The 113,544-nt window shown below is 72.1% G+C and carries 99 protein-coding genes and 1 tRNA gene (1 of these 100 only partly in view); 49 read left to right on the forward strand and 51 right to left on the reverse strand.

The window, feature by feature from the left end; all coding sequences use genetic code 11:
* Positions 1-223: 223 nt before the first annotated feature.
* Both ACH4FH_RS02050 and ACH4FH_RS02055 read right to left on the reverse strand, forming a co-directional pair.
* A complete protein-coding gene (locus tag ACH4FH_RS02050) occupies positions 224-745 on the reverse strand; it encodes a hypothetical protein (RefSeq protein WP_398553773.1) in 522 nt (173 codons plus the stop codon).
* Positions 746-810: 65 nt separating this feature from the next.
* Complete coding sequence (locus ACH4FH_RS02055) at positions 811-1,386, reverse strand: GNAT family N-acetyltransferase (protein ID WP_398553774.1); 576 nt, start codon at positions 1,384-1,386, stop codon at positions 811-813.
* Positions 1,387-1,558: 172 nt separating this feature from the next.
* Between ACH4FH_RS02055 and ACH4FH_RS02060 the strand changes: the two genes are divergently transcribed.
* The 4 genes from ACH4FH_RS02060 (at position 1,559) to ACH4FH_RS02075 (ending at position 7,234) form a co-directional block, all read left to right on the forward strand.
* Positions 1,559-2,560, forward strand: a complete 1,002-nt coding sequence (locus ACH4FH_RS02060) for an RNA polymerase sigma factor RpoD/SigA (RefSeq protein ID WP_398553775.1) — start codon at positions 1,559-1,561, stop codon at positions 2,558-2,560.
* 276 nt (positions 2,561-2,836) lie between these two features.
* Positions 2,837-3,694, forward strand: coding sequence for a DeoR/GlpR family DNA-binding transcription regulator (locus tag ACH4FH_RS02065; protein WP_398553776.1), 858 nt, complete (start codon positions 2,837-2,839; stop codon positions 3,692-3,694).
* A complete protein-coding gene (pfkB, locus tag ACH4FH_RS02070) occupies positions 3,691-4,638 on the forward strand; it encodes a 1-phosphofructokinase (protein WP_398553777.1) in 948 nt (315 codons plus the stop codon). The genes ACH4FH_RS02065 and pfkB overlap by 4 nt, the downstream gene beginning before the upstream one ends.
* 472 nt (positions 4,639-5,110) lie before the next feature.
* Positions 5,111-7,234, forward strand: coding sequence for a fructose-specific PTS transporter subunit EIIC (locus ACH4FH_RS02075; protein WP_398553778.1), 2,124 nt, complete (start codon positions 5,111-5,113; stop codon positions 7,232-7,234).
* Between the two features lie 118 nt (positions 7,235-7,352).
* On the opposite strand, the gene ACH4FH_RS02080 is transcribed toward ACH4FH_RS02075, so the two are convergent.
* From ACH4FH_RS02080 to ACH4FH_RS02090, 3 genes are all read right to left on the reverse strand, one after another.
* The gene (locus ACH4FH_RS02080; RefSeq protein ID WP_398553779.1) at positions 7,353-7,613 is read right to left on the reverse strand and encodes a DUF397 domain-containing protein; all 261 of its coding nucleotides are present in this window, start codon (positions 7,611-7,613) and stop codon (positions 7,353-7,355) included.
* A gap of 201 nt (positions 7,614-7,814) precedes the next feature.
* On the reverse strand, positions 7,815-9,158 hold the full coding sequence (locus ACH4FH_RS02085) for an Ig-like domain-containing protein (RefSeq protein WP_398553780.1): 1,344 nt from the start codon (positions 9,156-9,158) through the stop codon (positions 7,815-7,817).
* A gap of 82 nt (positions 9,159-9,240) precedes the next feature.
* Positions 9,241-10,482 carry a CaiB/BaiF CoA transferase family protein gene (locus ACH4FH_RS02090; protein WP_398553781.1) on the reverse strand — a complete coding sequence of 414 codons (1,242 nt, stop codon included), beginning with the start codon at positions 10,480-10,482 and terminating at the stop codon, positions 9,241-9,243.
* Positions 10,483-10,769: 287 nt separating this feature from the next.
* Between ACH4FH_RS02090 and ACH4FH_RS02095 the strand changes: the two genes are divergently transcribed.
* A complete protein-coding gene (locus tag ACH4FH_RS02095; protein ID WP_398553782.1) occupies positions 10,770-11,084 on the forward strand; it encodes a hypothetical protein in 315 nt (104 codons plus the stop codon).
* 70 nt (positions 11,085-11,154) lie between these two features.
* Here the strand turns inward: ACH4FH_RS02095 and ACH4FH_RS02100 are convergent, their stop codons facing one another.
* Positions 11,155-11,757, reverse strand: a complete 603-nt coding sequence (locus ACH4FH_RS02100; protein ID WP_398553783.1) for a YIP1 family protein — start codon at positions 11,755-11,757, stop codon at positions 11,155-11,157.
* Between the two features lie 83 nt (positions 11,758-11,840).
* Between ACH4FH_RS02100 and ACH4FH_RS02105 the strand changes: the two genes are divergently transcribed.
* Entirely contained in the window at positions 11,841-12,557 is a 717-nt protein-coding gene (locus ACH4FH_RS02105; protein ID WP_398553784.1) for a VIT family protein, read from the forward strand.
* A gap of 89 nt (positions 12,558-12,646) precedes the next feature.
* Here ACH4FH_RS02105 and ACH4FH_RS02110 read toward each other — a convergent pair whose 3' ends face one another.
* The 4 genes from ACH4FH_RS02110 to ACH4FH_RS02125 form a co-directional block, all read right to left on the reverse strand.
* Positions 12,647-13,822, reverse strand: a complete 1,176-nt coding sequence (locus ACH4FH_RS02110; RefSeq protein WP_398553785.1) for a P1 family peptidase — start codon at positions 13,820-13,822, stop codon at positions 12,647-12,649.
* Between the two features lie 40 nt (positions 13,823-13,862).
* Complete coding sequence (locus ACH4FH_RS02115; protein WP_398553786.1) at positions 13,863-14,678, reverse strand: L,D-transpeptidase family protein; 816 nt, start codon at positions 14,676-14,678, stop codon at positions 13,863-13,865.
* Positions 14,679-15,137: 459 nt separating this feature from the next.
* Positions 15,138-16,298 carry a low temperature requirement protein A gene (locus tag ACH4FH_RS02120; protein ID WP_398553787.1) on the reverse strand — a complete coding sequence of 387 codons (1,161 nt, stop codon included), beginning with the start codon at positions 16,296-16,298 and terminating at the stop codon, positions 15,138-15,140.
* 42 nt (positions 16,299-16,340) lie between these two features.
* The gene (locus tag ACH4FH_RS02125) at positions 16,341-16,673 is read right to left on the reverse strand and encodes a nuclear transport factor 2 family protein (RefSeq protein ID WP_398553788.1); all 333 of its coding nucleotides are present in this window, start codon (positions 16,671-16,673) and stop codon (positions 16,341-16,343) included.
* Positions 16,674-16,861: 188 nt separating this feature from the next.
* Between ACH4FH_RS02125 and ACH4FH_RS02130 the strand changes: the two genes are divergently transcribed.
* Positions 16,862-18,121, forward strand: coding sequence for an amidohydrolase (locus ACH4FH_RS02130; RefSeq protein WP_398553789.1), 1,260 nt, complete (start codon positions 16,862-16,864; stop codon positions 18,119-18,121).
* Between the two features lie 112 nt (positions 18,122-18,233).
* Positions 18,234-19,337: a MerR family transcriptional regulator gene (locus tag ACH4FH_RS02135; RefSeq protein ID WP_398553790.1), complete on the forward strand. Its 1,104-nt coding sequence runs from the start codon at positions 18,234-18,236 to the stop codon at positions 19,335-19,337.
* A gap of 72 nt (positions 19,338-19,409) precedes the next feature.
* On the opposite strand, the gene ACH4FH_RS02140 is transcribed toward ACH4FH_RS02135, so the two are convergent.
* From ACH4FH_RS02140 to ACH4FH_RS02150, 3 genes are all read right to left on the reverse strand, one after another.
* On the reverse strand, positions 19,410-20,621 hold the full coding sequence (locus ACH4FH_RS02140) for an FAD-dependent oxidoreductase (protein ID WP_398553791.1): 1,212 nt from the start codon (positions 20,619-20,621) through the stop codon (positions 19,410-19,412).
* Between the two features lie 86 nt (positions 20,622-20,707).
* Positions 20,708-21,529, reverse strand: coding sequence for a sulfite exporter TauE/SafE family protein (locus tag ACH4FH_RS02145; protein WP_398553792.1), 822 nt, complete (start codon positions 21,527-21,529; stop codon positions 20,708-20,710).
* Positions 21,514-22,314: a GntR family transcriptional regulator gene (locus ACH4FH_RS02150; protein ID WP_398553793.1), complete on the reverse strand. Its 801-nt coding sequence runs from the start codon at positions 22,312-22,314 to the stop codon at positions 21,514-21,516. Before ACH4FH_RS02150 ends, ACH4FH_RS02145 begins: the two co-directional genes overlap by 16 nt.
* A 203-nt stretch (positions 22,315-22,517) precedes the next feature.
* Here ACH4FH_RS02150 and ACH4FH_RS02155 point away from each other — a divergent pair, with 203 nt between their 5' ends.
* Together ACH4FH_RS02155 and ACH4FH_RS02160 are read left to right on the forward strand one after the other, a co-directional pair.
* Complete coding sequence (locus ACH4FH_RS02155) at positions 22,518-23,900, forward strand: rhodanese-like domain-containing protein (RefSeq protein WP_398553794.1); 1,383 nt, start codon at positions 22,518-22,520, stop codon at positions 23,898-23,900.
* Positions 23,901-24,058: 158 nt separating this feature from the next.
* On the forward strand, positions 24,059-24,577 hold the full coding sequence (locus ACH4FH_RS02160; RefSeq protein WP_398553795.1) for an AMP-binding protein: 519 nt from the start codon (positions 24,059-24,061) through the stop codon (positions 24,575-24,577).
* A gap of 16 nt (positions 24,578-24,593) precedes the next feature.
* Here the strand turns inward: ACH4FH_RS02160 and ACH4FH_RS02165 are convergent, their stop codons facing one another.
* The 10 genes from ACH4FH_RS02165 to ACH4FH_RS02210 all read right to left on the reverse strand — a co-directional run bounded on the left by ACH4FH_RS02165 (position 24,594) and on the right by ACH4FH_RS02210 (position 36,955).
* Complete coding sequence (locus tag ACH4FH_RS02165) at positions 24,594-26,327, reverse strand: ABC transporter ATP-binding protein (RefSeq protein ID WP_398553796.1); 1,734 nt, start codon at positions 26,325-26,327, stop codon at positions 24,594-24,596.
* On the reverse strand, positions 26,324-27,244 hold the full coding sequence (locus ACH4FH_RS02170; RefSeq protein ID WP_398553797.1) for an ABC transporter permease subunit: 921 nt from the start codon (positions 27,242-27,244) through the stop codon (positions 26,324-26,326). The genes ACH4FH_RS02165 and ACH4FH_RS02170 overlap by 4 nt, the downstream gene beginning before the upstream one ends.
* Positions 27,241-28,194 carry an ABC transporter permease gene (locus ACH4FH_RS02175; protein WP_398553798.1) on the reverse strand — a complete coding sequence of 318 codons (954 nt, stop codon included), beginning with the start codon at positions 28,192-28,194 and terminating at the stop codon, positions 27,241-27,243. Before ACH4FH_RS02175 ends, ACH4FH_RS02170 begins: the two co-directional genes overlap by 4 nt.
* Positions 28,191-29,843: an ABC transporter substrate-binding protein gene (locus ACH4FH_RS02180; protein ID WP_398553799.1), complete on the reverse strand. Its 1,653-nt coding sequence runs from the start codon at positions 29,841-29,843 to the stop codon at positions 28,191-28,193. Before ACH4FH_RS02180 ends, ACH4FH_RS02175 begins: the two co-directional genes overlap by 4 nt.
* A gap of 116 nt (positions 29,844-29,959) precedes the next feature.
* Entirely contained in the window at positions 29,960-30,817 is an 858-nt protein-coding gene (locus tag ACH4FH_RS02185; protein WP_398553800.1) for a class I SAM-dependent DNA methyltransferase, read from the reverse strand.
* The gene (locus tag ACH4FH_RS02190; protein ID WP_398553801.1) at positions 30,814-32,160 is read right to left on the reverse strand and encodes an MFS transporter; all 1,347 of its coding nucleotides are present in this window, start codon (positions 32,158-32,160) and stop codon (positions 30,814-30,816) included. The genes ACH4FH_RS02185 and ACH4FH_RS02190 overlap by 4 nt, the downstream gene beginning before the upstream one ends.
* Positions 32,144-33,241: a dipeptide epimerase gene (locus ACH4FH_RS02195; RefSeq protein ID WP_398553802.1), complete on the reverse strand. Its 1,098-nt coding sequence runs from the start codon at positions 33,239-33,241 to the stop codon at positions 32,144-32,146. Before ACH4FH_RS02195 ends, ACH4FH_RS02190 begins: the two co-directional genes overlap by 17 nt.
* Positions 33,238-34,503 (reverse strand): PLP-dependent cysteine synthase family protein, encoded by a 1,266-nt coding sequence (locus tag ACH4FH_RS02200; RefSeq protein WP_398553803.1) that lies wholly within the window; start codon positions 34,501-34,503, stop codon positions 33,238-33,240. Before ACH4FH_RS02200 ends, ACH4FH_RS02195 begins: the two co-directional genes overlap by 4 nt.
* Positions 34,500-35,462 carry a Rossmann-like domain-containing protein gene (locus ACH4FH_RS02205; RefSeq protein ID WP_398553804.1) on the reverse strand — a complete coding sequence of 321 codons (963 nt, stop codon included), beginning with the start codon at positions 35,460-35,462 and terminating at the stop codon, positions 34,500-34,502. The genes ACH4FH_RS02200 and ACH4FH_RS02205 overlap by 4 nt, the downstream gene beginning before the upstream one ends.
* Positions 35,459-36,955: an ATP-grasp domain-containing protein gene (locus ACH4FH_RS02210; protein ID WP_398553805.1), complete on the reverse strand. Its 1,497-nt coding sequence runs from the start codon at positions 36,953-36,955 to the stop codon at positions 35,459-35,461. The genes ACH4FH_RS02205 and ACH4FH_RS02210 overlap by 4 nt, the downstream gene beginning before the upstream one ends.
* Positions 36,956-37,087: 132 nt before the next feature.
* Here ACH4FH_RS02210 and ACH4FH_RS02215 point away from each other — a divergent pair, with 132 nt between their 5' ends.
* On the forward strand, positions 37,088-38,650 hold the full coding sequence (locus ACH4FH_RS02215) for an alpha/beta fold hydrolase (RefSeq protein WP_398553806.1): 1,563 nt from the start codon (positions 37,088-37,090) through the stop codon (positions 38,648-38,650).
* A 591-nt stretch (positions 38,651-39,241) separates the two neighbouring features.
* The gene (locus ACH4FH_RS02220; protein WP_398553807.1) at positions 39,242-39,547 is read left to right on the forward strand and encodes a hypothetical protein; all 306 of its coding nucleotides are present in this window, start codon (positions 39,242-39,244) and stop codon (positions 39,545-39,547) included.
* 40 nt (positions 39,548-39,587) lie between these two features.
* Here ACH4FH_RS02220 and mscL read toward each other — a convergent pair whose 3' ends face one another.
* The 5 genes from mscL to ACH4FH_RS02245 all read right to left on the reverse strand — a co-directional run bounded on the left by mscL (position 39,588) and on the right by ACH4FH_RS02245 (position 45,553).
* Complete coding sequence (mscL, locus tag ACH4FH_RS02225) at positions 39,588-40,085, reverse strand: large conductance mechanosensitive channel protein MscL (protein WP_398553808.1); 498 nt, start codon at positions 40,083-40,085, stop codon at positions 39,588-39,590.
* Between the two features lie 732 nt (positions 40,086-40,817).
* Positions 40,818-41,651, reverse strand: coding sequence for an S-methyl-5'-thioadenosine phosphorylase (locus ACH4FH_RS02230; protein ID WP_398553809.1), 834 nt, complete (start codon positions 41,649-41,651; stop codon positions 40,818-40,820).
* Between the two features lie 111 nt (positions 41,652-41,762).
* The gene (locus ACH4FH_RS02235; RefSeq protein ID WP_398553810.1) at positions 41,763-42,122 is read right to left on the reverse strand and encodes an FmdB family zinc ribbon protein; all 360 of its coding nucleotides are present in this window, start codon (positions 42,120-42,122) and stop codon (positions 41,763-41,765) included.
* 69 nt (positions 42,123-42,191) lie between these two features.
* A complete protein-coding gene (locus ACH4FH_RS02240; RefSeq protein WP_398553811.1) occupies positions 42,192-43,583 on the reverse strand; it encodes an MFS transporter in 1,392 nt (463 codons plus the stop codon).
* Positions 43,584-43,942: 359 nt separating this feature from the next.
* The gene (locus ACH4FH_RS02245; RefSeq protein ID WP_398553975.1) at positions 43,943-45,553 is read right to left on the reverse strand and encodes a potassium/proton antiporter; all 1,611 of its coding nucleotides are present in this window, start codon (positions 45,551-45,553) and stop codon (positions 43,943-43,945) included.
* A gap of 185 nt (positions 45,554-45,738) precedes the next feature.
* On the opposite strand from ACH4FH_RS02245, the gene ACH4FH_RS02250 reads away from it, so the two are divergent.
* Positions 45,739-48,456: a penicillin acylase family protein gene (locus ACH4FH_RS02250; RefSeq protein WP_398553812.1), complete on the forward strand. Its 2,718-nt coding sequence runs from the start codon at positions 45,739-45,741 to the stop codon at positions 48,454-48,456.
* Between the two features lie 116 nt (positions 48,457-48,572).
* Here ACH4FH_RS02250 and ACH4FH_RS02255 read toward each other — a convergent pair whose 3' ends face one another.
* Positions 48,573-49,184, reverse strand: coding sequence for a 5-formyltetrahydrofolate cyclo-ligase (locus ACH4FH_RS02255; protein WP_398553813.1), 612 nt, complete (start codon positions 49,182-49,184; stop codon positions 48,573-48,575).
* A 144-nt stretch (positions 49,185-49,328) separates the two neighbouring features.
* On the opposite strand from ACH4FH_RS02255, the gene galU reads away from it, so the two are divergent.
* The 7 genes from galU (at position 49,329) to ACH4FH_RS02290 (ending at position 54,551) form a co-directional block, all read left to right on the forward strand.
* Positions 49,329-50,231: a UTP--glucose-1-phosphate uridylyltransferase GalU gene (gene galU / locus ACH4FH_RS02260; RefSeq protein WP_398553814.1), complete on the forward strand. Its 903-nt coding sequence runs from the start codon at positions 49,329-49,331 to the stop codon at positions 50,229-50,231.
* A 4-nt stretch (positions 50,232-50,235) separates the two neighbouring features.
* Positions 50,236-51,552, forward strand: a complete 1,317-nt coding sequence (gene glp / locus ACH4FH_RS02265; RefSeq protein ID WP_398553815.1) for a gephyrin-like molybdotransferase Glp — start codon at positions 50,236-50,238, stop codon at positions 51,550-51,552.
* A 59-nt stretch (positions 51,553-51,611) separates the two neighbouring features.
* Positions 51,612-52,094, forward strand: a complete 483-nt coding sequence (moaC, locus tag ACH4FH_RS02270; protein WP_393892519.1) for a cyclic pyranopterin monophosphate synthase MoaC — start codon at positions 51,612-51,614, stop codon at positions 52,092-52,094.
* Positions 52,091-52,591, forward strand: coding sequence for a molybdenum cofactor biosynthesis protein B (locus ACH4FH_RS02275; RefSeq protein ID WP_398553816.1), 501 nt, complete (start codon positions 52,091-52,093; stop codon positions 52,589-52,591). The genes moaC and ACH4FH_RS02275 overlap by 4 nt, the downstream gene beginning before the upstream one ends.
* Positions 52,592-52,605: 14 nt before the next feature.
* Positions 52,606-53,211 carry a GNAT family N-acetyltransferase gene (locus ACH4FH_RS02280; protein ID WP_398553817.1) on the forward strand — a complete coding sequence of 202 codons (606 nt, stop codon included), beginning with the start codon at positions 52,606-52,608 and terminating at the stop codon, positions 53,209-53,211.
* Positions 53,212-53,362: 151 nt separating this feature from the next.
* Positions 53,363-54,403 (forward strand): hypothetical protein, encoded by a 1,041-nt coding sequence (locus ACH4FH_RS02285; RefSeq protein WP_398553818.1) that lies wholly within the window; start codon positions 53,363-53,365, stop codon positions 54,401-54,403.
* 75 nt (positions 54,404-54,478) lie between these two features.
* A tRNA-Ala gene (locus tag ACH4FH_RS02290) sits at positions 54,479-54,551 on the forward strand.
* 350 nt (positions 54,552-54,901) lie between these two features.
* Here the strand turns inward: ACH4FH_RS02290 and ACH4FH_RS02295 are convergent.
* Positions 54,902-55,357: a DUF1707 domain-containing protein gene (locus ACH4FH_RS02295; protein ID WP_398553819.1), complete on the reverse strand. Its 456-nt coding sequence runs from the start codon at positions 55,355-55,357 to the stop codon at positions 54,902-54,904.
* 84 nt (positions 55,358-55,441) lie between these two features.
* On the opposite strand from ACH4FH_RS02295, the gene ACH4FH_RS02300 reads away from it, so the two are divergent.
* The 8 genes from ACH4FH_RS02300 (at position 55,442) to ACH4FH_RS02335 (ending at position 65,741) form a co-directional block, all read left to right on the forward strand.
* Positions 55,442-56,038: a TetR/AcrR family transcriptional regulator gene (locus ACH4FH_RS02300; RefSeq protein ID WP_398553820.1), complete on the forward strand. Its 597-nt coding sequence runs from the start codon at positions 55,442-55,444 to the stop codon at positions 56,036-56,038.
* A gap of 697 nt (positions 56,039-56,735) precedes the next feature.
* Positions 56,736-59,816 carry a BTAD domain-containing putative transcriptional regulator gene (locus tag ACH4FH_RS02305; RefSeq protein ID WP_398553821.1) on the forward strand — a complete coding sequence of 1,027 codons (3,081 nt, stop codon included), beginning with the start codon at positions 56,736-56,738 and terminating at the stop codon, positions 59,814-59,816.
* Positions 59,817-59,877: 61 nt separating this feature from the next.
* Complete coding sequence (locus tag ACH4FH_RS02310; RefSeq protein ID WP_398553822.1) at positions 59,878-61,086, forward strand: phosphoribosylglycinamide synthetase; 1,209 nt, start codon at positions 59,878-59,880, stop codon at positions 61,084-61,086.
* 160 nt (positions 61,087-61,246) lie between these two features.
* Positions 61,247-62,140 carry a LysR family transcriptional regulator gene (locus ACH4FH_RS02315; protein ID WP_398553823.1) on the forward strand — a complete coding sequence of 298 codons (894 nt, stop codon included), beginning with the start codon at positions 61,247-61,249 and terminating at the stop codon, positions 62,138-62,140.
* A gap of 158 nt (positions 62,141-62,298) precedes the next feature.
* Positions 62,299-62,631 carry a hypothetical protein gene (locus tag ACH4FH_RS02320; protein ID WP_398553824.1) on the forward strand — a complete coding sequence of 111 codons (333 nt, stop codon included), beginning with the start codon at positions 62,299-62,301 and terminating at the stop codon, positions 62,629-62,631.
* Positions 62,632-62,746: 115 nt separating this feature from the next.
* Positions 62,747-64,036 (forward strand): dTDP-4-dehydrorhamnose 3,5-epimerase family protein, encoded by a 1,290-nt coding sequence (locus ACH4FH_RS02325; RefSeq protein WP_398553825.1) that lies wholly within the window; start codon positions 62,747-62,749, stop codon positions 64,034-64,036.
* Positions 64,037-64,125: 89 nt separating this feature from the next.
* A complete protein-coding gene (locus tag ACH4FH_RS02330; RefSeq protein WP_398553826.1) occupies positions 64,126-65,451 on the forward strand; it encodes an MFS transporter in 1,326 nt (441 codons plus the stop codon).
* Positions 65,452-65,597: 146 nt separating this feature from the next.
* Positions 65,598-65,741, forward strand: a complete 144-nt coding sequence (locus tag ACH4FH_RS02335; RefSeq protein WP_398553827.1) for a hypothetical protein — start codon at positions 65,598-65,600, stop codon at positions 65,739-65,741.
* Between the two features lie 87 nt (positions 65,742-65,828).
* Here the strand turns inward: ACH4FH_RS02335 and ACH4FH_RS02340 are convergent, their stop codons facing one another.
* The 5 genes from ACH4FH_RS02340 to ACH4FH_RS02360 form a co-directional block, all read right to left on the reverse strand.
* Entirely contained in the window at positions 65,829-66,338 is a 510-nt protein-coding gene (locus ACH4FH_RS02340) for a tetratricopeptide repeat protein (RefSeq protein WP_398553828.1), read from the reverse strand.
* 154 nt (positions 66,339-66,492) lie between these two features.
* The gene (locus ACH4FH_RS02345) at positions 66,493-66,888 is read right to left on the reverse strand and encodes a GntR family transcriptional regulator (protein ID WP_398553829.1); all 396 of its coding nucleotides are present in this window, start codon (positions 66,886-66,888) and stop codon (positions 66,493-66,495) included.
* Between the two features lie 112 nt (positions 66,889-67,000).
* Positions 67,001-68,041 (reverse strand): ABC transporter permease subunit, encoded by a 1,041-nt coding sequence (locus ACH4FH_RS02350; RefSeq protein ID WP_398553830.1) that lies wholly within the window; start codon positions 68,039-68,041, stop codon positions 67,001-67,003.
* Positions 68,038-68,964 carry an ABC transporter ATP-binding protein gene (locus tag ACH4FH_RS02355; RefSeq protein WP_398553831.1) on the reverse strand — a complete coding sequence of 309 codons (927 nt, stop codon included), beginning with the start codon at positions 68,962-68,964 and terminating at the stop codon, positions 68,038-68,040. The genes ACH4FH_RS02350 and ACH4FH_RS02355 overlap by 4 nt, the downstream gene beginning before the upstream one ends.
* Before the next feature lie 135 nt (positions 68,965-69,099).
* Entirely contained in the window at positions 69,100-69,579 is a 480-nt protein-coding gene (locus ACH4FH_RS02360) for a GNAT family N-acetyltransferase (protein ID WP_398553832.1), read from the reverse strand.
* Between the two features lie 67 nt (positions 69,580-69,646).
* Here ACH4FH_RS02360 and ACH4FH_RS02365 point away from each other — a divergent pair, with 67 nt between their 5' ends.
* On the forward strand, positions 69,647-70,450 hold the full coding sequence (locus ACH4FH_RS02365) for an exodeoxyribonuclease III (RefSeq protein ID WP_398553833.1): 804 nt from the start codon (positions 69,647-69,649) through the stop codon (positions 70,448-70,450).
* Between the two features lie 30 nt (positions 70,451-70,480).
* Here ACH4FH_RS02365 and ACH4FH_RS02370 read toward each other — a convergent pair whose 3' ends face one another.
* A complete protein-coding gene (locus ACH4FH_RS02370) occupies positions 70,481-71,284 on the reverse strand; it encodes a MerR family transcriptional regulator (protein ID WP_398553976.1) in 804 nt (267 codons plus the stop codon).
* A 207-nt stretch (positions 71,285-71,491) separates the two neighbouring features.
* Between ACH4FH_RS02370 and ACH4FH_RS02375 the strand changes: the two genes are divergently transcribed.
* The 4 genes from ACH4FH_RS02375 to ACH4FH_RS02390 all read left to right on the forward strand — a co-directional run bounded on the left by ACH4FH_RS02375 (position 71,492) and on the right by ACH4FH_RS02390 (position 75,224).
* Entirely contained in the window at positions 71,492-73,021 is a 1,530-nt protein-coding gene (locus ACH4FH_RS02375; protein WP_398553977.1) for a flavin-containing monooxygenase, read from the forward strand.
* Entirely contained in the window at positions 73,018-73,998 is a 981-nt protein-coding gene (locus ACH4FH_RS02380) for an alpha/beta fold hydrolase (protein ID WP_398553834.1), read from the forward strand. Before ACH4FH_RS02375 ends, ACH4FH_RS02380 begins: the two co-directional genes overlap by 4 nt.
* Positions 73,995-74,876 (forward strand): SDR family oxidoreductase, encoded by an 882-nt coding sequence (locus tag ACH4FH_RS02385; protein WP_398553835.1) that lies wholly within the window; start codon positions 73,995-73,997, stop codon positions 74,874-74,876. Before ACH4FH_RS02380 ends, ACH4FH_RS02385 begins: the two co-directional genes overlap by 4 nt.
* A gap of 132 nt (positions 74,877-75,008) precedes the next feature.
* Positions 75,009-75,224, forward strand: coding sequence for a hypothetical protein (locus ACH4FH_RS02390; protein ID WP_398553836.1), 216 nt, complete (start codon positions 75,009-75,011; stop codon positions 75,222-75,224).
* A 97-nt stretch (positions 75,225-75,321) separates the two neighbouring features.
* On the opposite strand, the gene ACH4FH_RS02395 is transcribed toward ACH4FH_RS02390, so the two are convergent.
* Positions 75,322-78,702, reverse strand: coding sequence for a S41 family peptidase (locus ACH4FH_RS02395; RefSeq protein ID WP_398553978.1), 3,381 nt, complete (start codon positions 78,700-78,702; stop codon positions 75,322-75,324).
* Between the two features lie 238 nt (positions 78,703-78,940).
* Here ACH4FH_RS02395 and ACH4FH_RS02400 point away from each other — a divergent pair, with 238 nt between their 5' ends.
* From ACH4FH_RS02400 to ACH4FH_RS02425, 6 genes are all read left to right on the forward strand, one after another.
* Positions 78,941-79,513, forward strand: coding sequence for a TetR/AcrR family transcriptional regulator (locus ACH4FH_RS02400; protein WP_398553837.1), 573 nt, complete (start codon positions 78,941-78,943; stop codon positions 79,511-79,513).
* Between the two features lie 457 nt (positions 79,514-79,970).
* Positions 79,971-81,176 (forward strand): energy-coupling factor ABC transporter permease, encoded by a 1,206-nt coding sequence (locus ACH4FH_RS02405; RefSeq protein WP_398553838.1) that lies wholly within the window; start codon positions 79,971-79,973, stop codon positions 81,174-81,176.
* 1 nt (position 81,177) lies between these two features.
* Positions 81,178-81,939 (forward strand): cobalt ECF transporter T component CbiQ, encoded by a 762-nt coding sequence (cbiQ, locus tag ACH4FH_RS02410; protein ID WP_398553839.1) that lies wholly within the window; start codon positions 81,178-81,180, stop codon positions 81,937-81,939.
* Complete coding sequence (locus tag ACH4FH_RS02415) at positions 81,927-82,700, forward strand: energy-coupling factor ABC transporter ATP-binding protein (RefSeq protein WP_398553840.1); 774 nt, start codon at positions 81,927-81,929, stop codon at positions 82,698-82,700. The genes cbiQ and ACH4FH_RS02415 overlap by 13 nt, the downstream gene beginning before the upstream one ends.
* A gap of 77 nt (positions 82,701-82,777) precedes the next feature.
* Positions 82,778-84,031 (forward strand): serine hydrolase domain-containing protein, encoded by a 1,254-nt coding sequence (locus ACH4FH_RS02420; protein ID WP_398553841.1) that lies wholly within the window; start codon positions 82,778-82,780, stop codon positions 84,029-84,031.
* Positions 84,032-84,110: 79 nt separating this feature from the next.
* Positions 84,111-84,896: an SDR family NAD(P)-dependent oxidoreductase gene (locus ACH4FH_RS02425; protein WP_398553842.1), complete on the forward strand. Its 786-nt coding sequence runs from the start codon at positions 84,111-84,113 to the stop codon at positions 84,894-84,896.
* Between the two features lie 34 nt (positions 84,897-84,930).
* On the opposite strand, the gene ACH4FH_RS02430 is transcribed toward ACH4FH_RS02425, so the two are convergent.
* From ACH4FH_RS02430 to ACH4FH_RS02445, 4 genes are all read right to left on the reverse strand, one after another.
* Positions 84,931-85,809 (reverse strand): EamA family transporter, encoded by an 879-nt coding sequence (locus tag ACH4FH_RS02430; protein ID WP_398553843.1) that lies wholly within the window; start codon positions 85,807-85,809, stop codon positions 84,931-84,933.
* Positions 85,806-85,949 carry a hypothetical protein gene (locus ACH4FH_RS02435; RefSeq protein WP_398553844.1) on the reverse strand — a complete coding sequence of 48 codons (144 nt, stop codon included), beginning with the start codon at positions 85,947-85,949 and terminating at the stop codon, positions 85,806-85,808. The genes ACH4FH_RS02430 and ACH4FH_RS02435 overlap by 4 nt, the downstream gene beginning before the upstream one ends.
* Positions 85,950-86,026: 77 nt before the next feature.
* Complete coding sequence (locus ACH4FH_RS02440; protein ID WP_398553845.1) at positions 86,027-87,682, reverse strand: penicillin-binding transpeptidase domain-containing protein; 1,656 nt, start codon at positions 87,680-87,682, stop codon at positions 86,027-86,029.
* A 143-nt stretch (positions 87,683-87,825) separates the two neighbouring features.
* Positions 87,826-88,707 carry a helix-turn-helix domain-containing protein gene (locus ACH4FH_RS02445; protein WP_398553846.1) on the reverse strand — a complete coding sequence of 294 codons (882 nt, stop codon included), beginning with the start codon at positions 88,705-88,707 and terminating at the stop codon, positions 87,826-87,828.
* 186 nt (positions 88,708-88,893) lie between these two features.
* Here ACH4FH_RS02445 and ACH4FH_RS02450 point away from each other — a divergent pair, with 186 nt between their 5' ends.
* The gene (locus ACH4FH_RS02450; RefSeq protein ID WP_398553847.1) at positions 88,894-90,201 is read left to right on the forward strand and encodes an MFS transporter; all 1,308 of its coding nucleotides are present in this window, start codon (positions 88,894-88,896) and stop codon (positions 90,199-90,201) included.
* A gap of 55 nt (positions 90,202-90,256) precedes the next feature.
* On the opposite strand, the gene ACH4FH_RS02455 is transcribed toward ACH4FH_RS02450, so the two are convergent.
* The 3 genes from ACH4FH_RS02455 to ACH4FH_RS02465 form a co-directional block, all read right to left on the reverse strand.
* A complete protein-coding gene (locus tag ACH4FH_RS02455; protein WP_398553979.1) occupies positions 90,257-91,435 on the reverse strand; it encodes an RNA polymerase sigma factor in 1,179 nt (392 codons plus the stop codon).
* A gap of 16 nt (positions 91,436-91,451) precedes the next feature.
* A complete protein-coding gene (locus ACH4FH_RS02460; RefSeq protein WP_398553848.1) occupies positions 91,452-91,859 on the reverse strand; it encodes a YciI family protein in 408 nt (135 codons plus the stop codon).
* 216 nt (positions 91,860-92,075) lie between these two features.
* Positions 92,076-93,812 (reverse strand): dolichyl-phosphate-mannose--protein mannosyltransferase, encoded by a 1,737-nt coding sequence (locus ACH4FH_RS02465; protein WP_398553849.1) that lies wholly within the window; start codon positions 93,810-93,812, stop codon positions 92,076-92,078.
* Positions 93,813-93,910: 98 nt separating this feature from the next.
* Between ACH4FH_RS02465 and rsmI the strand changes: the two genes are divergently transcribed.
* The 6 genes from rsmI (at position 93,911) to ACH4FH_RS02495 (ending at position 99,890) form a co-directional block, all read left to right on the forward strand.
* Entirely contained in the window at positions 93,911-94,804 is an 894-nt protein-coding gene (gene rsmI, locus ACH4FH_RS02470; RefSeq protein ID WP_398553850.1) for a 16S rRNA (cytidine(1402)-2'-O)-methyltransferase, read from the forward strand.
* Positions 94,805-95,019: 215 nt separating this feature from the next.
* A complete protein-coding gene (locus ACH4FH_RS02475; protein ID WP_398553851.1) occupies positions 95,020-95,466 on the forward strand; it encodes a hypothetical protein in 447 nt (148 codons plus the stop codon).
* A gap of 33 nt (positions 95,467-95,499) precedes the next feature.
* Positions 95,500-96,420, forward strand: coding sequence for a TatD family hydrolase (locus tag ACH4FH_RS02480; RefSeq protein WP_398553852.1), 921 nt, complete (start codon positions 95,500-95,502; stop codon positions 96,418-96,420).
* Between the two features lie 140 nt (positions 96,421-96,560).
* A complete protein-coding gene (locus ACH4FH_RS02485) occupies positions 96,561-98,012 on the forward strand; it encodes a ubiquitin-like domain-containing protein (RefSeq protein ID WP_398553853.1) in 1,452 nt (483 codons plus the stop codon).
* 73 nt (positions 98,013-98,085) lie between these two features.
* Positions 98,086-98,994 (forward strand): 16S rRNA (adenine(1518)-N(6)/adenine(1519)-N(6))-dimethyltransferase RsmA, encoded by a 909-nt coding sequence (rsmA, locus tag ACH4FH_RS02490; RefSeq protein ID WP_398553854.1) that lies wholly within the window; start codon positions 98,086-98,088, stop codon positions 98,992-98,994.
* Positions 98,991-99,890 (forward strand): 4-(cytidine 5'-diphospho)-2-C-methyl-D-erythritol kinase, encoded by a 900-nt coding sequence (locus tag ACH4FH_RS02495; RefSeq protein ID WP_398553855.1) that lies wholly within the window; start codon positions 98,991-98,993, stop codon positions 99,888-99,890. Before rsmA ends, ACH4FH_RS02495 begins: the two co-directional genes overlap by 4 nt.
* 102 nt (positions 99,891-99,992) lie before the next feature.
* Here ACH4FH_RS02495 and ACH4FH_RS02500 read toward each other — a convergent pair whose 3' ends face one another.
* Positions 99,993-100,730: an alpha/beta hydrolase gene (locus tag ACH4FH_RS02500; protein WP_398553856.1), complete on the reverse strand. Its 738-nt coding sequence runs from the start codon at positions 100,728-100,730 to the stop codon at positions 99,993-99,995.
* Positions 100,731-100,968: 238 nt separating this feature from the next.
* Between ACH4FH_RS02500 and ACH4FH_RS02505 the strand changes: the two genes are divergently transcribed.
* Positions 100,969-102,768, forward strand: a complete 1,800-nt coding sequence (locus ACH4FH_RS02505) for an ABC-F family ATP-binding cassette domain-containing protein (RefSeq protein ID WP_398553857.1) — start codon at positions 100,969-100,971, stop codon at positions 102,766-102,768.
* Positions 102,769-103,103: 335 nt separating this feature from the next.
* Here the strand turns inward: ACH4FH_RS02505 and ACH4FH_RS02510 are convergent, their stop codons facing one another.
* From ACH4FH_RS02510 to ACH4FH_RS02525, 4 genes are read right to left on the reverse strand one after another with little or no spacing between them, the layout of a single operon-like run.
* Positions 103,104-103,352, reverse strand: a complete 249-nt coding sequence (locus ACH4FH_RS02510) for a hypothetical protein (protein WP_398553858.1) — start codon at positions 103,350-103,352, stop codon at positions 103,104-103,106.
* A 22-nt stretch (positions 103,353-103,374) separates the two neighbouring features.
* The gene (locus ACH4FH_RS02515) at positions 103,375-108,162 is read right to left on the reverse strand and encodes a putative T7SS-secreted protein (protein ID WP_398553859.1); all 4,788 of its coding nucleotides are present in this window, start codon (positions 108,160-108,162) and stop codon (positions 103,375-103,377) included.
* Between the two features lie 2 nt (positions 108,163-108,164).
* Positions 108,165-108,788 (reverse strand): hypothetical protein, encoded by a 624-nt coding sequence (locus ACH4FH_RS02520; RefSeq protein WP_398553860.1) that lies wholly within the window; start codon positions 108,786-108,788, stop codon positions 108,165-108,167.
* The gene (locus ACH4FH_RS02525; protein ID WP_398553861.1) at positions 108,788-109,210 is read right to left on the reverse strand and encodes an SseB family protein; all 423 of its coding nucleotides are present in this window, start codon (positions 109,208-109,210) and stop codon (positions 108,788-108,790) included. The genes ACH4FH_RS02520 and ACH4FH_RS02525 overlap by 1 nt, the downstream gene beginning before the upstream one ends.
* Before the next feature lie 415 nt (positions 109,211-109,625).
* Between ACH4FH_RS02525 and ACH4FH_RS02530 the strand changes: the two genes are divergently transcribed.
* Positions 109,626-110,363 carry a response regulator transcription factor gene (locus ACH4FH_RS02530; RefSeq protein WP_398553862.1) on the forward strand — a complete coding sequence of 246 codons (738 nt, stop codon included), beginning with the start codon at positions 109,626-109,628 and terminating at the stop codon, positions 110,361-110,363.
* Between the two features lie 11 nt (positions 110,364-110,374).
* Here the strand turns inward: ACH4FH_RS02530 and ACH4FH_RS02535 are convergent, their stop codons facing one another.
* Positions 110,375-110,680 (reverse strand): hypothetical protein, encoded by a 306-nt coding sequence (locus ACH4FH_RS02535; RefSeq protein ID WP_398553863.1) that lies wholly within the window; start codon positions 110,678-110,680, stop codon positions 110,375-110,377.
* Between the two features lie 19 nt (positions 110,681-110,699).
* Entirely contained in the window at positions 110,700-112,370 is a 1,671-nt protein-coding gene (locus tag ACH4FH_RS02540) for a sodium:solute symporter family protein (protein WP_398553864.1), read from the reverse strand.
* 268 nt (positions 112,371-112,638) lie between these two features.
* Between ACH4FH_RS02540 and galT the strand changes: the two genes are divergently transcribed.
* A protein-coding gene (gene galT, locus ACH4FH_RS02545) for a galactose-1-phosphate uridylyltransferase (RefSeq protein WP_398553865.1) crosses the window boundary here: on the forward strand, positions 112,639-113,544 show its 5' portion. It continues 189 nt past the right edge of the window; the window shows 906 of its 1,095 coding nt (coding positions 1-906); it begins with the start codon at positions 112,639-112,641; its stop codon lies off the right edge, out of view.

A 113,544-nucleotide genomic window follows, 5' to 3' on the forward strand; every position in this document is an offset into this window, starting at 1 on the left:
TTCGCAGGGAGGCACACCGTATCGTCGCGACCCGACGAGAGCCTGATGACACGCTATCCACCGGCGGCTGCTATCCGCCGGTGGATTCCGTGACTGCCGCGCACGCGGCAGGAGTAGCGCACAAGAACTCGCCGAAAATGCAACCAGAGGTCAATTCTCATGAAGCCGCCGGAATTCGCGGCGAGTTCTGCGGAGAGTGCATTGCTGCTTGGGGGGCCCGCCGTCAGTGGGCTCCGTGCGGACGGTGGGTCTTGCGCGGCCGGTGCAGGCCGTGCGGCTCCCGCACCCGGTGGGAGCGGAAGACGTACAGCGAGACGACGAACATCACGCCGCCCATGATCAGGCCCCATCCCACCGACTTCAGTACCGAGGGCCCGCTGAGGCTGTAGAGCCAGCCCATCGCGCAGCCGAAGAGCGCGGCGTACGCCAGTGCCCGGGTGTCCGTGATCATCGACGACTGGAAGTGCACCAGCACCAGGCCCAGCGCCCCGGAGACCACCGCCGCGATCAGTCCGAGCAGCGCGGCCTGGGCGCCCTTGGCGCCGCTGGTGTGGTCGATCCAGATCGTGTAGCAGCCGAAGCCGAGGGCCGCGAGGACGGGCAGCACCACCGTGGCCGGCAGGCGGCGCCCGGCGGGGGGTCCGGCAGGCGTCCGGGAATCGTTGGCAGTCGCGCCGTGTTCGGCTTCGACGGCGCCGTGGGAGCGGGCCGCACCCGTGTCGCGTCGGCGAGCGTGCTTCTCCATGGCGGGCTCCTCTCGATTGCCCTCCTGTCCAGGCGACACCCGGTCGCCGTTCGCGGCAACCGGAGTCAGCTCAGATCCTTCTGGTACCAGGCGACGTCCCAGTAGCGGCCGAATTTGCGGCCGACCTCCGTGTACGTACCGATGTGCCGGAAGCCGAAGCGGGTGTGCAGGCCGACGGACGCCTCGTTCGGCAGGGCGATGCCGGCGTATGCGCGGTGGACGTCCTCGTCGGCCAGGGCTTCGAAGAGGGCCTCGTAGAGCAGGGTGCCGATGCCGCGGCCGGCGGCGCCCGGTGCGCAGTAGACGGTGACCTCCACGGAGGTGGCATAGGCCGCCTTCGGCCGGAACGAGCTGCTGGTCGCGTAACCGAGCAGGGCGCTGCCGTCCCCGTTGCCGTTGTCGCCCCGGGGTCCGGGGCGCGGGCCTGTGGGTTTGCCGTCCGCCTCCTGGGCAACCAGAAGTCGATGAGGGCCGTCTTGTGGGTGGGAGGCCAACCACGGACGGCGCTGCTCGGAAGTGAAGGGCTCGGTGTCGAATGTGACGGACGTCTCACGGATGTAGTGGTTGTAGAGCTCCGTGAGGGCCCCGAGGTCCGCTGCAGTGCCCGCCCTGACCTGCACGTCCCTGCGCTCCGGCAGCATGCGACCCCCCTCGGTGAGGGGGCAGGGTACTGCATGATCACAAAAAAGGACGACGGTGGGGGAATTCTGTCCGGATTCCAGCCGTTGTTTCCTTCGGACGGGTCACTCGGTCACCCATCGGGTTTCCCGCGCCACTGTCCCGCGACCGACTCATCGCAAAGGGAGCACACGCATGGCAACCCGTGCCGTCGCCCGTCGTCAGGCCACCAGCAGCGGTTCTGAGGGGGCCAGCAGCGTTCGCGCCGTAGGCGGGGAGATCGCCGACCGCGACCTGGTGGGCATGTATCTCGACGAGATCGCGCGCACCCCCCTGCTGGATGCCGCGAAGGAGGTCGAGCTTTCGCAGACCATCGAGGCGGGCGTCTACGCCCAGCAGATCCTGGACGGCGAGGTCACCGACGGCAATGCCGCAGGTGCCGGCCATGAGGAGCTGGAGGCGCTGGTCACCGAGAGCGCCAAGGCCAAGGACGTTTTCATCCGTTCCAACCTGCGGCTGGTCGTCGCGGTCGCCCGCCGCTACCCGCGCGCCGGTCTGCCCCTGCTGGACCTGATCCAGGAGGGCAACGCCGGTCTGGTGCGCGCGGTGGAGAAGTTCGACTACGCCAAGGGCTTCAAGTTCTCGACGTATGCCACGTGGTGGATCCGTCAGGCCATCACCCGCTCCATCGCCGACCAGTCCCGCACGATCCGGCTGCCCGTGCACCTCGTCGAGGAGCTGGGCCGGATCCGCCGGGTGCAGCGTGAGTTCAACCGGGAGAACGGCCGCGACCCGGAGCCGGCGGAGGTCGCCGGTGAGCTGGGCTCCACGCCCGCCCGCGTCACCGATGTCCTGGACTGGGCCCGCGACCCGGTCAGCCTCAACATGTCGGTGGACGACGACGGCGACACCCAGTTCGGCGATCTGCTGGAGGACACCTCCGCGGCCTCGCCCGAGCAGTCCGTGCTCACGCTGCTGCGCAGCGAGGAGCTGGAGGACCTGATCGACCGCCTCGACCACCGCACCGCCTCGATCATCAAGGCGCGTTACGGCATCGAGGACGGCCGCGAGCGCACGCTGACCGAGGTCGGCAAGCAGCACGGCCTCACCCGTGAGCGGATCCGCCAGATAGAGAAGCACGCGCTCCTCGAACTGAAGCGGATGGCCGGTGACACGGGGTTCGACGCCGCCGCATAGGCAGCGCGCGTCCGTTCGCGCCCCCGTATGCCCCATAGCGAGATTCTCCGTAGCGAGCCCCGGTGCCGGTTCCGGCGTCGGGGCTCCTTTGTGTGCGCGGGGTCTGCGGGCTGCTGAGGCCGCCGGAAGGCGGTTCGCCGGCCGCCGACGGTTGCCCGCCCGAAAGTGATGTCTGTTTGAGTCTGCTGGATGCCCGCTTGTGTTTACTTCGCGGAAATGCACGCGTAGCATCCCGCTGAAACCACAGTTTCGGGCATCGAACGGACGCGAACGCTGATGTATGCACCTGAGCGCCAGCAGGAGATTCTGCGGCTCGCCCGTGAGGGCGGGCGGGTGGATGTGCTGTCCCTCGCGGAAGAGTTCCAGGTCACCGCCGAGACCGTACGGCGCGACCTGAAAGCCCTCGATCGCGCGGGGCTGGTGCGCCGCGTGCACGGCGGCGCCATCCCGGCCGGCCGGCTGGACTTCGAGCCGGACCTGGCCCAGCGGGACGTCGTCGCCGCCGACGAGAAGCTGCGCATCGTACGCGCCGCGCTCGCCGAACTCCCCTGGAGCGCTGACGGCGGCCCCGGCGAGAGCGCGGCGAACTGTGGTTCCCGGGTGTCCCCGGCGTCCTCGGCTTCCGCTCCTTCCCGCTCCGGGGGACTCTCCGGCACCGTGATCATGGACGCGGGGACCACCGCGGCCCGGCTCGCCGCCGAGATTCCGCTGGAGGCCGAGCTGACCGTCGTCACCCACGGCCTGCCGGTCGCCGCCCGGCTGGCCGACCACCCGGGGCTCACCCTGCACCTGGTGGGCGGCCGTATCCGGCACCGCACGCGGGCCGCGGTCGACGACTGGGCGCTGCGCGCCTACCGCGAGATCAACGCCGATGTGCTGTTCCTCGCCACCAACGGTTTCTCCCTCGACGGCGGCCTGACCACCCCCGACCTCGCCGAGGCCGCGGTCAAGCGGGCGCTGATCGCCGCCGCCCGAAGGGTCGTCCTGCTCGCCGACTCCGCCAAGTTCGGGCAGCAGCACTTCGCCCGCTTCGGCGAGCTGTCGGACGTGGACCTGCTCATCACCGACACCGGGCTGAGCCCCGACGACGCCCTCGCCATCGAGCGCGCGGGCACGGAAGTAGTGCGCGCATGATCCTCACCGTCACCCCCAACCCCAGCCTGGACCGTACGTACGAGATCCCGGCTCTGGAACGTGGTGCCGTGCTCCGGGCCACCGCCGACCGGATCGACCCGGGCGGCAAGGGCGTCAACCTCTCGCGGGCGGTCGCAGCGGCCGGCCACCGCACCCTCGCGGTGCTGCCGCTGGGCGGCCCCGCGGGCGCGGCGCTCGCCGGGCTGCTGAGTGCGGAGGGCATCGAGGTGGCCGGTGTGCCGGTGGCCGGCCAGACCCGCTCCAACATCTCCGTCGCCGAGCCGGACGGCACCCTCACGAAGATCAACGCGACCGGCCCCGAGCTGACCGCCGACGAGTCGGAGGCCCTGCTGGCGACGGTCGGTGAGCGTTCCGCGGGCGCCGACTGGATCGCCTGCTGCGGCAGCCTGCCGCGCGGACTGGCACCCGAGTGGTACGCCGAGCTGGTCGCGCGGGCCCACCGCGCCGGTGCCCGCATCGCCCTGGACACCTCAGGACCGTCGCTGACCGCCGCGCTGCGCGAGCGCCCCGACATCGTCAAGCCGAACGCCGAGGAGCTCTCCGAGGCCGTCGGCCGTCCGCTCGCCACCATCGGGGACGCGGTCAAGGCCGCGGAGGAGCTGCGGACCTCCGGCGCGCGCGCCGTACTCGCCTCGCTGGGCGCCGACGGCCAGCTGCTGGTCGACGAGGACGGCGCCCACTTCGGCAGCGCCCGCGTCACCGCGGTGCGCAGCAACGTCGGCGCGGGCGACGCCTCGCTCGCCGGCTTCCTCGCCGCGGGCGGCACCGGCGTCCGCGCCCTGGCCGCCGCGGTGGCGCACGGCGCGGCCGCCGTCCAGCTCCCCGGCAGTCTGATGCCGACGCCGGACGACCTGGATCCGGCGGCGGTCACGACGACCGACGACGTCCCCCTCGACCGCCCGCTCACGGAGCCGGTGTCATGACCCGGCACGCCGCCGTCGTCGAGAGGCGCGGGCCGCGGAACGCCCGGCGCGGCGTTCCGGCGCCGGTCCTCGATACGCCGCGCGTCCTGCCGCCATCGCCCTCCGCACGGCCCGGCTTCCGGCCGGCCGTCGACGGACCCGCCCTAGTGGCGACAACAGACCGGCCGACACTCCGGGCCACCCCCGCCCGGCCGTCGGCTGCGACCCGGTGTTCGGCCGCTACCCGGCCGATCGGGCACCCCGGCGCCGCCCCCGCGGCCGCCGAGCGAGCGACCGGCACCGCTGCCGGCCTCGCTGCCGGGACCTCCGCTCCACCCCGCCCGTCCCCCTACCACCGCACCGCGTACCACCCCACTGCGTACCCACCCCCTTACGTACTCGCGGCGCACCCCCGTCCCCATGTGCACGACCCCTCCCATTCCCCGTCCCGTCCCCACCGCCCCCTCGGCGGATACGCGCAAGGGAGCCCGCGATGAGTGAGCTGATCACCGCGGAACTGGTCGATCTCGACCTGTCCGCCGAAACGAAGGACGCCGCAGCCCGATCGTTGGCCGAGCGGATGGTCGCATCCGGTCGCGTCACCGACCTGGAGGGCTTCCTCGCGGATGTGGCGGCCCGCGAGGCCCAGATGCCGACCGGTCTCGACGGAGGCATCGGCATTCCGCACTGCCGCAGTGAGCACGTCTCGGCGCCGACGCTGGCCTTCGGCCGCTGTCCCGCCGGCATCGACTTCGGTGCGCCGGACGGCCCGGCGGACCTGATCTTCCTGATCGCGGCCCCCGCGGGCGGCGACGCGGATCATCTGTCGATCCTCTCCACCCTCGCCCGTCACCTGATGGACGAGGAGTTCACCGGCGCGCTGCGGTCCGTCACGGATCCGGCGCGAGCGGCCGCTCTCATCCGCGGAGAGGAGCCGGCAGCGGAGCCGGCGGCGGAGCCCGAGAAGGCCGAGCCCGCGGCCGCCCCGGCGGCCGAAGCGGAAGCTGACGATCCGGCGGCAGCGGAGCCCACCGCCGTCTCCACCGACGCCCCCGCGGGAGCCTCGGCCGAGACGGCGACCCCGCAGCGGTCCGGCGAGCAATCCGCCCCGGCCCCCGACGCCCCGGCCCCCGAGGCCCCCTTCCGCATCGTCGCCGTCACCTCCTGCCCCACCGGCATCGCCCACACGTACATGGCGGCCGAGTCGCTGGAGAAGGCCGGCAAGGCCGCCGGCGTCGAGGTGGTCGTCGAGACGCAGGGCTCTGCCGGCTTCGAGCGGCTCGACCCGCAGCTCGTCGCGGCCGCGGACGGCGTGATCTTCGCGCATGACGTCGAGGTCCGGGACAAGGACCGGTTCGCCGGGAAGCCGACCGTCGACGTCGGGGTGAAGGCGGGCATCAACCGCCCCGCCGAACTCATCGCCGAGGTGCGCGGGAAGGCCGAGCGCGGCGACGCGAGCGCCCCGGCCCGGGATGCCGCGCCCATGGACAAGGGCGGCGACGAGGCCGACGGCTTCGGCACCCGGCTGCGCAAGTGGCTGATGACCGGCGTCAGTTACATGGTGCCGTTCGTCGCGGCCGGCGGCCTGCTCATCGCCCTCGCCTTCGCCATCGGCGGCTACACGATCGACAAGGCGCCGTCCGTCGCCGACCACTTCATCTGGACCGAGACCACCAGCTGGGCGGCGCTGCTCTTCCAGATCGGCGGGGTCGCCTTCGGCTTCCTCGTCCCGATCCTGGCGGGCTACATCGCCTACGGCATGGCCGACCGGCCGGGCCTCGTCCCGGGCTTCGTCGGCGGTGCCATCGCCCTCACCATCAACGCGGGCTTCCTCGGCGGTCTGATCGCCGGTCTGCTCGCGGGCGGGGTGGTGATGGCGATCCAGCGGGTCAGGATTCCCCCGGTCCTGCGCGGCATCATGCCGGTCGTGGTGATCCCGCTGATCTCCTCGGCGGTCGTCGGGTTCCTGATGTTCCTGGTGATCGGCAAGCCGATCGCCGCCCTGCAGAAGGCACTCACCGACTGGCTGTCCGGCCTCTCCGGCGCCAACGCGATCATCCTCGGCGTCATCCTGGGCCTGATGATGTGCTTCGACCTCGGCGGCCCGCTGAACAAGGTCGCGTACGCTTTCGCGGTCGGCGGCCTCGCCAACCCCAACGAGGGCAGCCTGAAGGTCATGGCCGCGGTGATGGCGGCCGGTATGGTCCCGCCGCTGGCGATGGCGCTGGCCACGACCGTCCGCGGCCGGCTCTTCACCAAGACCGAACGCGACAACGGCAAGGCGGCCTGGGTGCTCGGCGCCTCCTTCATCACCGAGGGCGCCATCCCCTTCGCGGCCGCCGACCCGCTGCGGGTCATCCCCTCCGCGATGGCCGGCGGTGCGGTCACCGGGGCCCTGTCGATGGCGTTCGGCTGCACCCTCCGCGCCCCGCACGGCGGCATCTTCGTCGTCCCGCTGATCGGCCAGCCGCTCCTCTACCTGGTCGCCATCGCCGCCGGTACGTGCGTCACCACGGGCCTGGTGATCCTCCTCAAGGGGATGCGCAGCTCGCGCGACGCGCGGCAGGAGGCGATGGCGGACACCGCAGAGGAAGGCAAGGTGACGGTCGCCGCCTGACCTATCGGCGTACCGACAGCAGCTCCTGCACGCCGGGGCCCCCACCGAGCACCGTGGTGGGGGCCCCGGCATGTGCGCGGCGGCAGTCGGCCGGGTGCCGCGCCGTGGTGAGGTGCCGTCAGTCGGCCGTGATGTAGGCGATGAAGAGGGACCAGGCAGGCGCGGCGAAGGTGAGCTGCGAGCCGCCGCCGGCCCGTGTGGAGTCCCGGACATACACCAGGGCGTCGGGCCCGGCCCCGGCGGCCAGTTCGAGGCAGGCCCGGTCGAAGTCGTCGCTGTGGCCGGACTTCCGCCAGGTCAGGGCGTCTTCGGGACGGCTGCCCTCGCCGGCCGCGCCGCGTCCGGACGTGTCGCGGGCCGATATCGCCTCTTCGCTCATCACTCATCCCCCATCCGTTCGGGCCCCCTGACCCGTACGGGGTGCATTCCCCTCGCCGGGGGCGCGTTACCGTCCCCGGCCCGGTCGGATGGACTCGCTCCCGGCGCGGCGGCTGCCGGGGAAGCTGCCGCAGGTGGCACGAAAACGGTGGCCGGCGCCCTCAGGGGGCCGGCCACCGTCGTGTCCGTCAGCAGCCGCCGGTCAGGACGCGCTGCCCGCCTGCCAGTCGGACCAGGAGAGGTTCCAGCCGTTGAGGCCGTTGTCCGGCTTGATGGTCTTGTCCTTCGAGTTCTTCACGATGACGACATCGCCCACCAGCGAGTTGTCGAAGAACCACTTGCCCGGGGTGTTGCCGCCGCCGCCCTTGGAGTCGCGCAGGCCGACGCAGCCGTGGCTGGTGCCGGAGCGTCCGAAGATCGACGGGTCGCCCCAGTAGTTGCCGTGGATGAAGGTGCCGGAGGACGAGAGGCGCATGGCGTGCGGGACATCCTTGATGTCGTACTCGCCCTTTCCGTTGCCCTTCGTGAACCCGACGGTGGAGCCGTCCATCCGGGTCTGCTTGAACATCTCCGAGATGACCATCTGGCCGTTGTAGGTGGGGTTCTCGGGGCTGCCGCCGGAGATCGGGATGGACTTGAGGGTCTTGCCGTCCCTCTTGACCGTCATGTTCTGGGTGTTCATGTCGACGGTGGAGACCTGCGAGCGTCCGATGGTGAAGGACACCGTCTTGGACTGCACACCGGTGATGCCCTCGCCGCCCTGGACACCGTCCAGGTCGATCTTCATGGTGACCTTGGAGCCGGCCTTCCAGTACTCCTCCGGCCGGAAGTCCAGGCGCTGCGTACCGAACCAGTGGCCGACGACCGGCTGGCCGCTGCTGGACGTCACCTTGATGTGGGACTGGACGTCCTTCTTGTTGGTGATGACCTTGTCGAAGTTGAACGACACCGGCATGCCGACGCCGACGGTCTTGCCGTCGTCGGGGGTGTAGGAGCCGATGAAGCTGTTGGCCGACGAGACGGTGGTGAACGTCGCGTTCTCGGTGGCGGAACGGCCCTTGGCGTCCTTGGCGTTCGCCACCAGCTGGTACTTGGTCCCGCGCTCCAGCTGGACCGAGGGCTTCCAGGAGGAGCCGTCGGACGATATGGCGCCTTCCACGACGGTGCCGGAGTCGGCCGCGGTGAGCTTCACATCCGTCAACTTGCCGCCGGTGACCTTCACCCGGGTGTCGTTGATGCTGGCGTCCGTGGCGCCGTCCTTCGACGAGACCTTGATCTTCGCGTCGGAGGCGTCCTTGGCGGCCGCGGCATCCGCACCCGCCTGGCCGTTCTTGCCGTCGTCATGACCACCGGCCTCGGCGTTGCCTCCACAGGCGGACAGGGCCAGCGCTCCGGCCGCCAACAGCGCGGTCACGGCGAGCGTGCGTCGCGTCCGGCGGGTGCGCGGCGTGCCCGTCCCCTGCTGCTCGGCAGGCTGGAGCAGCTGGTGCGGGGTGCGGGACCGAGCGGGCACAGGGTTGTCCGGCGATGTCACGAGCTGCTCCATACGAGGGTGTGGTGTTTTCCGTGCTGGTAAACAGCACCTACGGACGATTTTGGTTGCGGGTCGGGTCGCGTTGTGACCAACATCACACCCGCGGGGGGAGAGGGTGATCGCGCGGCCCGGACAGCCAGGTTCGCAGCGGTGCCCCGTGTTCGTCCAGGCGGGGTGGGGCGGCAGGTTGGGCGACCGGGGTCCCCGAGAGGCGCAGTGGGCTGGTGACTTGGGGGATCCGGCCGTCGCCCACAGGGGTGACCGGGTCGAGTCCGAGCCGCTCCGCCAACTCCAGGGCCTCGGAGAGAGTGTTGACCGGGCCGCACGGCACGGACACCGCGGCAAGCCGCTCGGTCCACCCCTGAGGGGTGTCGGCCACCAGTCGGTCCTCCAACGCATTGATGAGATCTGTGCGGTGTTGTACGCGGTCCTGATTGCGGGCGAACCGGAGGTCGTCGGCCAACTCGGGGCTGCCCAGGGCCGTCACGAGCGCCCGGAACTGCCGGTCGTTGCCGGCCGCCACCGCGAGCAGTCCGCCACGGCAGGCCAGCGTCTCGTACGGAGCGATGCTCGGGTGCCGGTTGCCCATCGGCCCCGGGTCGCGTCCGGTGGCCAGATAGCCGGAGGTCTGGTTGACCAGCGAGCCGAGGAGGGAGGAGAGCAGGTTGACCTCCACCAGCTGCCCCTCGCCGGTGCGGTCGCGGTGCCGCAGCGCCGCCAGGATGCCGGTCGTGGCGTCCTTGGCGGTCAGCACGTCCACCAGCGCGACGCCTGCTTTCAGGGGCGTGCCGCCGGGCTCGCCGGTGATGCTCATGAGGCCGCCGACGGCCTGCACGACGAAGTCGTAGCCGGGCAGGTGGGCGCCCTCGCCGGAGCCGAAACCGGTGATCGTGCAGTGCACCAGGCCCGGGTTCGCGGCGCGGGTGCGGGCATGGTCCAGGCCGTACTTGGCGAGCGACCCGGGGCGGAAGTTCTCGATCAGCACGTCGGCCCGGCGCGCCAACTCGCGGGCCGCGGCCGCGTCGTCCGGGTCGCCGAGGTCCAGGGTGAGGCCCCGTTTGGAGCGGTTGGCGGCGTCGAAGTACGCGGCGGTGCCGTCCGCCGCGAACGGCGGGCCCCACGCGCGGGTGTCGTCGCCGGTGCCGGGCCGCTCCACCTTGATCACCTCGGCGCCGAGGTCGGCGAGCGTCGCGGCGGCCAGCGGCCCGGCCAGGACCCGGCTGAAGTCGGCCACGAGGATGCCCTCCAGCGCGCGGGCGGGCGGCGCGGCAGGGGCGGCGTGCCCGGTGCCGGCGTCGGCCGGTGGCAGGGGCTGCGGCTGGGGCGGCTGCGGCACGTGCGTACTCCTCACGTCGCGGACGATGTGCGGCCATCGTCGGGGGTGATCTTCGCTCGGGGAAGCCTCCGGCGTGTCCAACGGCGTGGCCGGGACCCTGCCGCGCCGGAGGGGTGAGGGGCGGGTGGGGGTGCGGGGGAGTGCGGCGAACAGGGGACGGGAGGGGGGTTGCGCTCCGGTGCACTTCGGGGCGTGCGCCGTGCGGCATGCCGGGAAAGCGATGAAATGTCATAGGACGTGCGTCACTTCGGGACGTAAGTCCCCTAATCCCCCTGTCGAAAGGCCCGATGTGTGGTGTCTACTGGGATCTGATCCGCGCCCCGCCCGTCCTGGAGGCCCGTATGCACCCCTCCGTTGCGCTTCTGCAGCAGATCGGCTTCGCCGTCCTGCTCATCGCCATCGTCGTCTGGGTCGCCGGCCTGCTCAGACTGATGCGGCGGGAGCGGGACGAGACGCCGGCCCGGGGTGGCGGCAAGGAACTGCTTGACTCGGTGCCGCGCCAGACCGGCCCGGCCGGGCCGCCGTCGGAGAGTGTGCAGCTGAGCGAGGCCGAGCGGGAGGCGTTCGCCGGTCTCGTACGGCAGTTGACGAGCCGCAGCTGACGCGCGGCAGGTGAGCGCGCGAGGGCCGGCCGCCCGGTGCCTCGCCGTCCCGGACCTCGACGGGCCGGGTTCAGCGCACCGGCCCGAGCTTCAGCAGGGCCAGCGCGGCCAGCATCTGCACCGACACCGCGGCCGCCGACTTCCTGGTCGACAGATGGTGCTGCCCCCGGATGAGGAGCACCGCGAGGACGTAACCGAAGCCCCAGGTCGTCCAGGTCGCGGCCTGCACGAACGTGGTGCCGGTCGGCAACAGGGCGGCGAGCGCCAGCCGCGGCAGGTCCGTGACCCAGAAGAGCACGATGAACAGGCTCGCGGTCGGCGCGAAGCGGCCGTTGCCGCCGAGGGTGCGGGCGATGGCGTGGGTCACCGCGCCCAGGGAGAAGCTCGCCGCCAGCACGCCCGCCTCGGCCAGCCCGGCGAGCTGCCACGCCATCGTGCGGTTGGCGGACCACTGTTGACGGAACGCCTCCACCGTCAACACCCCTATCCCGCCGCTGATCAGGCACATCAGCACCGCCGCGCCCCACGCGCTGCGGTCCCGCGCCTCGTCCATGACCTCCACCGGCCGGTACCAGAGCCCGAGGATCAGCCGGTGCCACCACAGGCGGCGTCGCGGAGCGGGCTCGCGGGGGGCGGGCTGGACAAGCGTGGGCGGAGGTGGTGGTACGGACATACGGCCGTTCTACCACCGGTGAATTCAGGACGATGCGGGGGCGTCGGGGCAGGGCACGAGGGCGTGGGTGAGACGCTCGCCCGGTGACTGTTGAGACACCGGAGCATGACGAGGCGCACGGCGGCGGGCTCGGCAGCCGCCTCAACTGGCTGCGTGCGGCGGTACTCGGCGCCAACGACGGTGTGGTCTCCACGGCCGGCCTCGTCGTCGGTGTCGCCGGCGCCACCGACGCGCGCAGCACCCTGCTGACGGCGGGGCTGGCCGGACTGCTGGCCGGATCGATGTCCATGGCCGCGGGCGAGTATGTGTCCGTCTCCACCCAGCGCGACTCCGAGAAGGCGGCGCTGGCCCAGGAGAAGCGCGAACTGGCCAGCGAACCCCAGGCCGAACTCATGGAGTTGACCGAACTCCTGGAGGGCAAGGGGCTGAGTCCGGAGCTGGCCGGCGAGGTCGCACAGCAGCTCACCGAGAAGGACGCGCTGCGCGCGCACGCCGAGGTCGAGTTGGGCATCGACCCCGACCAACTCACCAACCCGTGGCAGGCGGCCGGCGCCAGCTTCCTCGCGTTCACCGCCGGCGCCCTGCTACCGCTGCTCGCCATCGTGCTGCCGCCCGTGGCGCTGCGGCTGCCGGTCACCGTCGCCGCGGTGCTCGCCGCGCTCGCCCTGTGCGGCTGGACCAGCGCCCGGCTGGGCGCGGCGCCGGTGGGCCGGGCCGTGGTGCGCAACGTGGCCGGGGGTGCGCTGGCGATGGCGGTGACGTACGCGGCGGGTGCGCTGCTCGGGGCGGCGGGAGTCTGACGGCGGCAGCCAGGAGCCGGGGGGCCACCTCCGGCACGGGTTCGCCCGGACGAGACGTCAGCTAGCCCGCCCACGGCGGTGCCTGTGGGTCAGCCGCCGTAGAGCTCACGGTAGGACGGGAACAGCCCGCCCGGACCGTCCACAGTCTCTGCCGCCAGGGCGGCCTTGACCACCGCGCGGGTCACCGCGTCCGCGCCCGCGGCCAGGATGTCGTTCAGCGCGCCGGCCTGTGCGTGTACCCCGAATGCCGGGTCGGCGAGGACCTCGTCGGGGGCGAGCGGGCGGGTGCCGGTGGACAGGGCGAAGACCGTGTCGCCGTCGGAGAGCAGGTGGACCGGGCGGATGGCGCGGGCCAGGCCGTCGTGCGCGGTGCCGGCGAGCTTGTGGGCCTGGGCGCGGGTGAGGACGGCGTCGGTGGCGACGACCGCGAGCGTGGTGTTGAGCGGCGGCCGGACCGAGGCGGCGGAGCGAGCCTCCGAGACCTGTCGGGCCTCGGCCAGCCGGCGCCGGGCGGTGGCGTGCACCGGGGCCGCCGGGAAGGCCGCGGGGCCTTCGGTCAGCCGGCCGTAGAGGGCGCCGGTCCGCGGATCGGCGACCGAGCCCGCCGCGTTGACGGCGGCCAGTGCGGCGACGGTGGCACCCGAAGGCAGCACCACACTCGCCGTCCCGATACCGCCCTTGAGCCCACCGGCCACCGCGCCCGTACCGGCGCCCGTGTTGCCCTGTGCCACCGGTGCGTCCGGGGCGCTCGCCGCCGCGGCCTCCGCCGCCGCCCGGCCCAGCGCGGCGTCCGGGCGGGCCCGCCAGTCGCCGCCGCGGCCCAGGTCGAACAGGGCGGCGGCCGGGACCACCGGTACCACCTGAGCGGGATCGGGCCCGACGCGGAAGCCGCGGCCCTGCTCCTCCAGCCAGCAGGCCACCCCCGAAGCGGCATCCAGTCCGAAGGCGCTGCCGCCGGTCAGGACGAGCGCCTCGACGCGCTGGACGAGATTGCGCGGGTCCAGCGCATCGGTCTCGCGGGTGCCGGGGCCGCCCCCGCGGACATCGACGGCCGCGATCGCACCGCCTTCGGGGGCGAGGACGACGGTGGTCCCGGTCAGGTATCCGTCGCCGGCCAGCTGGGCGTGGCCCACGCGGAGGCCGGCGATATCGGTCAAGGCGTCGAGCGGGCCCGGAGGGCGGGGCGCGTCCGCCGTCCGGTCTCCCCCCTCGTCCCGCCGGTCGTGTGCTGTCCGTCCGTCCGGTCCCCGCTCCGCGTCCGCCATGACCCATGCGTACCACGCGGCCGGGCGGCCCGGTGGGCGGTCAGTGGCCGGCCGGTCCCATGACGATGACGGGGTGCCGGGCCGGGTCGAGGAGGCGCAGGAGTTCCCGCATCGCGTCCGGCTTGAGGGACACACATCCCTGGGTGGGGCCGTCGTGGTCGACGTGCAGCCAGACGCCGCCGCCCTTCCCCGGGCCCTGGGGGCGGCGCGGGTCCAGCGGGGAGGCGCCGGCGACACGGTTGTAGTTGATGGCGATGACGTAATCGAACGCGCCGGCCAGCGGCTCGCCCTCCACGCCGGTGCCGCTGGCGACGAAGCTGCCGCTGCGGTCGTAGGGCAGCTTGGTGCCCGTGGGCGGGGCCAGCCGGCCGCCCGCGTCGGTGAGGGTGAAGACGCCCTCCGGGGAGCGCAGGTCGCCGTAGCGGTGGTCGTCGGTCCAGCCGCGGGCGGCGTTGTGCGCAGGCCAGGAGGGGCCCGGCCGCCAGTCGCCGGAACGCTGCGCGCGGGTGTAGAGGACGACACGGGAGTCGTGGGAGTCGGTGCCCTTGCCCGTGACGATCAGTGCCTGATGGGAGTTGGCCGGTATCTGCTTCCGGGTGGCGTCGCTCAGGCCGGGGATCGGCCGGGCGGCCGGGGCGGCGTTCGGCGCGGCCCCCGGGGAGGCGGGGGTCTCCGGGCCGGCGGCGCTCTTGGGGGTGCCGTTCCTGGCGTCCGTCAGGCTGTCGTGGTCGTCGCCCGAGGCCGGCCAGGCCCACAGGGCGGTACCGACCAGTGTCGTGAGGGCGAATGAACTGACGGCTTTGCTGCGCCGGGACAGCCTTCTGCGCGCGCGGGACTGAGCGTGGCGGGCGGCCATGGCGGGCGTCTCCTCAGGTGCGGACGGGTGGGCGGTTCGTGTTCCCGTGCGGGACACGCCGGGCATAAAAAGGGCAATATGCACCCTACCGCGTCTCCGTGAAGGCGCACGCGGTGCACTGAGTGAAGGGTGAGGGGCGAGGGGCCGCAGTCCCCGGAAGTGTGGCTTTTTGACAGGCAATTGAGGGGCGGGCGGGAAGCGGGGGGAGGGCGAGGGGCGCGTTTTCCCGGTCGGAAAGATGACCGAGAAGGTGAACAACCCCGTCTGAAAACACGGGAGTTGGGGAATCCTCGGCGCCCGGTCGGCCGGTGGCCTGGGGTGAGGTGTGAAGCGGACGGGGGACCTGTCCGGCGGACGGGTGTATGGCCCCCGCCGGGGGTCGCGGACGGCCGTTCGGCACGCTAACGGGGGAACTCCGGTCGGAGGCCGTGACCGGTACCGGTGGCCCGGACGGAGTCGCTACTGCTCCACCAGGGCGGTGCCCTGCCGGGCCGTCAGAGTGACGCCGACGGCGACCGTGGCGGAGGCCACCAGACCGGCCGCCAGGACCGCCCAGTGCCCGGCGAAGGTGCAGGCCAGGATCAGCACCGAGGACACCGGCAGGACCAGCTGCTGGGCCATGCCCCGCTTCTGGTGCCGGGAGTGGATCAGCCACACCGTGAACAGGAACACGGCGGCGGGCACCGTGACGCACGCGGACGCGGCGAGGACCGACAGATGCGCCGCCCCGCTCGACTCCTCGACCGCGATCTCGATCCCCGCGCCGACCGCGGCCACCGAGCCGTACACGGCGTAGTGGCCGTAGCCCCACACGAACGCCTGGCGGTTGGAGCGCAGGTGGAGGTGGATGGGCACCGCGAAATAGATCCAGTACGCGGCGAAGACCACCAGCAGGCCGCCGCCCGCGATGGGCAGCAGGGTGCCCAGTTCGTCGTTCTCGTCCAGCGCGGTCTGCACGGCGACGGTGGCCGCCGCGACCGTCTCGCCGAGCACGATGATGGTGAACAGGCCGTAGCGCTCGGAGATGTGATGCGGATGCCAGGTCGTCTGGAGTTCCCGCTCGGCGAGGGTTGGCACCGACAGCTCCAGCACAGCCATCACCAGAAAGGTCCAGGGCGCGGCGGCGGAAGGCAGGAGCAGCAGCGCCAGCCAGCCGACCTGGCAGAGCGACACGCCCAGCGCGTAGCGCAGCGCGGTGCGCCGCTCGGCCCCCTCCGCGCCGTGCGCGGCCCGCAGCCACTGGGTGACCAGCGCCAGCCGCATCACCAGGTAGCCGAGCCAGATCACCAGGAAGTCGCTGTCGTTGAAGGCGCGGGGCACCCCCGCGGCCAGGATCAGCACGCCCGCCATCTGTACGAGGGTCACCACGCGGTAGAGCGCGTCGTCGGTGTCGTACGCCGAGGAGAACCAGGAGAAGTTCATCCAGGCCCACCAGATGGCGAAGAAGAGCATCAGGTAGCCGGTGACGCCGTGCCCCGGGTGCCCTTCGGCCACGCCGTGCACCAGCTGCCGGCCGGCCTGGGCGATCGCGACGACGAAGCACAGGTCGAAGAAGAGCTCCAGCGGGGTGGCGGAGCGGTGCGCCTCGTGGCGGCTGCGCGCCCGCATGGGGGCCGGCATGTCAGCTCCTGTCGTCCGGTGTCGCGAGGCCGCCGCTGCCCGTCAGCCCGTGATCCTCATCAGCGCGATCCGGTCGCCCTCGACGGTGAAGGCGAAGTCGGACGGGCCGTTGAAGCCGTTCCCGCCGACCTGGGTGCTGACCGTGGTGGTGGCTCCCTGCGACCGTGCGCCGGTCACCTCCAGGGACACCTGCTTGCCGATGAACTCGCTGTCGCTCCAGCCGCGGATCGCGGTCGGACCGCGGAACTCCCGGCCCCAGTCGTCCACCGCGCCGTCCTCGGCGAACGCGGCGAGGAACCCGTCGGTGTCGCCGTCGTTGGCGGCCCGCAGGGCGCGCTCGACGGGGGTGGGGAGGGGCGGGCCCGCGCTGGTCATGGCGGCTCCTTGCGCTGCTCGTGGTCCTCGGAAGGACCGGGGCCCTCAGTACAACGCGGGTGGGCGACGCCGCCTACGAGGGGCGTGGGGACGGCGGCGTGTCGTGTCGTGGACAGGGGCCCGGCCGGGTGACGCCGGGTGCGCGAACCCGCGCCTGGGGGCGGCCCGCTCCGTGGTCGAATGCGTGTATGAGCGACAGCGACCACTCCCTTCCCGCTTCCGTCCTGGCCCCGCTCGACGCCCGCCTCGCGGACCTCGTCGCGCTCTACGAAGACCTGCACCGCCACCCCGAACTCGGCTTTCAGGAGACCCGCACCGCCGCCGAGGCCGCCCGCCGGCTGACCGCGTGCGGCTACGAGGTCACCACCGGCATCGGCGGCACCGGTGTCACCGGCGTGCTGCGCAACGGCCCGGGGCCCGTGGTCCTGCTGCGCGCCGACATGGACGCGCTGCCGGTCGGCGAGCAAACCGGCGTGCCGTACGCCTCGACGGTGGAGGGCCGGATGCACGCCTGCGGGCACGACGTCCATGTCACCTGCCTGCTCGGTGCCGCCGATCTGCTGGCGGCCGGGCGGGAGCAGTGGTCCGGAACGCTGATCGCGCTCTTCCAACCCGCCGAGGAGGTCGGCAACGGGGCCCGCGCCATGCTCGACGACGGCCTCTACAGCAAGGAGCTGGTCCCCGTCCCCGACGTGGTGCTCGCCCAGCACGTCGCCCCGTTCGGCGCCGGGCTGATCGCGTACTGCCCCGGCGCCTGCATGGCCGCAGCGGACAGTCTGGAGATCACCTTCCACGGGAGCGGCGGGCACGGCTCGCGGCCGGAGACCACCGTCGACCCGATCGTGATGGCGGCGTCGTTCGTGCAGCGGGTGCAGTCGGTCGTGGCCCGGGAGGTCGCGCCCAAGGACCAGGCCGTGGTCACCGTCGGCTCGTTCCACGCCGGGGACAGCGCGAACGTCATCCCCGACCGGGCCGTGGTCCGCCTCAGCGTGCGCAGCTTCGACGAGACGGTGCGGGCGGGGGTCCTGGCCGCCATCGACCGCATCGCGCGTGCCGAGGCCGCCGCATCCGGCGCCGAGCGGGCACCGGAGACGGAGCTCCTGGACTCCTTCCCCGTCACCGTCAACGACTCCGTCACCCTGCGGAAGGTCAACGAGACCTTCACCGGGCTCTTCGGGGAGCAGCGGCTGTTCGCCTACGACCCGGCGTCCGGCAGCGAGGACGCGGGACTGCTGGCGACGGCCGCCGAGGCGCCCCTCTACTACTGGTGGCTCGGTGGCTGGGACCCGGAGGAGTTCCGCACGGCGCTGGCCGCCGGCCGGCTGGCCCAGGACATCCCCTCCAACCACTCGCCGCGCTTCGCGCCGGTCGTCCGGCCGACCCTGACCATGGGCGTGCAGGCGCTGACGGCGGCGGCGCTCAGCCGGTTGGACCCGGCGCGGGACTGACGGGCAGACACTCCCGAGCGGGCGCCGCGCGGGACGGCTTGACCTTGTCCTTGGGGGAAGCCCCAGCATCGGCCGGGCCGGGCGAGGCGCCCGGCACGAGGAGGACGGACAGGTGGACGGCAACGGGCAGGGCGGCAGCGAGCGGCGAGGCGGGCACGAGCGACTGCTGACGATCGGAGCCTTCGCACGCGCGTCCCGGCTCTCGCCGAAGGCCCTGCGGCTCTACGACGAGCTCGGCCTGCTGACACCGGCCCGCGTCGACCCGCTCACCGGCTACCGCCACTACGCCCCGGCCCAGCTGGAGCGCGCCCGGCTGGTCGCCTGGCTGCGCCGGCTGGGCATGCCGCTGGCCCGCATCCGCGAGGTGTGCGAGCAGGCACCGGGACCGGCGGCCGGGCTGGTCGCCGCGTACTGGGCGCAGGTCGAGGCCGACACCGCGGCCCGCCGGGACCTGGCCGCCTTCCTCGTCGACCAGCTGTCCAGGAAGGACACCGCCATGACCGAACCCCACACCCCCGTGACGATGCGCAGCGCCGCACTGACCGACCGGGGCCTGGTCCGTCCGGCCAACCAGGACGCGGCCTACGCGGGACCGCGGCTGCTCGCCGTGGCCGACGGCTACGGCGAGGGCGGCGGGCCGGCCGCGGCCGCCGCCCTCCAGGAACTCCGGCCCCTGGAAGGACGGGATCTGACGGCCGTGGACCTGCTCACCGCCCTGGAGGAAGCGGCCCACCGGGCGCACCGGGCCGCCCCCTCGGGGGACGCGGCGACGGGCAGCACCCTGACGGCGCTGCTGCGCTCCGGCTCCCAACTGGCGCTGTTGCACGTCGGGGACTCCCGCGCGTACGTCCTGCGGGATTCCGGGCTGGTGCGGATCAGCCACGACCACAGCCTGGTGCAGTCGCTGATCGACGAGGGCCGGCTCACGCCCGAGGAGGCGCCGTCGCATCCGCAGCGCGCCCTGCTGCTGCGCTCGCTCGACGGCGGCGCGGAGTTCGCCCCCGACCTGGAGCTGCTGGACGCCCGGCCGGGTGAGCGCTATCTGCTGTGCACCGACGGGCTGTCCGCGGTGGTGCCGGCCGAGGAGATCCGGCGGACGCTGAGCGCGGCCGCCGGCCCCGAGGAGGCTGTCCGGGACCTCGTCGCGCTCGCCCACGCGGCCGGGGCGCCGGACAACATCGGGTGCGTCGTGGCGGACATCGTCGCGGTGGACTGAGAAGGGCGACCGAGACCGCCTGGGGGCGGAGCCGGGCGGCGGCCCGGCCCCGCCCCCGCGGCCCCGGCGGGCTCAGGCGCGGCCCTTGAGCATGCCGTTGAAGTAGAGCTGCGGAAGCCCGTAGCGCTTGAGGAACCACATGTCGGTGCGTTCGCGGGTGGTGTCGAGGAAGGGGATCGACGGGGTGGGCCGCAGGTCGTAGTCGAACTCGGCGAGCAGCATCTTGTGCCGGGCGGTGACCAGGGGGCAGGAGGTGTAGCCGTCGTAGCGGGCGGTGGCCGGGCGCCCGCGAAGCCCGGCGAGCAGGTTGGCGACGACGACCGGGGCCTGCTTGCGGATCGCCGCCCCGGTCTTGGAGGTGGGCAGGTTCGCGACATCGCCGAGCACGAACACCTGCGGGAAGTCAGGGTGTTGCAGGGTTTCCCGGTCGGCCTTGACGTATCCGTAGGGGGACTCGGGGTCGGCGAGCGGGCCTTCGGCGAGCCATTCGGGGGCACGCTGCGGCGGCACGGCGTGCAGCAGGTCGTAGTGGACGGTCTCGGCCGTGCCGTCGGTGTGATCGGTGATCACCGCCTCGCGGGCCGCGCCGTCGAGGTGGGTCAGCTCCGACCGCAGCCGCACCTCGATGCCGTACCGCCGGGCGGTCTCCTCCAGCGCCCGGGAGAAGACCGGCACCTTGAACAGGGCGGGCTCCGGGATCACCAGGACGGTGCGGATGGCGTCCAGAACGCCGCGCTTGCGCCAGTAGTCGGCTGCCAGATAGGCGATCTTCTGCGGGGCGCCACCGCATTTCACCGGGCCGGACGGCATGGTGAACACCGCCGTGCCGCGCCGCATCCGCCGGATCATCTCCCAGGTGAGCGGGGCGAGATCGGCCCGGTAGTTGCTGGTCACGCCGCCGTGCCCGAGCGCTTTTGCCAGGCCCGGCACGCCGTCCCAGTCGAGCTGGAGGCCGGGCGCGAGGACGAGACGCCCGTAGGACAGGACCCGGCCGGACGAGGTGGTGACCGTGCGGGCGACCGGGTCGACGGCGGCGGCACGCTCGCGCAGCCAGCGCACGCCGGACGGTATGACGTCGGCCTCGGTGCGCAACGCGGCCCGCAGCGGGGCCTGGCCGCCGCCGACGAGGGTCCACAGCGGCTGGTACCAGTGCGTCTCGGACGGCTCCAGCAGCGTGATCTCCCGGACGCCGGCCCGGCGTAACCGGGCGGCGACCGTGATGCCCGCGGTGCCACCTCCGACGATGAGGACCTGGTGGTGGGACGGGGTGGTGGCGGGCGTCATGTGGATCCTCCTGGGCGGATGGCGGATGGCGGATGGCGGATGGGCGGATCGGGGGCGGAAGGGGAACAGGGCCGGTGTGCCCGGCGTCAGAGACGCGGTACGGCGGTGGCCGCCATGGCGACGGCGAGGACGGCGACCAGCGAGGCGAAGGCGGTGCTCAGGACCTGCGGTGGCAGACGGGTGGCGAGCCGGTTGCCGGCGTAGCTGCCGAGCGCCGTGCAGGCGGCGACGCCGACCAGCAGGGGCCAGTCCAGGACGCCGGTGCCCGCCCGAGTGGCCAGCGCGGTCGTGGAGTTGATGACGATGACGAGCAGGGACGTGCCGACGGCCACGGGCATCTCCATGCCCAGCACCAGTGTCAGGGCCGGCACGACGACAAAACCGCCCCCGACGCCGAAGAAGCCGGTGAGCAGGCCGACGGCGGAGGCGGTCGCGGTGACGCGCGCGGGACGGGAGCGGAGGGAGGCGGTGCCCTCGGAGAGCGGGGGGAGGGGCGCGATACCCACGCCCCCGCGCGCCGCTTTCGCGGCCCGCCGCTCCCGCAGGCTCCGTAACAGCAGCGCCGCCGCCACCACGCACATCAATCCCGCGAACGCCGCTATCAGGACGGCCGGGTCCACGGCCGCGCTCCAGCGCGAGCCGAGGTAGGTGCCGGCGGTGCCCAGGGTGCCGAAGGCCGCGCCGGCCGCCCAGCGGACCCGGCCCGCCGCCGCGTGGCAGGCCAGACCGGTGACGGCACCGACCGCGACCACCATCAGGGCGCCGGCGGTCGCCGTGTGCGGCGACTGGCCCGCCACATACACCAGGGCGGGCACGGCGAGGATCGAACCGCCGCCGCCGAGCGCCCCCAGCAGCAGACCGATCAACAGCCCGCACGGGAGCGCCGTTGCGGCTATGAGGACGGACACGAGGCCCGCGGCGCGAGGGCGACGGACCGGCTGTCGCCCGACCACTCGGCGACGAACGTGAACCGGTCGCCGCGCACCACCGTCTCGCGCCACTCCACCGGCCGTTCACCGGCCCGGCCCAGCCGTTCGATGGCGAACGCCGCCTCCCGGTCGGCCAGCCCCAGCAGCCACGCCTGCCGGATGTCGGGCAGGAACGGCTGGATGCGCTCCTGGCCGCCGCTGACCTTCACCCCGCACCGCCGCGACAGTTCGCCGTAGAGCGAGGTGTGCCCGAAGTCGGCGTCCAGCAGCGGCTCGGCGAGGGAGGCGGGCAGGTAGGCGGTGTCGTGCGCGAGCGGCTCGCCGTCCGCCAGCCGCAAGCGTTCCAGCACGATCAGCGGTGCGTCGGGCACGAGTCCGAGCTGCCCTGCGATCGTCCCGTCGGCCGTCCGCTCCAGTCGCAGCACCTCGCTGTGCTGGTCCACGCCCTGGCCCTCCAGCTCCCGGAAGAGGCTGTAGAGCGAGCCGAGGGGCTGCTGGATGCGCCGGGTGTCCAGCCGACTGGCGCGGCCGCGCTCGGCGATGACCAGGCCGTCGGCCCGCAGTTTGCGCAGCGCCTCGCGGACGGTGTGCCTGCTGACCTCGTACTCGTCCGTCAGCCGGTGCTCGGCAGGGAACTCCATGGTGAACGCGCCGGCCTCCATGCGGCGGCGCAGGTCGGCGAAGAGCTGGGCCCACAGGGGCAGCGGTGAGCGGCGGTCCAGTGGCCGGGGGCCGTGGGTGCCCTCCGGCGGCTCGGTCGTCATGTCGGTCCTCCGGGAGCAGGCGGCGCTGCTGTGCTGAGCTGGCGAGGCGTCAAGCCGCCATGAGCATCGTTGGGTTGACGCGGAGCGGGCTTGTCGTCGCCCACCCGCCTCCTTAATGTACGTACATCCGTGCATCCGCACAACGCACCGTTTCCGTCGGCGCCCGCACCACCCGCGCGGGTGCCGCGCCCTGGAGGCCGACCGTGTATTTCGCGCAGTACTACCTCGACTGCCTCTCCCAGGCGTCGTATCTGATCGGGGACGAGAGCACCGGACGCGCCGTCCTCGTCGATCCGCGCCGCGACATCGACGACTACCTGAGCGACGCGGAAGCGGCCGGCCTGCGCATCGAACTCGTCATCGAGACACACATTCACGCCGACTTCCTCTCCGGTCATCTCGAACTGGCCCGCGCGACGGGCGCCACCATCGCCTTCGGGGAGGCCGCCGCGACCGGCTTCCCGATACGGCGGTTACGCGACGGTGAATGCCTCGACCTCGGAGCAGGCGGGGCCGGTGTCACCCTCACCGTGCTGGCGACCCCCGGGCACACCCCCGAGTCCATCTGCCTGGTCGTCCGCGAACACGCCGCGGACGACGTGCCGTTCGGGGTGCTCACCGGCGACACCCTCTTCGTCGGTGATGTCGGACGCCCCGACCTGCTCTCGGCCGCCGGGCACAGCCCGCACGACATGGCCGCCCGGCTCCGACGCTCCCTGCACACCAAACTCCTCACCCTCCCGGACGCGACCCGGGTCTTTCCCGCGCACGGCTCCGGCTCGGCCTGCGGCCGCAACCTCTCCACCGAGACCAGCTCCACCATCGGCGACCAGCGCCGCCTCAACTACGCGCTGCAGCCCATGTCCGAGGGCGACTTCGTCCGCCTGGTCACCGCGGGCCAGCCCGCCACACCGGGCTACTTCGCCCATGACTCGGCCCTCAACCGGGACGGCCACCCGCTGCTGGAGCCCACGCCGTTGGCCGCCCTCACGCTGGAGGAGGCGCTGACGGCCCGGGACGAGCACGGCGCCGCGCTGCTCGACTGCCGCCCCCTGGACGTCTACACCCGGGCCCATCTCACCGGCTCCCTGCACACCAGCCTGGACACCCGCTTCGCGGAGTACGCCGGCAGCGTCGTGGCGCCGGGGACGCCGATCGTGCTGCTCGCCGACCCGGGTAAGGAGGACGAGGCGCGCCTGCGCCTCGCCCGGATCGGCTACGACCGGGTCCTCGGGCACATCCCCGACCCGGCCGCGGCGCTGGCCCGCGAGCTCGCCCTGACCTCCGTGAGCCACCGCATCGGCGTGGACGAGCTACCTGACGAACTCCCCGATGCACACGTCCAGTTGATCGACGTCCGCAACCCCGCCGAGTTCGCCGCGGGAGCCCTCCCCGGTGCGCGCAACATCCCCCTGGCCGCCCTCTGCGATCACCTCACGCAGCTGGACAGGCGGCGTCCTGTCGTCCTGTACTGCCGCAGCGGAAACCGGTCCGTGATCGCGGCGGCGCTGCTGGAGGCGCGTGGGTTCGCCGACGTGTGTGATGTGGCAGGGGGCTACGAGGCGGTGGGGGCGCGCGTGGGCTGACGGGCAAGAGGCGGCAAAAAGGTGCGGGCCGGGGGAGTGGGCGGGCAGGAAAGCGGGCAGGAAGGCGCGGGGCACCCCGGCGTGCGGCTCGGGCCCGTACAGCGGACGTTCACCGATCGTTGATCGCCGCTCTCCATGCTGAGCGCATGTTGCGCAGTGTGATCTCAGAGCATGCAGGAAACGGCCGGGAAGCTCACGACCCCCAGGCGTCGCGGATCGCCCTCACCTGGTCCGGGGAGCCGGGCCGTATGGAGGAGCTGACGCACGGCATGCTCCTCGATCAGGCCGAGCGGGCCGCCGCGGTGCTCACCCGGCTCGGGGTGCGGGCCGGCGACCGGGTCGCGGTGCATCTGCCGCTGGTGCCCGAATCGGTGATCGCCACGCTCGCCTGCGGCCGGCTGGACGCGATACGCACCACGCTCCCGGTCTCGCTGACCGTGACCGAACTGGCCGCGCGCACCCGCGAGTGCGACGCCCGGGTGGTGATCACCGCGGACGCGGCGTTCTGGGACGGCGCGATCCGGCCGGTGAAGCCGCTGCTCGACCATGCGCTGGCCCGTGGCGGGTCCGGCCGGGGCAGGGGGCGGACGGTGCTGGTGGTGAACCGGTGTGCGCGGCCGGTGTCCTGGACGCCCGGCCGCGACCAGTGGTGGCACGAGGCGCTCGCCGCGGAGTGAGCGCTGGGGGCGCCTCTCAGGAGAGCGCCGCCGCGGTCCGCCACCGGGCCGCCGCGACCAGCGAGGCGGTGAACGGATGCGCGGGCGCCGTCAGCACCCGCGCGGCGGGACCGGCCTCGACCACCTCGCCGCCGTCGAGCACCGCGATCCGGTTCGCCAACGCCGCCGCCGTGTCCAGATCGTGCGTGATCAGCACCAGGCTCGTCCCGGCCCGCTCCCGCAGCAGCTCGCCGAGCAGCTCGACGATGCCCCGGCGACTCGCCGCGTCCAGCCCCGACGTGATCTCGTCGCACACCAGCACCCGCGGGCGCGCCAGCAACGCCCGTGCCAGCGCGGCCCGTTGCAGCTCGCCGCCGGACAGCCGACCGGGCGGCCGCTCGACCAGCTCCGCCGGCAGCCCGACCCTCGCGAACACCGCCCGCGCCTCCTCCCGTGCCGTCGCCGCGGGCACGCCCCGCAGCCGCACCGCCGTCCGTGCGGTCTGCGCCAGCACCGTCCGGTGCTCGTCGAAGGCGGCCCGTGCGTCCTGGAAGACGTACTGCACCGCGGCGATCCGGTCCGTCGAGCGGTCCCGCACACTGCGGGGCAGGGCCTCCCCGCCCAGGGTGACCGCGCCGTCCCAGTCGCGGTGCAGCCCGGCCACACACCGCCCGAGCGTGGTCTTGCCACTGCCGGACCGCCCGACGACCGCCAGAGCGGAGCCCGGCGCGAGGTCGAGCGATACGTCGCGCACCGCCACCACGGAGCCGCGACGTGCCGACCGGTCCGCCGACGGCGCGTCCGAGCTGCCCGAGCGGCCCCGGTAGCGGGCGGCGGCGATGCGCAGTTGGAGCCCGGGGGCGGGCGCGTCGCCGTCCGGGGTGCGCCGCCCGTCCGGCGTCCGCTCCGAGACGTTCCGCCCGGGGGCGGGCTGCCCGGGTACGTCTGGATCGGGTACGTCCCACCCGGGTACCTCTGGCCCGGGTATCTCCCGCCCGGTGGCGAGGAGTTCGCGGGTCCATGGGTGTTCCGGCGCCAGGAGGACCCGGCCCGCAGGCCCCGACTCCACCACGCGGCCCTCGCGCAGCACCACCACCTCATCGGCCAAGGTGCGGACCACGTCCAGGTCGTGGCTGAGCAGCGCCAGGGCGATGCCCTGGCGCACCACCCGCTCCAGCTCCGCCACGATGCGGCGTTTGGTCAGCGCGTCCTGGCCGGTCGTCGGCTCGTCCGCGACGATCACCCCGGCGCCCAGCAGCAGCGCCTGTGCGAGCACCACCCGCTGCTGCTGGCCACCGGAGAGCTGGTGCGGATAGCGGCGCAACAGGGCAGCTCCGACGTCCCCTTCGGGCAGCTGGGCCAGGGCCAGAGCCTCCAGCACGCGCACCCTGGCGGCGGAGCGCCGCTGCCGGAGCGGGAGGCCGGAGACTCCCTTCCGCGCGATGTCGTACAGCAGCGCGCCGACCCGGCGGGCCGGATTGAGGACCGCGGCCGGATGCTGGGGCACGTACCCGACCGGCCCGCCGTCCGCCACCCGCACCAGGCCCTCGACCCGCGCGCCGGGCGGGTACTCGCCCAGCAGGGCGAGGCCCGTGGTGGTCTTGCCGCTGCCGGAGGCGCCGACCAGCGCGGTGACCGTGCCGGCCCTCGCGGTCAGCGACACTCCGTCGACGATCCGCCGTCCGGCGACATCGACCCGTAGCCCCGCCACGGCTGCCGCCGGGGCGTTCGCGCTGTCGTCGGGGTCCGTGGGGTCCGTGTGCAGGGTCACCGGGCCGGTCCCTTCGTCGTACGGGGAGAGGAGGCGGCGCCGGAGCGGGCGCCGGTGCCTGGGCCGCCTCCGGGGCGCCGCGCCGGCGTGGAACGGCCTGCGAGCGCGGTGTCGCCGAGGAGGTTGGTACCCATCGACAGGGCCACGATCAGCAGGGCGGGCACCACCACCGCCCACGGCTGGATGAACAGGCCGGTGCGGTTGCGGTCGACCATCACGGCCCAGTTCGCGGCGTCCGGATCGACGCCGACGCCCAGGAAAGCGGCGGTGGCGACGAGATAGAGGACGCCCGTCATCCGTACGCCCGCGTCGGCGGCCAGGGTCCGCAGACACGAGCGGGCCACATAGCCGATGGCGATCCGCCACCAGCTCTCGCCCTGCAACCGCAGGGCCTCCACCGCCGGGCGGGCGGCGGCCTCCGCCGCCGCGGCCCGCATCAGCCGGGCCGCGTCCGGCACATTGAGCAGGGCCACCAGCAACGCGAGTCCCGCCGCGCCCGGTGCGAACACCGTCGCCACCAGCAGCACCATCAGCAGCGACGGCACCGCCAGCAGCACATCCAGCGGCCGCATCAGCAGCTCCTCCAGCCACGCCCGATGGGTGAGCGCGGCGGCGAAGGCGAGGGGGAGCGCGATCACATACGCCGCCACGGTCGCCGCGAGCGCGATGACCACCACCGACCGGCCCCCGAGCAGCAGTTGACGCCAGACGTCCTGCCCGGCGAAGTCGGTGCCCAGCGGATGCTCGCCACCGGCGGTGAACGACGCCCCGCGAGGGCCGGGCAGCCCGGCCACCGCCGGGCCCAGCAGCGCGAGGAGCAGCGGAACCGCCGGCAGGACCGCCCCGAGAGCGAACCGGGCGGGAGAGCGGGCCGGCAGCCGGGCGGGCCGCGCGGCACGGAGAGGACGGCGGCTCACGCGGCCACCCCCGTCCGCGGTGCCAGGCGGTGCGTGACCAGATCGGCACCGAGGTTGAGGACGACGGTGACCAGTCCGAACACCACCGCGAGGCCCTGCACCACCGGCAGGTCCCGGGCCGACACCGCGTCCAGCAGGACCGTGCCGAGGCCGGGGATGACGAACAGCGCCTCGACGACGATGACGCCGCTCAGCAGCCAGTCGACGGTCCGCGCCAGATGCTGGGTCGCGGGGGCGACGGCGTTCGGCAGTGCGTGCGCCCAGCGGATTCGGCCGGGAGCGATGCCGTACCGGCGGGCCTGGGCCGCGTACGGCGAGGCGAGCGCGTCGACCATGCCGGCCCGGACCAGCCGGCTGATCGAGCACACCGGGCGGGCCAGGAGCACCGCGACCGGCAGCACCAGCGCCGCCGGGTGGGCGAGCAGATCGTCGCCGTAGCCGACGGCCGTCGGCGGCAGCCAGTCGAGCCGCAGGGCGAAGACGAACACCAGCAGCACGCCGAAGGCGAACTCGGGGACGGCGTAGACGCCGAGCGTCACCGCGCTGATCAGGCGGTCGGCGGGCCCGCCCTCGCGCCGCGCGGCCAGCACGCCGAGGCCCACGCCGGCCGGCACCAGCAGGACCACCGTGAGCGCCGCGAGCAGCAGGGTCGGGCCCAGGCCCTCGGCCAGATAGCCGGTCACTGGCCGGCCGGTGACCAGAGAACGCCCGAAGTCGCCGTGCAGCAGCGCCCCGGCCCAGTGCGCCAGCCGCTCGGGCGCCGGCCGGTCCAACTGCATCGTCGCGCGGATCGCGGCGATACGCTCCGGGTCCGGCTGGTCCCCGGCGAGCGCGACCGCGGCGTCGCCCGGCAGCGCCTCGGTCAGCGCGAAGACCAGCAGGACGACGGCCGCCGTCTGGCCGGCGCCCAGCAGCAGCCGCCGCGCCACGAAGGACCGCAGGCCGCTCATGCCAGCCAGACCTTGTCGAAGCGGGCCCAGTCGAGGGAGTTGGCGGGCGCCTGCCGGGCCACGCCCCGCACGTTCGTGGCCGTCCCGACGAGCCAGTCCGCGAAGCCCCACACCAGGAAGCCGCCCTCGGCGTGCAGCCGGCGCTGCATCCGCCCGTAGAGAGCGGTCCGCTCCGCGCGGTCGGCGGTGGACTGGGCCTGCCGGTAGAGCGCGTCGAAGTCCTTGTGGTGCCACCGGGTGGCGTTGGTGGTGGAGCCGGTCAGCAGCCGCTGGGAGATGTGCATTTCGATGGGCATGGCTCCGGACCGGTAGGAGCAGAGCGTGCCGGAGTCGAGGATGTCGCTCCAGTAGCTGTCGGCGTTGCGGTTGCGTACCGTCACCCGCACCCCGGCCTTCGCCGCCTGGTCGCGGAAGATGCCGGCCGCCTCGGTGAACCCGGCCGCGACGTCCGACGTGTCGAGCGTGACCCGCAGGTTCTCCGCGCCGGCCGCTTTGAGCAGGTGGCGGGCGCGGTCCAGGTCCTGGACGCGCTGCGGCAGCCCGTCTTCGTAGGAGGCGTAGCCCTTGCCGAACAGGTCGTTGCCGATCTCACCGGCGCCGGACAGCGCACCGCGCACCAGCTCCGCGCGGTCCGCTATCAGGAAGAACGCCGCACGCACCCGCTTGTCGTCGAACGGCGGCCGGTCGGTCTTCATCGCGAATGCCTGCATCGCACTGTTCTTCAGCCGGATGATCCGCACCTGGCCGCCGCGTTCGTGGGCGCGCGCCGTGGCCGGGCTCAGCTCGTGCGCGTACTCGATCTGCCCGCCGAGCAGCGCGTTGATCCGCGCGGACTCCTCGCCCGCGGCCACGAACTCCAGCTCGTCGAGGTAGGGGGCGCCGTCCCAGTAGTCCTCGAAGCGGCGCAGCACGGTGCGCCTGCCGGGTGCGAAGGAGACGAAGCGGAACGGCCCGGAGCCGACCGGCTCGGTGAAGGAGTCGCTGCCCTCCGGCACGATGTACGCGCCGAACGCGGCCAGGATGTCCGGGAACTCGGCGGTGGGGCGCTTCAGCCGGAACTCCACGGTGGTCCTGTCGACGGCCCGGCTCGCCGCGAGGTCGAGCGGCTCCAGGTCGGCCTTGGAGCGGAATGCCTTCTTCGGGTCGGCGATGCGGCGGTAGCTGAACAGCACATCGGCGGCGGTGACCGGCCGGCCGTCGTGGAACGTGGCCTTGCGCAGCGTCACCGTCCAGCGGTCCAGCGTCTTGTTGGCCTCCCAGTTCGCGGCGAGTCGGGGCCGCGGCGCCAGGTCCGCGCCGAAGTCGGCCAGCTTGTCGAAGAGGGCTTTGGCGCGGGCCGCGTCGGAGAACAGGTTCGCCAGATGGGGATCGAGGGTCTCGTTCGCGCCACCACCGGCGAACGCCGCCCGCAGCCGCCCACCGCGCCGCGGCGGCCCGTCGTCGCCTCCGGAGCCGTCGCCGCCGGGCGCCCCGCCCGAGCCGCAGCCGGCGAGTGCCAGCGCGCCGAAGGCGGCGGCGCCCGACGCCCCGGCCAGGAATCCGCGGCGGCGCAGGGCGGCCCAGGAGTGCGCGGCGGGGGGCGCGGCGGGGCCGGTGGTGTCGGGTCGGGCACCGGCGTCGGACATGCGGGACGGCGGATCGTGTCTCATGGCGGCAACTCCTCGGAGCGGAACGGAAGCTGGGGCCGTGCGCCGTGTGTGTGCGGGGCGCTCGGTGAGTGGGGTCGGGGCGCGTGCGTCGGTCGGCGGTCGTCGGTGGGCGGTCGTCAGGGTGTGGTCGTCAGACGCGCGACGACGTGCAGGCGGTCGGCGTCGGTCCGGTCGCCCGGGACGTCGTTCTCCTGCCAGCAGGGCTCGGTGCGCGGCCCCGGGCCGTCGTGGAGCGACAACACCGTGAAGCCGTGCGCGGTCAGGAATCGCCGCAGCTCCAGCGGGAACAGCAGCCGCCAGGCGGAGCGCTGCTCCACCGGCGGCGCCCCGTCGTCGGTGGACCAGACCCGGCTGCGGCGCAGCAGCTGCGCGGTCCGGTCGATCCGCAGGGTGGTGCGCGCCCGGTACGCCGTGCCGCGCCAGGTGAACGAGTGCTCCGCGGGCGCGTCAAGCAGGTCGGTACGGCCCAGGAAGTACGCGCCGTTGCGCAGCTCGGCGACCAGCAGGCCGCCCGGCTCCAAGGCCCGGCGGCAGGAGTCCAGCAGGCCGTCGAGTTCGTCGTTGGTGTGGCAGTACAGCAGCGCGCTGTCGAGGCAGACGACGGCGTCGAAGGCGCGCGCGCCGAGGTCGAAGCGGCGCAGGTCGGCGTGGGTGTAGGCCGGTCCGGGATGGTGCCTGCGGGCGTGCGCCAGCATCGCCTCGGAGAGGTCGGCGCCGACCACCTGGCGGCCCGCCGCCTGGAGCCGCGCCGCGTCCCGGCCGGTCCCGCACCCCAGGTCGAGCACCCGTCTGCCGGCGCCGTGGCGGCGCAGCGTGGCCTCCACCCAGCGGGCGGCCAGCCCCTCCGGATCGGGGAACCGGGCCTCGTACAGCTCGGGATGGTCGGTGAGCAGGTTCTGGCCGGGGCCGCTGCCGGAGAGCCAGGCGTCACCAACCGGCTCGGTGTCCGGGCGAGTTGTTTCGCCGTGCGTCATTTTCTGCATGCTCCTGTTTCACGTGGCGGTGACGGTGGCGGTGAGGCCGGCCCACTGGTCGCGGTCGACGTACGGGCGCCCGGCGCAACCGCTCCCGGCGCAGGCCCTGGCTGGGGCTCCGGCAGCGACTGCCGCCGCCGCAGCCGATCGACACCGGCCGCCGACGCCAGGCCGAAGAGCAGGCAGCAGGCCCAGGGCAGCCACTGCGCCCCGTGGTCCGCGCCGGTGTCCATCGCCCAGCCGACCAAGGCGTTGCCGCCCGCCGCGGCCACCCCCGACACGACGTAGAAGACGCCGAAGAAGGTCCCCGTCAGCGTCGATCGCCCGAAGCCCGGTATCAGCTCCATGACGAACGGCTGGGCGATCATCACTCCGAGCGAGAGCAGCAACGCCCCCGCCAGCACCGGCAGCAGACCGAGGACCGCCTGCGCCGTGCCGTCCGGGCGGCCCGCGCCCGCCACCGTCATCGGGGGCACGAACGCCAGCGCCATCAGCACCAGCCCGAGGCTGATCCACCGGCCCCTGCTGCCGCGTTGTCGCAGCGCCCGCGTCAGGCGCAGTTGCAGCGTCAGGCCGGCGAGAGTCCCGGTCAGGAAGACCAGCGAGGCCGCCCCCGCCCAGCCCGTCGCGTGCCGCGCGCCTTGGGGCAGCAGCAGATACAGCTGGTTCTCCAGGGTGAACATGCCGACCATGCCCAGCGCGAACGCCACGAACGCACGGTTGCCCACCACTTCACGCCAGTCGCCGAGCACCCCGGACGTGGCCGGCGGCACCTCGCGGGCCGGCAGCACGAGTGCTTGCGCGAGCGTCAGCAGCGCGAAGATCGCGGCGGCGGTGAGCGCCGACGCCCGGAAGTCGACGAGCAGCAGCGCGCTGCCCAGCAGCGGCCCGATCAGCGCCCCCGTCGTCGCGAAGACATTGAACAGCGCGAACGCCTCCGCCGTACGGCCACCCGCCTCCTGGGCCAGGTAGGCGCGGACCGCCGGGTTGAACAGCGCCCCGGCGAGCCCGCTGAGCACGGACGCGGCGAGCAGCACCGGAAGTCCGTCGCCGAGCGCGAACAGGGCGAAGCCCACGGCCCGCAGCCCGCACCCGGCGATGATCACGCCGCGTGCGCCCAGCCGGTCGGCGGCCGACCCGCCGATGAGGAACAGCCCCTGCTGGCTCAGATTGCGCACGCCCAGCACGATCCCGACGACCGCGGCCGACATCCCCAGGTCGTCGCCCAGATGGGTGGCGAGATAGGGGATCAGCAGGTAGAAGCCGGTGTTCACACCGAGCTGATTGACGAGCAGCAGACGTATCGCGAGTGGGAACTCCCGTATCTCATGCCAGGTCCGCACGCCGCCGCCCTTCTCCCTGGCCGGACACCACGGCGTGCCCCGGTGTCCGGGGCCTGATGCCGAGGCCGACCCCTTCGCCGGCGCCCACGGTGCCGTCCCCGCCGCCGATGCCGCTCCACGGGTCGCGGGCGAGCAGCAGATGCCCGTCCAGGTCGACCCAGCGGGCCCGGTCGGCGAGATGGACGCCGGGGGCGATGCCGAGAGTGCTCGCGGTCAGACAGCCCAGCATCAGCTCCGTACCGCTGCCGGCCAGCAACTCCGCGATGCGGAGCGCCGCGTGGACCCCGCCGCACTTGGCGAGCTTGACGTTGACGCCCTGGACGCGGCCGACCAGCCGTCGTACGTCCTCGTAGCAGACGGCGTCCTCGTCGGCGATGAGCGGCAGCGGCGAGCGGGCCGCGAGACGGGCAAGCGCCTCCGGATCGCCGGGCGCGATCGGCTGCTCGACCGCCTCGACGCCGAGCGCGGCGTAGCGCGGCAGCAGTTCCTCCGCCTGCGGGACGCTCCAGGCGCCGTTCGGGTCCAGCAACAGGCGGGCGTGCGGGGCGTGTTCGCGGATGGTGCGGATGCGTGCCAGGTCCTCCTCGGGATCGGCGGACCCCGCCTTCGCCTTCAGGAGGGTGAAGCCGCTCGCGGCGAGGCAGCCGGCCAGCGCCGCGGCCCGTTCGGTGGTGGTGATCCCGATGGTGCGGGCGGTCGCGGCGGTCGGCGGGGTGAGCGACCCCAGCAGCTGGTGGACGGGGGCGCCGGCGCGCTTGCCGACGAGATCGAGCAGCGCGGACTCCACCGCGGCGGTCACCGCGGGCGGCGTACCGGGGCCCGGCAGCTCACCGCTGCGCACGGCGCCCAGCGCGGTCTCCGGGTCGCCGCAGCGCTCGATGCCGGCGGCCGCGTCGCGCAGCAGCCGCACCAGGGTCCGGGCGTCGAGCCCGAAGTAGGCGCTGGCCACCACCTCGCCGTGGCCACGCAGCCCACCCCGCTCGACGGCGAGCCAGACGGCGTCGCGGGCCGCCATGGTGCCGCGCGAGATGCGCAGCGGCTCGGCGAGTTCGAGGCGTGTGACGCGCACGGTGGTCTTCATGCGGGGGCCTCCTGCGGGGGATACGGCCGACCTGGGGCGGCCGGCGAGGGCACGGGTGCGGGTTGCGTGGCTTGAGGGACCGGGGCGGTCGGAGCAACCGGGGTGGCGGGGGTCGCTTCGACGGCCGGAGGCGGGTCACCGGCCCCGGCCCGGCGGGCCTCGCACGGGTCGATCACCGTCGTGCACCGCGTCCAGCCGGTGGCCTCCGCGGCGGCCGGGTGAGCGATCTCGACGGGGCGGCCGCGCGCCGTCGCGCAGTCCACGCCGTGTGCCGTGGTGAAGTCGTCGTCGTAGACCGTGGACAGGTAGCGGTGCGGCCCGTCGGGGAAGACGGTGGCGACGACCGTGCCCGGGTGCATCCGCGCGGCCCAGGCGGCCACCAGCGCGGCGGCGCCGGTGCTCCAGCCGCCGCTGACGAAGCACGTCCGGGCCAGCCGCCGGCAGGCGTCCGCGGATTCCGCGGGACCGACCCAGTGCACCTCGTCGAACGCCTCGTAGGCCACATTGCGCGGATGAATGCTGCTACCAAGACCCCGCATCAGCCGGGGCCTGGCGGGCTGGCCGAAGATCGTCGAACCGGTGGCGTCCACGCCGATCAGCCGCAGCGCGGGCCAGCGGCGGCGCAGCGGCGCGACGAGTCCCGCACTGTGCCCGCCGGTGCCGACGCTGCACACCAGGACGTCCAGATGCGGCAGCTCGGCGACCAGCTCCGCGGCGAGAGAGCCGTAACCGGCGGTGTTGTCAGGGTTGTTGTACTGATCGGGCCAGTACGCGCCCGGCAGCTCGGCGAGCAGAGCGCGCAACCTGGCCAGCCGGGCGGCCTGCCAGCCACCGGGCTCGGCAGGCCGGTCGACGAGCTCCAGGCGCGCCCCGTACGCCCGCAACAGCCGGCGCATCGACGGCTCCAGCTCCGTGTCGCCGACCAGCACGACGGGATGGCCCAGGGCCTGCCCGGCGAAGGCCAGACCGATGCCGAGGGTGCCGGACGTGGACTCCACCACCGGCGCGCCGGGCCGCAGCTCACCGCGCTCGCGGGCACCCCGCAGCATGGACACCGCGGCGCGGGCCTTCATCCCGCCGACGCCGTGCCCTTCGAGCTTCGCCCAGAACCCCGGCTGCGGGGACGGCAGATCGCCACTGATCCTGGCCAGCGGCGTACGGCCGAGCAGCGCCAGCAGCCCGGGGTCACCGGGTCCGCGAGTGCTGCCGGGCGACACCCCCGTACACAGGACGGACTCCAGGTCGAGTGCGGACGTGGTCATGGCATTCCCCCATAGCGATGGATGACTCCGGGGCCGCCGTCGAGCCAGAAGAACGGATAGGGCTCGGCGCACACGGCGTGCACGCCCGCACCCACGAACCGGGGCAGCACGGCGCTGCCGGTCTGGGCGAAGAGGGCCAGCGGCAGCCCGTGCGCGGCGGCCCGGGCACGCAGCGGCTCGAACGTCCCGTTGCCGAGCGTCATCCCGGAGGCCAGCACCGCGTCACAGCGGCCGACCGCGTCGAGCGCGTCGGTCACCACCGGCTCGCCCCACTCCGTCGTACCGCCCTTGAGATCACACGGCAGATACCGCAGACCCCGAGAACGCAGCGCCTCCAGGAGGGAGTTGACGACGCCGACGACGAGCACCCGGCCCCCGGGTGGCAGCGCCCCGGCGTCCAGCAGTTCCACCACGGCCCGCGCCCTGGCCCGCGACTTTCCCAGCGACGACCCGGCGGGCAGGGCGACGGGGCGGGCGCCGTTCTCCGGTGTGTGCGGGGCGATATGCATCAGATACGCGTCCAGGGCGGCGGTCCGCACCACCAGGAGCGGATGCGCCAGCAGCGACGCCACATCGGCGCCGACCGCGTCCTCCACAGCAGCGGCAGGCAACGCACCCGGCTCCGCCGCACAGGACCCGACGGCGGCCCCGAGCCGCAGGCTGAGCACCTCGTTGCGGTATCCGCTGCCGCGCCCCTCGTGGCGTACGGCTTGACTGGTGGCGAAGGCGGTGGAGACCCGCAGCCCCCGCGGGGCCGGCCCCAACCGGCCGGCCAGGACCGCCTCTTGCAGAGCATCAAGGCTTTCCCAGCCGCTGTAGCCGACGCGGCCGCCGTAGCCGCGGCCGCCGTGCGGTCCTGCACCACGCCACGTATCCGTGGGTGCGCTCCGCCCCGTGGACGGGCCGCTGCCGTCATGTGTGTCCAGGGCCGCCCCCGGCCCGTCCGCGCGCACGCTCATCGGGCAGCCACCCGCGGCCGCACCGTGGCCAGCAGCTCGGCGACACGGTCGCGCGCCCCGCCGCCCTCGGTGTCGGCAGCCATGATGTGGCCCAGGTAGCCGTTGTTGTCCCCGGCCGCCCGCACCCGCACACCGGGCTCGGCGAGCCGCACCTCCAGCACCCCCGGCAACGCCTCCAGGCCCGCCACCCCGGACTGCTCTTCCGTGGCAGCCTCACCAGCCGGCGTCACCGGGCCCGCGTACCCGAGCCCGCGCCCGCGCACGTCCCCGGACACACCGTCCGGCGCGACCCCGTGAGCATCGTCCAGCGCCTCGCCGTGCCCGCCCTCACTCGCCCCGCCCGGCACGGCGACACGCTTGTCCTCACTGTCCTCAACGACCTCAACGACCTCAACGACCTCACTCAGCCCGTCCGGACGGCGCTGCCCCACCTCGTAGCCCTCAAGGACGCCGTCCTCGCCGGGGAGCAGGAAGCCGATCGCCGCGCTGCGTACGCCCGTCGCGCGGGTGGCCAGGTCCGGTTCGCGCCCCAGGGCCAGGTCCACGCAGGCGCCGGCGAGGTCGATGCCGGTGACGTGGCGGACGAGTTCGGTGATCCGATTGCCCGCCGGACGCGGATTGACCTCGACGACCCGGGGGCCGGCTGTGGTGAGCTTGATCTCCGTATGGGCGACGACCTGGTCCAGGCCCAGCCCGGCGACGGCCGCGAGCGCCGTGTCCACGGCGGCCGCCGTCTCCTGGGAGCCCAGCCCGGCGGGAAACATATGGCCCGTCTCGATGAACGCGGGCGCACCGCCCACACTCTTGTCGGTCACGCCGACCGCCCGCGTCACACCCCCGAACGACACCGTCTCCACACTGACTTCGGGCCCGTCGAGCAGCTCCTCCAACAGCACGGCGGGGGAGCGCAGCTGGCCCCGCGCATTGACCGGGAAGGCGTCCACGGCACGGTGGGCCTCGGCCAGCTGGGCCTCGTCGTCGATCCGGCGGACGAACATCCCGGCGCACAGGTCCACCGGCTTGAACACCAGGGGGTAGCCGACCTCCTGCGCCGCTACCGCCGCGGCGGGGAAACCGTCGCAGACCGCGAAGCGGGGGCCTGGCAGGCCGGCCGCCTCCAGGGCGCGGCGGGTGCGGTCCTTGCGGCAGGCGGTGGTCACCGAACGCGCGCTCGGGCCCGGCAGCCCGAGGTGCTCGGCGATCCCGGCCACCGCGGGCAGGTAGTAGTCACACGAGCTGAGCACCCCGTCGAAGCGCAACACGGCGTGCAGGTCGGCGACATGAGGCAACAGCGCGGGCACGTCGTTGGTGTCCGCGGTAAGGACATGCCGGGCGCCGAGCAGCGGGTGCTCCGCCCCCTCGGGCGCGGAGCGCAGGTAGTGCTGGAGGTCGCGGGTCAGGAACGTGAAGGTGTGACCGGCCTCGGTGATCGCACGTGGCAGCAGTCGGCTCATCGCCCCGACCCAGCTCTCGACCATCAACAGATGCCCCATGAATCTCCGTCCGCGCTGAGGGATCCGGGCAGGCCGGGCGAGCCCCGGGCCGTGGATCCGGTTGACCGAACCCACACGATATCGATAATCATTTTCATTGTCATGTCTGATCCTGCCCCGATGGAGCGCCGCATGCCCTCCCCACTCCTCCTGCCACGACTTCTCCCACGCCTCCGGCCCCCGCTGCGGCCGATATCCCGACGCCGCCACGCGGCGCCCACAACCGCCGTGCTCTCCCTGGCGGTTACCGTCACCCTCACCGCGGTCTCACCCCTCCCCGCGACCCCACGCGACGCCCCCGCCCCACCGCCGGCCCTCACCTTCGGGCCATGCCCCAGCTCGGTCCCTGACCCCGCCCCACCCGCCCGGGTCACCTGCGGACGGCTCGCCGTACCCCTCGACCATCACGACCCGCACGGCCGACAGATACACATCGCCGTCTCCCGGGTCCGAGCCACCGGCACCCCGGCCGAACGCCGCGGCGTCCTCCTGGTCAACCCCGGCGGACCCGGCGGCTCCGGCCTCCCGTACGCCGTCACCAAACGCGCCAAACTCCCGCCGTCCGTACAGCGCGCCTACGACGTCATCGGCTTCGACCCCCGCGGCACCGGCCTCAGCGCCCCCGCCGACTGCGGCCCCATGGGCAGCCTCTTCGACGCTCCCGGCGCCGACCCCGTCCCCCGGGACGGCCACGAGGAACAGGCCCACCTCGACAGGCTCCGGCGCCTGGCCGCCGACTGCGCCCACACCGTCGGCGCCGCACTGCCGCACCTGTCCACCGAGCAGACCGCCCACGACATGGACGCGCTGCGCGCCGCCCTCGGCGAACCCACCATCGGCTTCCTCGGCGTCAGCTACGGCAGCTACCTCGGCGCCGCCTACGCCGCGGCCCACCCCCACCGCGTCGGCCGGATGGTCCTCGACAGCGTCGTCGGCCCCTGGTCGTGGCACGACTTCGACGTCCGCCAGGCCCGCGCACTGCTCCGCCAACGCGCCGTCCTCTTCCGCCGGCTGGCACGCGACCCCGACCGCTACGGCCTCGGCAGCACCTCCCATGCCGTTCGCACCTCCTACACCCGCGTACGCGCCGGCCTCGCACGTCACCCCGTCGACGGCTTCGGCCCCGCCGCCTTCGACCGCACCGTCTACCGCGCTCTCGCCCGCACCGAGCGCTGGGCGGCCCTCGGCGACGGCCTGCACCGCTATCTGCGCGACGGCACCGTCACCGGGCTACGCCCCGCCGAGGACTTCGCCGGGCCGGCGTCCCGTACGTACGAAGCCGCCAACCGCACCGTGAAATGCGCAGACGGACCCGGACCCGCCCCCGCCGAAGTGCTCGCCGACATCCGCGGGCTGCGCCGACTCGACCCCCTGCCGATCCTCACCGGACTCGAAGCCTCCGCCTGCGCCTACTGGGACCGCCGGCCCGCCCCGCGCACCCCGCTCGGCAGCCCCCACGCACCTCCCGCCCTCCTCGTCGCCTCGGCCCACGACCCGGTCACGCCCCTCGAAGGCGCCCACGCCCTGCGCCGCACGCTCCCCGGCTCGCGGCTGATCACCCTGGACAACGACTACTCCCACGGCGTCTTCGCCAGCCGCGGCAACGCCTGCGTCGACGACACGGTCGCGAACTACCTCCTCAACGGCACATCACCGCCAACCGACATGCACTGCGCAGGCCCGGGCCTGCCCTGACCGACGCTCACTGCGCGGGCCTGGGCTTTTGCCCTGACCCATGCACTGCGCGGGCCTGGGCATACCCCAGCGGGCTGCCGCGGGGACGTACTCCGCGAGCGCTTTCCGGCCCGCACGCGGCTCACCCTCCGCGCCGCGCGCGGCCGTTCTCACCCCGCCGGGGCGGCATAACAGGCCGCTCACCCGCGAGGTCCTTGGCGTGGAGGCGCAGACGGCTGGCGGTTAACGTCTATTGGCCGGCTGCCGGCAGCTATCGGCCATCGGCTCTTGGCGGCCGGCTGCTGTCTGCCGGCTGCCGGTCCTCTCGCAGGCGGCAGCCCCACCTCCAGGGCGGACGCTCGCCGGGTCGGCACCCCCGACGGACGAGGGCCGCCCGGGGGGCGGTCGTGCGGGCATAGAGGCCCGCGGCAATGGCGGGGCAAGGTGCCTCGGGGGCCACCGGCGGCTGCCCTGGCGGGCACCCCGAGGCACGGGTGACGGCTTGCCGGTCGGCGTATCGACGAGGCAGATGTGCCGGTGACTCGGTCGATGCGAGGCCGTCGAGGTTGCGGCCGGGCCCGCACGCGGGCCGTACGCCCGTACCCTGAAGAGGTGAGCACCACCCCCGAACCCGAACCGGCCGAGTCCTCCCCGGCCCCCGAGGCACAGCAGCCCGTCACGGAGCAGCCCGCCGCGGAGACCTCCGCTGAGACCGGCGAGCCGGCAACGCCTTCCGCGCCCGCCTCGGCCCCCGCGCGCCCGGCCTCCCGGCCCGCGGCCCTGATCTTCGACGATCCGCTGAGCCGGCAGTCCTCGGACGACACCGACCGCGGCTGGGGAGAGCGGCCCGCGGGCGGCTCCGACAGCGCCGCCGATCTGGCCCGTTTCCTCGACGAAAAGCCGCCCCACCACCTCTGAGCGAGGCGATGGGGCGGCGTGTGCCGGTCCGGGGTGCCTGCTAATGAGGTCGCTTCTGCGCGATGACGGTGGCCGAGGTGGAGGAGCGCGGAGCGAAGGAATCGTCGCGCTGCGCGACCAGCGCGTCGCGGATCTCGGCGAGCAGCTCGATCTCGGTCGGGTCCGCCGGGGCGATCTGCTTCTTGGCGTCCTGGCGGGCCTTCCACTTGGTCATCGGCAGGATCATGAGGAAGTAGACGACCGCGGCGGTGATCAGGAACGTCAGGGCGGCGCTGAGCACCGAGCCCCACAGGATGTAGATCCCGTCGGTGTACTCGTGGGTCTTCGCGTCGATGTGGCAGGTGGTGAGGCACGCCTTGTAGTTGTCGAGGTTCTGCGAACCGAGCGCGCCGATGATCGGGTTGATGACGCCCTTGACCACGGCGTTGACGATGTTCGTGAACGCCGCACCGACAACGACCGCGACAGCGAGCTCGATGACGTTGCCGCGCATCAGGAATTCCTTGAACCCCTGAATGACGCCCTGGTTCTCGCTCACCTTGCGGCCTCTTTCCATGCTCACTACGGACGGTGCACAAACGGTCAGCACCGCAACTTACGGCAGGGCAGGGCGGAGGTGTCCAATCGCGCGACACGAACCAGCGATCGGCCGGCGCGTCGGTGCGGCTCCGGCGGATGTCGGGTAATGGGTGGACCCGGACGTCGATACCGGCCCTGCGGGCGTGCCCCCAGGGGCATGCGGCAGGTGCCCCGCCACTCGGAGAAGTTTTCCGTGCGATCCGGACAGATGCCACTCGATCTTGGCGCACGGTTACCGCCCTCCGTCGGCCGCGGGAAGCGGGCAGAGCGGGCCGGATGACGTGCCCGCCGCACCGTGCGCAAGCCCGCAGGCCAGTGCTGCGGCTGCCATCGCCAGGCCGGCGGCCATCACCCGCAGCCGGGTCGTGGGCCGCCACCGGCGCCTCCCGCCGCCCGCCCGCACCGGAGGAAAGTGCGGCACTTCACACAAGGGGGGCGCGGGGAGCGGGGGCGGGAAGAGCTGTGGGTCGGTGGAGGAACGGAGCATGGTGATCACCGCCTGCGGTGGGGGATGGGGACCCGGCGATCACCACCGTGCCGGAATCCGCCGCGGCCCGCGCAGCGCTGTGGACAGCCAAGCTCCTGTGGACAACTCGGCCACCCGTCAGGGGAGGCCGGGGGCCTTCAGGGCGAGGCCGGGCCCGGGCCCACGAGGGGCGAGGTCGCGGCCATCAGAGCAAGGCCCCTGCCCTCAAGGCAGCTCGATGCCCAGGTCCCAGCCGTCGTGGGCGCCCACGCACAGGCAGTCGCGTTCCAGGTTCTCGGGGAGGGCGGCCACCGCGTCGAAGAGCACCTCGCGCAGGCGGCCGACGTTCTGGCCGAACACCTTGAGCACCTCGCCGTGGGAGACGCCCTCGCCCGCCTCGGCGCCCGCGTCCAGGTCGGTGACCAGCGTCAATGACGTGTAGCAAAGGCCCAGTTCGCGGGCCAGGACGGCCTCGGGGTGGCCCGTCATGCCGACCACGGACCAGCCCTGCGCGGCATGCCAGCGGGACTCCGCGCGGGTCGAGAAGCGGGGGCCCTCGATGACGACGAGGGTGCCGCCGTCGACCGGCTCCCAGTCGCGGCCGCGTGCGGCGGCCACCGCGGCCAGGCGCCCGGCGGAGCAGTAGGGGTCGGCGAAGGTCAGGTGAACGACGTTGGGGACGCTGCCGTCGGGCAGCGGTTGGCCGTCGAAGTAGGTCTGCGTGCGGGCCTTCGTGCGGTCGACGAGCTGGTCCGGTACGAGGAGCGTGCCGGGGCCGTATTCGGGGCGCAGGCCGCCCACGGCGCACGGGCCGAGTACCTGTCGGACGCCGACCGAGCGCAGCGCCCACAGGTTGGCGCGGTAGTTGATGCGGTGCGGCGGGAGGTGGTGCTCGCGGCCGTGCCGCGGCAGGAACGCGACCTGGCGGCCCGCCACCTCGCCCAGGAACAGCGAATCGCTGGGGCTCCCGTAGGGAGTGTCCACCGTGATCTCGGTCACGTCGTCGAGGAAGGAGTAGAACCCCGAGCCGCCGATAACGCCAATCTCCGCGTCAGCCATGCCGGTCACACTATCGGGGCAGGTCGGCTGCCGGACAGCGGATGCGTGCGTCGGACACCGGAACGCGACGCGCCCCGCCGTCGGCGACGGCGGGGCGCGGGAGGAAGCGTGTCAGGCGGCCGAGCTGCTGCTCGTGGAGCCCGCCTTGCTGCCGGATGACGACGAGGACGACGTGCTCGAAGAGGACGACGAAGACGACGAAGAAGTCGAGGACGGCTTGCTGTCGGAGCTGCTGGACGAGGAGCTCGACGCGTCCGAGGAGGCGGTCTTCGCGGGGCTGCTGCTGGACGACGAGCCGCGGCTGTCGTTGCGGTAGAACCCGGAGCCCTTGAAGACGATGCCGACCGCGGAGAACACCTTCTTGAGGCGTCCGTTGCAGCCCGGGCACTCGGTGAGCGCGTCGTCGGTGAACTTCTGCACCGCCTCGAGGCCCTCGCCGCACTCGGTGCACTGATACTGGTAGGTCGGCACTGTGACTTCCTCCTGGCACTCTCAGACATTGAGTGCTAACGACGATCCATAGTGCAGTATTCCCGCCCGTCAGTCCACTGTGACCGGCGTACGGTGACCGACTCCACGTCCGTTGTCGCCCTCCCGCGACCCCTGCGCCAAGGCGTCGGCGGCCGGTTCGCAGGCGTCGAGAGGGCCGGTTTCGGTGTCGCGGGAGGCCCGGCCGCCGGCGGTCGCGGAGCTGGCGGGGGCAGAGCCGACGATCAAGGTCGAGGAGCGTGGCAGCAGGTGCGCGCGGAGCGCCAGCAGCACCGTCAGGGCCAGCGCCGTACCGGCCAGCGGCACCAGGAATCCGGCGCTCGGGCCGAAGCCGTCCGCCAGTTGACCTGCCGCGGTGGCGGCGGCTGCCTGGCCCAGCGCGACCGCACCGGTCAGCCAGGTGAAGGCCTCCGTGCGGGCGGTGGCCGGGACCAGCGACTCGACGAGCGTGTAGCCGGTGATCAGGGCCGGGGCGATGCACAGACCGACGACCAGGCCGACGGCGCCGAGCAGCGGAACCGCGGTCACCGCCCACAGCGGGGTGGTGGCCAGCGCCAGCAGCCCGTAGGCGACCAGCAGGCGCCGTCGCGGGCCGACCTTCCACGCGATCGCGCCGCAGGCGATGCCGGCCAGCATGTTGCCGCCCGCGAAGATCCCGTAGAGCACGCCGTTGATGCCGGGCTGCCCGATGTTCTGGGTGAAGGCGGTCAGCGAGACCTGCATGCCGCCGAAGACGGCGCCGATGCCGAGGAAGGCCACGATCAGGACGCGTACGCCGGGGATCGAGAGCGCCGAGACGCGCGGCCCGTCGCCGGCGGCGGCCCGGTGCACGGGCGGCTGGCTGCGCCGCTGGGAGGCGAACAGCAGCCCGCCGGCCAGGGTCAGCGCGGCCTCGGCGATCAGGCCGGCCGCCGGGTGGATGCCGGTGCACAGCGCGGTGGCCAGCACCGGGCCCACGACGAAGGTGAACTCGTCGGTCACCGATTCGAAGGCGGCCGCCGTCGGCATCAGCGGTGAACCGCCCAGCCGGGAAGCCCAGCGGGCCCGCACCATCGGGCCGACCTGCGGGGTGGAGGCGCCGGTGGGCACGGCCACCGCGAGCAGCGCCCACAGGGGGGCATGGGAGAGGGCCAGGGTGATCAGCGCGGCGACGCCCGCGACGTGCACCAGCACACCGGGGAGCAGTACCGCGCGCTGGCCGAAGCGGTCAGCGAGCTTGCCGCCCTGGGGGGCGAACAGGGCCATCGCGACACCGGTCGCGGCGGACACCGTGCCGGCGGTGCCGTACGAGCCGGTGGTGCTCTCCACCAGCAGCACGATGCCGATGGTGAGCATCGCGAAGGGCTGCCGGGCCAGAAAGCCGGGCAGCAGGAACGTCCATGCACCGGGGGTGCGTAGCAGTTGTCCGTATCCGGGACGGGATTCCTTGACCGCGGATGCCACGGCCGGGCCTTTCTGCTGCCTGGTAGCACGCAGCCGCGAGGTCGTCACGGGAACGCGCCGAGAGCTGTCCTCTCGCGCAGGACCGAGTGATACCGCGTGGTCCGCACCGGTGAGGTGGTGGCTGCGTGTGGCAGGGGACCGCGGCCGCCGAGCGGTCGCGCCAGCTCTGCGTCAGGCAGAGGTGGTTCGTTGATTTGCCTCTTCATACTACAGGCCGAAGCGCGTGAAGCCCTGGGATTAACCAGGGCTTCACGTGGATTTCCTTGGGATCCGTGGAGATCTACGGCACATTCGGGCGGGCAGTGGCGGGCAGCGGCAGGCAGCGGCGGGCAGCGGCAGTCGACGGCGCCCGGCGGCGGTCAGCGGTGATCGTGGCCCTTGGGGTGCCGGTCCCGTGGGGCCCCCGGGCGACGGGCGACGGTGCCACCGTGCCGCTTGGGCCCTTGGCCACCGGCGGACGGGGAGGGGCGGCCGCCCCCGGTGCCCAGCCAGCCGGCCAGCTTGCCGCCCTGGGAGACGGCCTGCAGCCGGTTCTCGGCCGCGTCGCGCACCGGGTCCGTGGCCACCACCAGCAGTTCATCCCCGTGGCGCAGCACCGTCGTGGGCGCCGGCACGAAGCTGGTGCCGTCCCGTACGACCAGGGTGACCGCCGCACCCGCGGGCATCCGCAGCTCGCCGACCTCGACGCCGTGCATCCGGGAGGTGGGTCCGATGGACGTGGACAGCAGATGGCCGCGCAGCCGCTCCAGCGGAGCCGACTCGATGCCGAGGTCGGCCGTCTCGCCCGCGGTACCGGACGCACCGATCCGCAGCCGCCTGGCGAGCCACGGCAGGGTCGGCCCCTGGATGAGGGTGAAGACGACGACGAGAACGAAGACGATGTTGAAGACCCGCTCGCTGTCGGGGACGTCGCTCACCATCGGAATGGTGGCCAGCACAATCGGCACCGCACCCCGCAGCCCCGCCCAGGACAGCAGGGCCTTCTCCCGCCAGGGCATCCGGAACGGAAGCAGGCTCGCGAACACCGACGTCGGCCTGGCGACGATCGTCAGGATCAGGCCGATGACGAGCGCGGGCGCGATGTCGTCGAGCATCTTGTGCGGGGTGACCAGCAGACCGAGCAGGACGAACATGCCGATCTGGCCGATCCAGCCGAGCCCTTCGGCGAAACCGCGGGTGGCCGGGGCGTGCGGCAGCTTGGCGTTGCCGAGGATCACCGCGGCCAGATAGACGGCGAGGAAGCCGGAGCCGTGCGCGAGGGCGCCGGCCGCGTAGGCGGAGACGGCGATGGCCATGACCGCGATCGGGTAGAGGCCGGACGCGGGCAGCGCCACGTGCCGCATGCAGTACGCGCCGACCCAGCCGATGGCGATGCCGATGGCGGCGCCGATCGCCAGCTCCAGGGCGATGTGCCAGAGCAGGACGTACCAGTGCTCGAAGGGTCCCGCCGCGGAGAAGGCCACGACGAGGATGACCACGGGGGCGTCGTTGAAGCCGGATTCGGCTTCCAAAATGCCCGTCAGGCGTGCGGGCAGCGGGACGCTGCGCAGCACGGAGAAGACCGCGGCGGCGTCCGTCGAGGACACCACCGCGCCGATCAGCAGCGCCTGACGCCATTCCAGACCGGCCAAGTAGTGCGCTCCGGCCGCGGTGACCCCTACGCTCACCGCGACACCGAGGGTCGAGAGCAGCGCCGCCCGTGGCAGCGCCGGCTTGATCTCTTTCCACTTCGTGCCCAGGCCGCCCTCGGCGAGGATGACGACCAGGGCCGCATAGCCGAGGAGTTGGGTCAGCTCCGCATTGTCGAAGACGACGCCGCCGAGACCGTCCTGCCCTATGGCGATGCCGATCCCCAGGTAAATGAGCAGGCTGGGGAGCCCGCTGCGCGAGGAGAGCCGTACCGCAGCAACCGCGATGAGCAGTACGACCGAGCAGATCAGCAGGAGTTCGTTGAGGTGGTCGACAGTCAGGAGCTGGTCCCTCCTTGCACGGGTAGCGGGCGCGGGGCGTTTCCTTACCGTATCTAGTTACTGAGACTAACAATTTACCATTACTTGAAAGTTGGACGTGCTGGTGGTGACTCCGCGTAGGGGTCGCCGAACCCGTGCGCCTATGGTTGCTCCAGCACTCCCACCCTGCCCCTCGAAGGACAGAGATGCCCGCCAACAAGTCCGGCCCAGCCCCCAAGAAGAAGAAAGGGCGGCGCGGCCGCCTCGTACTGATCACGGTCGTGCTTCTGCTCGTGGCGGGCATCGGTTTCGGTGCGTTCTGGGGCGTCAGCACGGTGCGCGCCTCGTTCCCCGAGACCACCGGCTCGCTCAAACTCCCGGGCCTGACCAACCCGGTCGACGTCTCGCGCGATGCACGCGGCGTTCCGCAGATCTACGCCGACACCGACGAGGACCTCTTCCGCGCCCAGGGGTTCGTCCAGGCCCAGGACCGCTTCTGGGAGATGGACGTACGCCGCCACATGACGTCGGGCCGGCTGTCGGAGATGTTCGGCAAGGACCAGGTCGAGACCGACTCCTTCCTGCGCACCCTCGGATGGCGTGACGTGGCGCAGAAGGAGTACGACACCAAGCTGTCGCCCAGCACCAAGAAGTACCTCCAGGCGTACTCCGACGGCGTCAACGCCTACCTCAAGGACCACGAGGGCTCGGAGCTGTCCCTGGAGTACGCGGCGCTGGACTTCCAGAACGACTACAAGCCCCAGAAGTGGACGCCCGTCGACTCGGTGGCCTGGCTCAAGGCGATGGCCTGGGACCTGCGCGGCAACATGCAGGAAGAGATCGACCGGTCCTTGATGACCAGTCGCTTCAGCGCCGCGCAGATCGAGCAGCTCTACCCGAAGTACCCGTACAAGCGGAACAAGCCGATCGTCGAAGGCGGCACGGTCGACCCGGCCACCAAGGAATTCCGGCCCAAGACCACGGCCAACGCCACCCCGTCGGGCACCGGCGCGGGAGCGACCGTCGGACTGCAGTCGCAGCTCTCCTCGCTGTCCAAGACCCTCGACGAGATCCCGGCGCTGCTCGGCCCGAACGGCAACGGCATCGGCTCCAACTCCTGGGTCGTCTCCGGTGACCACACCACCACCGGCAAGCCGCTGCTCGCCAACGATCCGCACCTCGCGCCGCAGATGCCCTCACTCTGGTACCAAATGGGCCTGCACTGTCGCACCACCGGCCCCCGCTGCAACTACGACGCCTCCGGCTTCACCTTCGCCGGAATGCCCGGCGTCGTCATAGGACACAACCAGGACATCTCCTGGGGCATGACCAACCTCGGCGCGGACGTCTCCGACCTGTACCTGGAGAAGATCAACTCCGAGGGCTACCTCTACGACAACAAGCAGCAGCCGTTCACGACCCGCAAGGAGACCATCAAGGTCGCCGGCGGAACCAGCCGCGAGATCACCGTCCGGTCCACCAACAACGGCCCGATCGTCTCCGACCGCGACGACGAGCTGTCCACCGTCGGCAAGGCCGCCCCCGTCGGCAACGCCGCACCGGACCGCGGCGACGGCTACGCCGTATCGCTGCGCTGGACGGCGCTGAACCCCGGCAAGTCCATGGACGCCGTCTTCGAACTGAACCGGGCCAAGGACTTCAACGGCTTCCGCAAGGCCGCCGCGCACTTCGAGGTGCCCTCGCAGAACCTGATCTACGCCGACACCAAGGGCAACATCGGCTACCAGGCCCCGGGCACCATCCCGGTCCGCGGCAAGGGCGACGGAACCCTCCCGGCACCCGGCTGGGACCCGAAGTACCGCTGGACCGGCTACATCCCGCAGAAGGCCCTGCCCTACGAGTACAACCCCCAGCGCGGCTACATCGTTACCGCGAACCAGGCCGTCGTCGACGAGGACAAGTACCCCTACCTCCTCACCAAGGACTGGGGTTACGGCGCCCGCAGCCAGCGGATCAACGACCTCATCGAGTCGAAGATCAAGGACGGCGGCAAGGTCTCCACGGACGACATGCAGACCTTCCAGATGGACAACAGCAGCGAGATCGCCCGGCTGCTGACGCCCTACCTGACGAAGATCGACATCAAGGACCCGTACGTCCGCGAGGCCCAGCAGCTGCTGGAGGGCTGGGACTTCACCCAGGAGCCCGACTCCGCCGCGGCCGCCTACTTCAACGCCGTCTGGCGCAACACCCTCAAGCTCGCCTTCGGCAACAAGATGCCCAAGGAACTGCGGGTCGACGGCCAGTGCCTCAACGTCCGCCCCGCCAACGAGACCGGCCCCGCCGACGACCTCGACAAGCTGGTCCGCGAATGCGGCGAGCGGGCCGCCGACTCCGCGCAGCCCGACGGCGGTGACCGCTGGTACGAGGTGGTCCGCCCGCTCCTCGACGACCCGGGCAACGAGTGGTGGAAGACCGAGGACCGGGCCGGCCGGCCCGGCGACGCCAACCGCGACCAGCTCCTCGCGCACGCCATGCAGGAAGCCCGCTTCGAGCTGACCAGCAAGCTCGGCAAGAACATCGACAACTGGAGCTGGGGACGGCTGCACCAGATGTTCCTGAAGAACCAGACCCTGGGCACCGATGGGCCCGGCTTCCTGCAGGGCCTGTTCAACCGCGGACCGTGGAACCTCGGCGGCGGCGAGGCCGCGGTCGACGCCACCGGCTGGAACGCCGCGGGCGGCTACAAGGTCACCTGGGTCCCGTCGATGCGCATGGTCGTCAACCTCGCCGACCTCGACAAGTCCCGCTGGATCAACCTCACCGGCGCCTCCGGCCACGCCTACAGCGCCCACTACTACGACCAGACCGACAAGTGGGCCAAGGGCGAGCTGCTCCCCTGGGCATTCAGCGAGCAGGCCGTCAAGAAGGCCGCCAAGGACACGCTGACGCTGTCACCGTAGGGGCGCGGCGGCACCGCCGCCGTACCGAACGCCGTGGGGCGGGCCGGAACCTTCCGGCCCGCCCCACGGCGTACAGGGGAGCATCCGGGCGCGCAGGGCTCGCGCCACGCCCGGCCTCAGGGCCCCAGGCCCTCCGCCCGCGCGAAGCGGTGCACCGCCGACGGGGTCACCGCGGCATGCACGTGCCGGTCATGCGGCTCGACCGGCACCGACGACAGCACCTCCGCGTCGTAGAGCAGCACCACCAGCGCCGGATCGGCCCCGGCCCGCTCCAGGCGCGCCAGCACCCGGTCGTACGAGCCGCCACCGCGCCCCAGCCGCAGCCCCTGGCCGTCCACCGCCAGACCGGGCAGCAGCACCACATCGGCCCCCGTCACGGCCTCGGGGCCCAGCCGCGGCCCGTCCGGCTCCAGCAGCCCACGGGCGGCCGGCAGCAGACGCGCGGCGCCCTCGTACGCCGCCCAGTCCAGATCGTTGTCCGGGAGCAGCACCGGCAGCAGCACCCGCACCCCGGCCGCCCGCAGCCGGTCCAACAGTTCATGGGTGGACGGCTCGTAGCCGATCGAGACATACGCGGCGACGGTCAGGGCGGCAATCGGGAGCGGCGCCTCGGGGGCCTTTTCCGTATCGCGCGGACCGGACGTCCCGCCCACCGCCCGCAATTCGTCCAATTCCAGCGTCCGCCGGGCCAGCGCAATACCCGTATCCGAGACGACACCCGGCGGCAATGACCTCCTAACCTCCAGGAGATCCCGCCGCAACCTGCGCTTTCTATCGTTGTCCACGCTCACAGTGCGCCCTTGCTCCCCTTCTCATGCTGTATTCACCAGACCCTCATCATCCTTCCGATAGGGCCGGTTATGGTGGCGCGCATGACTCCATCGCACACGCGGATCAGCAAGGCTGTCATTCCCGCAGCCGGCCTCGGCACCCGGTTTCTCCCTGCCACGAAGGCCACCCCCAAGGAGATGCTCCCGGTCGTCGACAAGCCCGCCATCCAATACGTGGTGGAGGAGGCGGCCACCGCCGGACTCTCCGACGTCCTGATGGTGACCGGCCGCAACAAGCGCCCGCTCGAGGACCACTTCGACCGCAACTACGAACTCGAAGAGGCACTGCACCGCAAGGGCGACGAATCCCGGCTCTCCAAGGTCCAGGAATCCAGCGACCTGGCAACCATGCACTACGTACGCCAGGGCAACCCCAAGGGCCTCGGCCACGCCGTCCTGTGCGCCGCGCCGCACGTCGGCGACCAGCCCTTCGCGGTGCTCCTCGGCGACGACCTCATCGACCCCCGCGACCCGCTGCTGCAGCGCATGATCGAGGTGCAGGAGCAGCACGGCGGATCCGTCATCGCCCTGATGGAGGTCGACCCGGCACAGATCCACCTCTACGGCTGCGCGGCCGCCATCCCCACCGACGACCCCGACGTGGTCGGGGTGTCCGATCTGGTGGAGAAGCCCGCGGTGTCCGAGGCCCCCAGCAACCTCGCCATCATCGGCCGCTACGTCCTCGACCCGGCCGTCTTCGAGGTCCTGCGCAAGACCGAGCCCGGCCGCGGCGGCGAGATCCAGCTGACCGACGCCCTCCAGGCACTGGCCTCCGACCCGTCCCTGGGCGGCCCGGTGCACGGCGTCGTCTTCAAGGGCCGCCGCTATGACACCGGCGACCGTGGTGATTACCTCCGTGCCATTGTCAGACTGGCATGCGAACGTGAGGATCTGGGTCCGGACTTCAGGACCTGGCTGCGCAGTTTCGTCACCGAGGAGATGTAACACGTTGAACGGCACCACCGGCCAGACCAGCCACCAGGACCGCGTCTGGTCGGTGGCCGAGCATCTCGACGACGTCCTGTCGAAGATCCACCCGCTGGAGCCGATCGAGCTGCAACTCCTCGACGCCCAGGGCTGTGTCCTGGTGGAGGACATCACCGTCCCGGTCGCCCTGCCGCCGTTCGACAACAGCTCCATGGACGGCTATGCCGTCCGTGTCGCGGATGTCGCGGGCGCCACCGAGGAGTTCCCCGCCGCCCTCATCGTCATCGGCGATGTCGCGGCGGGCAACGGCGAACTACCGCCCGTCGGCCCCGGCGAGGCCGCCCGCATCATGACCGGCGCCCCGGTGCCGCCCGGCGCCGAGGCCGTCGTCCCGGTCGAGTGGACCGACGGCGGCACCGGCGAGGGACCGGCCGCCACGATGCGCGCCCACAGCGCCGCCCCCGAGGGCGCCGCGGGCGAGGTCCGCGTCCACCGCCCGGTCGCCGAGCGCGCCCATATCCGGGCCCGCGGCAGCGATGTCCGGGCAGGGGAGAGCGCCCTGCGGGCCGGCACGGTCCTCGGGCCCTCGCAGATCGGCCTGCTCGCCGCCATCGGCCGCGGCTCGGTCAAGGTCCGCCCCCGCCCCCGGGTCGTCGTCATGTCGACCGGCAGCGAACTCGTCCAGCCCGGCGAGGCGTTGGGTCCCGGCCAGATCCACGACTCCAACAGCTTCCAGCTCACCGCCGCGGCCCGCGACGCCGGAGCCATCCCCTACCGCGTCGGGGCCGTCGCCGACGACGCCGAGACGCTGCGCGCCACCCTGGAGGACCAGCTCATCCGGGCCGACATCCTCGTCACCAGCGGCGGCGTCAGCGTCGGCGCGTACGACGTGGTCAAGGAGACCCTGGCCGGCCTGTCCGCCGAGGAGGGCCGGGTGGAGTTCCGCAAGCTCGCCATGCAGCCCGGCAAACCGCAGGGCTTCGGCCTCATCGGCCCCGACCGCACCCCGCTGCTGGCCCTGCCCGGCAACCCCGTCAGCTCCTACGTCTCCTTCGAGCTGTTCGTACGCCCCGCCATCCGCGCCCTGATGGGCCTTCGCGAGGTGCACCGCCCCACCGCACGCGCCGAGTGCACCGAAGCCATCGCCTCCTCACCCCGGGGCAAACGGCAGTTCCTGCGCGGCTCCTACGACCCCGCGGCCGACCAGGTCACCCCCGTAGGCGGCGCCGGCTCCCACCTGATCAAGGCACTCGCGCACGCCAACGCCCTGATCATCGTTCCGGAGGACGTCACCGAGGTCGCCCAGGGGGACACCGTGGACGTCGTACTGCTCGGGTAGCCCGCGGCCACTGCGGGTACGGTGTCGTCGCACAGGCGGCAGTCCGGACCGGGAGAACGATGAGCAGCGGCCAGCAACACCTCACCCATCTCGACGCGGCGGGCGCGGCCCGGATGGTCGACGTCTCCGACAAGGACGTCACCGCCCGCACCGCCCGCGCCCGCGGCCGCGTCCTGGTCTCGCCGCGTGTCATCGAACTGCTCCGTGGCGAGGGCGTGCCCAAGGGCGACGCCCTGGCCACCGCCCGGATCGCCGGGATCATGGGCGCCAAGCGCACCCCCGACCTCATCCCGCTGTGCCACCCCCTCGCCGTCTCCGGTGTGAAGCTGGACCTCTCGGTCGCCGACGACGCGGTGGAGATCACCGCCACGGTCAAGACCACCGACCGCACCGGCGTCGAGATGGAGGCGCTGACCGCCGTCTCGGTGGCCGCCCTCACCGTCGTCGACATGGTCAAGGCCGTCGACAAGGCCGCGGTCATCTCCGACATCCGGGTCGAGGAGAAGACCGGCGGCAAGTCCGGCGACTGGAGCCGGCCGTGACCGCGCCCCGCGCCCTGGTGGTGACCGCCTCCAACCGCGCCGCCGCCGGCGTCTACCCGGACAAGGGCGGCCCGCTGCTCGTCGACGGACTGACCGCCATGGGCTTCGAGGTCGAAGGCCCGCAGGTCGTCCCGGACGGCGACCCGGTCGAGGCGGCCCTGCGCGCCGCCGTCGCCGCCGCGTACGACGTGGTCCTGACCACCGGCGGCACGGGCATCTCGCCCACCGACCACACCCCCGAGGCCACCCGCCGCGTCCTGGACCACGAGATCCCCGGCATCCCCGAGGCGATCCGCGCCGCCGGGCGGGCGAAGGTCCCGACCGCGGCGCTCTCCCGCGGGCTGGCCGGCGTCGCCGGCCGCACCGTGATCGTCAACCTGCCCGGCTCGACGGGCGGCGTCCGCGACGGTCTCGCCGTCCTCGCCGACCTCCTGCCGCACGCCGTCGACCAGGTCCGCGGCGGCGACCACCCCAGACCGTCCGGGAGTCCGAGCTGAACGCGTCCTGGCCGGTGGTCCTGACGGACGGAGATGTCTCCCTCCGCCCGATAAAGCTGCGCGACCACCGGCCCTGGCGTGAGGTCAACCGCCGCAACCGCGACTGGCTGCGGCCCTGGGAGGCGACCATCCCGCCGCCTCCGCCCGGCGCTCCACTGCCGCACCGCCCGACGTACCGCCAGATGGTCCGTCATCTTCGCGCCGAGGCACAGGCCGGCCGGATGCTGCCGTTCGTGGTCGAGTACCGCGGCCGGCTCGTCGGCCAGCTGACCGTCGCCGGCATCACCTGGGGGTCGATGTGCTCGGGCCATATCGGGTACTGGGTGGACCGGGAGGTCGCCGGCCGCGGTGTCATCCCGACCGCCGTGGCGCTCGCCGTCGACCACTGCTTCCGCTCGGTCGGCCTGCATCGCATCGAGGTCTGCATTCGGCCGGAGAACGCACCCAGCCGCCGCGTGGTGGAGAAACTCGGCTTTCGCGATGAGGGCCTCCGCCCGCGCTACCTCCACATCGACGGCGGCTGGCGTGACCACGCGGTATTCGCCCTGACCGCCGAAGAGGTGCCCGAGGGGCTGCTGCACCGCTGGCGGCACGAGAAGCCCGGCACACCCCACAAATAAAATATGTGTTCGAAATTGTTCACCGAATGACCGGGTTCGCGAGCTGCTGATCTCAACAATCACAAAAAAAGTTCGAGATATCAGCCAGATCGTGCGACACACCGGCTCAATTGGCGGATGGCCCCACGCAAACCCCTCTACCGTGTGAGTTGTGAGAAGCAGCGGCCTCATCTACGCAGTCATCGTCGGGGCCTGGGCCGCCTACTTGGTGCCGATGTGGCTCCGTAGGCAGGACGAGCTCAACGAGGCCCGTCCGACCGAGCGCTTCAGCACTGCCATCCGGCTCCTGTCGGGACGTGCGGCCATGCAGCGCCGCTACGCCAAGGGGCTGGAGGAGTGCCCCGCCGACGATGCGGGCGACGAGCGGGACCCGGACGCCGCGGCCGACGCGGCCGACGTCCGGCCCTTCGGCGACCCCGCGCCTTCCGAGGCCGCCACCCACACCCGCATCAAGCCCAACCCCTCGCGCCCCACTGCCGCCGAGCGGACCAAGCGCGCCAAGGTCCTCGCCCGCCGCCGGCGCACCATCACGATCCTCTTCCTCACCTTCACCATCGGCGCCATCGTCGCCGCGGTCGGCGGCATCGCCTTCCTCTGGGCGCCGGGCCTCCCGGCCCTCCTCCTGAGCGCGTACATCATTTACCTGCGCAGCCAGGAACGGCGCCGCTTTACCTTCACCATGGACCAGCGCCAGGCGGAGGCGGCGGCGCGACGGCTGCGGGAGGGCAGGCCCCGCCCTCAGCCGGCGGCCGACGAGCCGCCCGCCGACGACCACCCGGGCGACGCCCGCACTGACCTCGCCGCCCCTGCCGCCCCCGAACCGCCGCGCGCCGCCACACCCGCGCACACCGCGGGCCGCCGCGCCCTGGTCGAGGAGACCGACCACGCCGAGTGGGTCGACCAGCAGCGCGAACGCGAGCGCCCGCGCCCCGCGTCCGGCAGCTGGGAGCCCGTTCCGGTCCCCCTTCCGACGTATGTCACCGCGCCGGTCGCGCCGCGCGCCACCAGCCACGTCGACCTCGAAGCCGACGACGCCTGGAGCTCCGCCCGCTCCAGCGCCGCCCCCGATCACCCCCAGCCGGACACCTCGCAGCAGGACCGCCCCGCCACCCCCGGCCGCCGCACCCGCGGCCGTACCCCGCTCTTCGACCAGTACGAGGACGACGAGCGCCCGCGCGCCGCGAACGAGTGACGGCCCTTCGCTGACCAGCACCGGAAGCGATTTCCGAGCACCGCGATCGAGATGCTAGAGTTTCACTCGTCGCAAGGGCCTGTGGCGCAGCTGGTAGCGCACCTCGTTCGCAACGAGGGGGTCAGGGGTTCGAGTCCCCTCAGGTCCACCGCGCAACTGTTCTTGAGTCAGCTCGGGAGTGGTTGACGAGATCCCGACCGATCTACATGATCGGTCGGGATCTTTGTCGTTTCCGGGGGCTGTTCGATCCCGTCCGGGGTGATGCTTGGCAGCGGTCCTTGGTGGGCCGAGCTGTCGGCTGAGGAAGCACGCCGATCCCGGAGGGGCGGAGCCCCGGCCGCTGCCTCGCCCGGGACGCCGACGGGCGCGGATGGTGTCGGCATGCGCGGCGAGGGCCTGGGGCCTGTCGTGTGGATCACGCCGCAGACGCGGGGCCTTGGCACGCGCATCTGCGGCGCTGAGGAGATGCGGTCGATTCCCCGCGACCTGATCCGACCCTCAGCCTCGGTGGGCCACAGTGCGACCACCTTCTCCTTCATCGCTGTCGTCCGTGTCGCGCGGCCAGATGGCGATGGCGATCAGCACGGCCGCCCACACCCCCAGCGGCGTGACCGGCCAGTAGGAGGTCAGCTCTCCTTTCTGCGCGCAGCCTGCGCCCCAGATCCCGGACATGATCACCGCACCACCGAGCCAATAGCGCCATTCGGCCAGCCACTCCCTGAGGTCTTTGCGGTCCTGCTCCGAGCGGGTCGGCGCCGGTGCGGGTAAGTCGGCCGACAGTGCGGCGAGTTCGGCGGCCGTACGCGCCTGCAGGGCGCGCTTGGAACGGATCTCGTGCTCGTGCTGATCGAGTCGCCCCTCGGTCAGTGCCGCCGCCAGCACACCGAGCGCCTCGTCGCGGTCGCGGTCCGAGACCCGCACAGCGGGCACGGCAGGCTCACGTCGGTCCTCCACCGCTGTCTCCTTTCGGCTCCGCGCAGTACCTCACCTGACGGGAGGTTAGAATACGACTGTATCTCAAAGATGGGAGCGCAACCGATGCCCAAGATCGTCGACAGGGAGGAGCAGCGCCGGCAGATCGGTGCGGCCCTCCTCCAGTTGGTCGCCGAACGCGGCCTCGACGAGGTCAGCGTGCGCACCGTGGCCGCCGCAACGGGCCGCTCCCCCGGCGCCGTTCAGAAGTACTTCCGCACGAAGGACGAGATGCTCACGTTCGCCGCCGAGCTGGCCGGTGAGCGCATCGAGCGCCGGATGGCCGAGGTGAACACCGCATTGCCGCTGCGCCAGGCGCTGCGTGACCTGATCCTGACCACGCTCCCCGTGGACGCCGAGCGACGCGCCGAGGCCACCGCGCAACTCGCCTTCGCCGTCCACGCGGCGCACCACCCCCGCCTTGCCGCGATCCGGCAGCAGGTCGACCTAGACACCCGTCAGGCACTGGCCACCTGGCTGGAGTCGGCCGGGCACGAAACCCACGCGGCGGTCGTCGCTGATGCCGTCATCGCACTGTCCGACGGCCTGGCACTGCGCATGCTGTACGCCCCGCACGAGCGGGAGCACCTGCTCACAGTCCTGGACCAGGCGCTGGACAGCCTGATCCCGGGCCATGGGACAGCCCGGCATCTCCGCGAGTAGGCAGGGGAGACCGGGGCGTGCCGGAGCGGCCGTCGATCCGGACCCGCGGCGCGTCCACCTCAGGCGGGGCTTTCGTTGGATCACCGGACCACAGGAAGACGCCAGGGATGTGGAGTCCGGCCGGGTAGATGGTCGCCGTCCTCTCGTAGCGGGTGGCGATGCCGCGCCACTAAGGCTGGTGGCCTGCCGCCCCGGCCGTCCCGCCGCAGCCGGTGGCCACGCTGATCTGCCGGGACCAGGAACACCGCCCGTATGCCACGCCGGCGCTGGTGCTTGTGGATCGCGCGTGAGGAAAGGCATGGCCGGGAGGACTGGCCGGGAGGGCTGGCCTGGGCGAGAAGGTCGGCGCCACGCCTCTTGAAACAGTGGATCGGATCGGCCGTCTCCACCTTCAACAGCGCCCGCAGCCCCGGGATGTCGCCCAGCTGACCGGCCCAAAACCGCCGTGTGTCGCGGAAGACGGGGTTCACCTGGGAGGCGGCCTTCTCGATCTGGCCAACATCGAAGCGACGCTCTCGAAGGCTCGGCCGCGAAGTCTTATGATTCCGGGGCAAGTGAGGTGTTCTGCAGTGTCGTCGGCACTCCTGCCCGTCCGCCGGTGGTGTCCCCCGGGCTCTTCCCTGAACACTGGGAAAGGGCGAGGATCTTGCTGAGACGACGCCCGGAGCTGGGGGCTCTACCTGACTGAGGGGGCGCGGTGACGGGGGTCGACTCGGACCGTCTTCGTTTCAACATCCTTGGCACGCTGGAGGGCTGGGCCGGGGGAGCGCGGCTGCGGTTCGGGGGATCGATCCAGGAACGCGTGCTCGCCACCCTGCTCTTCGAGCCCGGCAGGATCGTCCCCGTCACCCGCCTGGTCGAGGCGGCCTGGGACGAGGATCCACCCACGAGCGCCGAACACCAGGTGCGCAAGGCGGTTTCTGAGCTGCGTCGGCGGATACCGCGCGGCGCCGAAGTCGTCGTCACCGACGACCCCGGCTACCGCATCGAACTGGGTGACGGTCAGCTCGACCTCAACGAGTTCGCTGACCTGCTGCGCGTTGCGCGGGCGGACGTCGGCGCGGACCGTACGGCCAAAGCGGAGGCGGCGCTGCGCCAGGCGCTCGCGCTGTGGCGCGGTCCGGTCATGTCCGGCCGTGGCGGCAGGGTCATCGAGGCGGCGGCGACGGCGTGGGAGGAACGCCGACTGGCCGCGGCCGAGCAGCACTTCGAACTGCGCCTGGCGCATGGCGAGGCCGCCGAACTTATCGGTGATTTGAGGGACTTGATCTCCTGTCACCCGCTACGCGAGACCCTGCGCGGGCATCTCATGCTCGCCCTGTACCGCTCCGGGCGCGGCGCCGAGGCTCTGGAGGAGTACGCGGCCGTGCGCTCCTTCCTCGTCGAGGAACTCGGCATCGAGCCGGGCGCCCAGCTCACCCGCCTGCATGAGGGCATCCTGCGCGAGGAGCTGGAACTGGCTCCGCCGTCCGCCGAATCGCAGCGTGCTCCGGCGAGCCCCGTTTCCGAGCCGGGTCAGGCGGACCGGGGCGTGTGCACGCTGCCGTACGACCTGACCGACTTCACCGGCCGGGACGAGAAGCTGCGCCTGCTGCTGGAGAAGGCCTGCGAGCCCGGCAGTGAGGGTACCCGGATCATCGCCGTCGACGGCATGGGTGGCTCCGGGAAGACCGCCCTCGCGGTGCGGGCCGCGCACCGGCTTGCCGACCACTACCCCGACGGTCAGCTCTTCATCGACCTGCGCGGCTTCACCCCCGGCGAGCGGCCCCTGCAGCCCGCGGTGGCGCTGGAGAGCCTACTGCGGTCACTCGGTGTACCGGACGAGCAGTTGCCGGAGGACACCGCGGAGCGGACGGCCTTGTGGCGGGTCACGGTCGCGCGCAAACGCGTGCTGATCCTGCTGGACAATGCTGTCGACCCGAGCCAGGTGATCCCGTTGCTGCCCGCCTCCTCCGGCTGCCTGGTGCTGATAACCAGCCGGGGCCAACTGGTCGACCTCGACGGCGCCGAGTGGATCGGGCTCGGCATGCTCGCCCCGGAGGAGAGCGCCATGCTGCTCGCGGAGACGCTGGGCGTCGAGCGGACCGCGGCCGAGCCCGAGGCGGTGGCCGAACTCGCCGAACTCTGCGGCCGACTGCCGCTCGCCCTGCGCATCGCGGCGGGCCGGCTGCGCAACCGGCCCCGCTGGACCGTGGCCCACCTGGTGGAGCGGCTCAGCCACGAGACGCGCCGCCTCGACGAGCTGAGCACCGGTCGGCGCAGCGTCACGGCCACGCTGGAACTGTCGTACCAGGCGCTGAGCGCGGGCGGACGCGCCGGGTTCCGGCTGCTCGGGCAGCACCCCGGCACCGAGATCGACGTCTGGTCGGCTGCCGCCCTGATGGGCACCTCCGCGCAGGAGGCCGAGGATCTGCTCGAAGAGCTCCTGGACGCGCACATGGTGCAGCAGTACGCGCTGGGCCTCTACAGCTTCCACGACCTGGTGCGCAGCTTCGCCCGCTCCCTGCCGGGCGACGACGCCGGAGGCGCGGTGCTGGCCGGGCGGCTGGTCCCGTACTACCTCGGCGCGACGGAGGCGGCCTGCGAGGTGCTGTTCCCGGACCGGTTGCGCATGGACGTCGACGTCGTGGTGAGGTCGGCCACCGAGCTGCCCCCGTTGCGGACGGCGGCGCAGGCGATGGACTGGTTCGACCGGGAGTACCGCACCATCCAGCTCGCCATGGACCGCGAGGGCGACCTCGCCGACCCGGCCTGCGTGGTGCGCCTCTCCCGCAATCTGGCCTTCTACCTGTACACGCGCAGCAAACCGGATGAACAGGTTTCCCAGGGCGTCACGGCCGTACGTGCCGCGCGGCGGCTGGGGGACCAGCGCCTGTTGTGCCTCAGCCTCAACAACCTCGGCGTGGCGCAGTGGCGGGTGGGCCGCTTCCGCGACGGTATCGACAACGTCTCCGAGGCCCGTCGGATCGCCCGCGCGCTGGGTGACGAGGTGGGCGAGGCGATGAGCGTCGGGCGGCTCGGGCTGCTCCACCTCGACAACGGCGAACTGGCCGAAGCGGTCCGCTGCCTGGAGCAGGCCGTCGTGCTGCGACGCGAGAGCGGGTACGCGACGGGCGAGGCGGACAGCTGGGCGAACCTCTCCTCCGCCTACCGCCGTCTCGGTCGGTATCAGGAGGCCGTTGCCGCAGCGGAGGAGGCCATGCGTGTCAACCGTCGCCTCGGCGTACCCGACAGGGAGAAACTCGTCCTGAACGACCTGGCCGCCGGGCTGCTGGGCATGGACGAACCCGAACGGGCGCTGGCGGTCCTCGACGAGGTTCTCACGCCGGGCGACGAGACCCGGCAGACGGAGAACCACGCGCTCACCCTCGCCCTGTCGGCGGAGGCACGACAGCTTCTCGGTGACACCGAGCGCGCCTTGCGCGACGCCGGCCGTGCCCGCGAGATCGTCGGCCGCTCCGGTGTAAGACTGCGCGCCTCGGAGGTCGAGAACATCGCCGGCCGGGTACACCGCAGGGCCGGCGACCCCGCCCAGGCCCTACGCCTGCACCGACTCGCCCTCGACCACGCGACGGCCCTCGGCTACCGCGCCGAGGTCCTCGACGCCCTGGCCGGACTGGCCCATGCCGCCGAGGAGTTGGGGGAGACGGAGGAGGCGGCGGCGTACCGGGGGAGGGCGCGGGTGATGGAGGCGGAACTGGGGATCGGGGAGGGCGGAGCAGAGAAAACGATTCTGTGCGCGCCCGTTTCCGGCCCGGAGGACTCGCACGGGAACTGAACGGGAAGAGGTGCACCGAGACTCACGGCAGGCGACGTCCAGACTGCCGAGGAGTCTCACCATGCAGACCCGACCCGACCGCATGCTCATGGTTCTGCCGCGCGCCCGGCTGGTCCGCAAGGCCGTCGACGCGGGGTACCGGGTCTGGTCCGTGTGGGACCCGGTGCGACGCGACGCGGCCGAGCACGGTGACGTGGCCCGGTACTCCGAGGAAGTGCTGACCGCCGACCTCACCGACGAGTCCGCCCTGCGCGCACTCGTCGTGCGGGCCGCCCGGGAGCATCGCATAGCCCATGTGATGTACCTCGGCGGCGGGGCGGGCCTGCGGCCCGTGCTGGAAGAGGCCCACAAGCTGGGTATCAGCGCCAACCCTCCGCAGGCCCACCGGCTGTTGGGAGACCGAGCGGCTCTGCGTGAACTGCTGCACAGCCACGGCAGGCTGAGCGTGCGCTTCCGGCGGGTCGAGCGACGGGCGGAACTTCCCGGCGCGGTTGCGGAGTCGGGTGGCCACCCGGTCGTCGTCGGTTCCCTGGCCCGGGACGTCGACCGCCGCCCCGTCCTCGTGCCCGGGCCGGGCGCGCTGGAGGCATGGGCCGGGCGCACCCCGGGGCCGTACCTCGTTGAGGAGTTCCTGGCCGGGCCGCAGTACACCGTCAGCACCCTCAGCGTCGACGGCATGCACCAAGTCGTGGGCATCACGGCCACCACGACCGGGGGCCCGCCGCACTTCGTGGCCATGGAGCATGTGCACCCGGCCCCGCTCGGCGAGCGGGAGAGCGCCGAGATCCGGTCCGCGGTGTGCGCGCTGTTGGACCTCGCGGGATTCGAGCAGGGACCGGCCGACACCACCGTCGTACTGACCGGGACCGGTCCCCGCATCCTCTCTTCCCGTCCCGGATTCTCCCGGGGCGGAATACCCCTCCTGCTGAGGCTCGCCCGGGGGATCGACCTGGAGGCGGCGTTCTTCCGGACCCTCACGCCCGGCGGACGCCTGCCGCACACCGACGCCGTACGCACCGCCGCCGTCGGCTTCTTCCCCTTGCCCTCCGGCCGGCTGACCGCCGTGACCGGCCTCGACGAAATTCGCGCCCTGGCCCATGTGCACGCGGTGTACTTCCCGTTCCGCCCCGGGGACTTCGTGCCCGGCGCGACGGACGGCGCGAGCGTGCACGGCTTCGTCGTCGTCGACGGCGCGGACGCCGGCGAGACCGCCGAACGCCTCGCCGCCGTACGACGGTTGCTGCGCGCAGAGGTCGAGCCCGCACCCTGAACTCCGGACCCCGACCGCCGCGCCCGGCTGCGAGCAGCGCCGTCGCCCATGCCGCACCCACTCGTGCCAAGCCCGCCCGTGCCACCGCACGGCTCACGCACTCGCACCCGTCGCCAGTGCCCCCCTATCTCCCCATACCCGGAGGACAGGACACGTGGACATGCGTCAGCTCAGGACATTTCACAGGGCCGCCGCCCTGCTCAGCTTCAGCCGCGCGGCTGCCGAGCTCAATTACGCGCAGTCCAGTGTGACCGGGCAGATCAAGGGGCTGGAGAACGCCCTGGGCGTGGCGCTGTTCGAGCGGCTGTCCGGACGCAAGGTCCGGCTCACACCGGCCGGCCGACGGCTGCTGCCGTACGCGGAACGGCTGCTTCTGCTCGCCGACGAGGCCCGCACAGCCGCCTCCGGCTCCCCCGAGCCGTCGGGGCGACTGGTGATCGGGACGATGGAGAGCATTGCCACGTACCGCATGCCGCCGCTTCTGGAGTTCTTCCACCACCGCTGCCCACAGCTGGAGTTGGTACTGCGACCCGGCAGCGGGGCCGAGATCCTCGACGGCCTGCGTCAGGGAGCCCTGGATCTGGCCCTGCTGATCGACACCGAGACGCTCCATCCCGGCCTGGAGAGCACGGTATTCGGGCCCGAGCCGCTCGTCGCCGTCGTGGCATCCGATCACGAGCTGGCCGGACGGCGATCAGTCGTCGGTGATCGGCTGCGGGAGGTTCCGATCCTCGCGCCGGAGTCCGGACGAGGCTACCGACGGCTGCTGGAGGGCGAGTTGGACAGCCAGACCGCGCCGATCCTGGAGTCCGGCACGGTCGAGTCGACCAAGCGGTGGGCCGCGGCCGGCCTGGGCGTGGGCCTGCTCCCCGCGGTGGCCGTCGCCGACGACATCGCGGCGGGTGTGCTCGTCCCGCTCGACTGGCGTCCGCCGTCTGCCGTGTACGCACAGCTCGTACGGCGCCGGCGCACCCCGGTCAGCCGGGAGATGAGGCTGTTCATCGACCAGGTCAGCAATCTGATGGCCGAGGAGAACGACCAGCTCGCGGCCTGAAGAAAGCCGACCCATCGGCTTGTCCGAATTCTCACTCCGGCTAAGCCGATCAGGAATTGATTGACCGTGCTGGCCGCAGTTGATGAAATTACATCAACAACAGGGAAGCCCCCCGAAAAAGAGCAAGAAAAGGGGGGCGAAATCAGAAGGAGTCCGCCATGAGCAACGTCTCCACCGCCCAGCAGATGATGACCGGCCTGTACGCCGACGGCGCCCAGTTCGACGCCGACTGGAGCAAGGTCGACGACGCCACTCTCGCCAAGCTGCGCGAGGCTGCGGCCTCCGGTGACGAGGCGCTGCAGTCGCTCCTCACCAGCCTGGCGTTCAGCAAGTTCGAGGGCGCCGACCAGGCCACGCGCCTCTCCGCCTCGCTGGCCGGCATCAAGCAGGCGGCCGTCGCGGAGATCTTCGAGGAGCTGCCGACCACCTCGATCGAGGACCTGCGCGTCGCCGCCGAGGCCGCCGGCTACGAGGTCGAGATCCTCGCCTGACCTCGGCGCGGGACGGTGCGGCCCGCCCCCGGACCCCGTGTCCGGGTGCGGGCCGCCCCCCTCGGAGGAAAATTCCGTCCCGTTTCCACCCAAGCGGAAAAAGAAAGGGAACGTCGTGAGTGAGTCGTTTTCCATCGAAGGACTCGGCTGGAGTGAGAACTGGCGGATCGAGAACGGGAACGATTCCTACGTCGTACCCTTCCCGACGTTGCGGCCGGCGACTCTGGTTTTCCACGGGGAATCGAAATTCAGCTACGGTCACTACGGAATCCACCTGGGCCAGGCGGACGTCCTGACCTTCATGGGGCCGAGCAGCGGCACGGTGACCGGCTGGTTCATCGACTGCCGCGATGGCTCTCCCACCGCCGGTGTGCGTGAGAAGCACACCTGGTCGCCCACCTCGGCCCGCGCCCTGTACATCCCGCCGGGGGTGGCCCACACCTTCGACGGCCTGGAGTCTGTCAACACCATCAACTCCTACGAGCTGTTCCTGCCGGACCCGGCCGAATGGGTCCACGGCAGCCTCGACTGGCAGCCCGACGCGGACATCATCAACATCCCCCTCGGCGTCGCCGACGAGGACGTCCCCCGCTACAAGCCCAACTCCCACCCGGCCAGCGAACTCTGGTACGACATGGTCGCCGCCCAGCAGCGCGCCATGATCCCGAAGGTGGCCTACGAGTACCCGGTCACGCGGGACGTGAAGCTTGCCGACGGCACGGTCCGCCGGGTCGAACTGCGCCGCCCGCTGCCCAAGGACGACCGGAAGCACTGGGAGCCGCTGGCCGACGTCTTCGGCGTGGGCTGGGTGCGCCACCCGGTGATCCGCAGCGGCGCCGAGTCCGGCTTCTCCGCCCTCCTGGACCGCCACCCGCTCTACTTCATCGACCACGGCGAGACGGGCTACACCCACGACGCCTACGGCATCCACCTCGGCCAGGAGGACAGGCTCACCTTCGCGGGACCGCGCAAGCAGAAGGTCACCCTCCACCTCATCGACACCCGGGTGGACTCGCCGACCTACGGCGCGGACGTGACGTACAGCTTCTACCCGGACCCCGAGCGGTACCTGCTCATCCCGCCGGGCGTGGGCCACGCCTTCGAGCACCTGGAGAACGTCTACACCGTCAACCGGCCGCGCACCCTGCTGCCCGACGACGGCAGCGAGTACCAGCCGGGCAACGACGTCATCGACTGGCCGGTCGAGAAGCGGCCGATCCCGGCGCTCAGGCCCAACACCGTCCCGGCGAGCCGGGAGTACTACGAGGCACAGGTCGCCGACCAGAAGGCCCTGCGGGCGCTGCCCGTGACCCACTCCACCCCCTCGGTGATGATGATCAAGGGCAAGGACGGCAAGGAGATCAGGGTCGCGCTGCGGAAAAAGGTGACGATGACCGGCTCCTGAGAATCAGCCGGTAGTGCGGCGGCCGACATGGCCGCCGCACTGCTGTCGTGTCCCCGCACCTTCCCCTGCCGTCCACGGAGTTGGAACCCATGCCGAAGCCCCGTTCCCTGTACCGTTCCCTGGCGCCCCTGCGGCACCGCGACTACCGCCTGTTCTTCATCTCGTACCTCATCAGCATGCTCGGCGACGGGGTCTGGCTGGTCGCGCTGCCGTGGGTGGCCATGGAGCTGGGCGGTGACAGCTCCGAACTCGCCATGGTGGTGGGCGCCGAGGCGGTGGGTCTGATCTCCTGCGTCCTGGTGGGCGGCGTGCTCGCGGACCGCTTCCCGCGCAAGCGGGTCATCGGCTGGTCGTTCGTGGCGAGCTTCGCCGCCCTGGGCATGCTCACCGTCGTCCACATCATCGGGGACCTGATGGTGTGGCAGCTGGTCGGTGCCGCCTTCGTGCTCGGTGCGTCCGCCGCGATCAGCGGTCCCGCTTCCGACGCCTTCACTCCCGACCTCGTGCCCGAAGAGGACCTGCACTCCGCGAACGCCCTTGAGTCCACCGTGCGTTCGCTCACCATGCGGATGGTCGGCCCGGCGCTCGGCGGTGTGCTGATCTCGCTGCTCGACTCCATGAGCGTCATCGCGCTCAACGGGGTGAGCTTCGGGGTGGCGGCACTGTGCGTGGCCGTGATCCGGCCGGGCACGTCCGCCGGTTCCGTGTCCGAGAAGGAGGCGGAGGCCGAGCCGACCGAACCCGTCCCCTACCGGCAGGCCCTGAGCTACCTGTTCGGCGAGCGGTGGCTGTGGGTGCTCATCGTGTGGTCCGGCGTGGTGCTGCTGCTCCAGTCCGGTCCCCGGCAGGTGCTCCTGCCCTTCCTCATCAGCGACCGGCTCGGCGGCGACGCCCGCGACTACGGCCTGCTCATCGCGGTGACCGGGATCGCGGCCGTGGTGGCCTCCGTCGTACTGGGCGCGCGCAAACCCCCCAAGGACTACGCCCGTTGGATGCTGCTCGCCTGGACGGCGGGCGCCGCGCCGCTGGCGCTGATGGTCTTCGTACCGTCGTTCTGGCTGCTGCTTCCCATGGCCGCGGTGTACGGCTTCTGCTCGACCGTCGGCAACGTGTACTGGTCAACGCTGATCCAGACCGTGCCGAGCAGGGTGCGCGGTCGCGTCATCAGCATCGACTGGCTGGGCTCGCTGGCGCTCGTACCGCTGTCGGCGGTGATCGCGGGTGTGGGCACGGGCCGGGCGTTCATGGTGACCCTCTTCGTGCTCGGCGGGACGCTGCCGGTGCTGTTCACGTTGGCGACGCTGCGGTGGGTGGACCTGAGTTTGCTGCGGCCGCCGGGGGAGGCCGTGGAGAAGTCCGAGGAGCCGGCGCCGGCGGAGCGGGAGCCCCAGGTCGCGGCACCCCCTGCGGCGTGAGACCAACGGCCTCATCCTCTGCCTGATGTGCGGTTCCTTGTTCGTTCCCGTCCGGAGGGAGAGCGAGAGGAGAGCGGCGGGAACGGCGGCGAGCAGTATCCGGGACGTCGAGAGCGATCGGCGTAACCGCGACAAAGGGGTGGGGCATGCTCAGCAAGGCGATCAAGCTGGCCGGGGTTCTTGCGACGACGCTCGTGCTGGCGCTCGGGGGAAGCGCCGTGGTGGCCGGGACCGAGGATGCGGCGTACAGCGTGGCCCAGGGAGAGGGTCCGGGGAGCTCGGGGTCCTGACCGCCCCGCGAGCCCGGGCCGCTCCGTACGCCACATCGGTGTACGGAGCGGTCGGTGTCTGCGGAGGACACCGGGGTCCGGCCCGTCTCAGCCGTTCGGGATCGGCGCGGCCACATCCGCGGCGTAACGGGCGAGTGAGAGGTTGAAGCACGGCAGATGGCCGGCGAGCGCGCCGAGCGCGAGCGCCGCGGCCTCCCGTTCGCGTCCGAGGTCGACGAACGCCAGGGCGAGGAATGCGGTGACCGCGTCGTCGAGGTGGTCCGAGGTTTTCCCGCGCTCCGCGAGCAACAGGTCGGCGCTGGTCTCCGGGTGGCCGAGGGCGCGCCACGTACTCGCCAGCTGGATGACCGCCTGGCGTCGACGGTCGCCGTCCAGGCCGCCGTCCAGAGCCCTTTGGTAGAGGGGAACGGCCCGCTCGCCCAGGTCGGTCGCGTCATAGGCGGAGGCGAGCTCGAACGCGGCGACGGTGTGCCCCTCCGGCAGTTCGTCGGCCAACGTCTGCATCCTCGAGCGGAACTCCGCCGCATCGCAGTCCTCGAATGCGGCCCACAGGGCGGCGCACCGTCGTTCCCACTCCGCCGTGATCTTCATGGTCATCGTCACAGCTTTGCAGATGGAGCCGGCCGCCGGAGCAGCCCTCGTCGGCCCGACAGCCAGGTGAGGGAACGTCGGTGTCCGACGCCGAGCGGGAGCCGTCGGCTGTGGCGGCTCCCGCTCGGGTCCGGCCGGTCCGGACCGTGGGCAGGTGGGCTCAGCTGTCCGGGTACCGGTCCTGCAGTACGGAGTTCAGCAGCGCCTGGACGTCCTCGCGGTCCAGGCCCTCGGCGCGGGCCCGGTCCATCCAGGAGCGCAGTTCCTCGCGCAGCAGGGCGTCGGCGGCGGATTCGGGGCGGGCGAGGGTGCGGCTGACGAAGGTGCCGAGGCCGGGGCGGGGCTCGACCAGGCCCTCGCGTTCCAGCTCGCGATACGCCTTGAGCGTCGTATTCGGATTGACCTTCGTGGTGGTGGCGACCTGCGCGGCCGTCGGCAGGCGGTCGCCCTCCACCAGGATGCCCAACCGCAGTGCCTGCTGGACCTGCTGGACGATCTGGAGGTAGGTGGCGACGCCGCTGCGGCGGTCGATGCGGAACTCGACGACGCTCACCACCTCTCTGTGTCTTGCGCCTCGGGCGGTGCGGGGGCCCACCGCGACCGCTTGATCATCGGGGCGGCCGAGCCGGGTGTCAAAGCGCCACCCGGCTCCCGGCGAGGCTCGCGGTTCAGAGCGGCCGCCTACGGGCGCGCCACACGACCAGCGTGAGGACCGCCGCGGTCAGGGCCAGCAGGATCCCCGCGCCGAGCCACTGCATCCCGGCCATCTGATCGGGAGCGAAGTACTGCGTCACCCGGTTGACGATGCCGAGCTCGGCCCGGCATGCCTCGGTGTCGTCGCCGGCGCAGGTGCCGAAGCCGTACAGCTTGCCGTCGGCGGTGGACACCCAGTCGTCCATCTGTACGGCGCCCGCCGGCAGGTCCGGGCTCTCGCCGTTGTACGGCCAGACCATGCTGCGCAGCGTGCCGAGCTGTGCGCGCAGGCGCTCGTCCCAGGCCACGGACGTCACCGCGGCGAAGAGGGCGGTGAGCACCATGGCCGGTACGACCCGCTTGACCAGCATGCCGATGGCGATGCCGCAGGAGGTCATGAAGAGCGTCATGGCGATCAGGACCGGGCCGGTGCTCTCGAAGGCGCCGCCCTGCAGCCAGTCGCCGAACAGTGCCACCTTGCGGGCCGGCGACCAGAGCCAGGTGAACGCGGCCGTCAGCGCGGCGGTGCACAGCACCGCGACGGTCAGCGGCAGCCCGATGCTCGCGGCGATCCACTTGCCGCGGCCGGTGGACTGGGTGGTGAGCAGCTTGATGGTGCCCCGTTCCTGCTCGCCGGCGATCAGCGGTGCGCCGAAGAAGATGCCGACGATGGCGGGCACGAACTGGAGGAACTGGGTGTCCATGCTGAACTGCGAGCTGAACTTCTCCTGGAACTCCATCAGCAGAGCGTCGTCGGGGGTGGGGTCGCCGCCCTTGGCCTGCAGGAATTCCATCACCTCGAAACGCTGGTAGGCGAAGAACGCGCAGGCCAGGACGGTGACCAGGACGCCGGCGCGCAGTGCGTTGCGGTGCCGGTGCCAGACCACCCAGAGCAGGCCGCGCAGCAGCGGGTGCCGCGAGGTGTCGGAGGGTGCCGGGGTGCCGGCCGGGGCGGCGCTCGTCATGTTCCTACCGTCCGTGCCGGTGTTGGTGGTGTGGGTGCCGGAGCTGCTCATGCGGCGGCCTCCGGCTGTCCTTCGACGCGTGCCTCGTCCGCGATCAGAGTGGGGGCGTCGGGTGAGCGGAGGTAGGCCAGCAGGACCTCTTCCATGCTGGGTTCCGCGGTCTCCCAGCTGTCGCCGAGCGGGCCGCCGGGGCGGACCATGGCGGTGAACTGCCGCCCGGTGACGCGCGATTCGATGACGGTGTGCCGGCTGCGCAGTTCCTCCGGTACGCCGTCGCCGGTGGCGAGTCCGGTCACCAGGGCGTGCGCGGGCACCAGTTCCTCCGTCGGTCCGGCCATCCGGATCCGGCCCTCGGCGAGGACGACGAGGTAGTCGCACATGTCCTCCATCTCGGAGAGCATGTGGGACGACATCAGCACCGTGGTGCCGTTCTCGGCGGCCTCGGCGAGCAGCAGCCCGGACATCTCGTGCCGCGCGAGCGGGTCCAGGTCGGACATCGGCTCGTCGAGAAGCAGCAGCTCGGGCCGTTTTCCGAAGGCCAGGGCGAAGGCGACGCGGGTGCGCTGGCCGCCGGAGAGGGTGCCGACCCGGGCGGTGAGGGGCACGTCCCCGGCCCGGACGATGCGCTCGGCGAGGGCCTGGTCCCAGCGCGGATTCAGCTCGCGTCCCAGGCGCAGGGTCTCGGCGACGGTGAAGCGGGGGTAGAGCGGCTTGTCCTGGGCGAGGAAGGCGACCCGCTCCAGGACGGCCGGGTCGGAGACCGGCACGCCGAACAGTTTCAGGCTCCCGGCCGTGGGGTGCACGAGCCGGGTCGCGGTACTCAGGAAGGTGCTCTTGCCCGCGCCGTTGGGCCCGACGAGGGCGCAGACATGTCCGGCCGGGAGCCGGAAGGAGCAGTCCCGCAGTGCCCAGCCGCGGCGGTATTTCTTCCCCAGGCCGGCGGCTTCTATCGCCCATGGGCTCGTGTCGCTCACGGGATCCCCCCTTTAACTAGTTCATTAGTGGAATGAGTATGGAGAGACGCCCGGGGGCTGTCAACAAAGGACGGGAACGGGCGCGGGAAGGGGGGGGCGGGACGGGCGCGGGGGGTGGGGGCGATCTCCCCGTCGTCAGTCGGTCAGCAGCGACTTCGCCATGCAGCGGCTCTGCTCGTAGGTGCGGTAGTACCCGAATTTGGTCACCATGCGGTAGCCGCTGGAGGTGTACAGCGCGATCGCCTCCGGCTGCTCGGTGCCGGTCTCCAGCACCATGCGGCTGCGGCCGGCACCCCGTGCGTCCGCTTCGAGGGCGGCCAGGATCCGCCGGGCGAGGCCGCGTCCACGGGCCTCCGGCACCACGAACATCCGCTTGATCTCGGCGTCGCCCGCCGCGTACCCCTCCGCCACGTCTTCCTGCCGCCGCCAGCCACCGGTGGCCAGCGGGCGCCCGGCGTCGTAGGCGAGCAGGTAGGTGCCGTGGGGCGGCGTGAACATCTCCGGGTCCAGAGGAGTCATGTCGCCGTCGCCGTAGCGGCGGACGTACTCCTGCTGGACCAGTTCGTCGAGCGCGACCGCGTCGGGGTGGTCGTAGCGCACAGGGCGGATCTCCATTGTCGGAATCGTACGGGTGTCCGGGTGGGTGGCGCGACGGTCCCCGCGGGGTGGGTATCGTGCCGGGATGCTCACCGTGACCTCTGTGAATGTGAACGGGCTGCGCGCCGCCGCCAAGAAGGGCTTCGTGCCGTGGCTGGCGCAGACCGACGCCGATGTGCTGTGCCTTCAGGAGGTACGGGCCGAGACCGGCCAGCTGCCCGACGAGGTGCGGGCGCCCGAGGGCTGGCACACCGTGCACGCGCCGGCCGCCGCCAAGGGCCGGGCCGGGGTCTCCCTCTACACCCGGCGCGAGCCGGACCGCGTCCAGGTGGGATTCGGGTCGGCGGAGTTCGACGGCAGCGGGCGGTACGTCGAGGCGGACCTGCCCGGCGTGACCGTCGCCAGCCTCTATCTGCCCTCCGGTGAGGTCGGCACGGAGCGGCAGACGGAGAAGGAACGGTTCATGGCGGAGTTCCTGCCGTACCTCGTCGCGCTGCGCGAGCGGGCCGCGGCGGACGGCCGTGAGGTGGTGGTGTGCGGTGACTGGAACATCGCGCACCAGGAGGCCGACCTGAAGAACTGGAAGGCCAACCGGAAGAAGTCCGGCTTCCTCCCGGAGGAGCGCGGCTGGCTCACGGAGGTCCTCGACGCGGACCGAGGCGGCTACGTGGACGTCGTACGCGCCCTGCACCCGGACACCGAGGGCCCGTACTCCTGGTGGTCCTACCGCGGCCGCGCCTTCGACAACGACGCCGGCTGGCGCATCGACTACGAGATGTCCACGCCGGGCCTGGCCGAGCGTGCGGTGAAGGCGTACGTGGAGCGCGCGGCCAGCTACGACCAGCGGTGGAGCGATCACGCGCCGGTGACGGTGGTCTACGACCTGTAGCCCGCGCGCGGCCTCCCCGGGTGGCGCCCGTCAGTCCCTGTCGCGGGGCGCCGGCGCCCCGCCCGCCGCTCCGTCCTCGCTCTGGGTGCCGGGCTCCGCGGCCGCCCCGCCGGCCTCCCGCGCGCCCAGCCAGTGGTCCAGTTCGCGGCGGGTGCGGCGGTCCATGGCCATGGACAGTTCCGCTTCGAGGACGCCCTTGGAGAGCGGGCGCAGCTTCTCCATCGTCTCGGCGATGCGGTCGGCCTCCCGCGGGCCGGGGGGCCGGCCGGCCGCGGCGCGTTCCAGCACGTCGGACAGGACGTGGGTGCGGATGAGGGTGGTGAAGATGTCGGCGAGGGCGTCGGCGTGGACGCGTACCTGGCGGCCCGCGTCGAGGACGGCGGCGAGCGGGACGCCCGCGGCGACGAGCTCGGTGGAGGCGTCCAGCAGGCGGCGGCTGATGTGGACGAACTCGTCGCCGTCGACGGCGAGATAGCCGATGTCCAGGGAGGTGGCGAGGTTCTCGACGGTGACGTCGCCGCTGAAGTGGTCGGCCAGCTCCTCGGGGGTGAGGCGGACCGGGGTCTCCTCGGACCAGGGCGCGACGATGGTGTCCTCCAGGCCCAGGAGTTCACCGACGTCCCGGCCGCTCTCGAACGCGGCGAGGAGTTCGGCGATGCCGCCGAGGGTGTGGCCGCGTTCCAGCAGGGCGGCGATGGTGTGCAGCCGGGCGAGGTGGTGCTCGTTGTACCAGGCGACACGGCCCTCGCGGCGCGGCGGTGGGATGAGCTTGCGCTCGCGGTAGAAGCGCAGCGTACGGACCGTGATGCCGGCTTCCGCCGCCAGCTCGGCCATGCGGAATTCGCGCTGCTCGCGCTCCTCGTTCGCGTTCTTGTTCGCTGCCACCTGCTCACCCTATGCCGGTGATGTGCCCCCGGGCCGAGGTGCAACCCGCGGTAACTTCCCTGCGCCTGACCCCTACCGCTCAGTACGGAGCTGGCCTACTCTCCAATCGTGCCAGTGATTGCTGGCGGGATCGATGCGGACTCGGGAGGCGGCGGCATGGCCGAGCGCGAGCACGAGCATGTGCGGGTGGCGGTGATCGGATCGGGATTCGGTGGTCTGGGGGCGGCCGTGCGCCTGCGCCGAGCGGGAATCACCGATTTCGTGGTCCTGGAGCGGGCCGACTCGGTGGGCGGTACCTGGCGGGACAACAGCTATCCGGGATGTGCGTGCGATGTGCCCTCGCACCTGTACTCCTTCTCCTTCGCGCCCAACCCGCAGTGGCCGCGGAACTTCTCCGGGCAGCCGCACATCCGGGCGTATCTGGAGCAGGTCACCGACACCTTCGGGCTGCGCCCCCACATCCGCTTCCGCTCCGAGGTGCAGAGCCTGCGGTGGAGCAACGACGAGCTGCACTGGGAGATCGAGACGGCGAGCGGGGCGCTGACCGCCGACGTGGTCGTCTCGGCGACCGGGCCGCTGTCCGACCCCAAGGTTCCGGACATCCCGGGCCTGGACACCTTCCCGGGCAAGGTCTTCCACTCCGCCCGCTGGGACCACGACTACGACCTGCGCGGCAAGCGTGTCGCCATGATCGGCACCGGCGCCTCGTCCATCCAGATCGTGCCGGCCGTCCAGCCGACGGTGGACCGGCTGACCCTCTTCCAGCGCACCCCGGCCTGGGTGCTGCCGCGCGCCGACCGCAAGATCTCCGCCCCGGAGCGGTGGCTGCACGACAAGATCCCCGCGACCCGCGCCGCGCGCCGCGGACTGCTCTGGGGCATCAGGGAGCTTCAGGTCAGCGCCTTCACCAAGCGCCCCAACGAGCTGGGCCTCATCGAGGTCCTGGCCAAGGCGCATATGAAGAAGGCGGTCAAGGATCCGGCGCTGCGCGCCACCCTCACCCCCGACTACCGCATCGGCTGCAAGCGCATCCTGCTCTCCAACACCTACTACCCGGCGCTTGCCCAGCCCAATGTGGACGTGGTGGCGTCCGGGCTGAAGGAAGTGCGGGGGAACGTCCTGGTCGGTGCGGACGGCAGTGAGACCGAGGTCGACGCGGTCGTCTTCGGCACCGGGTTCCACGTCACGGACATGCCGATCGCCCAGCGCGTCACCGGCGCCAACGGCACGACGCTGGCCGAGGAGTGGAAGGACGGCATGGAGTCGCTGCGCGGCGCCAGCGCGGCCGGCTTCCCCAACTTCCTGACCATCATCGGTCCCAACACCGGCCTCGGGAACAGCTCGATGATCCTGATGATCGAGGCCCAGCTGAACTATCTGGTCGACTACATGCGCCAACTGGACACCCTCGGCGGGAAGATCGCACTCAGCGCCCGTCCGTCCGCGGTACAGGAGTGGACCCGGACGATCCAGAAGCGCATGGAGCGCACGGTGTGGACCACCGGCGGCTGCGACAGCTGGTACCTCGACTCCAACGGGCGCAACACCACGGCCTGGCCGGGTACGACGTCGGAGTTCAAGAAGGTGACCCGGCAGGTCGACCTCGCCGAGTACGAAGTGCTGCGGGTGCCCGCGGCACGGCCCGCCGGCCCGGCCGGCGACAAACCCGCGGAGGTGGCGGCATGAGCAGGCCAGGACATGTGACGACAGGCCCGTACGCGCCGCCCGCGCCGCGCAAGGAGCTGACCGTCACCTCGCCCGACGGATCCCGGCTGCACGCCGAGGTCCACGGCCCCGAAGGTGCCCCCGCCGTCGTCCTGGCGCACGGCTGGACCTGCTCGACCGCCTTCTGGGCCCCGGTCGTGCGGGATCTCGCCGAGGACCACAAGGTCGTGGTCTACGACCAGCGCGGGCACGGCCACAGCCCGGCCGCCGGGCCGGGCGGCTACAGCACCGACGCGCTCGCCGACGACCTGGCCGCGGTGCTCGACGCCACCCTGGAGGCGGGCGAACGGGCGGTGCTGACCGGGCATTCCATGGGCGGTATGACGGCGATGGCCGCCGCCGAGCGGCCCCAGCTGACCGAACGCGCCGCGGCGATCCTGCTGTGCAGCACCGGCAGCGCGGACCTCGCCGCGGAATCCCGGGTCATCCCGCTGCGCACCCCCGGAGGCCGCCGCCGGGCGCACCGGCTGATGCTGACCTCGCGGGCGCCGCTCGGCCCGGTCACGCCGGTCGGCAAGCGGGCCCTGAAGTACGCCACGATGGGCCCCGGAGCCACGGCCGAGCAGATCGAGGCCTGCGCCCGGATCGTGCACGCGTGCCGGCCTGGCGTGCGGTCCCGCTGGGGCAAGGTGCTGGCCGGGCTCGAACTGACCGGCTCCCTGGCCCGGTTGCAGGTGCCGACCGCCATCATCGCGGGCACCGCCGACCGGCTCACCCCGATCGTGCACGCCCGTCGGCTGGCCTCGGTCCTGCCCGACTTCCGCGGGCTGACCGAGCTGCCCGACGTCGGGCACATGACCCCCATCGAGGCGCCGGACGTGGTCATCGGCCGCATCCGTGAACTCGTACGGGACCATCTGGACACCACGCAGACCGCCCGCGCCGCGGTACCGCCGCCCCGGGGCGGCACGCGGCAGAAGAAGGAGAAGCCGGCATGAGCGCGAGCAGGAAGCTGGAGGGGCAGGTCGTCGTCGTCACCGGCGCCGCCCGAGGGGTGGGCGCGCTGTTGGCCCGCAAGCTGTCGGCGCGCGGCGCCACCCTCGCGCTGGTCGGCCTGGAGCCGGACGAACTGCGGGGCGCCGCGGCGTCGCTGCTCGGCCCCGCGCACCACTGGCACGCCGATGTCACCGACCACGAGGCGATGGCGCAGGTCGCGGGGGAGGTCAAGGACCGCTTCGGGAAGGTCGACGCCGTCGTCGCCAACGCCGGTGTGGCGACCGGCGGTCCGTTCGTCGACTCCGACCCGGTCGCCTGGAAGCGGGTCATCGAGGTCAACCTCATCGGCGGTGCGGTCACCGGCCGCGCCTTCCTGCCGGTACTGATGGAGTCGCGCGGCTACTTCCTCCAGATCGCCTCGCTGGCCGCGATCACCCCGGCGCCGATGATGACCGCGTACTGCGCGTCCAAGTCGGGCGTGGAGGCGTTCGCGCACAGCCTGCGGGCCGAGGTCGGTTACAAGGGCGTACGGGTCGGCGTCGGCTATCTGAGCTGGACCGACACCGACATGGTGCGCGGCGCCGACCAGGACGACGTCATGCGCGAGCTGCGGTCCCGGCTGCCCTGGCCGTCCAACAAGACCTATCCGCTGGGCCCGGCGGTCGACCGGATCGTGGCGGGCATCGAGCGGCGCGCCCCGCACGTCTACGGTCAGTGGTGGCTGCGCGGTATGCAGTCGATCCGCGGCTATCTGCCGTCGGTCATCGGGTCGGTGGGGCAGCGCGAGATGCGGCGGTTCGGCAACCGGCTCGACGGGATGCGGGTCGGTCTGGTCGGTGCGGGCGGCGAGGCGGACGAGAAGGCGCGAACGAACAGGTAGGGCGGCCGGGAGGGCCGCCCGCTGGGCGGGCGGCTACGGACGGTAGCGTCTGGTGATCGAAATGCGACGAATGTCCGTTTATGTGAGGCTGATTGGGTCCGATCCCCGACACCCCTCACAGGAGTGGACAGCATGGGTCTCGCAGACCAGTTCAGGGACAAGGCCGAGCGGCTCAAGAACGAGGCGCAGCGTCAGATGGGCAACGCCGAGGACCGCGCTCGGACCGAGCCCGAGGAGGCTGACCAGCAGCCCGGCGAGCGCGGACAGCAGGGCCGTGAGCCCGGCCGGCCGGGCCGCGAGCCGGGCCAGGGCGCCCGCGACGAGATGCAGGACGGCCTCCGGAGCTGACCGGCGCGGGTGTCCTGAACGCCCCGCGTGACGCGCAGCAGAGGGGCGCACCCGATCACCGGGTGCGCCCCTCTGCGCGTCCCGCCCGCTCAGTCGCTCAGCCGTTGCGCGGCGGGAGCGGCGGCCGGCGCAGGTCGGGAACGTCCGAGAGGTCCGGCGGCATGGCCGCGGGGTGGCGGTCCAGCAGCTCCAGCGCCGTACGCACCGCCACGCCGAGCTGCGGATGGCGGCCCTCGGCCCAGTGCAGCGGCGAGCGCAGCGCCTCGATGTCGACGTCCACACCGTGGTTCTCCACGCCCCAGCCGTACAGCCGGAACCAGGCGGCGTTCATCGGCACGGTGATGGCGGTGCCGTCGCCCAGCCGGTGCCGTCCGGTCATCCCGACCACCCCGCCCCAGGTGCGCATGCCCACCACCGGGCCGATGCCCTGGAGTTTGAAGGCGGCGGTGATCATGTCGCCGTCGGAGGAGGTCATCTCGTCGGCGACCGCCACCACAGGCCCGCGCGGTGCGTTGCTCGTGTATGACACCGGCTCGGCGTCGCGGGTGAGGTCCCAGCCCAGGATGGTGCGGGTCAGCTTCTCGATCACCAGCTCGGAGATGTTGCCGCCCGCGTTGCCGCGTACGTCCACGATCAGTGCGGCCCGGGAGACCTCCATCCGCAGGTCGCGGTTGAACTGGGCCCAGCCGGAGCCGCCCATGTCGGGGATGTGCAGGTAGCCGCACTTGCCGCCGCTCAACTGCCGCACGACCTCACGGCGTTTGGCCACCCAGTCCTGGTAGCGCAGGGGCCGTTCGTCGATGAGCGGGACCACCGCGACCCGGCGCGCCGGCCCCGCGCCGTCGGCGGGGGAGAAGGTCAGCTCGACGGTGGTGCCGCCGGCCGCGGCCAGTAGCGGGAACGGGCCGGCCACCGGGTCGACCCGGCGCCCGTCGACATGGGTGAGCGCGGATCCCTCGCGGATGCCCGTACCGGCCAGCGGGGAGCGGGCCTTGGAGTCCGAGGACTCGCCGGGCAGGATGCGCTGGAGGACCCAACGGCCTTCGCGACAGGTGAAGTTGGCGCCCAGCAGGCCGATCGCGCGCTGGTAGTGCGGCGGGCCCTCGTTGCGGCGGGAGCCGACGACGTAGGCGTGCGAGGTGCCCAGTTCGCCCAGCACCTCGCGCAGCAGGTCCGCGAACTCGTCGGGGGAGGCGACCCGGTCGAGCAGCGGGCGGTACTGCTCCAGCACCGCGTCCCAGTCGATACCGCACATCCCCGGCTCCCAGAAGTACGCCCGGACGATCCGGCCGGCCTCCTTGTACGCCTGGGACCACTCCGCGGGGGGATCCACGTCGTGCAGGATGCGCCGCAGATCCAGGAAGACCGTCGAGTCGCTGTCCGGCAGTTCGTTCGCCGGCACCGCGCGCAGGTCCCCCTCGTCGTTGACGACGACGCGGGTGCCGTCCCCGCTCAGCGCGAACTGGTCGAGGGAGCTGGTGAGTTCGGTGCGCCGGGCCTTGGTCAGGTCGAAGTGCTCCAGGGTGGGCTGGCCCGAGGTGTTGTCGGGGTTGGCGAAGGTCTCGCCCAGCGCACCGGAGATGGGCCAGCGCAGCCAGACCAGTCCGCCGCCGCTGACCGGCGCGAGCGAGGAGTATTTGGACGCGGCGACCGGGAACGGTGTGACCCGCTCGGACAGCCCCTCCACCTCCACCAGCACCGGACCCTCGCCCCCCGGCGGGTTCTCCGCCGGATCGAGCCCGCCGGCCGCGGGCCGTCCCTCCGGCGACAGGGCGAAGGGGGACGGGGTGGCGGAGGACAGTGGTACGAGATACGGCCGGCAGCCCAGCGGGAAGGACAGGTCGCCGGTGTGCACGTCGTAGACCGGATCGAAGCCCCGCCAGGACAGGAACGCCAGATAGCGGCCGTCGCGGGTGAACACCGGCTGCTCGTCCTCGAACCGGTTGTTGGTGACGTCCACGAGGGTGCGGTCGGAGAGCTTGGCCATCTTGATCTGCCGCAGCGTGCGGCCGATGCCCGGGTGCGACCAGGTCAGCCAGCGCGAATCGGGGGAGAAGGCGAGGTCGCGTACGGGGCCGTTGGTGGAGCGGATCAGCTCGGCGACCTCGCCTGGCCCGGGGTCGCGGTAGGCGCCGGGGCCGCCGTCCGCGGCGTCCGCGGCGCCCCCGCCCTCGGGTTGGGCCGGCACGGGGGTCTCCGGTGCGCCTTCGTCCGGCCGCGCGACGTTCACCAGCAGCAGCCGGCCGTCGTGGGAGGCCACGGCCAGCCGTTCGCCGTCCGGTGAGGACACCATCTCCTGGACCAGGCCGAGCTCACCGGTGGCCAGCCGGCGCGGCTCCCCGGGGCCACTGGCGCGGGGCAGATTGGCGATCTCGATGGCGTCGTCGCCCTCGGCGTCGGTGATGTACGCGATCCGGCCGGTGGAGCCGAGCATTTCGGGCAGCCGGACCCGGACGCCGGGGATGTCGTGGATGGTGCGGGCGGGCCCGTCGCGGTGGGTGAGCCAGTACAGGCTCCCGCGGACGCCGACCGCGCTGGCCCGGCCGGTGGAGTCCACCGCGAGCGAGGTGACGTGCGAGGCGGCAGGGACCTGGTGGGTGCGCCGCCCGGCCCGCGGCCCGCCCAGGCGCACCGCCAGCTTGCGCGGCACGGCGTCCGGGCTCAGGTCGTCGATCAGCCAGATGTCGCCGGCGCACTGATAGACGATGCGGGAGCCGTCGGTCGAGGCGTGCCGGGCGTAGAAGTCGGCGTGGTCGGAGTGGCGCCGCAGGTCGGTGCTGTCCGGCAGACAGGAGTAGACGTTGGCGATGCCCTCGTGGTCGGAGAGGAAGGCGATCCGGCCGCCGACGAACATCACCGCGTCGAGATGCCCCCGCAGATCCGGCATCAGCCGGGTGCCGTGCAGCCACATCCGGCCCATGGCGCCGCCGCGGTAGCGCTTCCACGCGGCGGGCTCGTGCGGTGGCTTGCCGGTCAGCAGCAGGGTGCGGCGCTCGCCGTCGAACTCGGCGACGGCGAGGTCCGACACCGGCCCCCAGGGCAGCTGGCCACCGGGGCTGCCGTCGGTGGGGAGGGTGTAGGCCCAGGAGTAGTAGGAGAACGGCTGCCCGTGCGAGGAGACCGCGAGGATCTGCGCGTTGCCCTCCTTGTCGGGCGGCGTCCAGCCGCAGACCCGTGCGTCGGTGCTGCCCCAGTACGTCAGCCGCCGGGCCGGGCCGCCCTCGACCGGCGCGAGGTGCACCTCGGGATCGAGGCTGCGCCAGGTCGTGAAGGCGATGTGCCGGCCGTCGGGGGAGAAGCGGGGGTGGCTGACGCGGGTGCGGTCGACGGTCAGCCGCCAGGCACGGCCGGGCTCCTCGCCCTCCGGGGCGATCGGAGCCACCCACAGGTCGTCCTCGGCGGCGAAGCAGAGGGTGTCGCCGCTCAGGTGCGGGAAGCGCAGATACGAGGGGGGTGGGGGGCCCGGCGGGGCGGGCATCCGGCGCAGCCGGCCGGGCGGTGTGGCGGGGCTCGGCTCCAGGTGCGGTGCGCTGGTCTCGCGTGCGTCGCTCACGCCCCCATCGTTTCGGGCCGTGCACCCCGCGGCAACTCGGCCTGGTGACGCGGGCCACGTGAGAAACGGTCCCGATTCGCCGGGCGCGCGAGTAACGTCGTGGTGTACGAAACCGTTTCGTTCGCCTCGGGGGTGCCGGAACGGTCCGACCAGGAGGTGCGCCATGGGACGCAGCCGGCTGACTCCCGAGCGGGAGGCCGAGCTCTACACCGCCGTGCTCGACCTGCTCCGCGAGGTCGGCTACGACGCGCTCACCATGGACGCCGTCGCGGCGCGTACGCACTCCAGCAAGGCCACTCTCTACCGTCAGTGGCAGGGCAAGCCCGAGCTGGTCGCCAGGGCTCTGCGGCACCGCAGGACGGTCAGCACCGAGGACATCGACACCGGCAGTGTGCGCGGCGACCTCGCCGAGCTGGCGCGCCGCGCGGACGACGGGCAGCTGGCCAAGGACGCCGCCCTGATGCGCGGTCTGGGGCAGGCGGTCCACGGCAACCCCGATCTGCACCAGGCGCTCCGCGAGGTGCTCCTCGACCCCGAGGTGACCGGCCTCGACGCGATGCTGCAGCGCGGCATCGACCGCGGCGAGATCGCCGCCGACCGCCCCGCGCTGCAGTTCGCCGCGCACATGCTGATCGGCGCGCTCGTCACCCGGCAGCTCATCGAGGACCGCAGCGCCGATGCCGCGTTCCTCTCCGCCTATGTCGACGCCGTGGTCCTCCCCGCCCTCGGCGTCTGACCGAGAGGCCGGCGGCGGACCGCCGACGGCCTCACAGAACTCCGGGACCGCTGTGTGAGCGGAGCGGCTCCCGGGGCCTGCGCCCGCCCGTGGGGACGGGAGCGGCGCGCAAAGGGCCCGGTGGCGGCCGCCCGTGAGGGCGGGCCGCCCCCGGGCCCGTTCGCCTTCATCGGCCCCGGGCGCCGGTCTCGGTGCATCCGGGAGTGGCCGGCCCGCACGTGAGTGTTCTCATGCGGACGGAGAGACGACCGGAGGGCTGGATTCCCCGCTCAGGTGCCTGCGGTAGGCGTTATTCGCCCGCTCGTCACCGTTTGCCCGGCCATGGCGCACGAGACCACCGGACGGGGCGCCCGCCTCCCCGGCCGCCGTGGCCGTCTCGCATCGCAGGCGCTCTTGCGACCTCTTTGCAGGAGGCCCGAACATAGGGGGGTTGTACAGCTGAAGCGGAGACCCTGAGATGCACGTACCCGATGGATTCATCAACGCGCCGGTGTCGGCCGCGGCCGGTGTGGTCGCCGCGGCCGCCGTCGCGGTCAGCCTGCGCGGCGCCCGGCGCGAACTGGCGGGTGCGGGCCAGGGCACGGGCAGCGCCGCGGAGCGCACCGCACCGCTCGCCGGCCTCGTCGCCGCGTTCATCTTCGCCGTCCAGATGCTCAACTTCCCGGTCGGCGCCGGCACCAGCGGGCACCTGCTGGGCGGCGCCCTCGCGGCGATCCTCGTCGGGCCGTACACCGGCGTGCTGTGCGTCTCGGTGGTGCTGCTCATGCAGGGCGTGCTGTTCGCCGACGGCGGGCTGACCGCGCTCGGCGTCAACATCACCGACATGGCGATCGTGACCACCGTCGTCGCCTATCTGCTCTTCCGCGGCCTGGTGAAGATCCTCCCGCGCCGCCGCGGTTCGGTCACCGTCGCCGCCTTCGTCGCCGCCCTGGTCTCGGTGCCCGCCGCCGCGATCGCCTTCACCGCCCTGTACGCCCTGGGCGGCACCGCCGACGTCCCGATCGGCAAGGTCTTCACCGCCATGGTCGGCGTCCACGTCCTGATCGGTATCGGCGAGGCCGCGATCACCGCGCTGACCGTCGGCGCCGTCATCGCGGTACGCCCCGACCTGGTCCACGGAGCACGCGGCCTGGCCAAGCCCCTGGAGCTGCGCACCGCGCCGGTCTCGGCGCCCGCCGCGCCGGCGCCTGCCGCGGGAGACCTCGGCACCGCCGCCCGCGAGACGGCGCCCGCCGCCCCGGCCCCGGCCGAGCCCGCGGTGGCCACTGCCGACGCACCTGCCCCCGCCGACAGCACTCCTGCGCCCGTCGCCGCCCCCCGCCGCTCCGCCCGCGGCGTCTGGCTGGCCGGCCTCGCCGCCGCCCTGCTGTGCGCGGGCGGCGTCAGCTACTACGCCTCCGCCAGCCCCGACGGCCTGGAGAAGGTCGCCCACGACCAGGGCATCGACGCGAAGGCCGAGGACCACGCGGCCAAGGACTCCCCGCTCGCCGACTACGGCGTCAAGAACCTCGCCGATCCGCGGCTGTCCGGCGGCCTGGCCGGGGTGATCGGGGTGGGCGCGACCCTGGCCGTCGGCACCGGCGTCTTCGTGGTGCTGCGCCGCCGCAGGGCCGCGAGTCCCGGTGGGCGGCCGGCCGCGGCCCGCCCGCACGAGGACGCCTGACATGGGCGCGGGCCACGCCCACAAGCTCTACCGGCACGGGCACTCGCCGGTGCACGCCCTGCCGCCGCACTGCAAGATCGCGGCCGTCTTCTGCTTCGTCCTGATCGTCGTCTCCACCCCGCGCGAGGAGATCTGGGCGTTCGGGCTGTACGCCGTGCTGCTCGCCGCGGTGGCCGGCGCCGCCCGCGTCCCGGCCGGCTTCCTCCTCAAGCGGCTGCTCATCGAGGTGCCGTTCGTGGCGTTCGCGGTCCTGATGCCGTTCGTCGCCGAGGGTCCACGGGTGAGCGTCCTCGGACTGAGCCTGAGCGAGTCCGGACTCTGGGGCGCCTGGAACATCCTGGCCAAGGGGACGCTGGGCGTCGCCGCCTCGGTCCTCCTGGCCTCCACCACCGAACTGCGCGAACTCCTCCTCGGCCTGCAACGCCTGAAGATGCCGCCGCTGCTCGTGCAGATCGCGTCCTTCATGATCCGCTACGGCGATGTGATCACCGACGAGATGCGGCGGATGCGCATCGCCCGGCTCTCCCGGGGCTTCGAAGCGCGCGGAGTACGCCACTGGGGCGTGCTCGCCAAGTCCGCCGGCGCCCTCTTCATCCGCTCCTACGAACGCGGCGAGCGCGTACACCTCGCCATGGTCAGCCGCGGCTACACCGGCACCATGCCGATCCTCGCCGAGACGACCGCGAGCCGCGCACAATGGACCCGCGCGGCCGCCCTCCCCGCCACCGCTCTCGCCGTATGCCTCCTGGGATGGACCCTTTGAGTACCGCAACGCCCGCCCCGTCCCTCGACGTCGCGGGGCTCGCCTACGCCTACCCCGACGGCCACCAGGCGCTCTTCGGCGTCGACCTCACCGTCGGCCGCGGCGAGCGGGTCGCGCTGCTCGGGCCCAACGGCGCCGGCAAGACCACCCTCGTGCTGCACCTCAACGGCATCCTCGAAGCGGGCGCCGGCACGGTCACCGTCGCCGGGCTGCCGGTCGAGCGGAGCAACCTCGCCGAGATCCGCCGCCGCGTCGGCATCGTCTTCCAGGACCCCGACGACCAGCTGTTCATGCCCACCGTCCGGGAGGACGTCGCCTTCGGGCCCGCCGCCTCGGGGCTGCGCGGCGCCGAACTCGACGCCCGCGTCACCGAAGCGCTCACCCGCGTCGGCATGGCGGAGTACGCCGACCGGCCCCCGCACCACCTCTCCTTCGGCCAGCGCCGCCGGGTCGCGGTCGCCACGGTGCTGGCGATGCGCCCGGAGATCCTCGTGCTGGACGAGCCGTCCTCCAACCTCGACCCGGCGTCCCGCCGTGAACTGGCCGACGTCCTGCGGTCCTTGGACGTGACGGTGCTCATGGTCACGCACGACCTGCCGTACGCGCTGGAGCTGTGCCCGCGCTCCGTCGTCCTCTCCGGCGGCGTCATCACCGCCGACGGCACCACCCAGGACCTGCTGTGCGACACGGAACTGATGCGCACCCACCGCCTCGAACTGCCCTTCGGATTCGATCCGCGCTCGGTGACGCTTCCCCTGTGACGAACCCCACCCACCGAGGCCCTGGTCAACAGCACTGATCCGCACGTTGCACCATTGATGGGTCACCGACGCGACGGATGAGTGGGAAGCAGGAATCAGTGGTGGACGTCCAGGGCACGGTCGAGGACGGCTTCGAGCCGGTCCGGGACGCCTTCGCGGCAAACTTCGCACAGCGCGGTGAGCGGGGCGCGGCCGTCGCCGTGTACCGGCACGGGCGCAAGGTCGTCGACCTGTGGGGCGGCACCAAGCACGGGGACGGCGGACCGGACGCCCCCGCCGACGGGGCGGCCGCCGACGGCCCGCAGGACGGGCCCGCCGCGCCCTGGGAGGCGGACACCGCGATGCTGGTGCGCTCCGCGAGCAAGGGCATCGCCGCCGTCGTCCCGCTCCTGCTGCACCAGCGCGGACAGCTCGACCTGGACGCGCCCGTCGGCACGTACTGGCCCGAGTTCAAGGCAGCGGGCAAGGACCGCGTACTGGTCCGGCACCTCCTCTCCCACCGCGCCGGACTGCCCGTCCTGGACACCCCGCTCACCCCCGAGCAGGCCATCGACGGCGTCAGCGGCCCGGCCGCGGTCGCCGCCCAGGCCCCCGCCTGGACCCCCGGCGAGGACCACGGCTACCACGCACAGACCTACAGCTGGCTGATCGGCGAACTCGTCGCGCGCATCACCGGTCGCAGCATCGGCAACTGGATCGCCGAGGAGATATCCGGCCCGCTCGGCCTGGACCTCTGGATCGGGCTCCCGCGCGAGCTGCACTCCCGCGTCGGCCGGCTCGCCGAGATCGAGACGCCGGCCCCGGCCGCCTCGGCCGGCCTGCGGGTACGCCCCAAGCAGTCCGTCACCGACGCCTACCTCGACCCCGCCTCGCTCACCCGCCGCGCCTTCGCCGCGATCTCCCCGGCGCCCGACGAGAACGCCGCGTCCTACCGCGCCGCCGAACTCCCCGCCTCCGCCGGCATCGCCACGGCACGCTCCCTGGCCCGCTGCTACGCCGCCCTCATCGGTGCCGTCGACGGCCACCCCCGCCTCTTCGCCCCCGCGACGCTGACCCTGGCACGCACCGAGGAGTCCGCGGGCCCCGACCGCACCCTCGTCGTCAACACCCGCATCGGCCTCGGCTTCATGCTCCACGGGGCGGCCGCCCCGCTCCTGGCGCGGGGCTCCTTCGGCCACCCCGGCCGCGGCGGCGCCCTCGCCTTCGCCGACCCCGAGAGCGGTCTCTCCTTCGGCTACACCACCAACGGGATGCAGCAGAACGTGACGGCCGACCCGCGCGCCCAGGCGCTGGTGCGGGGGCTGGCCGCGGCGGTCCGCGCCGCGGGATGAGCCCCGGCACCCGCACTGGGTAGAGAGCACACAGGCCGGGGACACCCGGCCGGACGGTGCGGCGGTGAAGGGCGGAGCCATGACGCGGCGATTCGACGGGTACGGGGTGCTGATCACCGGCGCGGGCCGGGGCATCGGGGAGGCCACCGCGCGGCGGCTGGCCCACGAGGGCGCCCGGGTACTGATCACCGACCTCGACGGAGCACGCGCCGACCGCGCGGCGGAGGGCATCCGCGCGGCAGGTGGCGACGCCGAGGCGATGGCGTGCGACGTGGCCGACCGGGCCGCGGTGGAAGCCGCCGTGGCCTACGCGGCCGAGCGGTTCGGCGGGCTCGACGTGCTGGTCAACAACGCCTCCTCCTGCCACCCCGACACCCCGGCGTTCGAGGACCAGCCGGACGAGGACTGGGCGGCGGATCTCGACATCACACTCGGCGGGGCGTTCCGCTGCGCACGGGCCGCGCTGCCGCACCTGGCCGCCGCCGGCGGCCGTGGCGCGATCGTCAACATCGGGTCCGTCAACGGCATCCAGGACTTCGGCAACCACGCCTACAGTGCCGCGAAGGCCGGCCTGGCCGGCCTGACCCGCACCCTCGCCGGCCGCGCCGCGCCCCAAGGCGTGCGGGTCAACCTCGTCGCCCCGGGGACGGTCGACACCCCCAACTGGGACGGGCACGAGGACGCGCTGCGGCGCGCCGCGCGGGCCTATCCGCTGGGCAGGGTGGGGCGCCCGGAGGACATCGCCGCCGCGGTCGCCTACCTGGCCTCCGCCGACGCCGCCTGGGTCACCGGCATCACCCTGCCCGTCGACGGCGGGGTGCTGAACGCCAACACCGAGCTCCGCAAGGCGCTGCTGGGCGGCTGAGCCGGGCGGCGGCGAGGCCGCCGGCGTCCGCGGGCTACCCCGCGTGCAGCATCAGGCCGATGCCGACCACCATCAGACCCGCCGCGGCGATACGCGGAGCGCCGAAGCGTTCCTTGAAGAACACCGCGCCGATGGCGGCGCCGACGATGATGGAGGACTCCCGCAGGGCCGCGACCGGGGCGAGCGGTGCCTTGGTCTGCGCCCACAGGACCAGGCCGTACGCGAAGACCGACAGGACTCCGCCGAGCAGCCCGCGCAGAGCGATCGGGCGCAGCTGGGTGAGCAGCGCGCGACGGCGGGTGGCGAGAGCGTAGGCGGGGATGGCCACCCCTTCGAGGACCATCAGCCAGGCGATGTAGCCGAGTGAGGTCCCCGAGGCGCGGACGCCGAGGCCGTCGACGGTGGTGTACGCGGCGATGGCGAGCCCGGTGGCGAGCGCGGCGGTGATCGCCGGCCAGTGGACGGACGACCCTGCGGTGGCCTCGGAGCCCTTCGGGCGGGCACCGCGGATGCCCCACAGGGCGACGCCGACCAGGCCCGCCGAGGCCAGGACGACACCGGCCAGCGCCCAGGTGTCCGGGATCTCGTGCACGAAGACGGCGGCGAGGACCGTGACGACCAGCGGCGCGGTGCCCCGGGCGATCGGGTACATCTGGCCGAACTCGCCCAGCCGGAACGACTGCATCAGCAGCGCCTGGTAGACGACGTGCAGGACGGCGGAGCCCAGCAGGAAGGGCCAGGCGTCGGCGGCCGGCAGCGGCGTGAAGGCGGCCAGGACGGCACCGCAGAGCGCGCCTCCGCCGCCGACGAGGGTGAAGGCGAGGAGCTGGTCGCGTATCCCGTGGGCGATGGCGTTCCACCCGGCGTGGGTGACGGCCGCTATCAGGACCGCCACGACGACGAGCGGGGTCACGCGGTGCGCTCGCGCACGTCGTTCGCGGGGCGGGCCTCGACGGCCGTGCCCGGGGCGGCAAGCGCTGCGGCGCCTCCCGGGGGAGCCGGGGAGATGCTGGTGGTCGCGGCGGTGGGCGTGGGGGACGCGGAATCGCTCATGGCCCGCACGCTAGCGAAAGCTGTACGGGCCATGCGAACCGATTCCACCGGGGCGCCGGGCGGGCGCCCCGGCGGGGTCAGCCTGCGTTGAGGATGGCGCGGACCACCGGGCCCGCGTTGGAGCCGCCGTGGCCGCTCGCCGGGACGACGGCCGACGCGGCCAGGTCGTCGCGGTAGGCGGTGAACCAGGCGTTGGGCTTCTTCTGCCCGTCGACCTCGGCGGAGCCGGTCTTGGCGCCGATGTCGCCGCCGATGCCGGACATCGCCTCGGCGGCGGTGCCGGAGGTCGCCGTCAGCCGCATCAGCGACTTCAGTCCGGCCGCGGTGCCGGGCTTCATGGCGCGCGGCGCCTTGGCGAGCGTCCGGTTGTCGAGCGAGGGCGACACGATGTACGGCTGGTGGAAGGAGCCGGCGCGGACCGTCGCGGCGAGCGTGGCGACGTTGAGCGGGTTCATCCGCACACCGCCCTGGCCGATCAGCGAGGCCGCCATCTGCGCGTCGCTCTGCACCGGCACATTGCCGTCGAAGCTGGGGATGCCGGTCTGCCAGTTCAGGCCGATGCCGAAGACGTCCCGCGCTTCCTTCGTCAGGTCGTCGTCGCTGAGCTTCTCCGCCTGCGAGATGAAGGCGTTGTTGCAGGACGCCGCGAAGCTCTGGGCGAAGGTGCCCTTGGGGATCTCGGACTTGTCGAGGTTCTGGAACTTCCAGCCGCCGACGGTCACGTACTTGGGGCACGGGTGCGCCTTGCCGGGCGACGTCAGCCCCTTGTCCATCAGCATCGCCGCCGTCACGATCTTCATCGTCGAACCGGGGGCGAGCGAGCCCTGGGTGGCGACGTTGAAGCCCTTCGCCGGGGAGTTGGCGATCGCCAGGATCTCTCCGGTGCTGGGCTTGATCGCGGTCGTGGACGCCGCCTTCTTGCCCTTGACCGCGTTCTCCGCGGCTGTCTGGAGCTTGGCGTCCAGGGTGGTCTTCAGCGTGCCGGGCGTGCCCTTGGAGAGCACCTTCAGCGTCTTGTCGGGCTGCTGCTCGGCGGCCTTCGCGGCCTTGGCGCGGTGGATGAACAGCTCCACGCCGGGCTTGCCGTCGGTCTTGTCGCCGTACTTGTCCCGCAGGCTCTCCAGCACGCCGGTCAGCGCCGGGTGCGACGCGGGCGTCAGCTCGGTGCCGTTGCGGTCCACGGCCTTGATCGGCGGCGCCTCGGCCTCGCCGGTGCGCAGCTCGTCGCCCTTGGCCAGGTCGGGGTGCAGCACCGAGGCCTTCCACGCGATGCGCGGCTTGCCGGTGCCGGTGTCGCGCTGCACGTCCATCGAGGTGCGGTACGAGAACGGTGCCGTGGTCCCCTTGAAGCCGATCTGCGCGGCGACCGTGTAGGGCACGGTGTCACCGGTGGCCTTGCCAGGAGTGAGCGTCACCTTCGAGAACTTCGCCTGCTTGCTGAAGGTCTCCAGCGCGCTCTTCGCGGTGTCCGGGCTGTCGGTCAGCGCGGCGGCCTTGGCGGCGTCGCCGGACTGCCAGGCGGTCAGGAACGCCTGCGTGGTGGTGTGGACCTCCTTGGCGGTCAGCGGACCGGTCTGCACCTTGGGCGAGTTGTCGCCCGGTGCCGAGTCCGCCGACCTGACCTCCTGCGGGGACGACTCGTCCGAGCCGCCGAACAGCGTGAAACCGCCGACGACTCCCGCCACCAGGGCCACCGATCCGCCGATCAGCCCGTACTTCACCTCACGGCGCATGCCACCTATTCCCTCCCGAGTGCCTCGTCCTTGAATACGCACACAAGAACGTGCGTCGCACTCTAAGGGACACGGGGAAACCGTGAGTCTCGATCAGAGCACGGTCCGGTGACGCGGTATCCACAATCTGTGACGCGCACGCGTCATACGCCTGTTCGCGGCCCGGCGAGCGTGCCCAACGCCGTCTCCGACGCCCGGTCGTCGGGCAGGTAGGCCAGGAAGTGATGGCCCGGTTCCTCGACGGCGGCGAGCTTGACGTACCGCAGCCGCAGATCACCCCCCACCGGGTGGCGGAAGTGCCGCACGGCGGGATGGAAGGCCGAGGTCTCCCGGCCCTCGTACCACCGGGCCGCGTCCGGATCGGCCAGCAGCTCCTCGGTGATCTCGGCGTACCGGCCGTCCTGCGGATGGCGGGCCGCCTTCGCCCGGAACTGGCCGAGCAGACTCCGCGCCTCGCCCTCCCACTCGGCCAGCAGCGAGCGGGCCGGCGGCCAGCGGAAGACCAGCCACAGCAGATTGCGCTGCTTGGGCGCCAGCCGCGCCGGGTCGGTCAGCAGCGCCGCGTAGCCGCTGTTCCAGGCCAGCAGGTCCCAGTGCGGGTCGAGTACCACGGCCGGGTGGGGCGCCAGCGCCTCCACCAGCGACAGCAGGTTCCGCGACACCCAGCCCGGCGGCTGCCCGGCCGGCTCGGTGCGCTCCACGAACGACATGACGTGTGCGGTCTCGTCCGCGTCCAGCCGCAGGGCGCGCGCCACCGACCGCAGCACCTGCTCCGACGTACGGACCCGGCCCTGCTCCAGCCACGCGTACCAGGAGCTGCTGATCCCGGCCAGCTCGGCGACCTCGCCGCGCCGCAGACCCGGGGTGCGGCGCCGCGGCGAGCCGGGCAGCCCCACCTCGTCCGGAGCGAGCCGCTCGCGGCGCGAGCGCAGAAAGGCACCCAGCTCACGGCGCGGGCCGCTCGCCGGTCCGCGCCCGGTGGGGGTGCCCGCCCGTGCGTTCTCCGCCGGTCCGGCGCCGCGCATGCCGGCCGCTCCTCCCCGTGAATCGCTGCCTGTCACTGCTGTCTCTGCCCTTGGTCCCGGCGCCGCGCAGTGCCCGGCAGGGTGTGACAAAGGGTAATCGGCTGGGGCCCGGTGAGGGGCCGCCACGGTGATGGTCTGGAGCTGCCGGCCCGAACGGACCGGCACGGAACGGAGAGGAGCTTTTCGTTGGGCACCACCGACACCCCCGCCCCCAACACCCCCGCCCCCGGCACGCCCGGCACCGGGACCCGAGCCACCGACGCCACGGGCCCCGCCGGCGCCCCCGACAACCCAGACCACCCAGATAACCCAGGCAACCCAGACAACCGCGACACCGCCCACCCGGCCCCCGGATTACCCGCCGCCGCACTGCGGCTGCTGCGCGCCGCCGGCTTCGTCAGCAACTTCGACCGCTTCTGCATCACGCCGATGCTGCTGCTGATCGGCACCCAACTCGGCGTCCCGCTGTCGGCCGTGATGCCGGCGGTCGGCGGCTACTTCCTCTGCTACGGCCTGATGCAGCCGGTCTGGGGACTGGCCGGCGACCGGCTGGGCCGAGTGCGGGTGATGCGCCTCTCCCTCGCCGGGGCCGCCGTCGCCTCGCTCGCCTCGGCGCTCGCGCCGGACGCGCCCGTCCTGATCGTGGCCCGCGCCGCGGCCGGCGCCTTCTTCGCCGCCTCCATCGGCGCGTCCCTCACCTACGTCGGTGACACCGTGCCCGCCGCGGTCCGGCAACGGCCGCTCAGCGAACTGATGACCGCGTTCGCGCTGGGCACGGCGGTGGCCACGGTCGTCGCCGGAGCCCTGGCGCACTACGTGAGCTGGCGACCGGTCTTCGCGCTCCCCGGCCTGATCGCCGTCTGTCTGACCGTCGCCCTGCGCCGCCTGCCGGAGCCCGCCCGCCCACCGGCGGGCTCCCTGTTCGCCCCGATCAGGGTGGTGCTGCGCTCCGGCCGGCAGTGGTACGTGATGGCCGTGGCGATGCTCGAAGGCGCCGTCCTGCTCGGCTTCTTGACGTACGTCGCCCCCGCACTGGAGTCCCAGGGCGCCTCGGCGACGCTGGCCGGCGCGGTCTCCGCGCTGTACGGCGTGGGCTCGATGGCGGCGGCCCGGATGGTCAAGCGGCTGGTCGGGAGGTGGACGCCGGTGCGGCTGATCGTGGCCGGCGGGGTGCAGATGGGCCTGGGCTTCGGCGTCGCCGCCGGCAGCCGTTCCGTACCCGCGCTGGCACTGACGGCGCTGCTGCTCGGCGGCGGCTGGTCGTTCATGCACTCCACGATCCAGTCCTGGGCCACCGCCCTCTCCCCGACGGCCCGTGCCACCGGCGTCGCCATGTTCGGACTCGCCCTCTACGTCGGCAGTGCCCTGGCCGGCACCCTCGCCGCCGCACCCGCCGAACACCACGCCTACCAGGGGCTCTTCCTGACGGCCGCCGTGCTGACCGTCCCCCTGACCCTCGCCGCGGCAGTGGGCCGAGCGCGTTACCGAGGCTGAGCCCGCGGCGGGATTTCCAGGTGCCGACGCCGCACCGCACCGCGCCCCGCCGGCGTCACCCGCCGGCGTTGAGACGGGCGGCCTGGCGCGTCAGGTGGTCGCGCTCGGCGAGGTTGGATGCCTTTCGGGCCGCCTCCGCGTACAGCCGTGCCGCCGTCGTCAGGTCGCCGTCGCGCTCGTGGAGGTACGCCGCCACCGCGGTGTGGCGGGGGATGGGGTCTCCCCCGCTCGAGCGAAGCCGAGAACTTGCGGAAGAGTCGTCCAGCGCCGCGAGGGCCGCCAGGCCGGCGCGTGGTCCGTCGGCCTCGCCGACGGCGACCGCGCGGTTGAGCCGGACGACCGGGCTGTCGGTCAGGCGCACCAGCTCGTCGTACCACTCGACGATCTGCACCCAGTCGGTCTCCTCGACGGTGGGCGCGTCGGCGTGGAGTGCCGCGATGGCGGCCTGGGCCTGGAACTCGCCCAGCCGGTCGCGGACGAGCGCCGCCTGCAGGATCTCGACGCCCTCGGCGATCGACTCGGTGTCCCACCGGCCGCGGTCCTGCTCGGCGAGCGGCACCAGGCTGCCGTCGGGCGCGGTCCTGGCGGGACGCCGGGCGTGGTGGAGCAGCATGAGGGCGAGCAGCCCCGCCACCTCGGGGTGGTCGATCGCGGCCGCGAGCTGCCGGGTGAGCCGGATGGCCTCGGCGGCGAGGTCGACGTCGCCGGAGTAGCCCTCGTTGAAGACCAGGTAGAGGACACGCAGCACGGTGGCGACGTCGCCGGGCCGGTCGAACGGCACGCCGGAGACGGTGCGCTTGGCCCGGCTGATGCGCTGCGCCATGGTCGCCTCGGGCACCAGGTAGGCGCGGGCGATCTGGCGGGTGGTCAGCCCGCCGACTGCGCGCAGCGTGAGCGCGACCGCCGACGACGGCGTCAGCGAGGGGTGGGCGCACAGGAAGTAGAGCTGGAGCGTGTCGTCCACCGCCGACGCGGGCCCGGGCGCCGGCTCCTCGTCGACGAGGTCCTCACGCCGGCGGCGGGCGGCGTCCGCCCGGGTCGCGTCGAGGAACCGGCGCCAGGCCACGGTGACCAGCCAGCCCTTCGCATCGCGCGGAGGGTCGGCCGGCCAGACGCGGACCGCCTCGACGAGCGCGTCCTGCACGGCGTCCTCGGCCGCCGCGAAGTCGGCTCCGCGGCGGACGAGGATGCCGAGCACGCTCGGCGTGAGGCTCCGGAGCAGGATCTCGTTCACCTCAGAGGTCACTCGGTCACTCCGTGATGGTGGGTGCCTCGGTCAGGAACGGGCGCAGTTCGAGCCACTCGTGGATCGGCTCCCCGCCCTTGCCCGGGGCGGCCGACAGTTCCCCGGCCAGCTCGACGGCGCGCTCGTGGGTGTCGACGTCGATGATCATCCAGCCGGCGATGAGGTCCTTGGTCTCCGCGAACGGACCGTCGGTGACCGGCGGGCGCCCCTCACCGTCGTAGCGGACCCACGTCCCCTCGGGGGCGAGCGCCTGGCCGTCGACGAACTCGCCGGTCTTCTCCAGCCGGGCCGCGAAGTCGTTCATGTACTGCACGTGGTCCGAGATCTCCTGGGGCGTCCACTGGTCCATGGGCACGTCGTTGTTCGCAGCCGGGGCGCCGCGGTAGTGCTTCAGCAGCAGGTACTTGGCCATCGTGGGTCTCCTCGGTACTGGTGCGGCCCATTGTGGCCGCGTTCACTACAGGGACGGAGCCAGTCACGGATTCTCGACATCGCCGCGCCGATCCATCGGACAGGCCCTACCCGCACGAGCCGGTGCCGTCTGTGGGCCGTCCGAGGGACGGCCCACATGCGGTCGCCAACGACCGTTGGCGACGGGTCGGTACTGCCGGACGGGCCAACGCCCCCGCTACACCCAGGTGTCGAACCACATCCGGTTGTGCCAGGCCGACTTGGGGATCGGCATCCCCGTATAGAGCGGATAGAAGTAGATGAAGTTCCAGATGATGAGGAGGACCAGGACGCCCGCGCCCACCGCGCCGATGGTGCGGCGGCGTTCCGACGAGCCCGGAGGCCCGATGATCGCGCCGATCATCATGGCCAGCGCCAGGCACAGGAACGGGACGAACACCACGGCGTAGAAGAGGAAGATGGTCCGCTCCTGGTAGAGGAACCAGGGCAGGTAGCCGGCCGCTATACCGCAGGCGATCGCACCGGCCCGCCAGTCCCGCAGGAACAGCCAGCGGTAGAGGACGTACAGCAGCGCGAAGCACGCCGCCCACCACAGCAGCGGGGTGCCCAGGGCCAGCACCTCGCGGGCGCAGCCCTCGGCCGCCGTACAGCCGTCCTGGCCGGCCTTGGGGTCCTCGTAGAAGTACGACACCGGCCGGCCGAGCACCGGCCAGCTCCACGGGTTGGACTGGTAGGTGTGCGGCGTGGTCAGTCCGGTGTGGAAGGAGTAGACCTCGGTCTGGTAGTGCCACAGGCTGCGCAGCCAGTCCGGCAGCCAGGTCCACGAGCCGGTCCGCCCGTCGGGGCTCGTCGCCCAGTCGCGGTAGTAGCCGCCCTTGGTGGCGAGCCAGCCGGACCAGGACGCGAGGTAGGTGGCGAGCGCGACGATGACGGTGGCGCCGAAGGCCGGCAGCACATCGCGGCGCAACACCGCGCGGAAGGGGTGCCGGGCGCCGGCCGTACGCCGTGCCGCCATGTCCCACACCACCGCCATGAGGGCGAACGCCGCGAGGTAGTACAGGCCGTTCCACTTCGTGGCGGCGGACAGGCCGAGGCACAGTCCGGCGGCGATCCGCCACGGCCGCCACCCCAGCCGCAGCCGGTCGCCGACGTCCGCGTCCGGCCGCGCCACACCTTCCCCGTCGACCGGCAGCGCCGCCGCGAGCCGGGCCCTGGTGCGGTCCCGGTCCACCAGCAGAGCGCCGAAGGCGGCCACCACCCAGAACATCACGATCAGGTCGAGCAGCGCGGTGCGGCTCATCACGAAGTGCAGGCCGTCGACCGCCAGCAGACCGCCCGCCAGGCAGCCCAGCGCCGTCGAACGCAGCAGCCGGCGGCCGATACGGCAGACGAGCAGCACCGACAGCGTGCCGAGCAGCGCGACGGAGAACCGCCAGCCGAAGGGGTTCATGCCGAACGCCCACTCACCCGCCGCGATCAGCCACTTGCCCATCGGCGGATGCACGACATAGGAGTGCTCGGGCGTGAGCAGGATCTTCGCCGGGTGCCCGATCAGCGCGTCGTTGGCGGTCTTCGCCCAGGTGCCTTCGTAGCCGTACTGCAGCAGCGACCAGGCGTCCTTGGGGTAGTACGTCTCGTCGAATATCACCTTGCGCGGACTGCCGAGATTCCAGAACCGCAGGATCCCCGCGAACAGCGCCACCAGCAGCGGCCCGCCCCAGCCCGACCAGCGCGCGAGCCGGTCGGTGGCGGACGGGCCCGCCCCGAGCACTCCCCACACCCGCTTGCCCGGCGCGGGGAAGGGGGGCACCAGCCGCTCACGGACATCGGCCGGCCCTCGGCGGACGTACCCGAAGCGGCGCAGCCGCCGCTGCCACCCCGGGGGCTGCTGGGCCGGCTCCCCGGCGCGGTGGGCGTCGGCGTCGGCCGCGGTGTCACTCGTCACCCGGCCCATCGTAGGGAAACCGCCTGTGGACCGGTGCGCCGCGCCGCCGGACGGGTTCCGGCGTCTCGCGGCGCGGCGTCGTCCGAACGGGCTGGGAGGATGGGGGCGTGACTGGAACGCTGGTACTTGCAGGGACGCCCATCGGCGACGTCGCGGACGCCCCGCCGCGGCTCGCCACCGAACTCGCGGCCGCCGATGTGATCGCAGCCGAGGACACCCGCCGGCTGCGCCGCCTGACGCAGGCGCTCGAGGTCGCGCCGACCGGGCGGGTGGTGTCGTACTTCGAGGGCAACGAAGCGGCCAGGACGCCGGAGCTGGCCGATGCGCTGGCCGGCGGCGCGCGGGTCCTGCTGGTCACCGACGCCGGGATGCCGTCGGTGTCCGACCCGGGCTATCGCCTGGTCGCCGCCGCCGTCGAGCGCGGCATCAAGGTCACCGCGGTGCCGGGCCCCAGCGCGGTGCTCACCGCCCTCGCCGTGTCCGGCCTGCCGGTGGACCGCTTCTGCTTCGAGGGCTTCCCGCCCCGCAAGCCGGGCGAGCGGCGCTCCCGGCTGCGGGAGGTCGCCGACGAGCGCCGCACCCTGGTCTACTTCGAGGCCCCGCACCGCCTGGACGACACGCTCGCCGCGATGGCGGAGGTCTTCGGCGCGGACCGGCGGGCCGCGGTCTGCCGCGAGCTGACCAAGACGTACGAGGAGGTCAAGCGCGGGCCGCTGAGCGAGCTCGCCCCGTGGGCGGCGGAGGGCGTACGCGGTGAGATCACCATCGTCGTCGAGGGCGCCCCGGACACCGGGCCGCAGGACCTCGACCCGGAGGAGCTGGTGCGCCGGGTCCAGGTGCGCGAGGACGCGGGGGAGCGGCGCAAGGAGGCCATCGCCGCGGTCGCGGCGGACGCCGGACTGCCCAAGCGCGAGGTCTTCGACGCGGTGGTCGCCGCGAAGAACGCCGCGAAGGCCGCTGACAAGGGCGCTGAGAAGGGTGCCGGGAGGGGCCCCGCGTAGGGCGTGGCGCGAACCGACCCGTCAGAAGGTAAATGACGGGCCTGGAAGGTAAAGCGAAGGCCCCCACAGCGGGGCCTTTTCCCTACAGCCCGCCAAATCTGGGCCAATACGGAAGAAGGACTGCTGCGCCGCGGCCGGGAAAGGCGTCCACTGAGGACGGGACGTTCGACGTTCGGTCCCCAAAGACCTTGTCCAGCGGACAAGAGGAGCGGCACATGAGCGAGATCGCACAAACCGGCCCGGCCACCGGCAGCACCGCCGGCCCCGCCTCCCACACAGATTCCATGGCGCACGAGGCGTACGCCTTCGCCTGTATGCAATGCGGCCACGGCTGGGAGCAGGCCTACGAGATAGCCCACCCCGTCGACGCCAATGGCGAGCTGCACGTCGTCTACTACGCGGACGGCGAGCGCGTGCCGTCCCCACTGACCCAGCCCGTCTGCCGGAACTGCGGTGGCAACGTGGTGCGCATCATGCGTGCCGGCCAGGTCTCGATGGTCTCCGATGCGATCGCCGGCCTGCACCAACGCCGTGGGCCCGGGCGCGTGCAGGCTGCGGAATCCGCGGCCGGCGAGGGCACCGGCAGCACCCCGGAGCCCGCCGGACGCCACCACTGGCACCTCTCCGACCTGCTGCGTCCCTTCCAGCACCACCACAAGTGAGCCGCGGGCCGCGGTCCTCGTAGGATCGCGGCCATGGCACAGCAAGCCCAGACCCCCGCACCCGGCAAGCCCGCCGAGCCGGCCAAGCCCGCGAAGGACGCGCCGCCGCCGCTGCCCGAACCGCTTCGGGTGCCGGTCGCGGACTCGCACACCCACCTGGACATGCAGGAGGGCACCGTCGAGGAGGCGCTCGCCAAGGCCGCCTCGGTGGGCGTCACCACCGTGGTGCAGGTGGGCTGCGACCTCGCAGGTTCGCAGTGGGCCGCGGACACGGCCGCCGCCCACGACAGCGTGCAGGCCACCGTCGCACTGCATCCCAACGAAGCGCCCCGGATCGTCCTCGGCGACCCGGACGGATGGTCGCGGCAGGGTGCCAGGGAGCCCGGCGGCGACAGTGCCCTGGACGCCGCACTCGACCGCATCGACGCGCTGGCCGCCCTGCCGCACGTACGCGGCGTCGGCGAGACCGGCCTGGACCACTTCCGCACCGGGCCCGACGGCATGGCCGCCCAGGAGCGGTCCTTCCGCGCCCATATCGAGATCGCCAAGCGGCACGGCAAGGCCCTGGTCATCCACGACCGGGAGGCGCACGAGGACGTGCTGCGGATCCTGCGGGAGGAGGGCGCGCCCGAGCGGGTCGTCTTCCACTGCTTCTCCGGTGACGCGGAGATGGCGAAGATCTGCGCGGCGGCCGGCTACTTCCTGTCCTTCGCCGGCAACGTCACCTTCAAGAACGCCCAACCGCTGCGCGATGCGCTCGCCGTTGCCCCTCCCGAACTGGTGCTCGTGGAGACCGACGCGCCGTTCCTGACCCCCGCGCCCTACCGCGGCCGGCCCAACGCGCCGTATCTCATTCCGGTCACCCTCCGGGCGATGGCCGAGGTCAAGGGGATGACGGAGGACGCGCTGGCGTCGGCCGTCGCGGCGAACACGGCACGCGCCTTCGACTGCTGACCGCCTCCCGAGGCAGGCCCACGCCGCCCGCTGGTCACACTCCGTAGCGGGTCGACTTTGGAGAGTTACCTCCCCTCCGCTACATTCGGCCGTCCACCGCATCTGTGGCATGTGGAGGCATCTGTGGCATGTGGAGCGTCGTGAGTCATTCGCAGAGCAGCCACCGCGCCGCGCGCGGCCGCCGCGGCCGGAACCCGGGCGCCGCCGGATCGTCGTACGAGGCGAAGGCACCGTACGAGGCGAAGGCACCGTACGACGCGAAGGCGTCGTTCGAGGTGAAGTCGCCGTACGTGCAGAGGGCGCCGTACCAGCGCCACGACCTCCGTACCCCGTCCGGTCCACCCGGCCCGTCCGGCCTGACGCCCCGCCAGACGGGGACCTCGCCCGCGCCGGCCCCGGGGAGCCTCCGGCCCGCTCCGGTCCTCCCGGCCCCCGGCGGCCGGGCCGCCGCCCGCCGGGCCGTCCGCCAGACCGGCCGCCGCAGGCGCCACGGCACCTCCCCCGAGGCACTGCGCCGGCTGCTGCCGCGGGCCCTCGTCGTCGCCTTCCTCGCCGGCGGCACCACCGCCTTCATCGCCCACGACAAGGCCGTCCGCCTCACCGTCGACGGCACCCCGCGCACCCTGCACACCTTCGCCGACGACGTCGACGACCTGCTGGCCGACGAACACCTCGACATCGGCCGGCACGACATCGTCGCGCCCGCCCGCGGAACCGTGCTCAGCAGCGGCGACGACGTCGTCGTCCGGCACGGCCGGCCGGTGGTGCTGACCATCGACGGAGAGCGCCGCCAGGTGTGGACCACCGCGGACACGGTGGACGCCGCCCTGCGCCAGCTGGGCGTCCGCGCCGAGGGCGCCTTCCTCTCCCTCTCCCGCTCCCGGCGCATCGATCGGCACGGCCTGGAGCTGGCCGTACGCACCGAGCGCTCGGTGGTCTTCGTCGCCGACGGCCGCGAGTACCGCGTCCGCACGAACGCCGCCACCGTCCGGGAGGCCCTGGCCGAAACCGGGCTCGCCCTGCGCGACGAGGACACCACCTCGGTGCCGCAGGACAGCTTCCCCCGGGAGGGCCAGACCGTCTCGGTGCTGCGCATCACCGGCTCCAGGGAGGTCCGCGAGGAGTCCGTCCCGTTCCGCACGATCAAGCGGATCGACCCGCAGCTCACCCGCGGCACGGAGGCCGTCGTCCAGCAGGGCCGCCCCGGCGTGCGGCGGGTCACCTACCGGCTGCGCACCGTCAACGGCGTCGCGGAGAAGCCGAAGCGGCTGGGCACCCACGTCGTCCGCAAGCCCCGCCCGCAGATCGTGCACATCGGCACCAAGATCCTGCCGACCTCGGTGCAGGGCGCCGACCACCTCGCCTGGGACGCGCTCGCCCGGTGCGAGGCCGGCGGCCGGCCCAACGCCGTCGACGCCTCGGGCACGTACGGCGGCCTCTACCAGTTCGACGTCGCGACCTGGCAGCGCCTCGGCGGCACCGGCCGCCCGCAGGACGCACCGGCCCTGGAACAGACCTTCCGCGCCAAGAAGCTCTACATCACCCGGGGGGCGAGCCCGTGGCCGGTCTGCGGCCGTAAGCTTCACCGGTGAACGAGCGCAGCGAGCGAACAACGGAAAGGCGCGCACGGCGGGCGACCGCGACGGCGCGCAGCGAGGCTTCGGCATGACTGAGAGCAGCACCACCGACGAGTCCGGGCCTCTGCTGGGACCCGCCGATGTGCGCGAGCTGGCCGCCGCGCTCGGCGTGCGCCCCACCAAGCAGCGCGGGCAGAACTTCGTCATCGACGCCAACACCGTCCGCCGGATCGTGCGGACCGCCGGTGTCCGTCCCGACGATGTCGTCGTCGAGGTCGGCCCCGGCCTCGGTTCGCTGACCCTGGCGCTGCTGGAGGCGGCCGACCGGGTCACCGCCGTCGAGATCGACGAGGTGCTCGCCGCCGCGCTGCCGGCCACCGTCGCGGCCAGGATGCCCGAGCGCGCCGACCGCTTCGCGCTGGTCCACCGGGACGCCATGCAGGTCACCGAGCTGCCCGGTGCGGCGCCGACCGCGCTGGTCGCCAATCTGCCCTACAACGTCGCGGTGCCGGTGCTGCTGCACATGCTCGCCACGTTCCCGACCATCGACCGCACCCTGGTCATGGTGCAGGCCGAGGTAGCCGACCGGCTGGCGGCCCGCCCCGGCAACAAGGTCTACGGCGTGCCGTCGGTCAAGGCGAACTGGTACGCCGAGGTCAAGCGGGCCGGCTCCATCGGCCGCAACGTCTTCTGGCCCGCGCCCAACGTCGACTCCGGGCTGGTCTCGCTCGTACGCCGCGACAAGCCGATCGAGACGTCGGCGAGCCGCAACGAGGTCTTCGCCGTCGTCGACGCGGCGTTCGCCCAGCGCCGCAAGACGCTGCGGGCCGCGCTGTCCGGCTGGGCCGGGTCGGCCGCGGCGGCCGAGACCGCGCTGGTCGCGGCGGGCGTCTCGCCGCAGGCCCGCGGCGAGGCACTGACCGTCGAGGAGTTCGCACGGATCGCGGAGCACAAGGGACCGGGCGGCGCCCCGGGCATCAGGGAGGCATCGGCATGAGCGGCTCGATCACCGTACGGGTGCCGGCCAAGGTCAACGTCCAGCTGGCGGTCGGCGCGGCCCGCCCCGACGGCTTCCACGACCTGGCCAACGTCTTCCTCGCCGTCGGCCTCCACGACACGGTCACCGCCACCCCGGCGGACGCCCTGACGATCACCGCCGAGGGCCACGACGTCGACCGGATCCCGCTGGACCGCACGAACCTCGCGGCCCGCGCCGCCGAACTGCTCGCGGCCCGGCACGGCATCTCGCCGGACGTCCACCTGCACATCACCAAGGACATCCCCGTCGCGGGCGGCATGGCCGGCGGCAGTGCGGACGCCGCGGCAGCCCTGCTGGCCTGCGACGCCCTGTGGTCGACCGGCTCCTCCCGCGAGGAACTGCTCGACATCTGCGCCGAGTTGGGCAGCGATGTGCCGTTCAGCCTGGTCGGCGGCGCGGCGCTGGGCCGTGGCCGGGGCGAGCTGCTGACGCCGCTCAGCGTCGGCGGCACCTTCCACTGGGTCTTCGCGGTCGCCGAAGGCGGGCTGTCCACCCCGGCCGTCTACGGCGAGTTCGACCGGCTGACGGCGGACACGGACGTACCCGAGCCCGAGGCGGCCCCCGAACTACTGGCCGCACTGCGGGACGGTGACGCCACCGCGCTCGCCGCGACGCTGGCCAACGACCTCCAGCCCGCGGCGCTCTCCCTGTGCCCCGAGCTCACCGCGACCCTGAAGGCCGGTACGGAGGCCGGCGCCCTGGCGGCGCTGGTCTCCGGCTCCGGGCCGACGACCGCCTACCTGGTCGAGGACGCCCAGGCGGCGGAGAAGGTGGCCCAGGCGCTGCTCGCCTCCGGCACCTGCCGCGCGGTACGGGTGGCGAACTCCCCGGCGCCGGGCGCGACGGTGCTCTAGGGCGATGTTCCGGGCGGTCGCCGCGACATCGGGGCGACCGCCGTCCGGGCGGTGACTGACCTCGGCGTCGGGCGCGCGGGTGTGCTCGGGTGCGCGGGTGCGTTACGCGGCCGCCGCTGCCAGCACCTCGGCCACCAACCGGCCCGCCTCCACGGCGTGTTCGGCGGTCGTCGCCAGGCAGCGGTTCGTCGCGGGGTCGTACTCGGTCATGATCGCGCCCGCATGGTCGGTCCCCGTCTCCCGCAGCGTCACCGACCGGCCCGCGGCGCGCAGCGCCTCGGCCAGGTCGCGGGAGTGCTGGGCGTCCACGAGGGTGTCGCGGCTGCCGTGGACGAGGTGGACCGGCACGGCCGGGTCCCGGCCCGCGGCGAGATCGGCCAGCGGAACCGCGCCGGTGGTGAACGCCGGAAGGTCGTAGCGGCCCGCGACACCGACCACCGCCGCCGGCCGCCAACCGTCCGCCACCTCGGGCCGCAGCGCGACACCCAGCGCCGCCGGCGCCCCGGCCGACCAGCCGGCCAGCACGAACGACTCCCCGTCGCCGCCCAGCCCGCCCGCCTCCTTGCGGACGAACGCCAGCGACTCCAGCAGCTGCGACCGGCCGCCGTCCGCGGCGTCCGAGCGCCAGTCCGGTACGAGCACCAGCAGGCCGTGCGCCGCCGCCGTGCGCGCCAGTGGTTCCAGGACATCCCGCTCGTCGGGCCCGATGCCGTGCCAGATCAGCACGGTCGGCGCCGGCCGGGGCGCCCCCGCCGGACGGTGGACGTCCAGCCGCTTGCCGCTCGGCCCGTAGACCAGCCCGCGTTCCGTCTCCACCGTCGCACCCGTGTCCGAAGTCATGGCGAGCACGCTATCCAACGGTCGTCACAGCCCGACAGTGACCGCGGCCCAACAGCCGTCACGGCCCGACGTCGATCACGACGCAACAGCGGAAGGTGACGGCCGCCTGCTGTCGCCGACGACAAGCCTGCGCGCCGGGCGCCGGAGCCATCGGCTGGATACATACGCCCGGGCCGAGCCGTTCCGCCCGCCGACTAGGCTGGGAACGTCGATTCATGTGAACCACCGCAGGAGTGAGATGGCCGTCAACCTCGTCAATCTGGAAGCCGTCGGCAAGGTGTACGGAACCCGTGCCCTGCTCGACGGTGTCTCCCTCGGCGTCAACGAGGGGGACCGGATCGGCGTCGTCGGACGCAACGGGGACGGCAAGACCACCCTGATCCGGATCCTCGCCAAGCTGGAGACCACGGACAACGGCCGGGTCACCCACAACGGCGGCCTGCGCCTCGGCGTCCTCACCCAGCACGACTCGCTCGATCCGGCCGCCACCATCCGGCACGAGGTCATCGGCGACCTCGCCGACCACGAGTGGGCCGGCAACGCCAAGATCCGCGACGTCCTGACCGGCCTGTTCGGCGATCTGCACATGCCGGGCTTCACTCATGGCCTGGACACCGTCATCGGCCCCCTCTCCGGAGGCGAACGCCGCCGCATCGCCCTCGCCAAACTGCTCATCGCCGAGCAGGACCTGATCGTCCTCGACGAGCCCACCAACCACCTCGACGTCGAGGGCATCTCCTGGCTGGCCGGACATCTGCGGGCCCGCCGCTCCGCCCTCGTCGTCGTCACCCACGACCGGTGGTTCCTGGACCAGGTCTGTACCCGCATGTGGGACGTCCAGCGCGGCGACGTCCACGAGTACGAGGGCGGCTACAGCGACTACGTCTTCGCGCGCGCCGAGCGCGAGCGGATCGCCGCCACCGAAGAGACCAAGCGGCAGAACCTGATGCGCAAGGAGCTGGCATGGCTGCGGCGCGGCGCCCCCGCCCGTACGAGCAAGCCGCGCTTCCGCATCGAGGCCGCCAACGAGCTGATCGCGGACGTACCGCCGCCGCGTGACACCACCGAGCTGATGAAGTTCGCCAACTCCCGCCTGGGCAAGACCGTCTTCGAGCTGGAGGACGTCAGCGTCCAGGCAGGTCCCAAGGTGCTGCTCAAGCACCTCACCTGGCAGCTGGGCCCCGGTGACCGGATCGGCCTCGTCGGCGTCAACGGTGCCGGCAAGACCTCTCTGCTCCGGGCGCTCGCCGAGGCGGCCCGCACCGAGGGCGAAGCGCAGCCGGCAGGCGGCCGCATCACCGTCGGCAAGACCGTCAAGCTCGCCTACCTCTCCCAGGAGGTCGGCGAACTCGCCCCGACACTGCGGGTGCTGGAGGCCGTCCAGCAGGTGCGCGAGCGCGTCGACCTCGGCAAGGGCCGGGAGATGACCGCAGGCCAGCTCTGCGAGAAGTTCGGCTTCACCAAGGAGAAGCAGTGGACGCCGGTCGGCGACCTCTCAGGCGGTGAGCGCCGCCGCCTGCAGATCCTGCGCCTCCTCATGGACGAGCCCAACGTCCTCTTCCTCGACGAGCCCACCAACGACCTCGACATCGAGACCCTGACCCAGCTGGAGGACCTCCTCGACGGCTGGCCCGGCTCGATGATCGTCATCAGCCACGACCGCTACTTCATCGAGCGCACCACCGACCGCGTCCACGCCCTCCTCGGCGACGCCACCCTCCGCATGCTCCCGCGCGGCCTCGACGAGTACCTGGAGCGCCGCAAGCAGGTGATCGACGCCGCCGTGCCGGCCCCCGCGCAGCAGACCTCGGCCCCCAAGAAGGCCGCCGCCGTCAACCGCGCCGCCCAGAAGGAACTCCAGAAGATCGAACGCCAACTGGACAAGATCGTCGACAAGGAAACCAAGCTCCACACCCAAATCGCCGAAAACGCGACGGACTTCGAGAAGGTAGCCGGCCTCGACGCCCAGCTGCGGGAACTGACAGCGGAGAAGGATGAGTTGGAGATGCGGTGGCTGGAGTTGGCGGAGGAGGCGTAGGGGCTGGGTGGCTCTTGCGGAGGGCCGATATCGGGGAGGTCCGGTATCGGGCGAGGCGAATGCATTGGGAGCGGTCGCCGGTCCGTCCCGGATTTGTTTGTTATCTCCCAGAGTTCGAAGCGCATGAACGCGACGGCCACGCAGCCGTGAGTTCCGTGTGCGGACGACTCACGCAGGGGGGCTTATCCTGAGTCGGCGGCGTGACCGGCCCCCGCGGCGTCTGTGTAGAGCTTACCGTGACGTCTTTTGAACGTTGAGTTCACTGAGGAAGCTGCAGACGGTAGTGCTGAATTCGGCATTCGGAATCTCTCCTGGAATGTGATTCGCGGAAGGCTTTAATCTTCGAGGTGGAGGTCGACCCACTCCCACTCTGGGAACTTTTCTTTCACCGAGTGCAGACCTTTTTTGAGGCATTCATCGAGGGTTATATCTTCCCGGTGTACATACCCGGCATCCGTGAAAGGGCCCCCTGCGATGACGAACGTCCAGGGCCTGCCGCCTGCGAGAGCCCTCTCGCCATCACATTTGATCAACGGGGACGCTCCCGTCTCTGCTAGTTCCTGCATTATCATCTCTACGTCCATTGGGTGGAATCTCCTTATTGAGTCAGAATCCGCGCAACATTTTTACGATTTCTGGTATCTCATGGATTTCACCCTTCCCGGTTGCCCCGATAGCTCGCCAGATCTCCTGATGGTCTGGGGCTGGGATGATATTGTTCCGCTCGATGAGATGATTCACGATGTCGAACGTTGTGCGTTTGTTGCCATTATTGAACATATGGTTTCCTGCGATGTCTCGAACGTGCACGGCGACTTTATCCCAGAACCCATTATAGCGACTTGCGTTCATCATGGTGTTTTCGGGACTGCCATATTGAAGGTGAGTTCCCTCGTATCTCTTGTTTATTTCATAAATCTCCTCGGGTGTTGCAGGGTTCTCAATTCCGCTGCCTTCGCAATTGAATAGACCGAGGGGATCGACGGAGTGGTGTGGGTTTTTTACGTAGGTCAACTGGTTGTCTGCAGGTAGCAAACCCAGCGGGTCCGTCGAGCAATACCGTCCTGTGTCGGGCTCGTAGTATCGGAAGTGGTTGTAGTGGAGCTGAGTCTCTGGGTCGAAGTATTGGCCGGGGAAACGGAGTGGGGTGTAGGCGCTGGCGGTGCGGTTCCAGGTTGTGGTGCCCCAGAGGGTGGTGCGGCTGTGCCAGGCGATAGCGCCGGTCTCGTTGATGAGTTCGGTAGGGACGCCGACAAGGTCGGTGACTATGACGAAGAAGCGTTCGTCTATGACGGATTGGGGGGCCTGGGAAAGGTCGGGTGACCTGCGCCCAGGTACGCCTTCCGGGGCGCGCAGTTTGCGTTCTGTCTGGGCGATCGGGGTGAGGCCTCGATGGTCCCAGGTGAGGGAGAGGGGCATGGTGGGACCGGGGGTGTGGGTGACCTGCTCCACGAGGGTGGTGCCGTCCCACGTGAAGTCGATGCGTTCCAGAACGGTGGCGCCGTCGGAGGCGCGATGTTCCTTGGTGGTGCGTCGGCCCAGCGGGTCGTACGCGTAGAGCCACATCGAGCCGTCGGGAGGGGAAGCGAAGGCGAGGTTGCCCTCGGGGCCCCAGGTGTAGCGCCAGGTGTCAGGCTTGCGGGAGATTCGGGCCCTTTGGCGGAGGGTTACGCGACCGAGCTCGTCGTGCTCGTACCGGACGGCGCCGGCTGTGGTGATGCTGCTGCCGGTGTAGGTGCGGTCGCCTCGGGCTGACGGGTTGGCGTGGTGGTCGGGCCAGGTGGCGTGGGTTTGGTTGCCGGCGTCGTCGTAGGCGTAGGTCTCGGTCCAGTCGGTGGCGTGGACGGCGGTGACGCGGCCGGCGCGGTCGAGGTCGAAGGTGCGGCGGCCGGTGTGGGAGTCGTCGATCGCCGTGAGGTTGCCGTCTGGGCGGTAGGTGTAGCCGCGTTGGAGCATCCGTTGGGCTTCGGCAGCGGCAGAGTTCTGTGCGCGGTCCGCCCCGGTGGGGGATTGTCGAGTGCCGGTGGCTTCTGTGGTGAGCGATTGGCTGGTGAGGCGGCCGGTGGGGTCCCAGGTGTGGGTGAGGGCGAGGTTGTCACCGATGGTGCGGGTGAGTTCTTGGCCGGCGGCGTCGTGGTCGAAGGTGAGGACGTGGCCGGCGATGTCCATAGCGGTGCGGTTGCCGGCACGGTCGTAGGTGTAGGTGGTGGTGTGGCCGGTAGGGGTGGTGCGGGAGGTGCGGCGGCCCAGGGCGTCGTAGGTGAACGCCATGGTGCGGCCGTTGACGGACTCGCTGGTCACGCGGCCGAGGATGTCGCGGGTGTAGGTGACGGTGGCGTCAGCGTTGGCGGCCTGGCGGAGCTGGCCACTGGAGTCGTGGGTGTATGTGGTCAGCAGCCCTGCGGCGTTCTTCTCGGTGATGCGGCCGAGGGTGTCACGGGTGTAGGCCGTCACCTCGCCCAACGCGTTGGTGCGGCTGGTCAGTTGCCCGGCAGCATCGTGCGCGTAGGTCAGCACACGGTCGTCGAAGTCGGCTTCGGATATCAGACGCCCGGCGGCGTCGTAGGAGTAGTTCCAGGTCAGCCCCTGGGGGTTAGTGACCTGGGTGAGGCGCAGTTCGGTGTCGTGGGTGAAGGCGTGGCGGACGCCGTCGGGGTCGGTGCGGGCCGTCAGCAGGTCGAAGTGGGTGTATTCGAAGTGGGTGGTCTGACCGATGGCGTCGGTGTGGGAGGTGCGGTTGCCCTCGCCGTCGTAGGTCCACTCCTCGGTGGCGCCGGTGGCGTCGATACGGGCTGCCAGCTTGCCTTCGACGGTCCACACCATGTGGGTGGTCTCGCCGAGTGGGTCGGTGACGGAGGCGGTGCGGCCGAAGGCGTCGCGCCGGTAGTGAGTGGTGGCGCCCAGGGGATCGGTGACGGTCAGCGGTAGGCCGGCCTCGTTGCAGTAGAGGCGGGTGGTGTTGCCGAGAGCGTCGGTGACCGAGGAAACGTGGCCGCGGGTGTCGTGGGTGTAGCTGGTGGCGGCGCCGGTGGGGTCGGTGGTGGCCGTGCGGTTTCCGTCGGCGTCGTAGGTGTGGGTCCAGGTGGTGCCCTCCGGACCGGTGGTGGTCAGGGGCAGGCCCAGGTCGCTGTAGCTGGTGGTGGCGGTGGAACCGTCGGGGAGGGCGACGATGGTGGGGCGGCCCTCGTCGTCGTACGTGAAGTGGGTGGTGCGGCCCAAGGGGTCGCTGGTGGAGAGGATGCGGTGCTTGGCATCGCGGACCGTACGGGTGGTGGCGCCAGTGGGGTCGGTCTCCGCGACGATCTGGTGGCGGTCGTTGACCTCATAGCGGGTAACGCCGCCCTGGGAGTTGTGGAAGAGGTTGGTGCGCAGGCCCGTTACGGGATCCGGGTCGCCCCAGGTGAAGTGGGCGCGGAGGTGGCCTTCGATGCCGCCTTGTGAGGTGCAGCGGTCATCGTCGTCGTAGACGTAGGTGTAGCTGCTGTCGTTGGTGTCCGTCCAGGACGTGATGCGGCCGTCGTCGTCGTAGGTGAAGCGGAGCGGGAGGCCGGAGGAGTTGGTGGTGGTGATGAGGTTGCCGGCGTCGTCGTAGCCGTACGTCATCAGGAGCTGGTCGCTGCCGTCGGGGGCTGCGCCGGCGAGGTGGAGGGCGGTGATGCGGCCCTCGTCGGTGGTGAGCAGGAGGCGGTAGCCGGCGCTGTGGGTGATGGCCGTGGGGGTGCCGTCTTCGGTGTAGTCGAAGGTGTGATGGTTGCCGCGGCGGTCGGATATCTCGTCGAGGACGGCGAGACCGTCGGTGTAGGTGGTGAAGTACCAGCGCATGCCGGTGGCCGGGTCCGTGAGGACGTAGTCGCCGTCCGGGGTGCGTTCGAGCGGGCGGCCCTCGCCCTCGACGGGCACGGTGGGCACGCCTACAGCCGGGTGCGGGTAGAGGAGGAAGTTGCCTTCCTCGCCAATGAGGATGACTCCTTCGGCGTCGATCTCCAGGCGCTGGTCGACGGTGGACATCCACGTCGGGCCGAACCAACGGCCCGTTCGGTGGGACGACTCGAAGGTGCGGGTGAAGGTGAGGGGGAGGCTGCCGGGGAGGGCGATGTCGGTCTGCGGCAGGACCATGCGGCCGGTGGCCATGTCGATGGGGTCGTTGCCGAAGGTCTTGCACCACCGCGTGCGGGCCCGGTCCATGACGGTCCGCTTGCCGCCCTCTTTGGCGGCGTCGCGGGCCGCGCTTTTGCCGAGGTCCTTTGCTCCCGCTCGTGCCGCCCCTCTCCCCAGCCCGCCGATGCCCTTGCCGCCGAGCAGGTTGGGGGCCAGGGCTCCGATGGAGTCGAAGGGGTCGCTTCCCCAGCCGCCGCCGACCAGGCCCTTGGCGGTGTCGATGGGGTGGAGCGGTATGGAGGCCAGACCCAGCAGCGTGGTGGAGACGTTTGCGCTGAACTGCCAGGGGTGGCTCAGGTTGTAAGGGTCGAGGGGGTTCATGGTGCGGGCGAATTTCAGGGTCTCCGAGGCACCTCGGAGCGCGCCGCCGGCCAGGTGTGTGCTCTCGACCACGAAGGCCGTGGCGCCGTCCTTGAGGGCCGCCCCCGCCAGGTCGGTGAATTCCGGCTTCTGCGGGGCGTGGGCCTGGGCGCTGACGAGCGCGCGATGGGCGCGCTCGGCAGCTTCGTTGCGCTGGCTGCGGGCGCTTTTGAGGATGTCCTGCGCGGCCTCGCGGCCGTCTGAGCCCGGATCTACGAAATCGGCGGGTTTTTGCGGCTTCGGGCCCGCGTCGCCTCCGAGTTTCGCGGCCGCATTCCAGCCGCTGGCCCGCGAATTGTACGTATCGACCGCGTTCGCATAGGCATCCGCTGCTCTCTGGCTGGCCTCCGTCGCCTTGCGGTACTTCTCGATGGCGTCGGAAGCCTTGCCCTGAGCCCAGGTAACCGTTTCTGCATAGGACTTCAGGGCCTTTGATGCGTCGTCGCAGGCATCTGCCGCGTGCATCCACTGCTTGGGGTGCATCTCGAACTTTTCACGGAAGTTGTCCGCTGCCTTGCCGCCCCAGGCGTCACCGGTGCCGATCTTGCGCATCCCGTCAGCCACCCGGTCGAAGGCCTGGGAGAAGTCCTTCAGGTGCGAGGCCGTTTCGTGGATCTTGGTCGCGTCGCCGTGAATGAGCTGCTTGGGGTCGTCAGTCTCGTCCAGCTGGCGCTCGTTGACGTGGGCGCCCAGGGCTCCGGCCAGCTTGTCGCCGCCGGACCGTACGGACTGCGCCGCGTCATCCGCCCCCAGCAGTTCCAGGCCGTCGCCCACGAAGTCGGCACCGTGCTCGGCAACCTCGCCGGCACCGCGGCCGATCGCCTCGCCCAAGCCCTCAACGCCCTTGCCGAACTTGTTGAAGGCGGAGGAGAACATGTTCACTTCTCGTCGCCTCCGTCCGTGTGGCGGGGCTTCAACGACCCGAGTGTGACCTTTTTGTCGGCTGGATCCTCGCCTCCGTTGGCGAGCCTGTCCGGAATTGACGTGAAGTCATGGCCGACTTGACGCCCGGCCTCGGCGACCTCCATGCCGGACTTGATCGATTCCTTGGAGTTCGGGTCCCAATCCCCGTCCCGGAACTGGGTGTACGGATTGTCGCTGCCTATCTGGCTCCAGGTCTTGTCCTTGACTTTTTCAGCGGACAGTGAAGGGTCGCCCATCGCGGCGTTCACCGTCTGCTTGAGAGTGCTGGAGAGGTACTGTTCCTCCTCGAAATAGAGACCGGCGGACAGGCCCAGCTTCCGGGAGAACTCGTTGGCGTCCTGCATCATCGTGCGAACGCCCCAGCCCCAGCGGTCGCAGAACGATTCGAGTGCGGAAGCGACGCCGTCATCGCCGCATTCCACGTTGTCCAAGGCTAATTCGTCGAAGCCGCGACCAGTTTGGGCTTCTATATCGAAGCCGAGCTCCTTAAGTTCGGCCGTCGCGGCCTTGATGCCCTTGGTGATCTGCTCGAATGCCTCGGGGTCGAGCTTGTACCCCGCGTTGTCGATCAGTCCCACTATCGGTTCCCCCCGAGTGCATTGTTCGATGTGTCCAGGGCTGCGGCCTCTACGTCAAGAGCCACGGAGTCCGGCACGATCCCCGCCACCGGCGGGAAGAGCATCCCCTGCTCACTGCCCGCGTCCAGTGCGACACCCGTCGGCCCCTCGATGGCCGGAATCAGCACGTCAAGGACTCGCGCGCCGGATGCGGTGAGGTAGTGCCACTCGGTGTCCGGCTCGCTGCCCCGCGACGTGGCGAAGCGCGCGAGGGCTTCCTCGTCGGTGAATGCGTACAGCCAGCGGATGCCGTCCAAGTCGGCCGACATCAAAGAGTCGTTGGCGACGGGTATCAAGATGTGTGTGCGTCGGAATTCCCCCACCAGGGCGGCTGGATCAGCCTGCCCTTCGTGGACTGCTGCTACCTCGTCGGCCAAAGACATGACGGCCCTTCCCCCGATTCCCCTCGATCTGACACCACCATGACACATGGCACTGACACCGCGCCTTTGGGTTCCGGGTCGCGAAAACCGGCCCAATTGTCTTTTTGAGTTCAAGTATTCGGGGTGGAAGGGAGGGAGTGGTCGTTCGCAACGCTGATTGGGCAGGGGTGCCGGACCTGTGGGCCTTTGTGGCGGCGCACCGCGACACGTCAGCAATCCTCACGAAGTCGCCATGCTGCCGACTCGGTTGGCCGCGCCCGGCGCCAACCAGCCCCGATTGGCCGGGAGTCCCGCATTCCGGGGGCTTCTGCCCGGTAGGGGGCGCGCGCGGCCGGTCGAGCGTGTAGCTTCCCGGGGACAAGGGGCCCGGCGGGGGCCGGGGGCGGGGTCCGCCGGGGATGGAGGGGGTTGCTCGATGGGCGTGCGGCTCATGGTGGTCGATGACCACCGTCTGCTCGCCGAGGCGCTCGCCTCGGCCCTGAAGCTGCGCGGGCACCGCGTGCTGGCCGCGGCCGCGCCGTGTGCGGGGGCTGCGGATCTGGTGGTGAGCCGGGCGCCGGAGGTGTGCCTGCTGGGGACTGCCGCGCCCGCCGAGCCGGGTGCCTTCGACCCGATCGTGCGGATCAAGAAGGAGCGGCCGCAGGTCGCGGTGGTGGTGCTGGGGCCGGTGCCCAGTCCGCGCGGTATCGCTGCCGCCTTCGCGGCCGGGGCGTCGGGGTATGTGCGTAACGACGAGCGGATCGAAGGTGTGGAGCGCGCCATGATGAAGGCGCGGGCGGGGGAGGCGGCGATCTCGCCGCAGCTGCTGCAGCAGGCTTTCGAGGAGCTGCTGCACCCCGTCGCACAGCCGGACGACGAGGGCGCGCGGCTGCTGCAACTGCTCACCCCGCGCGAGGTCGAGGTGCTGATGCGGGTCGCGGACGGCGAGGACACCCGGCTGATCGCGGCGGGGATGGCGATCGCGCCGAGTACCGCGCGCACCCATGTGCAGCGGGTGTTGATGAAGCTTGAGGTGGGCTCGCGGCTGGAGGCCGCCGCGCTGGCGGCGCGTACCGGGCTGCTGGAGCGGGCGGCGGCAGGCGGGGCGGTGGCCGCCGCGGCGGCGGGGACGGACGAGCCGGATGAACCGGAGGGTGGCGCCCCGCCGCCGTAGCGGACGGCCGGTCAGGCCGGGGGGCCGTCCCCCGTCTCCTCCTGGAGTTCCGCGACCGTCGGCGGTATTGCGGGCCGCAGCTTCATCCAGATCAGGAAGAAGAGCCCGAGGGCGAGCATGCCCAGCCCCGTCCACAGGTTGATGTTGATGTCCTGGGCCTTCTTGAGGTCCGCGTCGGAGGCAGTGATTCCGGCGATGGTGACGATCACGCCGTAGACGACGAACAGGCCGCCGATGATGCGCCGTACGTCGAAGAGTCGCGCGGCGGTCGCGGACTCGCGTTCCAGTTCCTCGACTTCGTGCTGGTAGTCGCTCATGGTGCGTTCCTCGGCAGGCTCAGAAGGAGAAGGGGATGTAGCAGATGGCGGCGAGGACGACCGCGCCCCAGCCCAGCAGGGCCGGCTTGCGGTACCACGCGTCGTCGCCCTCGGCAGGCGGCTCTTCCATGCCGGGGGACCTGGAGCCGTAGACCAGGCCGGCGAGGGACGCGGCCGGCTTCGGCTTGGTGACCAGGGTGACGAGCAGCATCACCACGGCGCCGACGACGAAGGCGACGATCGAGGAGACGAAGTTGGCGCCCTGCTCGGAGGGGATCGCGGTGATGCCCTGCTTGTAGAGCCAGAAGTAGTTCACCATCGCGGCGACGGTGCCCGACAGCAGCCCCCAGAAGCCGGCCGCGGCGGTGGTCCGCTTCCAGAACATGCCGATGATGAAGACGACGAACAGGGGCACGTTGAAGAAGGAGAACAGCGTCTGGAGGTAGTTCATGATGTTGCTGAAGGACGAGGCGATGACGGCCGTGCCCATGCCGATCAGCACGCCGACGGCGGTGACCACCCGGCCGGTCTTCAGGTAGTACGCGTCCTCGCGGTCCTTCTTCAGGTACGCGGCCCAGATGTCGTTGGTGAAGACCGTGTTGAAGGACGACACGTTCGCGGCCATGCCCGCCATGAAGGCGGCGAGCAGACCGGTCACGGCTATGCCCAGCACGCCGTTGGGCAGCAGGTCCCGCATCAGCACCGGAATGGCGTCGTTGTACTGGAGTCCGTCCTTGGACTTGCCCAGGGTCGGCTCCATGACCAGCGCGATCAGGCCGGGGACGACCACGACCAGGGGTATGAAGATCTTGGGGAAGGCGGCGATCAGCGGGGTGCGCTTCGCGGCCGAGAGGTTCTTCGCGGACAGCGCGCGCTGGACCTCGGCGAAGTTCGTCGTCCAGTAGCCGAAGCTCATCACGAAGCCCAGGCCGAGCACGATGGTCAGCCAGTTCGCGCCGAGCGGGTTGGCCTCACCGATACCGGTGCCTTCCCAGGCGGTGAGGAACGCGCCGCCGTGGGAGGAGGAGAGCGAGTCCGTCAGGCCGTCCCAGCCGCCGACGCGCTTGAGGCCGACGATGGTCAGCGGGATCAGCGCGGCGAGGATGACGAAGAACTGCAGGACCTCGTTGTAGATCGCCGAGGAGAGGCCGCCGATGGTGATGTACGCCAGGACGAAGACGCCGGCGATGACGATCGCCACCCACTGCGGCCAGCCCAGCAGGGCCTGCAGCACGATCGCCATGGCGTAGAGGTTCACGCCCGCGATCAGTACCGAGGAGACGGCGAAGATGACCGACGACAGCAGGTGTGAGGACGGGCCGAACCGGTGCAGCAGGAACTCCGGTACGGAGCGGACCTTGGAGCCGTAGTAGAACGGCATCATCACCAGGCCGAGGAAGACCATCGCCGGGATGGCGCCGATCCAGTACCAGTGGACCGTATAGGCCCCGTACTGCGCTCCGTTGGCGGCCATGCCGAGGATCTCGGTCGCGCCGAGGTTCGCGGCGACGAACGCGAGACCGGTGACCCAGGCGGGCAGTGACCTGCCGGAGAGGAAGAAGTCCAGGCTCGTCTTCACGCTTCGTTTGGCCGCGAACCCGATGCCGAGGACGACGACGAAGTAGATGGCCAGGATGGTGTAGTCGAGCCCGTTGGTGGGCAGCCGGAGCCCTTCGGCCAAGGTGATCATGGGGCACTCTCTTCGAGAATCTGGGGTCGCCCCCAGGACACAGCGGTGTGCTCGATCTGAACGAACAAAAAGCTACGCGCGGGTCCTCCGAAACTGAACACTTTTGTTGGTTCAGTTTGTTGGATCGTGATCCACTTCGTCGGTTTGCCCGTACCTGCCCCTGTATGCCGCTCAGCGGCTTTCCGGCGCCTTCCTCGACATTGACGCCACTGTTGGCTTGTGCTTCATTGTGTTTGTTTGTGTTTGGTCAGAGCGTGGAGGAGCTCCCGTGAAGAAGACGTCGACCCGGCTCGCGGACGGCAGGGAGCTCATCTACTACGACTCCCGTGACGACGCGGTCCGCGACCAGTACGACCGTCGCCCCCTCGACCCGGTGTCCACCGCCTCCGAGATCCGCCACGACCGGCTCCTCGGTGACGCCGTCGCCATCGCCTCGCACCGCCAGGGCCGCACCTACCACCCGCCGGCCGACGAATGCCCGCTGTGCCCCTCCCGCGACGGCCGGCTCTCCGAGATCCCCGCGCCCGATTACGACGTGGCCGTCTTCGAGAACCGCTTCCCCTCCCTCGCCGGCGACAGCGGCCGCTGCGAGGTGGTGTGCTTCACCTCCGACCACGACGCGTCCTTCGCCGACCTCACCGAGGAGCAGGCCGCCCTGGTCCTGGAGGCATGGACCGACCGCACCGCGGAGCTGTCCCAACTCCCGGACGTGGCACAGGTCTTCTGCTTCGAGAACCGCGGCGCCGAGATCGGTGTGACCCTCGGGCACCCGCACGGCCAGATCTACGGCTACCCCTTCGTCACCCCGCGCACCGAGCGCATGCTCTCCTCGCTCGCCGCGCACCGCGAGGCCACCGGGGGCCGCAACCTCTTCGACGACGTCCTTGCCGACGAGACCGCCGACGGCCGCCGCGTCGTGCTCGACGGAGAACACTGGATCGCGTTCGTCCCCTACGCCGCCCACTGGCCGTACGAGGTGCACCTCTACCCCAAACGTAGGGTTCCTGACCTGCTCGCCCTCGAACAGGCCGCGCGCACAGAGTTTCCACAGATCTATCTGGAAGTCTTGCGGCGGTTCGACCGGATTTTCGGCGCAAGCGAGGGTGGGAAGGAAGGGGAGGGCAGCAGCCCGCAGGACCGGACCGGCGCAGCCCGTACGCCCTACATCGCCGCC

The organism is Streptomyces sp. NPDC017993, assembly GCF_044328065.1.
Classification (GTDB): Bacteria; Actinomycetota; Actinomycetes; order Streptomycetales; family Streptomycetaceae; genus Streptomyces.

Excerpts from the sequence above, each read along its gene's own strand:
- ACH4FH_RS02505 (WP_398553857.1), top strand. The coding sequence starts at position 100,969 with ATGGCCGTCAACCTCGTCAATCTGGAAGCCGTCGGCAAGGTGTACGGA.
- ACH4FH_RS02475 (WP_398553851.1), top strand. The coding sequence starts at position 95,020 with ATGAGCGAGATCGCACAAACCGGCCCGGCCACCGGCAGCACCGCCGGC.
- ACH4FH_RS02115 (WP_398553786.1), bottom strand. The coding sequence starts at position 14,678 with ATGGCCGCCCGCCACGCTCAGTCCCGCGCGCGCAGAAGGCTGTCCCGG.
- ACH4FH_RS02435 (WP_398553844.1), bottom strand. The coding sequence starts at position 85,949 with ATGAGCGATTCCGCGTCCCCCACGCCCACCGCCGCGACCACCAGCATC.
- ACH4FH_RS02065 (WP_398553776.1), top strand. The coding sequence starts at position 2,837 with ATGTATGCACCTGAGCGCCAGCAGGAGATTCTGCGGCTCGCCCGTGAG.
- ACH4FH_RS02250 (WP_398553812.1), top strand. The coding sequence starts at position 45,739 with ATGCCCGCCAACAAGTCCGGCCCAGCCCCCAAGAAGAAGAAAGGGCGG.
- ACH4FH_RS02185 (WP_398553800.1), bottom strand. The coding sequence starts at position 30,817 with ATGACGCACGGCGAAACAACTCGCCCGGACACCGAGCCGGTTGGTGAC.
- ACH4FH_RS02180 (WP_398553799.1), bottom strand. The coding sequence starts at position 29,843 with ATGAGACACGATCCGCCGTCCCGCATGTCCGACGCCGGTGCCCGACCC.
- ACH4FH_RS02415 (WP_398553840.1), top strand. The coding sequence starts at position 81,927 with ATGGACCCTTTGAGTACCGCAACGCCCGCCCCGTCCCTCGACGTCGCG.
- ACH4FH_RS02050 (WP_398553773.1), bottom strand. The coding sequence starts at position 745 with ATGGAGAAGCACGCTCGCCGACGCGACACGGGTGCGGCCCGCTCCCAC.
- ACH4FH_RS02195 (WP_398553802.1), bottom strand. The coding sequence starts at position 33,241 with ATGAAGACCACCGTGCGCGTCACACGCCTCGAACTCGCCGAGCCGCTG.
- ACH4FH_RS02060 (WP_398553775.1), top strand. The coding sequence starts at position 1,559 with ATGGCAACCCGTGCCGTCGCCCGTCGTCAGGCCACCAGCAGCGGTTCT.
- ACH4FH_RS02400 (WP_398553837.1), top strand. The coding sequence starts at position 78,941 with ATGGGACGCAGCCGGCTGACTCCCGAGCGGGAGGCCGAGCTCTACACC.
- ACH4FH_RS02350 (WP_398553830.1), bottom strand. The coding sequence starts at position 68,041 with ATGAGCAGCTCCGGCACCCACACCACCAACACCGGCACGGACGGTAGG.
- ACH4FH_RS02480 (WP_398553852.1), top strand. The coding sequence starts at position 95,500 with ATGGCACAGCAAGCCCAGACCCCCGCACCCGGCAAGCCCGCCGAGCCG.
- ACH4FH_RS02310 (WP_398553822.1), top strand. The coding sequence starts at position 59,878 with ATGCAGACCCGACCCGACCGCATGCTCATGGTTCTGCCGCGCGCCCGG.
- ACH4FH_RS02120 (WP_398553787.1), bottom strand. The coding sequence starts at position 16,298 with ATGCCGGCCCCCATGCGGGCGCGCAGCCGCCACGAGGCGCACCGCTCC.
- ACH4FH_RS02200 (WP_398553803.1), bottom strand. The coding sequence starts at position 34,503 with ATGACCACGTCCGCACTCGACCTGGAGTCCGTCCTGTGTACGGGGGTG.
- ACH4FH_RS02100 (WP_398553783.1), bottom strand. The coding sequence starts at position 11,757 with ATGTCCGTACCACCACCTCCGCCCACGCTTGTCCAGCCCGCCCCCCGC.
- ACH4FH_RS02085 (WP_398553780.1), bottom strand. The coding sequence starts at position 9,158 with ATGGAGCAGCTCGTGACATCGCCGGACAACCCTGTGCCCGCTCGGTCC.
- ACH4FH_RS02320 (WP_398553824.1), top strand. The coding sequence starts at position 62,299 with ATGAGCAACGTCTCCACCGCCCAGCAGATGATGACCGGCCTGTACGCC.
- ACH4FH_RS02510 (WP_398553858.1), bottom strand. The coding sequence starts at position 103,352 with ATGGACGTAGAGATGATAATGCAGGAACTAGCAGAGACGGGAGCGTCC.
- ACH4FH_RS02530 (WP_398553862.1), top strand. The coding sequence starts at position 109,626 with ATGGGCGTGCGGCTCATGGTGGTCGATGACCACCGTCTGCTCGCCGAG.
- ACH4FH_RS02130 (WP_398553789.1), top strand. The coding sequence starts at position 16,862 with ATGAGCGACAGCGACCACTCCCTTCCCGCTTCCGTCCTGGCCCCGCTC.
- galU (WP_398553814.1), top strand. The coding sequence starts at position 49,329 with ATGACTCCATCGCACACGCGGATCAGCAAGGCTGTCATTCCCGCAGCC.
- ACH4FH_RS02395 (WP_398553978.1), bottom strand. The coding sequence starts at position 78,702 with ATGCCCGCCCCGCCGGGCCCCCCACCCCCCTCGTATCTGCGCTTCCCG.
- rsmA (WP_398553854.1), top strand. The coding sequence starts at position 98,086 with ATGACTGAGAGCAGCACCACCGACGAGTCCGGGCCTCTGCTGGGACCC.
- ACH4FH_RS02335 (WP_398553827.1), top strand. The coding sequence starts at position 65,598 with ATGCTCAGCAAGGCGATCAAGCTGGCCGGGGTTCTTGCGACGACGCTC.
- ACH4FH_RS02535 (WP_398553863.1), bottom strand. The coding sequence starts at position 110,680 with ATGAGCGACTACCAGCACGAAGTCGAGGAACTGGAACGCGAGTCCGCG.
- ACH4FH_RS02525 (WP_398553861.1), bottom strand. The coding sequence starts at position 109,210 with ATGTCTTTGGCCGACGAGGTAGCAGCAGTCCACGAAGGGCAGGCTGAT.
- ACH4FH_RS02440 (WP_398553845.1), bottom strand. The coding sequence starts at position 87,682 with ATGCGCCGTGAGGTGAAGTACGGGCTGATCGGCGGATCGGTGGCCCTG.
- ACH4FH_RS02385 (WP_398553835.1), top strand. The coding sequence starts at position 73,995 with ATGAGCGCGAGCAGGAAGCTGGAGGGGCAGGTCGTCGTCGTCACCGGC.
- ACH4FH_RS02340 (WP_398553828.1), bottom strand. The coding sequence starts at position 66,338 with ATGACCATGAAGATCACGGCGGAGTGGGAACGACGGTGCGCCGCCCTG.
- ACH4FH_RS02110 (WP_398553785.1), bottom strand. The coding sequence starts at position 13,822 with ATGGCGGACGCGGAGCGGGGACCGGACGGACGGACAGCACACGACCGG.
- ACH4FH_RS02080 (WP_398553779.1), bottom strand. The coding sequence starts at position 7,613 with ATGAGCGAAGAGGCGATATCGGCCCGCGACACGTCCGGACGCGGCGCG.
- ACH4FH_RS02330 (WP_398553826.1), top strand. The coding sequence starts at position 64,126 with ATGCCGAAGCCCCGTTCCCTGTACCGTTCCCTGGCGCCCCTGCGGCAC.
- ACH4FH_RS02500 (WP_398553856.1), bottom strand. The coding sequence starts at position 100,730 with ATGACTTCGGACACGGGTGCGACGGTGGAGACGGAACGCGGGCTGGTC.
- ACH4FH_RS02300 (WP_398553820.1), top strand. The coding sequence starts at position 55,442 with ATGCCCAAGATCGTCGACAGGGAGGAGCAGCGCCGGCAGATCGGTGCG.
- ACH4FH_RS02365 (WP_398553833.1), top strand. The coding sequence starts at position 69,647 with ATGCTCACCGTGACCTCTGTGAATGTGAACGGGCTGCGCGCCGCCGCC.
- ACH4FH_RS02075 (WP_398553778.1), top strand. The coding sequence starts at position 5,111 with ATGAGTGAGCTGATCACCGCGGAACTGGTCGATCTCGACCTGTCCGCC.
- ACH4FH_RS02380 (WP_398553834.1), top strand. The coding sequence starts at position 73,018 with ATGAGCAGGCCAGGACATGTGACGACAGGCCCGTACGCGCCGCCCGCG.
- ACH4FH_RS02315 (WP_398553823.1), top strand. The coding sequence starts at position 61,247 with ATGCGTCAGCTCAGGACATTTCACAGGGCCGCCGCCCTGCTCAGCTTC.
- ACH4FH_RS02215 (WP_398553806.1), top strand. The coding sequence starts at position 37,088 with ATGCCCTCCCCACTCCTCCTGCCACGACTTCTCCCACGCCTCCGGCCC.
- ACH4FH_RS02150 (WP_398553793.1), bottom strand. The coding sequence starts at position 22,314 with ATGACGACCGAGCCGCCGGAGGGCACCCACGGCCCCCGGCCACTGGAC.
- pfkB (WP_398553777.1), top strand. The coding sequence starts at position 3,691 with ATGATCCTCACCGTCACCCCCAACCCCAGCCTGGACCGTACGTACGAG.
- ACH4FH_RS02375 (WP_398553977.1), top strand. The coding sequence starts at position 71,492 with ATGGCCGAGCGCGAGCACGAGCATGTGCGGGTGGCGGTGATCGGATCG.
- ACH4FH_RS02370 (WP_398553976.1), bottom strand. The coding sequence starts at position 71,284 with ATGGCCGAGCTGGCGGCGGAAGCCGGCATCACGGTCCGTACGCTGCGC.
- ACH4FH_RS02460 (WP_398553848.1), bottom strand. The coding sequence starts at position 91,859 with ATGGCCAAGTACCTGCTGCTGAAGCACTACCGCGGCGCCCCGGCTGCG.
- ACH4FH_RS02405 (WP_398553838.1), top strand. The coding sequence starts at position 79,971 with ATGCACGTACCCGATGGATTCATCAACGCGCCGGTGTCGGCCGCGGCC.
- ACH4FH_RS02055 (WP_398553774.1), bottom strand. The coding sequence starts at position 1,386 with ATGCTGCCGGAGCGCAGGGACGTGCAGGTCAGGGCGGGCACTGCAGCG.
- ACH4FH_RS02425 (WP_398553842.1), top strand. The coding sequence starts at position 84,111 with ATGACGCGGCGATTCGACGGGTACGGGGTGCTGATCACCGGCGCGGGC.
- ACH4FH_RS02420 (WP_398553841.1), top strand. The coding sequence starts at position 82,778 with ATGAGTGGGAAGCAGGAATCAGTGGTGGACGTCCAGGGCACGGTCGAG.
- ACH4FH_RS02210 (WP_398553805.1), bottom strand. The coding sequence starts at position 36,955 with ATGGGGCATCTGTTGATGGTCGAGAGCTGGGTCGGGGCGATGAGCCGA.
- cbiQ (WP_398553839.1), top strand. The coding sequence starts at position 81,178 with ATGGGCGCGGGCCACGCCCACAAGCTCTACCGGCACGGGCACTCGCCG.
- ACH4FH_RS02230 (WP_398553809.1), bottom strand. The coding sequence starts at position 41,651 with ATGGCTGACGCGGAGATTGGCGTTATCGGCGGCTCGGGGTTCTACTCC.
- ACH4FH_RS02095 (WP_398553782.1), top strand. The coding sequence starts at position 10,770 with ATGTGTGGTGTCTACTGGGATCTGATCCGCGCCCCGCCCGTCCTGGAG.
- ACH4FH_RS02140 (WP_398553791.1), bottom strand. The coding sequence starts at position 20,621 with ATGACGCCCGCCACCACCCCGTCCCACCACCAGGTCCTCATCGTCGGA.
- ACH4FH_RS02495 (WP_398553855.1), top strand. The coding sequence starts at position 98,991 with ATGAGCGGCTCGATCACCGTACGGGTGCCGGCCAAGGTCAACGTCCAG.
- ACH4FH_RS02125 (WP_398553788.1), bottom strand. The coding sequence starts at position 16,673 with ATGACCAGCGCGGGCCCGCCCCTCCCCACCCCCGTCGAGCGCGCCCTG.
- ACH4FH_RS02445 (WP_398553846.1), bottom strand. The coding sequence starts at position 88,707 with ATGCGCGGCGCCGGACCGGCGGAGAACGCACGGGCGGGCACCCCCACC.
- ACH4FH_RS02175 (WP_398553798.1), bottom strand. The coding sequence starts at position 28,194 with ATGAGCGGCCTGCGGTCCTTCGTGGCGCGGCGGCTGCTGCTGGGCGCC.
- ACH4FH_RS02465 (WP_398553849.1), bottom strand. The coding sequence starts at position 93,812 with ATGGGCCGGGTGACGAGTGACACCGCGGCCGACGCCGACGCCCACCGC.
- ACH4FH_RS02540 (WP_398553864.1), bottom strand. The coding sequence starts at position 112,370 with ATGATCACCTTGGCCGAAGGGCTCCGGCTGCCCACCAACGGGCTCGAC.
- ACH4FH_RS02515 (WP_398553859.1), bottom strand. The coding sequence starts at position 108,162 with ATGTTCTCCTCCGCCTTCAACAAGTTCGGCAAGGGCGTTGAGGGCTTG.
- ACH4FH_RS02360 (WP_398553832.1), bottom strand. The coding sequence starts at position 69,579 with ATGGAGATCCGCCCTGTGCGCTACGACCACCCCGACGCGGTCGCGCTC.
- ACH4FH_RS02205 (WP_398553804.1), bottom strand. The coding sequence starts at position 35,462 with ATGAGCGTGCGCGCGGACGGGCCGGGGGCGGCCCTGGACACACATGAC.
- moaC (WP_393892519.1), top strand. The coding sequence starts at position 51,612 with ATGAGCAGCGGCCAGCAACACCTCACCCATCTCGACGCGGCGGGCGCG.
- ACH4FH_RS02390 (WP_398553836.1), top strand. The coding sequence starts at position 75,009 with ATGGGTCTCGCAGACCAGTTCAGGGACAAGGCCGAGCGGCTCAAGAAC.